92 protein-coding genes and 32 pseudogenes are annotated in these 114,266 nt (G+C 57.5%); 70 read left to right on the top strand and 54 right to left on the bottom strand.

Translation table 11 applies throughout. The features are described 5' to 3' along the window. Window positions 1-258: 258 nt before the first annotated feature. Entirely contained in the window at window positions 259-552 is a 294-nt protein-coding gene (locus RHEC894_RS26310) for an acyl-homoserine-lactone synthase (RefSeq protein ID WP_085739681.1), read from the top strand. 73 nt (window positions 553-625) lie between these two features. On the opposite strand, the gene RHEC894_RS26305 is transcribed toward RHEC894_RS26310, so the two are convergent. Continuing rightward, window positions 626-1,726, bottom strand: coding sequence for an ISAs1 family transposase (locus RHEC894_RS26305; protein WP_085739680.1), 1,101 nt, complete (start codon window positions 1,724-1,726; stop codon window positions 626-628). A gap of 84 nt (window positions 1,727-1,810) precedes the next feature. Between RHEC894_RS26305 and RHEC894_RS26300 the strand changes: the two are divergent. The 4 genes and pseudogenes from RHEC894_RS26300 to RHEC894_RS33830 form a co-directional block, all read left to right on the top strand. Continuing rightward, window positions 1,811-2,098, top strand: a pseudogene (locus RHEC894_RS26300) (acyl-homoserine-lactone synthase); the annotation flags it as partial. A gap of 97 nt (window positions 2,099-2,195) precedes the next feature. After that, window positions 2,196-2,338, top strand: a pseudogene (locus tag RHEC894_RS33640) (conjugal transfer protein TrbB); the annotation flags it as partial. Next, window positions 2,328-2,628: pseudogene (locus RHEC894_RS26295) on the top strand (TrbC/VirB2 family protein); the annotation flags it as partial. The pseudogenes RHEC894_RS33640 and RHEC894_RS26295, both read left to right, overlap by 11 nt. A 376-nt stretch (window positions 2,629-3,004) precedes the next feature. After that, window positions 3,005-4,096, top strand: a complete 1,092-nt coding sequence (locus RHEC894_RS33830) for a medium chain dehydrogenase/reductase family protein (RefSeq protein ID WP_348630166.1) — start codon at window positions 3,005-3,007, stop codon at window positions 4,094-4,096. 6 nt (window positions 4,097-4,102) lie between these two features. Here the strand turns inward: RHEC894_RS33830 and prs are convergent, their stop codons facing one another. The 7 genes from prs to RHEC894_RS26250 form a co-directional block, all read right to left on the bottom strand. Next, a complete protein-coding gene (prs, locus tag RHEC894_RS26285; protein WP_085739677.1) occupies window positions 4,103-5,044 on the bottom strand; it encodes a ribose-phosphate diphosphokinase in 942 nt (313 codons plus the stop codon). Between the two features lie 2 nt (window positions 5,045-5,046). Then, a complete protein-coding gene (locus RHEC894_RS26280; protein WP_004672715.1) occupies window positions 5,047-6,162 on the bottom strand; it encodes a nucleotidyltransferase family protein in 1,116 nt (371 codons plus the stop codon). Window positions 6,163-6,191: 29 nt separating this feature from the next. After that, the gene (locus RHEC894_RS26275; RefSeq protein WP_085739676.1) at window positions 6,192-6,521 is read right to left on the bottom strand and encodes a hypothetical protein; all 330 of its coding nucleotides are present in this window, start codon (window positions 6,519-6,521) and stop codon (window positions 6,192-6,194) included. Between the two features lie 5 nt (window positions 6,522-6,526). Further along, a complete protein-coding gene (locus RHEC894_RS26270; RefSeq protein WP_085739675.1) occupies window positions 6,527-7,021 on the bottom strand; it encodes a hypothetical protein in 495 nt (164 codons plus the stop codon). Window positions 7,022-7,101: 80 nt separating this feature from the next. Further along, entirely contained in the window at window positions 7,102-8,370 is a 1,269-nt protein-coding gene (locus RHEC894_RS26265) for a radical SAM protein (RefSeq protein ID WP_010068492.1), read from the bottom strand. 31 nt (window positions 8,371-8,401) lie between these two features. Further along, on the bottom strand, window positions 8,402-8,956 hold the full coding sequence (locus tag RHEC894_RS26260; protein ID WP_004672710.1) for an adenine phosphoribosyltransferase: 555 nt from the start codon (window positions 8,954-8,956) through the stop codon (window positions 8,402-8,404). Between the two features lie 290 nt (window positions 8,957-9,246). Next, window positions 9,247-9,699: a phasin gene (locus tag RHEC894_RS26250; protein ID WP_085739673.1), complete on the bottom strand. Its 453-nt coding sequence runs from the start codon at window positions 9,697-9,699 to the stop codon at window positions 9,247-9,249. 895 nt (window positions 9,700-10,594) lie between these two features. On the opposite strand from RHEC894_RS26250, the gene RHEC894_RS26245 reads away from it, so the two are divergent. The 5 genes and pseudogenes from RHEC894_RS26245 to RHEC894_RS26220 all read left to right on the top strand — a co-directional run bounded on the left by RHEC894_RS26245 (window position 10,595) and on the right by RHEC894_RS26220 (window position 15,510). Next, window positions 10,595-11,368: an aquaporin gene (locus RHEC894_RS26245; protein ID WP_085739672.1), complete on the top strand. Its 774-nt coding sequence runs from the start codon at window positions 10,595-10,597 to the stop codon at window positions 11,366-11,368. An 862-nt stretch (window positions 11,369-12,230) separates the two neighbouring features. Beyond that, complete coding sequence (nolL, locus tag RHEC894_RS26235; protein ID WP_206427945.1) at window positions 12,231-13,352, top strand: nodulation factor fucose acetyltransferase NolL; 1,122 nt, start codon at window positions 12,231-12,233, stop codon at window positions 13,350-13,352. A gap of 135 nt (window positions 13,353-13,487) precedes the next feature. After that, window positions 13,488-13,601 (top strand): annotated as a pseudogene (locus RHEC894_RS33620) (NrdH-redoxin); the annotation flags it as partial. A 1,000-nt stretch (window positions 13,602-14,601) separates the two neighbouring features. Beyond that, window positions 14,602-14,747, top strand: a pseudogene (nifH, locus tag RHEC894_RS32705) (nitrogenase reductase); the annotation flags it as partial. 277 nt (window positions 14,748-15,024) lie between these two features. Further along, window positions 15,025-15,510, top strand: a complete 486-nt coding sequence (locus RHEC894_RS26220) for a NifX-associated nitrogen fixation protein (RefSeq protein WP_004677039.1) — start codon at window positions 15,025-15,027, stop codon at window positions 15,508-15,510. A 367-nt stretch (window positions 15,511-15,877) separates the two neighbouring features. On the opposite strand, the pseudogene RHEC894_RS26215 reads toward RHEC894_RS26220, so the two are convergent. The 4 genes and pseudogenes from RHEC894_RS26215 to RHEC894_RS33825 all read right to left on the bottom strand — a co-directional run. Then, a pseudogene (locus tag RHEC894_RS26215) lies at window positions 15,878-16,365 on the bottom strand (integrase core domain-containing protein); the annotation flags it as partial. A gap of 104 nt (window positions 16,366-16,469) precedes the next feature. Continuing rightward, entirely contained in the window at window positions 16,470-18,617 is a 2,148-nt protein-coding gene (locus RHEC894_RS26210; RefSeq protein WP_085739669.1) for a peptidase domain-containing ABC transporter, read from the bottom strand. Window positions 18,618-18,644: 27 nt separating this feature from the next. Continuing rightward, the gene (locus RHEC894_RS26205; RefSeq protein ID WP_085739668.1) at window positions 18,645-19,730 is read right to left on the bottom strand and encodes an HlyD family efflux transporter periplasmic adaptor subunit; all 1,086 of its coding nucleotides are present in this window, start codon (window positions 19,728-19,730) and stop codon (window positions 18,645-18,647) included. 114 nt (window positions 19,731-19,844) lie between these two features. Beyond that, window positions 19,845-19,970, bottom strand: a complete 126-nt coding sequence (locus RHEC894_RS33825; protein WP_004676277.1) for a hypothetical protein — start codon at window positions 19,968-19,970, stop codon at window positions 19,845-19,847. Window positions 19,971-20,499: 529 nt separating this feature from the next. On the opposite strand from RHEC894_RS33825, the pseudogene RHEC894_RS33970 reads away from it, so the two are divergent. Together RHEC894_RS33970 and RHEC894_RS26195 are read left to right on the top strand one after the other, a co-directional pair. Next, a pseudogene (locus tag RHEC894_RS33970) lies at window positions 20,500-21,059 on the top strand (Tn3 family transposase); the annotation flags it as partial. A 454-nt stretch (window positions 21,060-21,513) separates the two neighbouring features. Continuing rightward, window positions 21,514-22,588: pseudogene (locus RHEC894_RS26195) on the top strand (IS3 family transposase). Window positions 22,589-22,985: 397 nt separating this feature from the next. Here RHEC894_RS26195 and RHEC894_RS33150 read toward each other — a convergent pair. Beyond that, the gene (locus RHEC894_RS33150) at window positions 22,986-23,528 is read right to left on the bottom strand and encodes a hypothetical protein (protein ID WP_037174784.1); all 543 of its coding nucleotides are present in this window, start codon (window positions 23,526-23,528) and stop codon (window positions 22,986-22,988) included. 354 nt (window positions 23,529-23,882) lie between these two features. On the opposite strand from RHEC894_RS33150, the gene RHEC894_RS26185 reads away from it, so the two are divergent. Together RHEC894_RS26185 and RHEC894_RS26180 are read left to right on the top strand one after the other, a co-directional pair. Beyond that, complete coding sequence (locus RHEC894_RS26185; RefSeq protein ID WP_004677746.1) at window positions 23,883-24,578, top strand: DUF6875 domain-containing protein; 696 nt, start codon at window positions 23,883-23,885, stop codon at window positions 24,576-24,578. 85 nt (window positions 24,579-24,663) lie between these two features. Then, a complete protein-coding gene (locus tag RHEC894_RS26180) occupies window positions 24,664-25,185 on the top strand; it encodes a YbaK/EbsC family protein (protein WP_004677747.1) in 522 nt (173 codons plus the stop codon). 155 nt (window positions 25,186-25,340) lie between these two features. Here RHEC894_RS26180 and RHEC894_RS26175 read toward each other — a convergent pair. Beyond that, window positions 25,341-26,085 (bottom strand): annotated as a pseudogene (locus tag RHEC894_RS26175) (transposase); the annotation flags it as partial. Between the two features lie 486 nt (window positions 26,086-26,571). On the opposite strand from RHEC894_RS26175, the gene RHEC894_RS26170 reads away from it, so the two are divergent. The 4 genes from RHEC894_RS26170 (at window position 26,572) to RHEC894_RS33145 (ending at window position 29,500) form a co-directional block, all read left to right on the top strand. Continuing rightward, complete coding sequence (locus tag RHEC894_RS26170; RefSeq protein WP_064842800.1) at window positions 26,572-26,889, top strand: hypothetical protein; 318 nt, start codon at window positions 26,572-26,574, stop codon at window positions 26,887-26,889. Window positions 26,890-26,985: 96 nt separating this feature from the next. After that, the gene (locus tag RHEC894_RS26165) at window positions 26,986-28,011 is read left to right on the top strand and encodes an LLM class flavin-dependent oxidoreductase (protein ID WP_085739667.1); all 1,026 of its coding nucleotides are present in this window, start codon (window positions 26,986-26,988) and stop codon (window positions 28,009-28,011) included. A 151-nt stretch (window positions 28,012-28,162) separates the two neighbouring features. Next, window positions 28,163-29,071, top strand: coding sequence for a transcriptional regulator NodD3 (nodD3, locus tag RHEC894_RS26160; RefSeq protein WP_085739666.1), 909 nt, complete (start codon window positions 28,163-28,165; stop codon window positions 29,069-29,071). An 81-nt stretch (window positions 29,072-29,152) separates the two neighbouring features. After that, window positions 29,153-29,500: a hypothetical protein gene (locus tag RHEC894_RS33145; protein ID WP_082975954.1), complete on the top strand. Its 348-nt coding sequence runs from the start codon at window positions 29,153-29,155 to the stop codon at window positions 29,498-29,500. On the opposite strand, the gene nodD2 is transcribed toward RHEC894_RS33145, so the two are convergent. Then, on the bottom strand, window positions 29,480-30,436 hold the full coding sequence (nodD2, locus tag RHEC894_RS26150) for a transcriptional regulator NodD2 (RefSeq protein ID WP_004677768.1): 957 nt from the start codon (window positions 30,434-30,436) through the stop codon (window positions 29,480-29,482). The two genes, RHEC894_RS33145 and nodD2, sit on opposite strands and share 21 nt — an antisense overlap. A gap of 205 nt (window positions 30,437-30,641) precedes the next feature. Here nodD2 and RHEC894_RS33140 point away from each other — a divergent pair, with 205 nt between their 5' ends. Beyond that, window positions 30,642-30,842: a hypothetical protein gene (locus RHEC894_RS33140; RefSeq protein ID WP_164517715.1), complete on the top strand. Its 201-nt coding sequence runs from the start codon at window positions 30,642-30,644 to the stop codon at window positions 30,840-30,842. Further along, window positions 30,820-30,991 (top strand): annotated as a pseudogene (locus RHEC894_RS32700) (IS3 family transposase); the annotation flags it as partial. The gene RHEC894_RS33140 and the pseudogene RHEC894_RS32700, both read left to right, overlap by 23 nt. Window positions 30,992-31,102: 111 nt before the next feature. Here the strand turns inward: RHEC894_RS32700 and RHEC894_RS26140 are convergent. Next, window positions 31,103-31,519, bottom strand: coding sequence for a hypothetical protein (locus tag RHEC894_RS26140; protein WP_245339552.1), 417 nt, complete (start codon window positions 31,517-31,519; stop codon window positions 31,103-31,105). 179 nt (window positions 31,520-31,698) lie between these two features. Between RHEC894_RS26140 and RHEC894_RS26135 the strand changes: the two are divergent. Beyond that, window positions 31,699-32,294: pseudogene (locus RHEC894_RS26135) on the top strand (IS630 family transposase); the annotation flags it as partial. 15 nt (window positions 32,295-32,309) lie between these two features. Here RHEC894_RS26135 and RHEC894_RS26130 read toward each other — a convergent pair. Then, window positions 32,310-33,253 (bottom strand): IS630 family transposase gene (locus RHEC894_RS26130; RefSeq protein ID WP_206427944.1). Its coding sequence is split into 2 segments (ribosomal slippage): window positions 32,310-32,917 and window positions 32,917-33,253, totalling 945 coding nucleotides; the frame shifts between segments, so codons are not numbered across the junction. Between the two features lie 88 nt (window positions 33,254-33,341). Here RHEC894_RS26130 and RHEC894_RS26125 point away from each other — a divergent pair. Further along, window positions 33,342-33,686, top strand: a pseudogene (locus RHEC894_RS26125) (transposase); the annotation flags it as partial. 29 nt (window positions 33,687-33,715) lie between these two features. On the opposite strand, the gene RHEC894_RS26120 reads toward RHEC894_RS26125, so the two are convergent. Further along, a protein-coding gene (locus tag RHEC894_RS26120; RefSeq protein ID WP_089152750.1) for an IS5 family transposase occupies window positions 33,716-34,476 on the bottom strand; the annotation gives its coding sequence in 2 pieces (ribosomal slippage) (window positions 33,716-34,149 and window positions 34,149-34,476; 762 coding nt in all). A 68-nt stretch (window positions 34,477-34,544) separates the two neighbouring features. On the opposite strand from RHEC894_RS26120, the pseudogene RHEC894_RS26115 reads away from it, so the two are divergent. After that, a pseudogene (locus RHEC894_RS26115) lies at window positions 34,545-35,384 on the top strand (IS3-like element ISRel21 family transposase); the annotation flags it as partial. A gap of 300 nt (window positions 35,385-35,684) precedes the next feature. Here RHEC894_RS26115 and RHEC894_RS26110 read toward each other — a convergent pair. After that, on the bottom strand, window positions 35,685-36,599 hold the full coding sequence (locus RHEC894_RS26110) for a glycoside hydrolase (RefSeq protein WP_085739665.1): 915 nt from the start codon (window positions 36,597-36,599) through the stop codon (window positions 35,685-35,687). A 937-nt stretch (window positions 36,600-37,536) separates the two neighbouring features. Here RHEC894_RS26110 and nodA point away from each other — a divergent pair. Next, window positions 37,537-38,124 carry a nodulation N-acyltransferase NodA gene (gene nodA / locus RHEC894_RS26095; protein WP_004679687.1) on the top strand — a complete coding sequence of 196 codons (588 nt, stop codon included), beginning with the start codon at window positions 37,537-37,539 and terminating at the stop codon, window positions 38,122-38,124. Between the two features lie 410 nt (window positions 38,125-38,534). Here nodA and RHEC894_RS33135 read toward each other — a convergent pair. Further along, window positions 38,535-38,927: pseudogene (locus tag RHEC894_RS33135) on the bottom strand (GDP-mannose 4,6-dehydratase); the annotation flags it as partial. Between the two features lie 294 nt (window positions 38,928-39,221). Here RHEC894_RS33135 and RHEC894_RS26085 point away from each other — a divergent pair. The 8 genes and pseudogenes from RHEC894_RS26085 to fdxB all read left to right on the top strand — a co-directional run bounded on the left by RHEC894_RS26085 (window position 39,222) and on the right by fdxB (window position 46,005). Beyond that, window positions 39,222-40,165, top strand: a protein-coding gene (locus tag RHEC894_RS26085; protein ID WP_245339565.1) for an IS630 family transposase whose coding sequence is annotated in 2 segments (ribosomal slippage) — window positions 39,222-39,558 and window positions 39,558-40,165 — 945 coding nt in all. Because the reading frame shifts where the segments join, the coding sequence is not laid out codon by codon here. A 250-nt stretch (window positions 40,166-40,415) separates the two neighbouring features. Beyond that, window positions 40,416-41,309, top strand: coding sequence for a nitrogenase iron protein (gene nifH / locus RHEC894_RS26080; RefSeq protein ID WP_004675840.1), 894 nt, complete (start codon window positions 40,416-40,418; stop codon window positions 41,307-41,309). 106 nt (window positions 41,310-41,415) lie between these two features. Then, a complete protein-coding gene (gene nifD / locus RHEC894_RS26075; protein ID WP_085739664.1) occupies window positions 41,416-42,918 on the top strand; it encodes a nitrogenase molybdenum-iron protein alpha chain in 1,503 nt (500 codons plus the stop codon). A 123-nt stretch (window positions 42,919-43,041) separates the two neighbouring features. Further along, complete coding sequence (gene nifK, locus RHEC894_RS26070; RefSeq protein ID WP_018247184.1) at window positions 43,042-44,583, top strand: nitrogenase molybdenum-iron protein subunit beta; 1,542 nt, start codon at window positions 43,042-43,044, stop codon at window positions 44,581-44,583. A gap of 58 nt (window positions 44,584-44,641) precedes the next feature. Beyond that, window positions 44,642-44,932, top strand: a pseudogene (locus tag RHEC894_RS26065) (nitrogenase component 1); the annotation flags it as partial. A gap of 45 nt (window positions 44,933-44,977) precedes the next feature. After that, on the top strand, window positions 44,978-45,463 hold the full coding sequence (locus RHEC894_RS26060; protein ID WP_065092782.1) for a NifX-associated nitrogen fixation protein: 486 nt from the start codon (window positions 44,978-44,980) through the stop codon (window positions 45,461-45,463). 24 nt (window positions 45,464-45,487) lie between these two features. Further along, window positions 45,488-45,691: a CCE_0567 family metalloprotein gene (locus RHEC894_RS26055; protein WP_009991124.1), complete on the top strand. Its 204-nt coding sequence runs from the start codon at window positions 45,488-45,490 to the stop codon at window positions 45,689-45,691. Then, window positions 45,688-46,005: a ferredoxin III, nif-specific gene (gene fdxB, locus RHEC894_RS26050; protein WP_085739663.1), complete on the top strand. Its 318-nt coding sequence runs from the start codon at window positions 45,688-45,690 to the stop codon at window positions 46,003-46,005. The genes RHEC894_RS26055 and fdxB overlap by 4 nt, the downstream gene beginning before the upstream one ends. Before the next feature lie 161 nt (window positions 46,006-46,166). Here the strand turns inward: fdxB and RHEC894_RS26045 are convergent, their stop codons facing one another. Beyond that, entirely contained in the window at window positions 46,167-46,376 is a 210-nt protein-coding gene (locus RHEC894_RS26045; protein ID WP_225882936.1) for a hypothetical protein, read from the bottom strand. 501 nt (window positions 46,377-46,877) lie between these two features. Between RHEC894_RS26045 and RHEC894_RS26040 the strand changes: the two genes are divergently transcribed. Beyond that, window positions 46,878-47,333: a phasin gene (locus RHEC894_RS26040; protein ID WP_085739626.1), complete on the top strand. Its 456-nt coding sequence runs from the start codon at window positions 46,878-46,880 to the stop codon at window positions 47,331-47,333. A gap of 13 nt (window positions 47,334-47,346) precedes the next feature. Here the strand turns inward: RHEC894_RS26040 and RHEC894_RS26035 are convergent, their stop codons facing one another. After that, the gene (locus RHEC894_RS26035) at window positions 47,347-47,577 is read right to left on the bottom strand and encodes an NAD(P) transhydrogenase subunit alpha (RefSeq protein ID WP_281069168.1); all 231 of its coding nucleotides are present in this window, start codon (window positions 47,575-47,577) and stop codon (window positions 47,347-47,349) included. A gap of 478 nt (window positions 47,578-48,055) precedes the next feature. Here RHEC894_RS26035 and hemN (RHEC894_RS26020) point away from each other — a divergent pair, with 478 nt between their 5' ends. The 8 genes and pseudogenes from hemN (RHEC894_RS26020) to RHEC894_RS25975 all read left to right on the top strand — a co-directional run bounded on the left by hemN (RHEC894_RS26020) (window position 48,056) and on the right by RHEC894_RS25975 (window position 56,478). After that, window positions 48,056-49,408: an oxygen-independent coproporphyrinogen III oxidase gene (gene hemN, locus RHEC894_RS26020; RefSeq protein ID WP_010068149.1), complete on the top strand. Its 1,353-nt coding sequence runs from the start codon at window positions 48,056-48,058 to the stop codon at window positions 49,406-49,408. An 892-nt stretch (window positions 49,409-50,300) separates the two neighbouring features. Next, window positions 50,301-50,927, top strand: a pseudogene (ccoP, locus tag RHEC894_RS26005) (cytochrome-c oxidase, cbb3-type subunit III); the annotation flags it as partial. Between the two features lie 11 nt (window positions 50,928-50,938). After that, a pseudogene (locus tag RHEC894_RS33610) lies at window positions 50,939-51,123 on the top strand (hypothetical protein). Between the two features lie 167 nt (window positions 51,124-51,290). Further along, a complete protein-coding gene (ccoG, locus tag RHEC894_RS25995) occupies window positions 51,291-52,865 on the top strand; it encodes a cytochrome c oxidase accessory protein CcoG (protein WP_085739659.1) in 1,575 nt (524 codons plus the stop codon). Continuing rightward, window positions 52,862-53,347: a FixH family protein gene (locus RHEC894_RS25990; protein WP_085739658.1), complete on the top strand. Its 486-nt coding sequence runs from the start codon at window positions 52,862-52,864 to the stop codon at window positions 53,345-53,347. The genes ccoG and RHEC894_RS25990 overlap by 4 nt, the downstream gene beginning before the upstream one ends. Next, the gene (locus RHEC894_RS25985; protein ID WP_085739657.1) at window positions 53,344-55,626 is read left to right on the top strand and encodes a cation-translocating P-type ATPase; all 2,283 of its coding nucleotides are present in this window, start codon (window positions 53,344-53,346) and stop codon (window positions 55,624-55,626) included. The genes RHEC894_RS25990 and RHEC894_RS25985 overlap by 4 nt, the downstream gene beginning before the upstream one ends. Continuing rightward, entirely contained in the window at window positions 55,623-55,781 is a 159-nt protein-coding gene (gene ccoS, locus RHEC894_RS25980) for a cbb3-type cytochrome oxidase assembly protein CcoS (RefSeq protein WP_004674425.1), read from the top strand. The genes RHEC894_RS25985 and ccoS overlap by 4 nt, the downstream gene beginning before the upstream one ends. Before the next feature lie 31 nt (window positions 55,782-55,812). Next, complete coding sequence (locus RHEC894_RS25975; protein ID WP_085739656.1) at window positions 55,813-56,478, top strand: Crp/Fnr family transcriptional regulator; 666 nt, start codon at window positions 55,813-55,815, stop codon at window positions 56,476-56,478. A gap of 260 nt (window positions 56,479-56,738) precedes the next feature. On the opposite strand, the gene RHEC894_RS25970 is transcribed toward RHEC894_RS25975, so the two are convergent. Both RHEC894_RS25970 and RHEC894_RS25965 read right to left on the bottom strand, forming a co-directional pair. After that, a complete protein-coding gene (locus RHEC894_RS25970; protein ID WP_004674430.1) occupies window positions 56,739-56,942 on the bottom strand; it encodes a hypothetical protein in 204 nt (67 codons plus the stop codon). A 214-nt stretch (window positions 56,943-57,156) separates the two neighbouring features. Then, the gene (locus RHEC894_RS25965) at window positions 57,157-57,474 is read right to left on the bottom strand and encodes a hypothetical protein (protein WP_018247218.1); all 318 of its coding nucleotides are present in this window, start codon (window positions 57,472-57,474) and stop codon (window positions 57,157-57,159) included. Between the two features lie 118 nt (window positions 57,475-57,592). Here RHEC894_RS25965 and RHEC894_RS25960 point away from each other — a divergent pair. Continuing rightward, window positions 57,593-58,537, top strand: a pseudogene (locus RHEC894_RS25960) (IS630 family transposase). Window positions 58,538-58,677: 140 nt separating this feature from the next. On the opposite strand, the pseudogene RHEC894_RS25955 reads toward RHEC894_RS25960, so the two are convergent. Then, window positions 58,678-59,047 (bottom strand): annotated as a pseudogene (locus RHEC894_RS25955) (nodulation protein NodZ); the annotation flags it as partial. Between the two features lie 131 nt (window positions 59,048-59,178). Between RHEC894_RS25955 and RHEC894_RS25950 the strand changes: the two are divergent. After that, a protein-coding gene (locus tag RHEC894_RS25950) for an IS3-like element ISRel21 family transposase (protein ID WP_089152748.1) occupies window positions 59,179-60,281 on the top strand; the annotation gives its coding sequence in 2 pieces (ribosomal slippage) (window positions 59,179-59,440 and window positions 59,440-60,281; 1,104 coding nt in all). A 107-nt stretch (window positions 60,282-60,388) separates the two neighbouring features. Here the strand turns inward: RHEC894_RS25950 and RHEC894_RS33965 are convergent. Beyond that, window positions 60,389-60,683: pseudogene (locus RHEC894_RS33965) on the bottom strand (nodulation protein NodZ); the annotation flags it as partial. Window positions 60,684-61,156: 473 nt separating this feature from the next. On the opposite strand from RHEC894_RS33965, the gene nodB reads away from it, so the two are divergent. From nodB to RHEC894_RS25915, 7 genes and pseudogenes are all read left to right on the top strand, one after another. Beyond that, a complete protein-coding gene (nodB, locus tag RHEC894_RS25940) occupies window positions 61,157-61,816 on the top strand; it encodes a chitooligosaccharide deacetylase NodB (RefSeq protein ID WP_004679213.1) in 660 nt (219 codons plus the stop codon). Further along, window positions 61,816-63,147, top strand: a complete 1,332-nt coding sequence (gene nodC, locus RHEC894_RS25935) for a chitooligosaccharide synthase NodC (protein ID WP_004679211.1) — start codon at window positions 61,816-61,818, stop codon at window positions 63,145-63,147. The genes nodB and nodC overlap by 1 nt, the downstream gene beginning before the upstream one ends. 15 nt (window positions 63,148-63,162) lie before the next feature. Next, window positions 63,163-63,780, top strand: a complete 618-nt coding sequence (nodS, locus tag RHEC894_RS25930) for a nodulation methyltransferase NodS (protein ID WP_012489576.1) — start codon at window positions 63,163-63,165, stop codon at window positions 63,778-63,780. Window positions 63,781-63,824: 44 nt separating this feature from the next. Further along, window positions 63,825-64,042 (top strand): annotated as a pseudogene (locus RHEC894_RS33960) (carbamoyltransferase C-terminal domain-containing protein); the annotation flags it as partial. Window positions 64,043-64,105: 63 nt separating this feature from the next. Beyond that, entirely contained in the window at window positions 64,106-65,056 is a 951-nt protein-coding gene (gene nodI / locus RHEC894_RS25925; RefSeq protein ID WP_080515691.1) for a nodulation factor ABC transporter ATP-binding protein NodI, read from the top strand. Window positions 65,057-65,059: 3 nt separating this feature from the next. Further along, the gene (locus tag RHEC894_RS25920) at window positions 65,060-65,848 is read left to right on the top strand and encodes an ABC transporter permease (RefSeq protein WP_009998866.1); all 789 of its coding nucleotides are present in this window, start codon (window positions 65,060-65,062) and stop codon (window positions 65,846-65,848) included. 206 nt (window positions 65,849-66,054) lie between these two features. After that, entirely contained in the window at window positions 66,055-66,471 is a 417-nt protein-coding gene (locus RHEC894_RS25915) for a cupin domain-containing protein (RefSeq protein WP_012489574.1), read from the top strand. Between the two features lie 352 nt (window positions 66,472-66,823). Here RHEC894_RS25915 and nodD1 read toward each other — a convergent pair whose 3' ends face one another. The 7 genes and pseudogenes from nodD1 to RHEC894_RS25875 all read right to left on the bottom strand — a co-directional run bounded on the left by nodD1 (window position 66,824) and on the right by RHEC894_RS25875 (window position 73,788). Then, window positions 66,824-67,762, bottom strand: a complete 939-nt coding sequence (nodD1, locus tag RHEC894_RS25910) for a transcriptional regulator NodD1 (protein ID WP_029532439.1) — start codon at window positions 67,760-67,762, stop codon at window positions 66,824-66,826. A gap of 166 nt (window positions 67,763-67,928) precedes the next feature. Further along, window positions 67,929-68,261: a nodulation protein NolE gene (gene nolE, locus RHEC894_RS25905; protein WP_012489573.1), complete on the bottom strand. Its 333-nt coding sequence runs from the start codon at window positions 68,259-68,261 to the stop codon at window positions 67,929-67,931. A gap of 539 nt (window positions 68,262-68,800) precedes the next feature. Continuing rightward, window positions 68,801-69,320 (bottom strand): annotated as a pseudogene (istB, locus tag RHEC894_RS25900) (IS21-like element helper ATPase IstB); the annotation flags it as partial. Between the two features lie 13 nt (window positions 69,321-69,333). After that, window positions 69,334-69,628 (bottom strand): annotated as a pseudogene (locus tag RHEC894_RS25895) (transposase); the annotation flags it as partial. Window positions 69,629-69,703: 75 nt separating this feature from the next. After that, complete coding sequence (locus tag RHEC894_RS25890; RefSeq protein ID WP_012489572.1) at window positions 69,704-70,360, bottom strand: FkbM family methyltransferase; 657 nt, start codon at window positions 70,358-70,360, stop codon at window positions 69,704-69,706. A gap of 194 nt (window positions 70,361-70,554) precedes the next feature. Beyond that, window positions 70,555-72,611 (bottom strand): annotated as a pseudogene (locus RHEC894_RS25885) (carbamoyltransferase). A gap of 760 nt (window positions 72,612-73,371) precedes the next feature. Continuing rightward, the gene (locus tag RHEC894_RS25875) at window positions 73,372-73,788 is read right to left on the bottom strand and encodes a hypothetical protein (protein ID WP_011053452.1); all 417 of its coding nucleotides are present in this window, start codon (window positions 73,786-73,788) and stop codon (window positions 73,372-73,374) included. A gap of 175 nt (window positions 73,789-73,963) precedes the next feature. Between RHEC894_RS25875 and RHEC894_RS25870 the strand changes: the two genes are divergently transcribed. Next, window positions 73,964-74,638: a transcriptional regulator gene (locus RHEC894_RS25870; RefSeq protein ID WP_029875595.1), complete on the top strand. Its 675-nt coding sequence runs from the start codon at window positions 73,964-73,966 to the stop codon at window positions 74,636-74,638. Between the two features lie 128 nt (window positions 74,639-74,766). Then, a complete protein-coding gene (locus tag RHEC894_RS25865) occupies window positions 74,767-75,306 on the top strand; it encodes a hypothetical protein (protein WP_004679185.1) in 540 nt (179 codons plus the stop codon). A 550-nt stretch (window positions 75,307-75,856) separates the two neighbouring features. Here the strand turns inward: RHEC894_RS25865 and hemN (RHEC894_RS25855) are convergent. From hemN (RHEC894_RS25855) to RHEC894_RS25840, 4 genes and pseudogenes are all read right to left on the bottom strand, one after another. Beyond that, window positions 75,857-77,202: pseudogene (gene hemN / locus RHEC894_RS25855) on the bottom strand (oxygen-independent coproporphyrinogen III oxidase). A gap of 88 nt (window positions 77,203-77,290) precedes the next feature. Beyond that, a pseudogene (locus RHEC894_RS25850) lies at window positions 77,291-77,488 on the bottom strand (nitrogenase); the annotation flags it as partial. Window positions 77,489-77,594: 106 nt separating this feature from the next. Continuing rightward, entirely contained in the window at window positions 77,595-78,488 is an 894-nt protein-coding gene (nifH, locus tag RHEC894_RS25845) for a nitrogenase iron protein (protein WP_004675840.1), read from the bottom strand. An 887-nt stretch (window positions 78,489-79,375) separates the two neighbouring features. Next, entirely contained in the window at window positions 79,376-80,080 is a 705-nt protein-coding gene (locus RHEC894_RS25840) for a nitrogen fixation protein NifQ (protein WP_085739653.1), read from the bottom strand. Between the two features lie 688 nt (window positions 80,081-80,768). On the opposite strand from RHEC894_RS25840, the gene RHEC894_RS32695 reads away from it, so the two are divergent. From RHEC894_RS32695 to fni, 11 genes and pseudogenes are all read left to right on the top strand, one after another. Next, window positions 80,769-81,215, top strand: coding sequence for a hypothetical protein (locus RHEC894_RS32695; RefSeq protein ID WP_164517718.1), 447 nt, complete (start codon window positions 80,769-80,771; stop codon window positions 81,213-81,215). 154 nt (window positions 81,216-81,369) lie between these two features. Then, the gene (locus RHEC894_RS25830; protein ID WP_085739652.1) at window positions 81,370-81,807 is read left to right on the top strand and encodes a protein psiB; all 438 of its coding nucleotides are present in this window, start codon (window positions 81,370-81,372) and stop codon (window positions 81,805-81,807) included. A gap of 64 nt (window positions 81,808-81,871) precedes the next feature. Beyond that, the gene (locus RHEC894_RS25825) at window positions 81,872-82,042 is read left to right on the top strand and encodes a CCE_0567 family metalloprotein (protein ID WP_085739651.1); all 171 of its coding nucleotides are present in this window, start codon (window positions 81,872-81,874) and stop codon (window positions 82,040-82,042) included. 1,577 nt (window positions 82,043-83,619) lie between these two features. Next, the gene (locus RHEC894_RS33600) at window positions 83,620-83,799 is read left to right on the top strand and encodes a cytochrome (RefSeq protein ID WP_085739701.1); all 180 of its coding nucleotides are present in this window, start codon (window positions 83,620-83,622) and stop codon (window positions 83,797-83,799) included. Window positions 83,800-83,867: 68 nt separating this feature from the next. Beyond that, window positions 83,868-85,148, top strand: coding sequence for a cytochrome P450 (locus RHEC894_RS25810; RefSeq protein WP_085739650.1), 1,281 nt, complete (start codon window positions 83,868-83,870; stop codon window positions 85,146-85,148). A gap of 5 nt (window positions 85,149-85,153) precedes the next feature. Next, on the top strand, window positions 85,154-86,755 hold the full coding sequence (locus RHEC894_RS25805; RefSeq protein WP_011053444.1) for a cytochrome P450: 1,602 nt from the start codon (window positions 85,154-85,156) through the stop codon (window positions 86,753-86,755). Next, on the top strand, window positions 86,742-87,584 hold the full coding sequence (locus RHEC894_RS25800; RefSeq protein ID WP_018247209.1) for an SDR family oxidoreductase: 843 nt from the start codon (window positions 86,742-86,744) through the stop codon (window positions 87,582-87,584). The genes RHEC894_RS25805 and RHEC894_RS25800 overlap by 14 nt, the downstream gene beginning before the upstream one ends. After that, window positions 87,584-88,925: pseudogene (locus RHEC894_RS25795) on the top strand (cytochrome P450). Before RHEC894_RS25800 ends, RHEC894_RS25795 begins: the two are co-directional and overlap by 1 nt. A gap of 793 nt (window positions 88,926-89,718) precedes the next feature. Further along, a complete protein-coding gene (locus tag RHEC894_RS25785) occupies window positions 89,719-91,272 on the top strand; it encodes a hypothetical protein (RefSeq protein WP_085739649.1) in 1,554 nt (517 codons plus the stop codon). Further along, complete coding sequence (locus tag RHEC894_RS25780; protein WP_085739648.1) at window positions 91,269-92,171, top strand: hypothetical protein; 903 nt, start codon at window positions 91,269-91,271, stop codon at window positions 92,169-92,171. The genes RHEC894_RS25785 and RHEC894_RS25780 overlap by 4 nt, the downstream gene beginning before the upstream one ends. Next, the gene (fni, locus tag RHEC894_RS25775; protein WP_245339551.1) at window positions 92,158-93,324 is read left to right on the top strand and encodes a type 2 isopentenyl-diphosphate Delta-isomerase; all 1,167 of its coding nucleotides are present in this window, start codon (window positions 92,158-92,160) and stop codon (window positions 93,322-93,324) included. The genes RHEC894_RS25780 and fni overlap by 14 nt, the downstream gene beginning before the upstream one ends. 129 nt (window positions 93,325-93,453) lie before the next feature. On the opposite strand, the gene RHEC894_RS25770 is transcribed toward fni, so the two are convergent. Continuing rightward, a complete protein-coding gene (locus tag RHEC894_RS25770; protein WP_008536525.1) occupies window positions 93,454-94,383 on the bottom strand; it encodes a polyprenyl synthetase family protein in 930 nt (309 codons plus the stop codon). 880 nt (window positions 94,384-95,263) lie between these two features. Here RHEC894_RS25770 and RHEC894_RS33595 point away from each other — a divergent pair. Then, window positions 95,264-95,473 (top strand): annotated as a pseudogene (locus RHEC894_RS33595) (IS6 family transposase); the annotation flags it as partial. A 357-nt stretch (window positions 95,474-95,830) separates the two neighbouring features. Here the strand turns inward: RHEC894_RS33595 and RHEC894_RS33590 are convergent. The 3 genes and pseudogenes from RHEC894_RS33590 to RHEC894_RS25760 form a co-directional block, all read right to left on the bottom strand. After that, a pseudogene (locus RHEC894_RS33590) lies at window positions 95,831-95,991 on the bottom strand (IS5/IS1182 family transposase); the annotation flags it as partial. Between the two features lie 86 nt (window positions 95,992-96,077). Then, the gene (locus RHEC894_RS32690) at window positions 96,078-96,194 is read right to left on the bottom strand and encodes a transposase (RefSeq protein ID WP_008536526.1); all 117 of its coding nucleotides are present in this window, start codon (window positions 96,192-96,194) and stop codon (window positions 96,078-96,080) included. A 32-nt stretch (window positions 96,195-96,226) separates the two neighbouring features. Continuing rightward, complete coding sequence (locus RHEC894_RS25760) at window positions 96,227-96,517, bottom strand: hypothetical protein (RefSeq protein ID WP_206427937.1); 291 nt, start codon at window positions 96,515-96,517, stop codon at window positions 96,227-96,229. 1,614 nt (window positions 96,518-98,131) lie between these two features. Between RHEC894_RS25760 and RHEC894_RS25750 the strand changes: the two genes are divergently transcribed. Next, window positions 98,132-98,635: a helix-turn-helix transcriptional regulator gene (locus tag RHEC894_RS25750; RefSeq protein WP_010069248.1), complete on the top strand. Its 504-nt coding sequence runs from the start codon at window positions 98,132-98,134 to the stop codon at window positions 98,633-98,635. Window positions 98,636-99,152: 517 nt separating this feature from the next. Here the strand turns inward: RHEC894_RS25750 and RHEC894_RS32685 are convergent. After that, window positions 99,153-99,263, bottom strand: a pseudogene (locus RHEC894_RS32685) (IS481 family transposase); the annotation flags it as partial. A gap of 62 nt (window positions 99,264-99,325) precedes the next feature. Here RHEC894_RS32685 and RHEC894_RS25740 point away from each other — a divergent pair. Next, a protein-coding gene (locus RHEC894_RS25740; protein ID WP_089152747.1) for an IS5 family transposase occupies window positions 99,326-100,086 on the top strand; the annotation gives its coding sequence in 2 pieces (ribosomal slippage) (window positions 99,326-99,653 and window positions 99,653-100,086; 762 coding nt in all). Window positions 100,087-100,100: 14 nt separating this feature from the next. On the opposite strand, the pseudogene RHEC894_RS25735 reads toward RHEC894_RS25740, so the two are convergent. Continuing rightward, window positions 100,101-100,897 (bottom strand): annotated as a pseudogene (locus tag RHEC894_RS25735) (IS481 family transposase); the annotation flags it as partial. A 285-nt stretch (window positions 100,898-101,182) separates the two neighbouring features. Between RHEC894_RS25735 and RHEC894_RS25730 the strand changes: the two are divergent. The 4 genes and pseudogenes from RHEC894_RS25730 (at window position 101,183) to hisC (ending at window position 104,154) form a co-directional block, all read left to right on the top strand. Continuing rightward, window positions 101,183-101,689, top strand: coding sequence for a helix-turn-helix transcriptional regulator (locus RHEC894_RS25730; RefSeq protein WP_004671987.1), 507 nt, complete (start codon window positions 101,183-101,185; stop codon window positions 101,687-101,689). A gap of 528 nt (window positions 101,690-102,217) precedes the next feature. Then, window positions 102,218-102,355: pseudogene (locus tag RHEC894_RS33585) on the top strand (adenylyl-sulfate kinase); the annotation flags it as partial. A 58-nt stretch (window positions 102,356-102,413) separates the two neighbouring features. Continuing rightward, window positions 102,414-102,953 carry an adenylyl-sulfate kinase gene (locus RHEC894_RS25725; RefSeq protein WP_245339564.1) on the top strand — a complete coding sequence of 180 codons (540 nt, stop codon included), beginning with the start codon at window positions 102,414-102,416 and terminating at the stop codon, window positions 102,951-102,953. A 97-nt stretch (window positions 102,954-103,050) separates the two neighbouring features. After that, on the top strand, window positions 103,051-104,154 hold the full coding sequence (gene hisC / locus RHEC894_RS25720; RefSeq protein ID WP_085739646.1) for a histidinol-phosphate transaminase: 1,104 nt from the start codon (window positions 103,051-103,053) through the stop codon (window positions 104,152-104,154). A 444-nt stretch (window positions 104,155-104,598) separates the two neighbouring features. On the opposite strand, the gene RHEC894_RS25715 is transcribed toward hisC, so the two are convergent. The 11 genes from RHEC894_RS25715 to nifW form a co-directional block, all read right to left on the bottom strand. After that, window positions 104,599-105,537, bottom strand: coding sequence for an SIR2 family protein (locus tag RHEC894_RS25715; RefSeq protein WP_008536543.1), 939 nt, complete (start codon window positions 105,535-105,537; stop codon window positions 104,599-104,601). Window positions 105,538-105,567: 30 nt separating this feature from the next. Continuing rightward, window positions 105,568-105,780 (bottom strand): putative nitrogen fixation protein NifT, encoded by a 213-nt coding sequence (nifT, locus tag RHEC894_RS25710; RefSeq protein WP_004678514.1) that lies wholly within the window; start codon window positions 105,778-105,780, stop codon window positions 105,568-105,570. A gap of 4 nt (window positions 105,781-105,784) precedes the next feature. Beyond that, the gene (locus RHEC894_RS25705) at window positions 105,785-106,102 is read right to left on the bottom strand and encodes a nitrogen fixation protein NifZ (protein ID WP_064823790.1); all 318 of its coding nucleotides are present in this window, start codon (window positions 106,100-106,102) and stop codon (window positions 105,785-105,787) included. 64 nt (window positions 106,103-106,166) lie between these two features. Next, the gene (locus RHEC894_RS25700) at window positions 106,167-106,373 is read right to left on the bottom strand and encodes a 4Fe-4S binding protein (RefSeq protein WP_008536545.1); all 207 of its coding nucleotides are present in this window, start codon (window positions 106,371-106,373) and stop codon (window positions 106,167-106,169) included. Between the two features lie 34 nt (window positions 106,374-106,407). Further along, window positions 106,408-107,886: a nitrogenase cofactor biosynthesis protein NifB gene (gene nifB / locus RHEC894_RS25695; RefSeq protein ID WP_085739645.1), complete on the bottom strand. Its 1,479-nt coding sequence runs from the start codon at window positions 107,884-107,886 to the stop codon at window positions 106,408-106,410. 213 nt (window positions 107,887-108,099) lie between these two features. Further along, on the bottom strand, window positions 108,100-109,788 hold the full coding sequence (gene nifA, locus RHEC894_RS25690; protein ID WP_085739644.1) for a nif-specific transcriptional activator NifA: 1,689 nt from the start codon (window positions 109,786-109,788) through the stop codon (window positions 108,100-108,102). 220 nt (window positions 109,789-110,008) lie between these two features. Beyond that, window positions 110,009-110,308, bottom strand: a complete 300-nt coding sequence (locus RHEC894_RS25685) for a ferredoxin family protein (protein ID WP_004678523.1) — start codon at window positions 110,306-110,308, stop codon at window positions 110,009-110,011. Between the two features lie 12 nt (window positions 110,309-110,320). Further along, on the bottom strand, window positions 110,321-111,628 hold the full coding sequence (locus tag RHEC894_RS25680) for an FAD-binding protein (RefSeq protein WP_085739643.1): 1,308 nt from the start codon (window positions 111,626-111,628) through the stop codon (window positions 110,321-110,323). Between the two features lie 9 nt (window positions 111,629-111,637). Further along, complete coding sequence (locus RHEC894_RS25675) at window positions 111,638-112,747, bottom strand: electron transfer flavoprotein subunit alpha/FixB family protein (RefSeq protein ID WP_085739699.1); 1,110 nt, start codon at window positions 112,745-112,747, stop codon at window positions 111,638-111,640. 14 nt (window positions 112,748-112,761) lie between these two features. Further along, window positions 112,762-113,610: an electron transfer flavoprotein subunit beta/FixA family protein gene (locus RHEC894_RS25670; protein ID WP_085739642.1), complete on the bottom strand. Its 849-nt coding sequence runs from the start codon at window positions 113,608-113,610 to the stop codon at window positions 112,762-112,764. Window positions 113,611-113,782: 172 nt separating this feature from the next. Beyond that, on the bottom strand, window positions 113,783-114,166 hold the full coding sequence (gene nifW, locus RHEC894_RS25665; RefSeq protein ID WP_008536550.1) for a nitrogenase stabilizing/protective protein NifW: 384 nt from the start codon (window positions 114,164-114,166) through the stop codon (window positions 113,783-113,785). Window positions 114,167-114,266: the final 100 nt, after the last annotated feature.

Raw genomic sequence — 114,266 nt, 5'->3', positions numbered from 1 at the left:
ACCCGGAACGTAGAGTAAATGGGTTTTTCCGTTTATATCCTGCAGCTTAGCAAGACCGCGGTACCGATTCGTCATGGTGTGTTTTATTGTGAATCCTACAAATGTGCCCCGGCGACTTAGACGAAACGCAGAAGACCTCGGCAAAGTCGGTGATCCCCTTGCCGCGACTCACTCGCACAAAACCGTAAGCATTCGACAACGGACGCCCGATTCCAATTCGTGGAGAGTTCCCGGCGCCTAACGGCGGCGGAGAAATTCATGCAGGTATTCGCGATCTCGACACCAAAAATTTACTACGAAGCGCAGCTGCTTCAGGACGATCATAGGCTACGTGCGAGGATCTTTTCCACTCGCACTTGGGATGTAGAAGTAGTCGACGAGGCAGATGGGGTTGACGCTCTCGCCCCGACTGCCATCCTGGATGTCACCGCGGCTGGACCACTTGCAGGATGTGCACGCGATTTGTCTGCGATGGGACCGACCATGCTGGTAGACGTATTTCCGTCTCTGCTCCCGAAGGGCCGCCTGAACGCCAATCCCCTGATGGTCTAGAGTTCTCGCTTTTGCGTCGACACCTCGAAGAGTGGAGGGGAGGGGAGGGGAGGGGAGGGGAGGGGAGGCAGGGCTATCGCATATGAGCAAAGAGTTGGAAGAAGAATTCTTTGTTCCAGTTTGCTCTGCGCATTTTGCTTGCGATGGGCTTGTCGAGCGGGTGGGCTCGCAAGATATTCAGTGCCAGCCTGCGGATGACAGCAAGATTTTGCGGTCCATTGTCCTTGCGGGTTCGAGCATCGTCCTCGTTGAAGACGACGTCGAGGATCCAGTGGAGCTGGTTTTCGATTGTCCAGTGGGCGCGCACGACTTCGGCGAGCTTTTTCGGCGTGAGGACTTTGGAGAGGGCGATATAGCGGACGGCCTGCTCTGGCTTGCCATTGGCGCCAGTGCGCACCGCCTCGATACGGCCGATCGCCTTGAGACCGGGCAAGCTGGGCCGTTTGACCAGCCGGTCGACCGGCAGCACCGACGCACGGCGCTGCTCCTCTCGCCCATGGCCGCGCTCGCGGGTCTCGAAGACGGCGAGATCGGTCACCGCCGCAAAGCCGGCTTCGGCGGCCCTGAACAGCGGTCCATGATTGGCCTTCAGCCCGAGCGCGTATTGCGCCTTGGCCGCAAGCAGCGCCTGGGCCATCGCCGGATGGCAGTGCAGCGCATCTGCCGTCACCGTACAACCCTTCAGCGTCAATGCCTTGAGCACACTGAGCGTCGCCTTGATCTCGTCGCCGCCCGGCGCACGCATCGCGGCGATCGAAGGCCGCGTTTCGACATCCCAGACGCTCACCATCAAGGGCGGCATGAAGGCGCGGCCCTTGTCGTATCCCCGCCGCAGCGACTTGCCGTCGATCGCCACCACGCCCTTGGGCGCCGGCAAGCCCAGCGCGCCTCGCAACGCCGTCATGAAGGCGCCGAACGCGCGCTCCAGTTCCGTTGGGTCGAGCAGCCGAAACACCCGGCTGAACGTGTCGTGGCTCGGCGCCCCATGCCGCAGCGCGACGATCTCGCGAAGTTCTTCCTGCCGCGCCTCGGAGAATTCCGCCATCTCCACACAAGTCTTGGCACCGCGCAATGTCGCCAAAAGCGCTAGAAACAGCAGTTCCCCCAGATCGTGCCGGGCATTCACATCGCGCGGATCGCGAACTTCCCGCAATATCGAGATCAACACAGACATCGGCTCTCCCCAAATCAGAGAAAGCCGCTACTGAATCCATCAGCTCAGCAGACGCAATACTTATATGCGATTCCCCTGGGAGGGGAGGGGAGGGGAGATGGTTCCGTTCACGAGGCAACGCTGACCTTGTTCGCCGGCATCGTAGAATGGTGCCTGGGAGGTGGTCTCAGCGAAGTCGTTGCGGTAACGGATATCAGGTTCGAGCGAACTCTTGCTAGCGTCGAATGGCCTCTCCCGCGCTTGGGGGAGCCAGAGAAGATCGTTGCCACCACCGCCATCGCAGGCACGCGTCCAGCAAACGCTGAGACCTTTCTGATGTTGCGGCCGCCCAACTACCGATCTAACCTCACCGCCTGCAGTCATCAAGCGTAACGGAGATCACTTTGACCCAGCTTCCTTCTCATCCCCGGTTCGTGCGCAACTTCGGGAGGCGCTTGGCGACCAACTCTGCATCGCGCTCGAGGACGCAGCGGTCGACCTGATCATCTCGTTCGAGCGGACGCCGCGGACGGCGCGCCCGCGACGTGATTCAAGTCGAACGGTTCGCAGGGGCACTACGAAACTGAGTCCGACCAGCTCACCGAAGAAGAGGAGGCGCGCCATATCGTATAGAGTTTCCCTCATCACCATCGCGCTTCTTGCGGCCCGGTCGTGCTCGCTCCATCTGGTCCGGCTCTCGCCAGCTCCCGCGCGGTGGTCTGCCTGGGGAAGGACCGCTGCAGCAAATCCAAGAGGTCTCCGGCCCCGTTGCGGGCGCCATTGCGCTCGCGGCGATCGCGATAGCCGTCGGCATGCTGAGCTTTGGCGGCGAGCTCAACGGTTTTGCGCGACGTCTTGTCTACGTCGTGCTTGTTGCCGTCATCCTTCTCGGTGCGACTCGGATTGTTGGTCTGTTCGGTTCGAACCGGTGCGCCACGAAGGATGAAGCTTTGGACGATGTGGCGATAGGCTCTTAGGAGGGTTCGCGCGGGCAGATGAGGGAAGGCGACATGGCATCTTCGCAGAGATGAGGATGCATCGAAGAACGGGCTGGTAAACCGCGGCTCGTGTTTGAGGCTGGTGGCATTGACGCGGCCCAAGCGCTCCACTCTACCTTCAATAGTTTCGTCGCTCCTTGCGCAAGGGAACACTTCTGCCGCTTGAAACGTCCTTTGCCGTTTGCGCCGACGATATCTCCGAGAAGCTTGTCAAGACCCAGGACATAAGCAAGCCCGCCAGCAAGGCACGTGATTCCATCAGGTTTCTGACTGCCGCCTGTGGTTGTTGGCTAGATTCTGGATGCAAGTAAGTGTACATATTAGGACAGTCGGTGTGTCGGGGAGCGAGAGGTCTCGTATGGAGGTTCGTGGACTCGTAATTACTTGCCCCCGCAAGGTTGAAGAATGGACATTGTCGGTTCCACTCGCCGTATCGTCCGAAGTGGGTGTGCGGATAGAGTTGTGTGGACTCTGCACACCGGAGCAACGCGTTTATCGGGGCGCCAAGCCGACTTACCCCTATTGGGGCGGGCACGAGTTGTCAGGCACGATCGTGTCTCTGCCGGACGATGTACCGGATGGCCTGCGCGTAGGAGACCGCGTTGCGGTGCTTTTAATGCGCAGATGCGGCCAATGTCGTGCCTGCCGCCTCGGACTGGACAACCACTGTGCATATTTAAATCCTAAAGCGAGAGGAGGGGTGCCGCAGGGGCCGGGGGGATTGGCCAATTTTGTGGGCGTACCCGCCTATCAGGTTTTTTCCGTACCTTCCTTTTTGGCTCCCGAGCGTGCCGCGTTAGTTGAACCTGTCGCCTGCGTGGCACGCGGCATAAATAGGGCGCGTGCAAAGGCTGGAGACACTGTGGCCGTCATCGGCGGAGGCACGATGGGCCTTCTCCATTCGATACTTCTGACAACCAAAGGATGCGACGTTTACCTTTTCGATGACGACGTGGCAACGCATGGGCCTGTGATGTCGACCGGCGCCCATGCAACGGGGTCAGTTCATTCTCTGTCTGATCCGAAACTCGTCGAGAGATTAACGGATGGCTGGGGCTTCGACTGCATCTTTTGCACGCGCTTCGGTGTCAGAGGCATTCAGGGCGCCATAGCTGCGGCGTCACGCGGTGCCAGGATTGTACTCTACCAATCGATTCCGACGCCCGATTTGTTATCGGTAGGCGCTAACTTTCTGCATTACCGGGAAATTGAACTGATCGGCACCATAGCCCAAAGCGCGGACGACGTGAGAAATGCCATCCGAACCATCGTTGAACACGCCGCACGCTTCGACGTGCTGCAGGTCAATCTTTGGCCCTCGTCAAACGCCCAAGAGGCATTCGAGCAGGCGCTCGATCCACGTGTTAATCGCGTGATGCTAGATTTCAGGTAATGCTTCTCAGCGTGCCTGCAGCGCGCCTGCAATTTCGTTGCCGATCGAGGCTACTTCGACACTGTCGGGGAAATTGTCGGTACGTCCGACGCTGTCGGTCACAACGATGCGGTCGATCTGAGACCGTCCCCAGTTTTCGTTCAGCGACGGCGTGAATATGGCATGGGCTGCGGCAAGGGTTATCTTGCGAGCGCCTGCCGCTTTGAGATGTGCGGCGGCTGAAAAAGCCGTCTGACCACTGTTGATTTCGTCGTCAATCAGGATGATCGTCCGGCCAGCAACGTCCCCCAGAATCTCGACGCTCTCCCGAAAGTCATCATCGTCTCTGCGGTACTTGCGCATGACAGCGAATGGGCAGCCGAGCAGGGCCGCCAAGTGCTCAGCTCGCTTCGCTCCGCCGAAGTCCGGTGAAACGACCATGTCGCCATCGACGGCCGCAGAACCGAGATGGCGAACTAGGACGGGAGCGAACTGAAGATTGACGACGGGACAGGCAAATGCGGCGCACAGCTGAGGAACATGGAGTTCGAAAGTTATCAGCCGATCTATACCGAGCGTTTCGATAATCCCCGCAAGGATTCGCACCGGTACAGGTCCGCCGTCGAAGGCAGGGCGATCCGAACGCGAATATGGGAGGTAGGGAAGAACAGCGGTAATCGTGCGGGGACCCCGCGCCCGCACGGCACCAAGCGCTAGGAACAACTCGAAAAGACGATCATGAACGCTGTCAGGAAATGTTTGCACGACCACCACATCTCCGCCAAGCCCGCCGTCGCGCGGAGTGACAGCCATCTGGCCATTGCTGAACACCTGCGTGTTTAGGATCGTTATTCCTGACCGCGTGAGGGCCCGATGGACTGTTGACGCAAACTTTGCAGAGGTTTCGGTTGCTGCGATACGAAGGTCGTTCGCCGCAGGATCTGTACGATACGGTGACTCGGGCGCCATATTTACGCCAGCTCAAGATCGTTAACAGTGGGAATAGACAGCAGTTTGGGCAACACGTCGCCCCAATCATGTTGAAGTGGTACCTCGGTTTGATCAGGTCGAATGAGCTCTAGGAACTCGGACGGTATGTCTATCCCACAGATGCGCTTCATCTGCGTCAGGACGAAATATAACGCCGGCCTCATCTCGTATTTGTAACCTATCGCAGCGACCTCCGCCCAGCTAATATTCGCCATTTCTTTGTGTAGAACCGCATGAAGATCGCCGAACATCAATAGTCGAAGCGAATTATAAAGGAAGGCCTCGTGATAAAGCCTGGCCGAAAGGAACCAGACGGCGCCAGTCGCGGATTGGACCTGCAATATGCGGCCTAGACCGTTTGCAAGACGCACGCCTGACCATATGTCTTCGACATCGATGCCGACGGAGAGATTTACATGCATATCAATGAAGATGGGCATGTGCAGCTTCTTCGCGGAATCGATGTATCCCTTTACGTGGCGGTAGCGCAGCTGGCGTGGCACCGCGGGACCAGGGAACGGAGATTCAACGGATTCTATCCTTACAAACACCGGCAAGGAATAGCTTTCGCGGAAGGTTTCGTCATCGAGTTCCTTTCGTTCCGGATGCCAGTTGCCATTTGAAGGATCGAAAATACCGTGCCGGTAGCCGAGATCGAACATGAGCCGCTGCACGCGCTGCGCGTCAGCGGGCTTGACCATGATGTCGAGATCGGTCATCGGCCGTAGGAGTGGATCGGGATAGTGGAGAAGCGCGAGATCTGGTCCCTTCACCAGGAACCAGGCGATGCCGGCCCGATCCAGCGCATCCATGATTTCTGGCAGATTGCGAAATTCGAGTGCGGACCTGACCTTTGACATGACAGTCCAGCACTGAACGTAATGCGCCGCCTCAGTGGGCAATAGTGTCAACAAATCGAGGCGGCGCAAGTGATTCTCAAGCAGCGGCACCGTCCGATTATGCTCGGCGCGCCATACCACATAGGGCCAGTTGACAGGCTCCTTGCAGAGACGGACCAAACGCTCTTCATCCTCGGGTCGTAGGTAGGCCCGGCAGGTGATCAGCAAAATAGAGTCTTCTGGTGACAACCGAAGCATCGCGGAGACTCCTGATACGGCTGCGTGATTTATTTCGAACTTTCCGAGCTGCCGAATTCGGCTAGTGTCTGCCTCAGGTCGGCGAACTGTTGTTCGAAGGAAGCGAAACTCTGGTCGACGTTTTGTCCAAGCAACTGTTCAAGGCTGAGCGTTTCTTCAGCGCGTTCCTCTTGTCCAGACATAAGCTTGTAAACCGAACTTACCGGCAGCAATCGCGACAAGAGTTCACCACCGCGGCCCGTCTGGGCGCTGTCCCGAATTTGCCGGATGCAACTTTCGGCAAGCAATCCGTCAATCACGATTACCAGCTTGCCATCCTCTTCGTCAACGGCGTAGCCAAACAGTCGGGAACTAGCCATTGCCGCTACCTCTGAACCTTCTTGAGGTCTTCCACTTCACTGCGTATCTGCAGCAATTGTGCCTGAGCCGAGAGAAGTTTGGCGAATGCGGCGGTAACCGCCTTTGCCGATTGTGTGTCGGAACCAGTCATCCTAACCGGTCCTCGCCCAATGCGGCGTCCTACAAGACCTGAATCGGCGGCGCGCGGCCAATTGGCTTTGCCAAATATCTTCGAGGCGGTTATATCAACGTAGTAGTTTTGTAGTTCGCCGTTAGCAGCGAGTGAGCCGGATTTCGACCGTTGCGATCTGCGTGACACCTTTAGCGATTGCTCTAATTTTACAAGGCCAGCCGTCAATTGCTGAGCTTGGTCATCCAAACCCGCCTGCAGCCGGGCGAGTCCTTCCGCGAGACGAGAAATCACCTGGGCTTGCTGGGCGGCTGCTTTGTTGCCGGATCGTATCGCGTTGTTCGCAAGTGTGTGCGCCACACCCGCCGCACCTCGGAAAGCTCTGCTCATCCCCAATCCTCCACGTTATTTTTGTTGACCTGGTTAAATTACGTCGTCGACACAGCAATTATTACGTCGCGCCTCCTGCGTTAGTGAGTGTTTTGCGCAGCAGCCGCGATTTCCTCCGAGAAGTTATAGACAGGAGCTTCGGCGGCGGGCCGACGCTCTTTTGCTATAACTCCGCGGCGGTAGGTGGAATCTTTCGTCGGGTCCACCAGAGCGTACTCCGGAAAACCTCCGTTATTGTAAAGTTCCTGGCACAGCGGATAGGGCGCGTCCTTTTCACCATAGTGCGACCAGCTACTCATCTTGCAGACGCCGCGACAGACTGGATAAAACACGCAGTTGCCGCAGACGCCCTTAACCTCGCCACTCACCACCTCGCGTAGCTCATGGAAGAACGGGCTGTTGCGCCAGATTTCCATCAAGGGCATTTCGAAGGCATTGCCGGCGATCATTTCCGGATCATCGTAGGAGGCACTGCACATCGAAACTTGTCCGTTCGACAGTATGCCCAGTACGTTGTCGCCCCAACCGCAAGTATGCACGCCGTTCAGATACTTGAGAGGCATCAGAGCCGGCGGCAGAGTCATGTATGCAGCGCCACTCTCAAAATGGGGAGATTTCAAAAGATCGCCTATCAGTAGCTCGCATTCCTCCAAGCTTATCGCATTGTCCTCATGGCTGCGCGCGTTGCCCATCGGATGTATGTTGAGCAGCGTCCGATGCTTTTTGATGCCCCAGCCGAGCACCAAATCTATAATCGAAATCACCTTGTCATAGTTGTTGCGATAGGCAGTCGTCGTTACCACCGTAGAGATGTCAGTTTTTCCAAGCCGCTGCAGGACAATCGCAGTCTTGGCGAACGCACCCGATTTTGCTCTGAAAGCGTCGTGCGCCTCTGGGTCGAAATGGTCGAGGCTGATGAAGACCGTCAAATTGGGGAGCCTACTTAGCTGCTCGATCGTGAACTCGTCAAAGAGGGTTCCATTCGTCTCGAAAACCAGCTCCTTCAGCCCACAGGATGCGAGGTATTCCATGACTGCCATGAATTCCTTGTGAACCATCGGTTCACCCCCGGAAACCTTAACCTTGCGCAGCCCATTGGGTAGTGCTTGCTCGATCAGTCCTTGGATCGTCTCAAGGTTGAAATCAATGCCCTTGGCCTTGGACCCGACGCCTGCGATGTAACAGTGGTGGCATCCCAAATTGCACTTGCGGGTTAGAAACAGATAGATCGTTTTAATTTCGTTTTCCGAGACGACTCGTTTCGAAAGTTCACTTGTGACGAGGGCCTGTAGCGTCTGACTGGCTACATGCACGTCCTGCGGTGTCGAAAGCCAATCAGGGGTATTCATGCGCTTGCCTCCTCACGTCTATGCTGCTGCGCTAGCACGTCATCGCACTGATCACTGGTGCGTCGTCCAATTGACGCCTGCCTTTCAAAACTTCGATTTCGAGTATGAATGCGTATCCGGCGATCTCTCCGCCTTGGGACTTGACAAAATTCCCAGTCGCCCGAGCAGTGCCACCCGTCGCTAGAAGGTCATCAGCAATCAGGCATCGCAGGCCGTCACCGATGAGGCCGGCAGTTACCTCCAGGGTTCCGGAGCAGTATTCACAGCTGTATTCAAATGAGAGGACGTCCCCCGGCAGTTTACCGGGTTTCCTTACCATGATGAAACCGCAACCAAGCCTATCAGCCAATGAGGCGCCCAAGATGAAACCACGCGCATCAACCGCCAAAATGGCATCGATTTCTGTTCCCGACACTTGGCTTGCGACGGTAGAAACGACTTCGCCCAATGCACCTCTACCAGCCAGCATAGGCGCTATATCCTTGAACAAGATCCCGCCTATCGGAAAGTTAGGAAATTCTCGTAATGCTTCTACACCGGATTGGTTAATCCGTGACGCCCCGCTATTTGGAACAGCTACAATCATTTTACTATCCCCCACATGTAACCATCTAAGAGCCTCGTAAGGTGCGATGGCCTCGCGCACTTTGTGGCCAGCCACCAGATGCCATGGGCCCTGGCAAGCTTATCAGCGGCGGCGGCCGCCGCGCCTACCACGTTCCTCTGGGCCGGCACGGGTCCGCTCTCTGACCAGATCACGCCGGAATTCGCCAGCGCCGCGAACAGATGAAACATCAGTCGGCCGCATAATGTTGTCTCCTCGAAAGAAGCTCCGATCATGATTCGTCCAGCCCTGATCTTAGTGCCGAGTCAACTTTACGTCGCCTTGAGGTCCGTCAGCACCTTGTCAAAAGCATCCTTGACCGGCTTTGAGATTTCCTCCACCGCCCTGCTTGAGAGCACCCGGACTTCCTTGGCGTGCTGCAAACTTGTCTCAACCCGCTTGCTAAGGAAGGTCGACTGCAGTTCGAGGATCTGCGACGGCGAATTCGCGCCCAGCAAAGCTTGCAAATGTGAGAAGCTGGCTTCGGCGTCGGCCTGCAGTGCAGCAATCGTCTTCCCCCACAATTCGTTGCCGAACAGACTTGTCGTTTCGAGGATCGGAGGCAGCATTTTCTGTGTCGCTTCAGCGCCGGACGCAAATTTCAAAAAAGCCTCTGTCACCTTCTTCCCCTTTTCAACAGATGCGCCGAACTGATCTGGCACCTTGAGCGGCGATGACGCCGGGTTTTCGATCGTTTCAAATGATCTTTCGGAAATCTTGGTCATTGCATTTTCCTTCTCTTTGAGTTGCAAGCTGTGACATCGGGATTGACCCCTTCCGCCGGCGGACTATGCATGGCCGCTTGGTAGAACGCGGATCCGATGACGAACGGTCAGGTGGCCTCCGTTCCGTTCGTTTCATGAACCGGCATAATGCAGACTGCTTTCTGCCGCTTGTAACCAGGGATCAGCAAACACCATGCCAACTGCTCCGAGCGCCAAGAAGATGATTTTCTTTTATCAATGGGCGGGTTGAGGGCAGGTTGATGTGTATTTGACGGAGAGACCGGCGAAAAAAACGTTCCAATCACGACAAACCTGACAAAAGTGGCGGATGCCCGACATTTGCGAGAAATGTCGACGGTTGCGCTGGGGACAAGGGAATTCACGTGGACTTCAAATCGCGCCAAGGATCATGTGCCTGTTCGTCGCTAAGGGGCGTTACTCGACTTCTCGTGAACGTCCCTGGCGGTCTTATCAACCCTTGTCCTGGTTCCTGCTTTGCACCACCTTCCGCTTGGAGCCATGAAGAGGGTCGTTGTTTCGATAATTTGAGGATGGGCTGCTTGGCGATTTGTTCGTAGCCCAGCTCGGGTCCATACGTCTCGGTACGGTTCGCCTGCCTATCCTGTTCACGGCATTTTCGAACATAAAGACCGAACGTCACCAGAGCGATCGCTGTGATGCGCAACATATTTCATTTGGTACGACGTTTGCTGGTGATCGGTGACGCTGGTTGACCATAGGCTCTGATGCCGATCTCGTCGGACAAGGACGCAATTGAAGTCAACTACGGAGGTTTTCGGGACCTGACACGATGATTGGTTCGGTGCATGCGGAACGCTTGGCGGCACGAGGATGACACCGAAAAGTACGTGGGGTCTAATCAATGGAGTGAAAAATGAAAAAGTATGTTTGCGAATTCTTCGGGACCTTCACACTTGTCTTCCTCGGCTGCGGCACATTGCTTTATATGCGTCAAGAGGTGGGCCTGTTGGGTGTCGCTTTAGCCTTCGGGACGACCGTGGTTGCAATGGCCTACACGATTGGCCCAGTCTCGGGCGCGCATATCAATCCGGCGGTCAGCCTGGGTTTCCTCGTGTCGCGCCGATTGAGAGTGTGGGACTTTCTCGCGTATGTCTCCGCCCAATGTGCAGGAGCTATCGCGGCGGCAGGCACGCTCTACCTTATCGCTATGAACAAGGTCGGCGGTTACGATATCACCCTAGAAGGTTTCGCCCAAACCGGCTGGGTAGTCTACGGATGGAGAGCTGCGTTCCTATTCGAGTTTATCGCCACGTTCCTGTTCGTAACTGTATTCCTCAAATGCACGGCTGGACGCGGCGCTGTTGCACGATTGGCGATTGGACTTGCCTTAGTTGCGATCCACCTTGGCGGTATTACCGTTTCGGGTTCTTCTGTGAATCCAGCACGATCGATCGGCCCAGCACTTTTCGCAGGAGGGGCGGCACTCTCTCAACTCTGGCTTTATATATGTGCGCCAATGCTCGGCGCTATTGCGGCCGGACTTCTTCAGCTCAGGGGGATCCTCGCGTCAAGCGAGCCGCAAAGTCTGCGCCAATTTGAATCGCGCGATATGACCAGCGACATATCCAGCCCGGTTTCATTCTTTCGCCACCGAAGGAGAGGTATCCCAAAAAGGGAAAGCCACTGATCGAGGAGGGGGTCTCGACCTTAGCAGGGGAGCGCATCCTCAGACATTGGCCGTTGCATCCCGCATATCTTGACGCTTACTGCGATCTTCCAACGGATTGGGACCACGGTCGTCTCTGACGTATCGACAAACGTCGCATACGGATCGACAATGGCAGCCCAACGTCCAGCGATCATTGGCGGCGATCCAAAACGGCGGCGATCGCGGCCAAAGCCTCGTGTATCGCGATACTCACCGACCTTCCGCTCAAGGTTGTCAAGGGTCCGCGATACTCATCCATACCGCAGATGCGTGTCATTAGGAGCATGAATTTTACAATGGTGAGGCTGCCATATAGGACACGTTGGGCGGCGGATCTAATGGAGCAAATCTCCAGCGTCTGGGGGTTGCGCTGGGGTGCCGATCCACACCCAAGCGCCGGTAGGTGATAGACGATACCCACAGCGGCTAGGAGCCATTGAATCGGCAATATGTTCTTTTGATACGGTGTCGCGTAAGTTTGGTATGGAGAATCATATGCAATCGCACAATAGCCGAGTGCAGAGTCAAGCAGCGCTACTTGCATACGCGCAAATGTCCGTTAGAAGATTTCGACGACGTGGCAGCCCAAGCAGTTGCGCGGCAGCGAGTTTAGGCGGGGCGTACGTTGCGGCGAAAAACAGCCAATGGACACGCCGAAAACGGCTACTGGGCCTAAGTCGCCACGGTCGCCCTGTGAACTTGGAACCCAGGCAAATTGTATGACCGTTGGCCGTCGTTCAGCATGCCGAAGTCGGAGCGCTGATCGGAAGCTGGATTAGCCTGCATGATGAACGAGAGATTGGGAAATGCCGCTTTCAAAGGCTCCCGTAGGCATCGTGAGATGGTGAGAATCCGAGCAAGAATTGTAGGTGGAAAGACAGTGCCTGAGGCGCCAGAGGCCGACGATCGCGATCTAGCTTTAGACTTCGCCAAAGGAATACTCATTGTCTTGGTGGTTTTCGGTCACCTGATACAATATATCTTTTACGAGGGTGATGGCTTCTGGGATTCGGCATGCTTCAAATCGATCTACATGTTTCACATGCCTCTCTTTATGGCGATAAGCGGATATCTCTCTAGATCAGGGCTACTAGGTAAGTCGTTCAGGCAAGCCATCGGTGATCGCGCGCTGCAGCTCCTGGTGCCGACGCTGTTCTGGTGCACCCTTTTGGAGGCAGTCAAATTGCTCATGTTTCCCCGGCCGCCGGACGCACCTGGCAACCTTTTGCAATTCATGCACGATCTCGTCGGCACATACTGGTTCATCTGGGCTGCGTTTGCTTCTTTTCTTTTGGTGAAACTTATTTCGATCTTCAACTCCGGGTCGGCACGCTCTTTGCTTGTCTCATCCATACTGGTCGCAGTTGCCCCCGTGACGTTTTCTATATTCCCTCTCATAAAGTACACCTATCCCTTTTTCTGCATGGGATTTTCATTTGCGCAGTCGAGAGATTGGTGGACGAGCGTAATGCGGTATCATAAGCCACGCCTGATGATGTCCGCCTCTATCGCGGCTAGCTTGTGCTTCATGGCGTGGCGCGAGGACACCTATGTCTACAACAATCTCGCCTTAATCCAGGATCTGCAGTCGGCAAAAGATATCCTTCTGATGTTTTTTGGCTCGACAGTGGCCTCTGCAGTGATGATCGAGATTCTGTTTCAATCCTGGAAAATTGGACGCTCGAACCGGGTGGTTCGCTTTATCGCCGTGGAAGTGGGGCAGAGCACGCTCGTGTTGTACCTGGTGCAGGCTACGGTATTCCGTCTCATGGATTTGATACAATACGGAGAGCAATGGGCTCCCACAATGAGGTCTGGCGCGGCGGGAGTTCTCGGGACGATGATCATTGCCGTAGCACTAGCAGTTCGCTGGAGCGTGCGCGACATCCCCTATCTGTCCCAGCTCATGCTTGGAACGCCACCCCGCCTCGTTCGTTTGCCGAGCAATCCTGCGAATAACTAGCGGTGTTCAATTCTCAACCTAAACTTCGTCAGCAAGCAATCATGCCAAGGCACGCGTTAAGGGGCCCATTTTTAAAGGATCCTTTTGCACGAAGATCGGCTGAGATCCGACTGATGTGCCAATCACGTATCGAGAATCCGCAAACCCCTCCGCGCCCAATGCTCCGCGACGACGCGGGCGCTTGACCGCCAGGGTATCGACTCCACCATCTTTGAGGTTGCCAAAGATTCGGTCGCACTTGTTCGGGGTCCGCTGCCGCCAGGTCCCGTTGTCCCTGCTAAAGTCGCGAGCGTTCGCTAAGGTACCAGAAACGCTTTTCCGGCCTGTGCCAAGCAATATGACCGGAAACAGCGAGCATCGCCTCAGCGGTCACACCGAGGCAGCACTGCTCCATGACGGCCGCTGCCACAGTCATCCTCTTGCCGGCGCCGACGGTACCGGCCAGCTAGGTCGTGCCGGCAGCATGATCCCCCGGGTGCCGTGTTCTGGTGCGGATAGAGAGTGAACGCGGCCGACGCACGCCGGCAACTTAAGATACACGCCGCCGAGGCGCCCAGGGGCTGGTTGTTGAAACGGTCCTAAGACCTTGCGGCCGGTCGATCCGGTGGGCATCGGACCAGGACCCGGCCCTGAAGGGCCATGTGATCTTCGTGAGCTTCCCCTTTGCCGGCTACCTCTAACAGCCGTTCACTGTGGAAATTCAGAGCGTTGTTGAGCTGTCGCCGGCGTCGCGGGGGCCGATGCCGCATTCCATTTGCCTGCGGCATTCCCCCCAAATGACGGCGCTAACTGTCGAGGAAGGGAGCTCCAGCCAGTGATGCATGCGGGTCTCGGAGTCCATCACTGGGAGGCGCTGTGATCGCCAAGCAAAGAAGATCGACCGGCTGCACCTCGGCAAGCGGCCGGACATTGCGCCCAATCCGCGAATTGAGAGCGGAGCGGCTTCGGCGGGTGTCATTTGTTGCTGACGTGGCCGGAGAATAGGCTTCCGCCGCTGCACCGGGATGCCATTTCTTCGATCCCCACCGCGTCTTGTCCGGTTCACGACAACGTTGTCCTCGATCAATTCTTCATGGGCTAGCTAAGAAGCTGGAAACAATACAGATGCCGTGTTCCGGACCTCAGCGGAGGAGACTGGCATGAGTCTTGAACTCCCAGAACTACGCGGCGGGCAATCGCCTGGTGGAACGTGTGGCGTCCGGTCGAAGTCGATTTGAACCTTGAAAGGGAAAATACATGGCAGGTCTGCATCAGTTCGCACGGAAAAGGGGGTATCGGCAAGTACACGGCCTCTCAAGATACTCTCACTGCCCTTGTCGACCTCGAAAAGCTGATTCCACCCCCCGCCTAATCCTCAATTCGAAAGCCCGAGACACGGTTTTACACCTGGCGGCGAATAGGTTGAGGGTGGAGTTCGCGGCGAAACCTACCGCCACTGGACTATCGAGACGGAAATCTCGCTTGTGAAGCGCTTTTCGTCAAGCCCGCCAGCGTTGCCCGCCGCTTGCCGTTGTTGTTGCGGCCGCCCCGTTTCGAGGGGCCATGTCATTCGTCCGGGCCAAGTTGCGTCGCCACAGGTCCCATCTGCCGCACCATTTTAAGGGATGGTGTTACCGGAAGCGGGTGTGGCCCTTAGTCAAACCGCATCCAGCACTCAGGAGGATTTTAACTGATGTCAAACGTCACCCCTGTCCCCAACAATGCTCGATTAGATGAGAAAGATGCTCTCGCCACGCCTTTCATTAAGTGCCTCTTGCGTCTGATGCGTGCTCAAGACACCTTTGAATTGTGGCAAGAGAAATCGGACACCGATTTGCTCTGTGATTTCATCGTGACGAGGCAACAGCGTAGGGCGATTCCTCTCATCGGGGGACCTGACCTGGAGGTGCAGTGGCGGCTTGAGATCTTCTATGCCGCCGTAGCACTTGCTATAGAGGAGCAGTCCGGACTGATGGCGTCACCGGTGTTGACTGTGAACCATGAGGGATTCGGTCGGATATTACTCACGGCGGGGCGGCTCGTAGTACTCTCGAAGACGCTCCGCGACGTACATCGATTTGGCTTCGACAACCTCCAAAAGCTCGCCGAGGCGGGAACTGGCCTGGTTGATAATGGCTTAACAACAATTAAGACCTATTCAGATGTAGCGCGCGTTTAAGTGCGGTTGAAACGGCTCATATAGGGCGGAATTCTTCGCTAATCTGCCCAGCAATCAAGCAATCCCGGGTTGTGCCCTAGCGTTCTTGGCGCGGGGGGGGCGACATGGAGGAACCTGCATGACAGTGCGTTCACTACTCACTACGGCTCCTCGTCTTTGGCTCCGGCGTATCTCACAAGCACTGATCAAGCGACGTGTATTGGCTGCGCCCCTTGTTTTCTGGTCTGCCAGTGTTCGGCAGGATGGTAGGTGGTTGGCCTTCAAATGACCTGCCACTGAACTTTCATCCGGCGGCGATTAGAGCCTCGGCGGTTTTGAACCGCTCCCAAACGTTGGACCACCGGATGCTAGAGTTTTCCGGCTTTATTCAGGGAGGCGGGCTGGTTGCGCACCCTGAATTCACCAACGAGATCGGCACCTTGTTGCCGATCGCACCATGAGGTCTTTCCTCATTGTAGTATCTACGCCAATCCTCCATCTTTTCGCGGGCATCCGCAAGGGTCAGGAACCAATGCTGGTTCAGGCATTCTGCACGGAAGCGGCCATTGAACGCTTCGATGAAGGCATTATCAGTTGGCTTGCCGGGGCGTGAGAAGTCCAACGTCACGCCCTTGGAATAGGCCCACAGGTCCAAGTCGCGCGACACGAATTCCATCCCTTGGTCGACACGGATCGTTTTCGGATAGCCGGCTTTTTGGCACACCCGTTCAAGGGTTTGCACAACGTCTTCGCCTCTATAGCTATGACGTGGATCAAGCACCGGCACGTAGCGCGAGAAGGTGTCGACCACCGTCAGCACGCGCAGTTTCTTACCCGTTGCGAGTTGGTCGTGAACGAGTCCATCGCCCAGACGTTCCGATCACCGCCGCTTCAAGTTCACAGCCGACAATGTTGCCATGCTGCTTAACCATGACGTTCACAACCGTTTTCAATCCTCGAGCCGACAGGGCCTACACGGATCACGACCTTGGCGCCCGCCATAATCGAGCGTAAGGGCCATCAGTTCTCACTAGGTCAGCGTGCTTTCCCTCCTCAATGACCCGCCCCTTGTCCAGGACCACAATATTGTCCGCCCCACGAACGGTGCTCAACCGATGAGTGATGACTATGATGGTCTTCCCAGCGCGAGACAGATCCTCAACAACCCGCAGCACAAATTCTTCGGCTGCCGAGTCCAGAGAGGAGGTCGCTTCGTCAAGGATTAGAACGTCGGGATCCCGGTACAGGGCTCGAGCCAATGCGAGGCGCTGCTTCTCACCTCCGGAGAGGCGAACCCCGTTCTCGCCCAGATAGGCCTGGAACCGCCCGGGCCAGCGCTCGATGCACTCCCGCAGTCCTATTCGATCACAGATGCGTACGATCTTATCGAACTCCGGTTCGAACTCGCCCAGGGCGATGTTCTCGATCACGGAACCGGAGAAGACGTCTATCGATTGCGGTACTGCAGCCATGACCTTGTGCAGTGATGCGCTCGAGAAATCCTGGAGGGCATATTGGCCGATCCGAATGCATCCATCCTCAAGCTGGTAGACATTCTGCAGCAGAGCCGCAAGGGTGCTTTTGCCCGAGCCGCTCTCACCCACGACGGCCGTCAACTCTCCTTGGCGAAAGGAGACGCTTAGATCGCTGAAAACCTCCGCCTGCGCGCCATAGCGGAATGTGACGTTCTCCAGGCGAATATCTCCGAGATCGGTCTTCGTAGCATCGATGCCGCTGCTGCTTGCCGACTCCAGTTCAAAGATCTCGAAAAGTCTATCCGCCGCGATAAACGCGTCTTGAACGATCCGGTTGGTCTGGATCAGGCGGGCGACCGGCCGGGTGATATAGCCAAGCAACGTATAGCAGGACAGCAATTCGCCGGGCGTGACGGCCTGTTCGAGCGCAAGCGTGGTTCCAAACCACATCAGCACGATGGTGAACAGGACCGACAGCAACGTCGAGGCGTTGTCGCCGCAGATTGAGATCAGCCCGGAGCTGTAGACGGAATGCAGCATCTTTACGAAGCGGGTCTCCATTTTGAAGTTTGCGAAGCTCTCGACGCCGGAAGTCTTAATGGTGGAGACAGCTCCGAGTGATTCTACCAGTTGCGCCTCGAGTTTGGCGTCATTTTCCATGATGACTCGTTGGAGATTTCGATTCATCCGATTGATGGCCCAATATACCAGGATGTACATTGGAATGGCGAGCGCCACGATCAAAGCAATATTCCAGGAATAGATGAACATCATTCCGAACGAGAACAGTATCATTAAAATGTCAACAAACATGTTTATCGAAACGTCGTTCAGGAAGCTCCTGATTTTCACAGCGTCGTTCATGCGCGACACGATTTCTCCCATGCGCATGCTATCGAAGAACTTCTGGGGCAGGGCCAGGATGTGATTGTAATAGCCGAGGATCAAGCATACGTCGATCTTCTGCCCCGTCTGCAGGACGAGTCGGCCTCTTAGGAGGTTGATCAGGATCTGTATCGCTAGGATCAGCAGCATTGCGATGCTCATCAAGTTGAGCAGGTTGCGGTTTCCCGCTGGGATCACGTGATCAACGATCTTCTGAACGTAGATCGCCGTCGAGAGACTGAGGACGGTCGTCACAAGAGCGCCGACGAGAGCCTGCGCCATCACCGTGCGGTGTGGCGCGAGTAGGCGGGCGAATCGGGCGAGGGGCGACGTGGTCTCGTCTCGACGATTGAATGTGTCTGCCGGAACCAGCAAAACCAGAACGCCGGTCCATTGCTCCATGAATTCCTGATGCGGCACTTTGCAGATTTCGCCCAAGGCCGGGTCCATGACGATGACCCACTTGGCGTCGATCGCATGGACCACTACGAAATGGTGCAGGTCCTCCTTGACGACGTGCGCGATAGCGGGCTTGGGGATCTTGTACAGGCTGTCGAAGCCACCTTTGACGCCTTTCGCGATGAAGCCCAGCTTCTGCGCCGCTTCCGTGAGCCCCAGCACACTCGTACCGGAGCGGTCGGTCGACGCATACTGGCGGATGCGCGCCAATGGCAACTTGTAGCCATAGAAGGCTGCGACAGATGCGAGGCTGGCGGCGCCGCAATCCGTGATGTCACGCTGTTTGAACTTAATGGCCTTAATAGACATGGAGGCTCGCTGGCTGTTGGGACAATATTAGCGCCCCGCCAGCATCGGGTTGAGCCAATCGTCTGCCTCGTCGTAGAGCAGTTGCAGGAGAGTGCGATTGGCCAACAGAAAGCGAGCCCGCACGGTCATGCCTTTCTTCAGGTGGCCGATGGCCCCGCTTTTCAGCGCGAGTTCGCTGCGAGAGAGCGCGCACTGGACCTTGAAGACCGGGTTCCCGTCATGCAGAGTGAAGTCCTGCGCCACCTCGACCACCCTTGCTTTGATGACACCCCATTGGTTGTAGTTAAAGGCATCCACTTGGAGCCGCACCGGCTGACCAGGCTGCACAAAGCCAATGTCGTTGGGGGAGACGTAGATTTCCGCCACCAGATCGTCGTTCGGCGAGATCCAACCAACGGTTTGCCCGCTCTGCACGTAGCTTCCGTGCGCGAGGCCGGAGAACTGCTCGAGAGCACCCGATACTGGGGCGCGGATGCGGTGCAGGTCCCGTTCGTGCTCGAGCTGATGCAAGGTGGCCGTGAGTTCCTTTAAGCTCAGGTTAGCATCAAGAAGCTTCTGGTTCCAATCAGCGGTTTTGCGTCGCACGAGGATCTCGCCTTGGACCTCGATATTTTGGAGAGCGAAAGCCTTCTCGTCAACGGTCTTCGCCGGCGCCGCAGCAGCCGAGACAAGTCGCTTTGCGCGGTCGAGTTCCGCCGCGGCGTTACTGCGCGCATTTTGGTTCTCGCGCAGTAAGTTGAGAAAATGCACCCTTTCAGCCATCGCGGATTCGGTTTGGAGGGGGGGCGAGACGCTGAGCCTTGCGCCGGAAGAAATCAGCGTTTGGAAGTCATGGGCAAGATCGCTCTTGGCATGAATGTCGGCTAAAACCCCGCTGAGCTTTTCCTCGATTACATGATCGTCAAAGGCGATTATTTCCTTCCCCTTAGCAACGACATCGTTCTCAAAGGCAAGGACACGGGAGATGCGTCCGGAGACGGGCGCTATCAGGGGCGTCTTCTCCACGATCGGGCGAATAGTACCGACACTCTGCATGGAGACCGGTATGGTAACGAGTGGCAGTGAGCCAAATGCCGCGGCGACGAAGAGCAAGATCGCCCTATAAATGCTCAAGGATCGTCCTGATCGTCGCGCCAGTATGCTTTCTGCGGTGCAGCTGGCCGTTTCAGCAGAAAGGGGAACTGCTAGTCTGTAGTCACTAGGAGCCATCGAGAGCCAGCTCGCTTATCAACCAAACAAGTGTCCGTAACGTCGCAAAAACAAGTAAACCCAAAAATACCAACCTCCGGAGGTTTCAGCTGCTTCTTGAGGGGTTAATTCGGTTACACGATAGGCTGCCATGTTGTTCATCATTGGTGTCTCCGTTCAGAGCTGGATTGAGAAGATGCAAGGCCCCCGTTGGGAGCTCCTAGCGGCGCGCAACAAAAAGGTTCAAGATTCGTGCCAATGCAGAAGGAGCGAAAAGCATCAGAAAACTGTTCTGTATGTTATTCAATGGCTGCCCTAGAGCGCCGAGACGTGCCAAACCGCACATCACGCTGTCGCAAGCACGACAAACCGAGTAGGGTTCTGGATGAACGTCCTGAACAGGATCGACAGCTCCAAAGTTCGGTGGCGACGGTACAGTTGAGACTCGGCACTCAGTAAGCGCGCCCCCATCCGCGTAGCCCCCATCGAGCTTGCCGTCGATTTTTGTTGCTGCTGATGCACTCTGAAACCTGGTGAATTGTTAGTGGCCCTCCGCACGATAGTGGGCGCGGATGCGCCGCTTGGTGCCGGGCCTTGTCCCTATTAGCAGATGCTATGGCCGGATGTGTCAAGTAAAAGATCCACCGGATGCGAAAAGAAACACGAGACACCTATTGGGCAATGCTTGGGTGGGTCCCGACGCTATGGCGATCTCAGACCTGCACTTGTTCCGGCCCAGGCTGTGGCCGACAGCGATCGTCTCGCGGGGCCGTTGCGACAGGAGGATAGCTGGCAAATCTCAAGCTCACCTCGACATCCGGTTACGCGAGCTTGGCCGCGCTAGCTCGGGCTGTTACGATTCCGGGCGGCTCGATTGCGAAGGCGACGTCCAGACGTGGATGCTGCGACTGGCTTCTGCGAAGCATTCAGTCATCTGCGTACAGGAGCGCCCTGCGATGAACGTCATCCTCGCAGAAGAGACTAGCTTTGGCCTGCGCATGATGGCCGATGCCACAGACACCCACACCTTGTGGGTGTTAATCCGTGTTCGACAGTGGCATGTCGAGAGCGAAGCCTACGACCGGGCGCTAGCCAGGGTGGTCGAGGCGCAGGCGGGGTTACCGATCCATGGGCACTCCGGCTTCGAGCGACGGCCTATTATTTGCCGCCACAGCGCAAGGCGACGCCCTGGTAAACGTGAAATACGGCAGGATGCTAGGCCTTCAGGCCTACAGCCAGGTCTCGGATCGATACGGGTCGATCCGTCTGTCGTCCTCGTCGATCAGACGCTTGAGCCATTCCAGCGCCGCGATGGCGGACCCGATGTGCTGCATTGTTCCGGAATTCGAGCAGGCTCAGCAGCCTCGGCAACATGCGTGGATAATGAAATGCCGTAGGAGGAACGTGGCACCGCCTGGGCTCGCTGCTTAGGAACCGCCAGTCTTGTATTTGCGGACCAGAGCCGAAAGTATCGCCTGTTCGGCAATTTCGGCACCGCTCCGTCGAGGGCCTTGATCGCGGACCCGGCGATGCGAGCCAAAAGGCGCTCCTCGCTGGCTCCTTTTCAATTTCTTGGCGATCGAGGCGACGGCCCTACGTTCCCATTCGCCACCATCTTGTGCACTTTGATCTGAACCCTTCAAACTGGACCAGTTTTGGTTAGAGTTTTCCGGTGCATTTTCCTGGCTGGGAAAGGGACCAGAAGACGATGAAAGCATCGCAGTTTTCGGACGCTCAGAAGGCGTGTCGGTTGCTGAAATCTGCAGGAAGGCGGGGATCAGCCAGGCGACTTATTTCAACTGGAAGAAAAAATACGCGGGCATGCTGCCACCGGAGATGAAGAGGCTGAAACAGCTCGAGGACGAGAATTCGCGCCTGAAGAAGATCGTCGCGGATCTGACGCTGGACCGCGAGATGTTGCAGGATGTCATCCGCCGAAAGCTCTAAGGCCTGCTCGGAAGCGGGAGATGGTGAAAGGCATGTGCTGCGATTGGGCGATCTCGATCCGACGTGCTTGTGGAGCGTTGAACTTCGATCGATCAACTCACCACTATACCTCTCGCCGTGCTGATCAGGCCGGTCTGGAACGTCGTATTCGCGAGATCTGCGAGATCCGTGTGCGGTACGGCTATCGCCGCGTGCATGTGCTGTTGGAACGCGTGGGTTGGGGCACCAACATCAAGCGAACCTACCGCATTTACAGGGACTTGGGGCTACAGTTGCGGAACAAGACACCGAAGCGGGGGGTAAAAGCCAAGCTTCGCGAGGATCGGCACATGGCCGTCGGACCCAACGACGTCTGGGCGATGGACTTCGTTCACGACCAACTCGCAACGGGTAAGAAACTGCGCGTGCTGACGGTGGTCGACACCTTCTCGCGCTACGTGCCGGTGCTTGATCCACGTCATAGCTATAGAGGCGAAGACGTTGTGCAAACCCTTGAACGGGTGTGCCAAAAAGCCGGCTATCCGAAAACGATCCGTGTCGACCAAGGGACCGAGTTCGTGTCGCGCGACTTGGACCTGCGGGCCTATTCCAAGGGTGTGACGTTGGACTTCTCACGCCCCGGCAAGCCGACTGATAATGCCTTCATCGAAGCGTTCAATGGCCGCTTCCGTGCAGAATGCCTAAACCAGCATTGGTTCCTGACCCTTGCGGATGCCCGCGAAAAGATGGAGGATTGGCGTAGATACTACAATGAGGAAAGACCTCATGGTGCGATCGGCAACAAGGTGCCGATCTCGTTGGTGAATTCAGGGTGCGCAACCAGCCCGCCTCCCTGAATGAAGCCGGAAAACTCTAGCATCCGGTGGTCCAACGTTTGGGAGCGGTTCAGAAATTCTCAGTGGCAGGTCAGACGCCGGATGAAAATTCAGTGGCAGGTCACACTGTCTCGACCAAGAGATGGAGGACCGCGTCAGCGGTTTCCGCCTCGCCTAAAAAGATAGCGTAAATGCCAAGGTGATAAGGCTGAGGATGCCGCCGAACTTCCCGCGCAGTTTCTTGGCCGAAACGACGATACAGCCGCTCCCCCTAGCAGCGCCTGCACCGGCCGTCAGGCCGGTTAAGCGAAGCGGGTTACCTCGATGAAGCTTGTTTACGGATGAAACATTTGATTGATGAAAGGATAAACGCGCGCGAGACCGGCTTCTTACTTTTGCTTTCCCACAATAAAACTCGCTAAAATTTCCTGGCTTTTCGATCGACTCTCTTTTGAGAGGAACCCACAGGTGCCCCAGAAGACGCTGGCGATTTATCAATAGATGAAGAACTTGCCGTTGCCATCCCTTCCTCAGGAAGCGTAGCTACTTGAGCGGCACTGTCAATCGCTCTACGGCAGTCATCAAGGAAGTCAGCTATATATTCATTGACATAGACAACCAACGGCTCCTTTGGAACAACAATCAGACGCCGTTTGTCCGTTTTATCCCGAGTGATGTCGATGAACCCACGCAAATGCGCTGCCTCGACATACTTTTGGCAAACAGTCTGGTTTTTGAAAGGCAGATAGCGACACGCCTGCATCTTCGTCATGGGTTTGTTATTGGCGTCCATATGATATACTTTAAGCATCAATCCAAGAATATTCCTCAGGAATAGTTTTTCTTCGGAATTTTCGCTAAAGAGATCTGACAAAAACGAGTCAATTTTCTCAAGCTTATGCTTTACGCCGACGTCGATCTGTTCTGGCGTATATATTTCTCTTCGTGTTGTCTTCGCCACGGCCACGCCTCTGCGCAATGGGTCGTTCTGTTTTCACCCAAAGCCTGTTACCGGATCCCATCGCGGCGACATTTATCATATGTATGTCTTCATAACTACGACGAATATAAGAATTTGCGGGCGGTCGTGAGACTAACCTTCATCGTGCACGAGCCCCCGCTCTTGTTTTCACATCCATTTAAAAAAACAGTTACACAAGTGTAACTACGAGTGCTACCAAAAATTCGGGAGCTTCGCTTCCGATGGAAGGTCGGTCTCTTGATTGGCCCCCGACCAGCTCGCCCGCCGCCCGAGCTGGCATGCAAGAGCCCGACCTTCCGTTTTGCACGTGGCTTTTCGAACCAGGGATCCGAAATGAATAAAGAGATTTGGAAAGATTACAGCCAACCTTTCGGGACGATTGGTCCATTGATGACAGTGGGCGAAATTCTGGAAAAGAATATTGATGCGGGATACAACGCCTATGATGAGTATGCAAACGCAGCTCTTCAGAAATTTGCTCGGTATGCCTCAGAATTCCTCTCCAATCCACATCCTCATTTAGGTCGGGACGGGAGCGTTTGCCCTTTCGTTCCCGAGGCTCTGACGAAGGGGCTTTTACGGGTTGCCGCGTCGCAAGCTGTTGCAGTTGACGAAATCGAAAACGATTTGGCGCGTATGCTCGCCGTCTTCAGCCAGATGAAACCCGTAAAGTCCTTCAACGATCGAACGGGCGACTGGATCTATAAGGCCATTATCATTGCCCTTCCTGGAATACAGGATGAAGGAGAGATCATCAGGATTGGTCAACTGCAAAAACGGCTGAAGCCCGACTTCATTCAGGAAGGTTTCATGATCGGTGAATTTTATCCAGGTTGCCCGGAGCCCGGTTTGCACAACAGGATGTTTCGACCGCTCGACACAACGGTTCCAGCCTTGGCTATTCGGCATATCACCAAATATGATGCTCCTTTCATGCTCGATAGCGATAAGTGCCTGGAGGCTTACTTCAGTATTTTTGGGAACGAGGGTCGCCGCCGCATTAGGCAGCTTTTGGAGCGAACCGCCTGAAACTTACTCGCAAGAGGGCTGTACTCGCAGTCGCTGAAACAGCTATCCTCGATCGTCCTACCAGGTGAACCGGAAGGAAACGACTATGTTGGACGTTCATCCGAACGTACTTGCTGAACTGCACCAGATCGGAGCTTCGACGGTACGATTGTGGCGCTATAGTGAGTTCGCCACCCCTATTACATCTCCTTCCGATTTAGCCTCCGCTATCGGCGTTCCCGTGGGGCGCGTTGCAAAGACGATGATTATTGCCGAGCAGAAAGCGAACGATGTGATGCGCCGGTCTCATCCTGCGCGCCACCTTTGTGCCGTTTTGCTGCCATCACCTTCAAAGATTGACATGAAAGCGGTTGCTGGCACGTATGGATGGAAACGAGCCGAGCTTGCTCAGAAAGAACAGGTACTCGATCTCTTCGGCTACCCGTCAGGAAGCGTATCACCATTCGGTCTCCAGAAGATCGCTGTACTGATCGACACCGCCCTTTTTTCTTATCCTACCGTAGTCACAGGTGCGGGCAAGGTTGGAGTCGAGCTTGAGATCGACACAAGCATGCTTTGGAAGATCGGGCAGCCGTTACAGACGCGTGGACGGGCCAGTCAAACCTAACGCCTCGTCACCTTTCATAGAGATGCCGTGAGGTAGGTTATTTCTTCGGGAAAGGAAATGCGGTTCCACGTAACGGCGCCTCGATTAGAGAATGAGGGTTCAATACGTATGTTGCGTAATCGGACTCATAGTGCGCACTATAACGAAAATCGTCACACCCGTCCCAACGTCTGCACGACATCTTCACCTCGATAGCTGTGAGGCGGATCAAGCGCGGGAACATAGCGTGAGAAGGTGGCGACCACCGTCAGGACCCGCAGTTTCTTTCCGGTTGCGAGCTGGTCGTGCACGAAGTCCATCGCCCACACGTCATTTGGTCCGACAGCCATTTGCCGATCCTCGCGAAGTTTCGCCTTAACACGGCGCTTCCGAGTCTTATTCCGCAGCTGCAGTCCCAAGTCCCTGTAAATGCGATAGGTTCGCTTGATGTTGGTGCCCCAACCCTCGCGTTCCAAAAGCACATGCACGCGACGATAGCCGTAGCGCACCCGCGCTCACAGGTCTAGACCGGCCTCGGCGCGGCGAGAGATGTAGTGATCGGTCGACCGATCGAAGTTCAACGCGCCACAGGCACGCCGGATCGAGATCGCCCAATCGCGGCACATGACACCACCTCCCGCTACCCCTCAGGCCTTAGAGCTTTCGGCGGATGGCGTCCTGCAGCATCTCACGGTCCAACGTCAGATCCGCGACGATCTTCTTCAATCGCGAATTCCCGTCCTCAAGCTGCTTGCGCCTCTTCATCTCTGGCGGCAACATGCCGGCGTACTTTTTCTTCCAGTTGAAGTAAGTCGTCTGACTGATCCCCGCCTTGCGACAAATCTCCGCGATCGAGACGCCCTCATCACCCTGCTTCAAAATGAACGCCTTCTGAGCGTCCGAAAACTGCGATGCCTTCATCGTGTTCCGTTCCTTTTCCCAGCCAGGAAAATGCACCGGAAAACTCTAACCAAAATTGGTCCAGTTTGAAGGGTTGAGAGCAATTGCCCTATCGTAAAACCTGTGATCCTATGAAGTTAAGATGGGGAATGTTAAGGACATACAACAGCGTGCACGAAAGACGCGGAAGCCAACTGCGTCACATCTATTTCTGGTATCGGCGCTGTTGCGCTGCGGCCAAAACCGCACTGGCTCCTGATTCTTCCACCTTCGGAAGGGGCCGTGATCTCGCCTGGGTCGACCGTATGCTAGTTCGATCAGCAACCCTTTGACGGTGAAGATTCCTGGTTATTCACCTGGTGGATCAATGCCATACAAACAATCAATTTTACGAAGCCATGGGATGTTATTAAACACCTCGATTATGAATTGGGGACCCCATGATGTTGCTCCACCGAGAGCAGCCGAGGGCAAGGTCACAGACCTGGCCGGTAAATGGAGACGAACATGGCCAACGTGGAACTGCAGAAGGCGCTCTCGTCTGCCAATCAAGCGCCGAGACATAGCTCTGGGTCCTTTCTTCGCCTACTGCAGGAGCCTCGTCGCATTAAACCGAATACCAGCTTTAACACATTTGGGTCGCCACAAAAGCTGAACAACCACTATCCGATCTTGCCAATCCTTGGCTTCTCAAAAGTGAACGGAGCTGTGGGTATGCGAGATGGGGTGTTACCCACCGCGAAGTCATACATGAATACGAATGATTCAATGTCATTTCAACGTGAGCATTATGATCAGCTCATCGGCGTCAGCATCGTTTTTTAGAACCAGCAGCTTTTCGATGATTCCTGGCGAAAGACATCGGGGCCACCCTCCGGTCTTGGTCACCGAAAATTCGCCGCCAAACTTGGAGACATTTAAATGAAAAACTCTCTTCCCGCAAAGCTGATGGTTGGTATCTTCGACCATTTGGACGAAGACGGAAGGGAGATTGCGCGCCAGTATGAAGATCGGATGAAGTTGGCAGAGGTCTGCGATCGCCTTGGCTTTTATGGATATCACGTCGCAGAGCACCACTGTACTCCCCACGGCAGAGGACCTTCGCCGAATCTATTTCTAGCAAGCGTAGCTCAGCGCACGCAGCATCTTCGTCTCGGTCCTTTGGTTATGCTGTTGAACCTTTATCATCCGTTACGTGCGTTTGAAGAAATTTGCATGCTGGATCATCTGAGCGGTGGCAGGCTCGAGTTGGGCATGGGGCGCGGCTCCTTACCAATCGAATGGAGCTTTTTCGGTATTGATGAGGAGGTGGCGACATCGCGCTATCTCGAAGCCAGCGAGATCGTCATCCAAGCGATGAAGGAAGGAGCTCAGGCTCTTTCCTACAAAGGCGACCACTTTGAACTAGACAAAGTCCCGTTGATGTTGCGGCCACACCAACGTCCTCAGCCTCCGACATGGATTACAACCAGTCGTCCTGAGGTTGCGCGCTGGGCGGCTGAGAACGATACAAATCTTGCCTGCGGGGGCCCTGCTTCTGCTGTTCGCCAGATCACTGATGCCTACCGAGCACACGAGAGACGTACCGCCGGGGGCAGGAAACGGGCGCCGTTCCTTGGGTTGGTCCGAATGGTGGTGGCCGGCAGCACGACGAAGCATGCCATTTCGCTCGCGGCCCCGGCTTATCAACGGTGGCTTCGGAGCTTTAGGTTTCTGTACGAGATTAACGGGATACAGACTCCTCAGAACCTCCCGCCGGATTTTGATGCAGCAGTAGACTGTCAGTTGTGCGTAGTTGGTACTGCTGCTTCAGTTAGGCAAGATCTTCTCGATCATGTCGAGGAAGCAGGTGCTAATTATCTTCTTTGCCAGCTGGCGTTTGGTGATTTGCCATTGGAGGCTTCCTATTACACTGCAACGAGCGTTCACTCTGGAGTTATGGCTTAATCTGGACTGGCCTCAGGTTGCTTTCCGATCACAGAGATTAAGTCTCTGTGGCCGCGCCCTCAAATCGATTGAGGAGCGCCAAGGCGAATTCAGCCATCGCCGTAGGAACAGCCATTGTGGAATGGGCTGCACTATTGGATAGTTAAAAGATATGCGATTTAAGGGCCTCGATCTAAATCTCCTTGTCGCGCTCGATGCACTAATGATTGAGCGCAACCTTACTGCGGCGGCACGTAGCATTAATCTGAGCCAGCCCGCAATGAGTGCAGCCGTCCGCCGGCTCCGCTCCTATTTCCGCGATGAACTATTTACGATGCGTGGTCGTGAGTTCGTTCCAACTCCGCGTGCGGAAGACCTCGCGCCTGCGATTCGTGAGGCTTTACAGCATATTCGGCTCAATATCATACCCTGGGATAAATTTACTCCTGATCAATCAGATCGTCATTTCCGAGTAAGCTTATGCGATTTCGTTACAGTTGTTCTTTTTCAGAAGATACTGGAGCGTCTTGCGCGGGAAGCACCCGGCATTAGTTTTGACTTGCTGCCTCTTACTGACAATCCAGACGATCTATTGCGACGCGGCGACGTAGACTTCCTTATTAGCCCACCGCTATTCATGTCGAGCGCGCACCCTAAGATAGATCTATTTCAGGAACGACTGACTTGCGTCGGCTGCAGTAATAACAAACAACTTGAGGAAGCCCTTACTGCCGAGGAGTATTCTTCAATGGGGCACGCGGTAGTTAGGTTCGGTCGGACGCAGCAGCCTACCATAGAAGATTGCTTCTTGCAGGAGCATGGCCTCAAGAGGCGGGTCGAAGTCGTTGTTTCAAGCTTTAGCATGATCCCCGCCGCCCTAATGGGCACCGATCGCATCGCAACCGTTCCGTTACGACTAGTTGGGCTTTTTGAGGACACGATACCATTGCGGATGACTGCGCCCCCGATAGCGCTGCCGACATTCACCGAGGCAGTCCAATGGCCGGTACTTCACGACAAAGATCCGGCAAATATCTGGATGCGAGATATAATGGTTCAGGAGGCAGCGCGATTGCCGTGACCATCCTGAAGCCTAGGAAGCTGGGCTGCATTGGGAGCGACGACCCGCGACGCGGCCGATTAGCTGAAGACGGCACCACCTGTGAGTGACCCGCAGGCCATTTTATCGACGAAGCTGAGCGCTACGTCCGTCGCCGATCGGCCGCCCTTCGGACGATTGCGCGACGTGCTGTCTAGCACCTTCGGCGGCAAATCGAAGGGTGCTGGGGGACCACAATTGCTCCGCACCGCAACCCGCCGCTACCGCCGCAAATACAGCAACCCAAAACCGTCGGAGCGAACTCAAAACTGGATAAAACTTGGGGGCAAGGTCAGCGGCCTTCCCCGGATGGATACCTTTGAAAAGCCTCTTTGGTGGCTGTTGAACTTATTCGGGCTCGGGCGGATCTTACTCAAGCAGGAACCTTGGTCAGGAACCGGATTGTTGTAGCAACCCATGTATTTTAGGTGCGTTGGAGGACATCATACGGGAAGCTTCCTCAACCAATATCTCCCTGAACCAGATGCTCCCTGGATCGGCATTATGGAGCGCTGGCCATTGAACAGCTTCTGTGAAGACGGGGAGCGGTAACGGAAGGTTGATGATCCGCAAAGGGAAAGTACTTTCGTAATGCTCGACTAAGCGAAGCGGTAGGTTAGCTATGCGGTTCGTGCCACGCAGGACTGGTGGTATTAAGCTAAACCCTTGCACGACGACCTCCACCCGCCTCTGAATACCATTCTCGAGCAAGAACCAGCCCTCGACCGATGGCTTCAAAAAGCGCCCAAACGCGGCAGCGACGTGTCCCGTGGAGACATATTGCTCGATCGTCAGCGCTGAAGGTAGGTCCACATTTGTCGAACAGGCTACACATACAAACTTCTCTGTGAACAGTTTTGCGCTCGGGTGTGCGCCCGAGAGAAAAAATTCAGGCACGATGAGGAAGTCGACGTCACCGCGGCTAAGCATCTCGTACGGATCACTATCCAAAGGCAGCAACTCAAAGCTGACTGCGGGCGCTTCTCGAGCAACTCGCTCAATGATTTTATTGAAGTATATCAGCATCATGAAATCGGACAGAACTATTCTAAAGCATCTGTCAGACTTCGACGGGTTAAACGGCTCCCAAGAGATGATTGAGCATTGTACCTGCAAGAGAGTTTCACGCACTGCCGAGGCAAGTCCTTCGGCACGGGGCGTCAGCCGAAGTTCTCGACCATTCATTGTAAACAATTCGTCGCGGAAATAGTCCCGAAGCCTACCAATGGCGGCACTCATTGCTGGTTGACTTAGATTGATACTACGTGCGGCAGCCGTTAGGTTGCGCTCGGTCGTGAGCGCATCCAATGCAACGAGCAGGTTTAGATCAAGGCCCTTGAAACGCATCTTTAGTCACATCCAAACAACGGATATTTTATATCCAAACAATCGATTTTTCCAGTACAGAACCTTCCAGCATAGATCCAATGAAGGTTCGTCAAAAAGGCTTAGGTTAGTTTGGTGATCAATTAAGTAGGCCGCATAGTTACGATAGACGTTATAGTTGCAGATAATCCACTTTAAATATCGAATGGCACCTTAGCAATAGGCGATGTGGAGCGGCGTCACCGAGCGACATGAAATGCTAGTGAACGGATGGGCGGAAGTAGGTTCATCATATCGCGATACCGGAGAGGCTTTGCCAACGCTGGCTATCGACTGGCGGGCTCCTTCTGTTTGGAAGCATGTTCAAGATATTGGTGGCGTGCCAGTAATTTGTGATGAAAAGATCAACGCGCCTGAAGGCGCTTGAGGAAGAGAACGCCACACTGAAGAGACTGCTCGCCGAGCAGATCCTGGATACGGCCCCACTTCCCGAGCTCCTTAAAAAAAATAGAAAGGCCCGCCGCCAAGCGCGACGCCGTCGCACGCCAGAAAGCCGTCGTGGGCCTTTCGGAACGAAGTAGGTCGCCCGACTGCCGCCTTGCGTTCTCCGCTATCGAGATGCCGTCATCCGGTCGGCGCCCGCGTTACTCGCCTCGGGATCGTCAAAGCGGTTGCCGTCATTAAAAGCTAAGAATTCGGCCGGACTTGCCTAAATCGTCTTTCATAAGCCTCTATGAAGGCTTCCGGAATCGGGTCGCTAAACAATGGGAAATCAACCGGTTTGCGTAAGCCGGTGCTTGGCCGGATAGTGCCGCCATCGAGCCCCGGCCGCCATCCGGCTCCGAAAAAGAAAGCACCATACCGCGCCGCAAGCATCGGGGTCACAGGATTAAGAAGGCTTAGAAATACGGAAACTTCCGCTGCGCTGACTGAGGTATCTGCCCTTGAAAAAGACGCAACGTCGAAAAAGGCGTCTATGGCGTCCATGGCATCCCAGACGCGCAAGTCCTGCACCGCTTCGGAATATCGTTTAACATTGTGGTTCTGCTCGACTGTCAGCTTGTCGGCAGTCAGCGTCTCGTTACATCCGGCGTACTTGCGCAAAGCCGTTTCGAAAGCACGAATTCTAGCCGCGGTCTGAAGCAGCCCCTCGATCAGAAAATCGTTGTCGTTTGCGCCAAATGGCTTGGCGATGCTAGAGCATGTCCTGCGATTGATGAATCGATTGTGAGGTGACGGGGCCGGTCGAAGCTGATTCAACATCCACAGCGGAGAGGTGGATGATGGGACAGGCCCTGAGCGATGATCTCCGAATACGGGTTTTGAAAGCGTCTGCGTCGGGCATTTCGGCTCGGCAGGCTGCGGCTCGTTTCGGAGTTGGGATTTCGACAGCGATCCGCTGGATCGCAAGAGCGAAAGAGGGTGAGTTAACTGCTCGGCCACAGGGCTGGAGACGACCTTCGGCAGTGGATGCACACGAGGAATTCGTTGTCGCGTTGATCGACGAGCGTAGGGATGTGACGCTCGATGAGATGGTTGAGCGCTTGTCCGTCGAGCGGCAGGTGAAGATCAGCCGCAGCGCACTTGGCGCCTGGCTCCGAGGCCGTGGGTGGACCTTTAAAAAAAGACCGCACACGCACTGGAGCAGGACCGACCGGACGTCCTGAAGCGCCGGCGCGCCTGGTTCGATGGTCAATTGGACCTCGATCCGGAGAAACTGATCTTCATCGACGAAACCGGCCTCTCGACCAAGATGTCACGTCTGCGCGGACGTGCATTGCGAGGTGAGCGTTGCCGTGCCGGCGTGCCGCACGGCCATTGGAAAACAACGACTTTCACCGGTGCGTTGCGCCTCAGCGGAATGACCGCACCATTCGTCTAGAGCAGATCCTGTTCAATCCGGGTCATATCCGGCAGCCCTGAAGTAGTTGGCGCATTCTGCAGGAGTGAAGCGGGGTATCAAAGCGCCGACTGCGTCCCATAGGGCGTCGATCTTCCTCTCCGCCCTGCCGCGCAACATGGCTTTCAGTTTCGAGAAGGCGTTTTCGATGGGGTTGAAGTCGGGACTATAGGGTGGAAGGAACATGAGCGTAGCGCCAGCGCGCTCGATTGCGTCGCGCACACCGGCTGTCTTGTGAGCTGGGAGGTTATCCATGACCACAACGTCACCAGTCTGAAGGGTCGGCAGCAACACCTGCTCGATATAGGCCAGAAAGACGTTACCGTTCATCGCGCCGTCGTAGACAAACGGTGCGGTCATTCCCGTAAGGCGCAACGCTCCGGTGAAGGTCGTTGTTTTCCAATGCCCATGTGGCACGCCGGCTCGGCATCGCTCGCCTCGAAGTGCACGTCCGCGCAGACGTGCCATCTTCGTCGAAAGGCCAGTTTCATCGATGAAGATCAGCTTCTTCGGATCGAGATCGAGCTGACCATCAAACCAGATGCGCCGGCGCTTCAGGACATCCGGCCGGTCTTGCTCCAGTGCATGTGCGGTCTTTTTTTAAACGTCCAGCCGCGGCCTCGTAGCCAGGCGCCAAGTGCACTCCGGCTGATCTTCACCTGCCGCTCGGCGAACAAGCGCCCGACCATTTCATCGAGCGTCACGTCCTTACGGTCTTCGATCAGTGCGACGACAAATGCCTCGTGTGCATCCAGCGCCGATGGTCGTCGCCAGCCTTGCGGCCGCGACGTCAGTTCACCCTCTTTCGCTCTTGCGATCCAGCGGATCGCCGTTGAAATCCCAACTCCGAACCGAGCTGCGGCCTGCCGTGCAGACATACCCGACGCAGACGCCTTCACTACCCGTAATCGAAGATCATCGCTCAGTGCCTGTGCCATCATCCACCTCTTCGCTGTGGATGTTGAATCAGATGCGGCTCGCTACGTCACCTCACATTCGATTCATCGATCGCAGGACCCGCTCTAGGATGGCGCGATGAACGGCAACGTCTTCCTTGCTTATGTCGAACAGGTGCTGGTGCCGACCCTGGAGATCGGCGACGTGGTCATTATGGATAACCTGCCTGCACACAAGATAGCCGGTGTCCGCGATGCCATCGAACGTGCCGGCGCCAAGCTCATGTTCCTTCCGCCCTATAGCCCGGACTTCAATCCAATCGAGAACGCATTCTCGAAGCTGAAAGCCATGTTGCGAGGCCGAGCCGAGCGAAAGATCGGTGCTCTATGGGATGCGGTCGGGGCCTGGATGCCTCGCTTCACTCCGGCAGAATGCGCAAACTACTTTAAGGCCGCTGGATATGACCCAGATTGAACAGGATTTGCTCTAGGAGCTGTGGACACTTATCTGAGCCATAGGATTGTTGCGGCCAGAGCGATCATGGCTTTGTAATTTCGAACGGTTTTCTCATATCGTGTGGCGATGCGTCGAAACTGCTTGAGCTTCGAGAAGCAGCATTCGACGAGATAACGCTGAGCATAGAGTTGCTTGTCGAGCGGATACTTCTTGGCACGCGAGGGATTGTTCGGGATGATCGCTTGCGCGCCCTTGTCGGCAATGAGTTTGCGTAGCCGGTCGCTGTCGTACGCCGTATCGGCCATGACGACCTCGGCTGGCAGGTCTTCGATCAGGAGATCGGCTTGCGGGGCATCGCCTTTCTGACCGGCGGTCAGAATGAAACGAACGGGACATCCAAGGCCACGCACGGCCATATGGATTTTGGTGCTCAAGCCTCCGCGGGAACGGCCAAGGGCCTGATCTTCAGCCCCCTTTTTGCGCCGGAGGCGTGCTGGTGGGCGCGAATAATAGTGCTGTCGACGATCAGATATTCGAAGTCGGTATCCTCCGACATCGCCTCAAAGACACGCCACCAGACACCCTTTTGGCTCCAGCGGCTGAAGCGGCGAAACACGCTGTTCCAATCACCGAACACCTCCGGCAGATCGCGCCAGGGCGAACCCGTCCGCACGATCCACAAGACCGCTTCCACAAACATGCGATTGTCACGTCCAGACGAACCACGCGTGCGATCGTCGCCAATGATATGGCGAGACATCCGCTCCCACTGGTCATCTCGAAGAATGAGACGATCTAAAACACCCATGACTGCCTCCAAAAGACAGTCTTGAATCTGATTTGCTCACCTTTGGGAATCCCAAGAGTCCACGACTCCTAAGGCCTGCTCGGAAGCGGGAGATGGTGAAAGGCATGTGCTGCGATTGGGCGATCTCGATCCGACGTGCTTGTGGAGCGTTGAACTTCGATCGATCAACTCACCACTATACCTCTCGCCGTGCTGATCAGGCCGGTCTGGAACGTCGTATTCGCGAGATCTGCGAGATCCGTGTGCGGTACGGCTATCGCCGCGTGCATGTGCTGTTGGAACGCGTGGGTTGGGGCACCAACATCAAGCGAACCTACCGCATTTACAGGGACTTGGGGCTACAGTTGCGGAACAAGACACCGAAGCGGGGGGTAAAAGCCAAGCTTCGCGAGGATCGGCACATGGCCGTCGGACCCAACGACGTCTGGGCGATGGACTTCGTCCATGACCAACTCGCAACGGGTAAGAAACTGCGCGTGCTGACGGTGGTCGACACCTTCTCGCGCTACGTGCCGGTGCTTGATCCACGTCATAGCTATAGAGGCGAAGACGTTGTGCAAACCCTTGAACGGGTGTGCCAAAAAGCCGGCTATCCGAAAACGATCCGTGTCGACCAAGGGACCGAGTTCGTGTCGCGCGACTTGGACCTGCGGGCCTATTCCAAGGGTGTGACGTTGGACTTCTCACGCCCCGGCAAGCCGACTGATAATGCCTTCATCGAAGCGTTCAATGGCCGCTTCCGTGCAGAATGCCTAAACCAGCATTGGTTCCTGACCCTTGCGGATGCCCGCGAAAAGATGGAGGATTGGCGTAGATACTACAATGAGGAAAGACCTCATGGTGCGATCGGCAACAAGGTGCCGATCTCGTTGGTGAATTCAGGGTGCGCAACCAGCCCGCCTCCCTGAGTAAAGCCGGAAAACTCTAGCATCCGGTGGTCCAACGTTTGGGAGCGGTTCAAGACCGCCGAGGCTCTAATCGCCGCCGGATGAAAATTCAGTGGCAGGTCATTTGGTCTCGATGTTGCACAAGGAGCCAATTCCAGCGGCCACGAAGTACTTGGTATGCACCCGTGGGAACAACATGGGCGCTTCAATTGAACGGAAACTCAAATTTATGGCTGGCTCTGACAAATTACGGACGATCAGCGATAGTTCGGGTCTCCAGCGGGATTGCAGCATGAGGCCGGCAGTCAATACCAAAGGACATTACTGCGACTTCGCCGAATGCCGGTAATAGACATCCGCCAGAATGTGGTGGTCATGGCGGTAGACTTCGGCCATGATATTATAGAGGTTTGGATCGTGAGCCTCGAAATCTTCTGATGTGGCAATGGTGAGATTGCCTCGGCTGTAAGCCAAGTTCGTATTGAACCAAAATCGCGTGCCCTCGGCCCAATACTCATCGACGTTGTTCTCCATATAGGAACACGCCCAGAGGCCTTTCTCGTAGGCGTGCGAATAGGCACGTTCAACTCGTGCAACGAGATCAGGATCTACCGTGCGCAGCGCGTTGAAAATATTATGTGAGAATTCGTGAACAAGAATGTTCCCGCCGTAATACCGCGTGCCCGGCACGCCCATCAAATTCTCCACAGCTCCCGTCGTGTAGAGCCCGCCCATGCCGCGCGCCCTTTGTGCCCAGTAGTCTCGGGCAGTCATCTTGCCGATCGTGTTGGCGTAATCCCGCCGCTCGTCAGGGGTGAGACGTGGATCATCGGGAAGAGGCTTCTTCCAATCCCGCTGCTCGGGAATATCAGTCGTCGTCTCGTCAATTGCCATGACGCCCACCCGCGCTCCAGCCTGGATTAAAGCATCGCGGACATCACGGCGTTCTGACAACATGTAGAGGACAATGTCACGTGAGATCAATAGTGCCGTGTCTGGAACCTTGTTTGACGAAATAATAGGTATGCCCGCTGCGTCAGCATATTTGGCATAAAATGGATCCAGATTGAGTGATGTCGGTGGGCTGCGAACTATGAAAGTCTCGAAACTCGATACATCAGCCGCGGACAAAGGCGAGTCAGATAAGACATTCTCAGCGCCGCCGAGTCTGCCTGCGGATGCAGCAAGAAGGTACCCACCGCACAACACCATCCCCATCGAGCATACATCCATCATCGTGACCTCTCGTTAACGGCTGTCTTTCGTGAGACGACGCAACAACCGTGCCAGTCACTAAGTATTTCCTCGGGGGCTCATCGGCGCCGCCGGCTCTGTACCAGACCATGTGCGTGACGATCGGCATCCGGTGACCAGGGTATGACGATCACCTCATACCGTTATCTAGGAGAAAATTGCGATCTCGCGGCCGCCTCGCCAGTCCTGGGAGACGTTTGCTGTGTCCGGGGTCCTAAAAGCTTGCACCGGAAACGCACTGATCTGCGAATCCATTCCTGTACCCATCATCTTCTCCCGAGGTCGGGATCGCCAGGCAAGTATGTCCTCTGGCAATCTTCGCCGATACCCAGCGTGCCGGTCCATGGGCTGCGATAGCCAAAGCGAACCAGGGCGTTTTGCGAGGGGAACCCCTTTCAGATTCAACAGGAGAATGCTGCTGCCTATCGCCGCGTCCCATTTTGTGTGGAATCAGACGGGCGCAAACCGAACATTCCGAAAAAACCCCTCCGCCAGGTCGGGTCGTTCGACGACTTTCGACGCCGGGATAGACCAGCCCGGTTCCGCCGAGGGTTCTAATGTGATCTCGACAATTTGCCTGATTATCGCCGAAAACGTCTTTGGCTTGCTTCTGCCTGAGTAGCGAGCCTCTCAGTCATGGTCAACTTTTCAGTTCAATGTCCTGGATGCCTGATCAAGATGATCCAGCATGATGGACAAGGCGGCATGTTCACGAAGAAGTTGGAGCCCGGCCGCTTCATCTGGCGTCGGCAGCCGATGGCAGGCCGATTGATTGGAACGCATCCATTAGACGGATGAGTTCCATCCAAACAAATGATTTCACCAGCTTATACCAGTGCCATTAGAAGCGCCCCAACGAGTGCGTATCAAGTAGTTGCTCTGTCGACGCCTGGACAGAGTATTAAGTGGAGGTTTAGGTATGAGCCCTCAGGTGCGGTGGAAAGTGTGCTGGGAAAACGAGTTGGAGCTCTCTGACCACACAGAGCTCGCAGATTTCTTTCGGAAGACCTATGGGCCAACTGGAGCTTACAACGCCCTTCCATTCGAAGGTGCTCGTAGTTGGTCAGGAGCTAGGCCCGAGCTTCGCGTAATAGGCTATGATGCGCACGGTGTGGCCGCTCACATGGGGTTGTTGCGTCGTTTCGTTCGGGTTGGCGAGGTCGATCTACTCGTATGCGAGCTTGGATTGTGGGGCGTGCGTCCAGATCTTGAGGGGTACGGCATTAATTCGATGCGCATTGTTTACCCAGTGCTGCAGCAACTTGGCGTTCGGTTTGCGTTCGGCGGTGTTCGGCAGGCGTTGCGCAACCTTGTTCTCAGGCTCTGCCGAAATGGTCTTGCGACGGTTTTGGAAGGGGTACGCGTGCGATCCACCCTTGCCGATGTTTATCTCAACCTCCCGCCGACGCGCTGTGAAAACGTAATTTTGGTAGTATTCCCAATAGGATGCTCAATGAGTGATTGGCCATCGGGGACCTTGATCGAGCGGAATGGCCCTGAGCTATGAAAGAGCATGGTCCCATAGCTGAAGTTATCCGAAGAGACGGTGGCGGCCCAGTGATCGGTGCGTCTATTTAACCCTCGATGACGGACCGACCCACACGATGACACATCCCGCACCTTTCGATCTGCGAACGCTTAGACGTCAAGCGTGAGATATTCGAGACAAGCAGGACCATCAGGAACATATGCCCCGAAGCCTCGGTACCGCAATCCGGGCACCTGGTGGAAGTATGAACATCATCGGCTAATGCCGTATTTTTGCGCGCTCGCGGGTTCACGATCCGCGCTCCTCGTTCGACCCGCTAACTGACGCCACTGCCGCAGAGCACGGCATCGGAGCCTGCGCACAAGCGCACTGCCGACCATACTGCGATGGCCGACAACCCAGATCTTCTTGTTGGACAAGTCGTACACTCAGAGCTCTTCCCGGCTGTTCAGGGCCTTCCAGTGCTTGACATCCTCGCGCACCATCTCGGCGACAAGCTCCTGAACCGGGGCCTTGTGTTGCCAGCCCAGCTTCTGGCGGGCCTTGGTCGGATCACCGGCAGAAGATCAACTTCCGTCGGGCGGAGGTATCGAGGATCGACTTCAACAAGGCAGGCACCGGACGCGGAGTCGTAGCCAGTCGACGCCGGACGCCTTCCATTCCAAAGTAATGTTCACGTCGGCAAAAGCCCGCTCGAGAAATTGGCCGACACTCGTCGTCTCGCCGGTCGCCAAGACGTGGCCATCCGGTTTGTCCTGCTGCAGCATGCGCGACATGCCCTCGACATACTCACGTGCGTGGCCCCAGTCGTAGCTCCTGGCGCTGTTTTTGGCCAGCTGTCGGGCGCGGCGGGCCTGCGCGATCGAAGTTGGCTTGTTCAGCCACAAGGCGAAGCTCTATCACCTGGGCGCTCGCAGCGTCTCCCGTGCGATACGCCATCTCTCTTGGCTACAGGGATGTGCGATTGTCTCCTGTTTTCAAAGCTCTTTGTCCTGCTGATGGTCGCGGTCGCGCTGGCGCGCGGTCGACCTAGACATGTCCTGCGATTGATGAATCGATTGTGATGTCACGGCGTCCATCGAAGCTGATTCAACTCCACAGAGAAGAGGTCGATGATGGGACAAGCACTGAGCGATGATCTTCGAATACGGGTTTTGAAAGCGTCTGCGGCCGGCATGTCGGCTCGACAGGCTGCGGCTCGTTTCGGAGTTGTGATTTCGACGGCGATCCGCTGGATTGCAAGAGCGAAAGAGGGTGAGTTAACTGCTCGGCCACAGGGCTGGAGACGACCTTCGGCAGTGGATGCACACGAGGAATTCGTTGTCGCGTTGATCAACGAGCGTAGGGATGTGACGCTCTATGAGATGGTTGAGCGCTTGTCCGTCGAGCGGCAGGTGAAGATCAGCTGCAGCGCACTTGGCGCCTGGCTTCGAGGCCGTGGGTGGACCTTTAAAAAAAGACCGCACACGCACTGGAGCAGGACCGACCGGACGTCCTGAAGCGCCGGCGCGCCTGGTTCGATGGTCAATTGGACCTCGATCCGGAGAAACTGATCTTCATCGACGAAACCGGCCTCTCGACCAAGATGTCACGTCTGCGCGGACGTGCATTGCGAGGTGAGCGTTGCCGTGCCGGCGTGCCGCACGGCCATTGGAAAACAACGACTTTCACCGGTGCGTTGCGCCTCAGCGGAATGACCGCACCATTCGTCTACGATGGCGCGATGAACGGCAACGTCTTCCTTGCGTATGTCGAACAGGTGCTGGTGCCGCCCCTGGAGATCGGCGACGTCGTCATTATGGATAACCTGCCTGCACACAAGATAGCCGGTGTCCGCGATGCCATCGAACGTGCCGGCGCCAAGCTCATGTTCCTGCCGCCCTATAGTCCGGACTTCAATCCAATCGAGAACGCATTCTCGAAGCTGAAAGCCATGTTGCGAGGCCGAGCCGAGCGAAAGATCGATGCTCTATGGGATGCGGTCGGGGCCTTGATACCTCGCTTCACTGCGGCAGAATGCGCAAACTACCTTAAGGCCGCTGGATATGACCCAGATTGAGCAGGATTTGCTCTAGCGGTGCAAGTGATGCCATCACGACACCGTCTGTCGGCTTTGTCTGATCGGCGACATTAGGTTTGTTTGGCAGTTTCCTGTGGTGGTTCGGAGTAACTTTCTGAAACCCAACAAAAAGATCTTTCCTTTGGCTCGATCGGCCCACATGGCACGGGTTTTGAAGATTGCCATGCGAGGCGGCGCGAGCTGCCTGCCTTTTACGCAGCGATGGATGGAACGAAAGAAGGAAGGCGATATGTCAGATTTGCGTCAAATCGCATTTTACGGCAAAGGGGGGATCGGCAAGTCCACCACCTCCCAAAATACGCTCGCAGCGCTTGTCGACCTCGGGCAGAAGATCCTGATCGTCGGATGCGACCCGAAAGCCGACTCCACCCGGCTGATCCTGAACGCCAAAGCACAGGACACGGTTCTGCATCTGGCAGCGCAGGAAGGTTCGGTGGAAGACCTTGAGCTCGAGGACGTGCTCAAGGCCGGCTACAAAGGCATCAAGTGCGTGGAGTCCGGCGGTCCGGAACCGGGCGTCGGCTGCGCCGGGCGCGGCGTCATCACCTCGATCAATTTCCTTGAAGAGAACGGTGCATATGACGATGTCGACTACGTCTCCTATGACGTGCTCGGCGATGTGGTGTGCGGTGGCTTTGCGATGCCGATCCGTGAGAACAAGGCCCAGGAGATCTACATCGTGATGTCCGGCGAGATGATGGCGCTCTATGCCGCCAACAACATCGCCAAGGGCATCCTGAAATATGCCCATTCCGGCGGCGTGCGGCTCGGCGGCCTGATCTGTAACGAGCGCCAGACGGACCGCGAGCTCGACCTCTCCGAGGCGCTGGCTGCCAGGCTCAATTCCAAGCTCATCCACTTTGTGCCGCGTGACAACATCGTCCAGCACGCCGAGCTCAGGAAGATGACGGTGATCCAGTACGCGCCGGACTCCAAGCAGGCCGGGGAATATCGGGCGCTAGCCGAGAAGATCCATGCCAATTCGGGCCAAGGGACCATTCCGACCCCGATTACCATGGAAGAGCTCGAAGACATGCTGCTCGACTTCGGCATCATGAAGAGCGACGAGCAGATGCTGGCCGAACTACAGGCCAAGGAGTCAGCGGTGGTTGCGGCTCAATAACTGCCGTTGTCGACAGGACGCGCTGGCCCTTGAGCCAGCGCGTCCTTCCACGAAAGACGCTTTGACGACGACGACCTAACCCGAACCTTGAAAGGGGCAGGGGCCCATGAGCCTTGATTACGAGAATGACAGCGTTTTGCATGAAAAGCTCATTGCGGAAGTGTTAGCGCAATATCCAGACAAGGCGGCGAAGCGCCGCAAGAAGCACCTCAGTGTCGCAACGAGCGGCGATGAGCCTGGCGATGAGCCGAAGGCCCTTTCCGAATGCGACGTCAAATCGAACATCAAGTCCATTCCGGGCGTGATGACGATCCGCGGCTGCGCCTATGCCGGCTCCAAAGGCGTGGTATGGGGGCCGGTCAAGGACATGGTCCACATCTCGCACGGGCCGGTCGGTTGCGGTCATTATTCCTGGTCGCAACGCCGCAACTACTATGTCGGCCTGACGGGCATCGACACGTTCGTGACGCTGCAGTTCACCTCAGACTTCCAGGAAAAGGATATCGTGTTCGGCGGCGACAAGAAGCTTGAACAGGTCATCGACGAGATCGAGGCGCTTTTCCCCCTCAACAACGGCATCAGCGTGCAGTCGGAATGCCCGATCGGGCTGATTGGCGACGACATTGAGGCGGTGTCGCGCAAGAAGGCCAAGGAGCACGAAAAGACGATCGTGCCGGTGCGCTGCGAGGGCTTCCGCGGCGTCTCGCAATCGCTCGGCCACCACATCGCCAACGACGCCATCCGTGACTGGGTTTTCGACAAGAACGAAGTCGAGTTCGAGACCGGCCCTTACGATGTCAACGTCGTCGGCGACTACAATATCGGTGGCGACGCGTGGGCTACGCGCATTCTATTGGAGGAGGTGGGGCTGCGCGTGGTCGGCAACTGGTCGGGTGATGCCACGCTCGCTGAGGTCGAGCGCGCGCCAAAAGCCAAGCTGAACCTCATCCACTGCTACCGCTCGATGAACTACATCTGTCGGCACATGGAGGAAAAATACGGCATCCCGTGGATGGAATACAACTTCTTTGGTCCGTCCCAGATCGAAACCTCCCTGCGCGAAATAGCCAAGCACTTCGGCCCGGAAATCGTCGACAAGACCGAGGCTGTCATCACCAAGTACCGGCCCCTGGTCAATGCTGTCATCGACAAGTACCGGCCGCGCCTCGAAGGCAAGACGGTGATGCTCTATGTCGGCGGCCTGCGTCCTCGCCACGTCATCACGGCCTATGAGGACATCGGCATGCGGATCGTCGGCACCGGCTACGAGTTCGCCCACAACGACGACTATCAGCGCACCGGCCATTATGTGAACAAGGGTACGCTGATCTATGACGACGTGACCGGTTACGAGCTGGAAAAGTTCATCGAAGGCATCCGCCCCGACCTTGTTGGGTCCGGCATCAAAGAGAAGTATCCGGTGCAGAAGATGGGCATCCCCTTCCGCCAGATGCACTCCTGGGATTATTCCGGCCCGTATCACGGCTATGACGGCTTCGCCATATTCGCCCGCGACATGGATCTGGCCATCAATAATCCGGTGTGGGATCTCTACGACGTCCCCTGGAAAAAAAAGGCCGCGCCAGCTGAGGCGGTTGCGGCCGAATGAGAGCCTGGCCTGTCTTGGGAGGGGGCAGGCCAGGCCCTTCCCATCGGACTTGATCCGCACTCGTGACAGATGACATCCCATTGCCGCCACCGGTGCGGCGCGATGAAAAGAAAGGTGCTTACTATGCCGCAGTCGGCGGAAAAAGTTCTCGACCATGCTCCCCTGTTCCGCGAGCCGGAATACAGGCAGATGCTCGCCGAGAAGAAAGCCAATTTCGAATGCCCCCACCCGGATCAGGTCGTTGCCGATCAAAACGACTTCACGAAGACCTGGGAGTATCGCGAAAAGAACCTGGGCCGCGAAGCCCTGGTCGTGAACCCGGCCAAAGCCTGCCAGCCGCTCGGTGCCGTCTTCGCAGCCGCAGGCTTTGAGCAAACGATGTCCTTCGTCCATGGCAGCCAGGGCTGCGTCGCTTATTACCGTTCGCATCTGTCGCGTCACTTCAAGGAGCCTTCATCGGCGGTCTCGTCCTCGATGACGGAGGACGCGGCAGTGTTCGGCGGGTTGAAGAACATGGTCGACGGGCTCGCCAATACATACAAGCTCTACGATCCGAAGATGATCGCCGTCTCGACCACCTGCATGGCCGAAGTCATTGGAGACGACCTCCACGGCTTCATCGAAAACGCAAAGAACGAAGGGTCGGTCCCGCACGACTTCGATGTTCCTTTCGCCCACACGCCTGCCTTCGTCGGCAGCCACGTCGATGGCTATGACGGCATGATCAAGGGCATTCTGGAGAACTTCTGGAAAGGCAACGAGCGGAAGGAGGTTGCTCAAGCCATCAACATCATTCCCGGCTTCGACGGCTTCTGCGTCGGCAACAACCGCGAACTGAAGCGCCTGCTCGACATGATGGGCGTATCCTACATCTTCATCCAGGATGCCTCCGACCAGTTCGACACGCCGTCTGACGGTACGTACCGCATGTATGACGGCGGCACGAAGATCGAGGACTTGAAAACGGCGTTGAATGCCGAAGCGACCCTGTCGCTGCAGCACTATAACACGCGCAAAACGCTGGAATATTGCAAGGAGGTCGGTCAGGTTACGGCTTCGTTCCATTATCCGCTGGGTGTTCAGGCGACCGACGAATTCCTGATGAAGGTCTCGGAGATTACCGGCAAGGAAATTCCTCCGACAATCGGCCTGGAACGCGGCCGTCTCGTCGACGCTATGGCAGATAGCCAAGCCTGGCTGCACGGGAAGAAATACGCGATCTACGGCGATCCTGACTTCGTCTACGCCGTTGCCCGGTTCGTCTTGGAAACCGGCGGTGAGCCGACCCACTGCCTTGCTACCAACGGCACGTCGGCCTGGGAAGCCGAGATGAAGGCGTTGCTCGCATCCTCGCCCTTCGGCAAGGATGCCCAGGTCTGGGCGGGCAAGGACCTGTGGGCGTTGCGCTCGCTGCTCTTTACCGAGCCGGTTGATCTGATGATCGGCAATTCCTATGGCAAGTATCTCGAGCGCGACACCGGCACCCCATTGATCCGGCTGACCTTTCCGATATTCGACCGGCACCATCACCACCGTTTCCCGCTCATGGGCTACCAGGGCGGCCTGCGCGTCCTGACGACGATCCTCGACAAGATCTTCGACAAGCTCGATCGCGAGACGAGCGAGCCGGGTGTGACGGACTATTCTTACGACCTGACCCGCTAGGAGCGGCGGCGGTCGGCCTTGTGAGGCCGGCCGCCTTCATCTGAACTTGGAGACCGCAATGCCCTTGCTCAATGCTAAAGTCCAGGATGTCTTTGACGAGCCTGCCTGCGAGAAGAACCGCAGCAAGGATTCCAAGGCGCGCAAAAATGGCTGTTCGAAGCCGCTGATCCCCGGGGCGGCAGCCGGCGGATGCGCTTTCGATGGCGCCAAGATCGTGCTGCAGCCGATCACCGACGTCGCGCACCTGATCCATGGGCCTCTCGGCTGTGAGGGCAATTCCTGGGACAACCGCGGATCGGCTTCCTCAGGTCCAACGCTCTGGCGCACGAGCTTCACGGCGCTGACCGAAGCAGGCGCCATTGAAAAGAAGCCTTTCGATGAGGAGGACTAAGAAATGGGTACATTGACAGGAAGTACGAATGGCCCTGCTGTCAACGAAGGGGATCTCGCCACCCCTTTTCTCAGATGCCTGATAAGGCTCATCCGCGCTCAGGATGCCCATGGGGCGTGGGAAGGCAAATCGGACGCTGACCTGCTGGCCGACTTCATCCTCACCAAGGAGCAGCGCCGTAAGATCCCGATCATAGGCGACCCGGATCCTGATGTGCTGTGGAGGCTACAGAATTTTTACAGTTGCGTGGGGCTTGTGATCGAAGAGTGCACAGGCCTGTTGGCATCGCCGATCATGACGATCGGCCATGAGGGCTTCGGCCGCTTGCTTTTCACGACTGGACGGTTGGTCGTTCTGTCGAAGACCCTGCGCGATGTCCACCGGTTCGGCTTTGAGACGCTAGGCAAGCTCGCCGAGACCGGCACGAAAATGGTCGATGACGCTATTGAAGTTATCGAAACCTATCCCGACGTGGCGCGGGCATCATGAAATCAATTTTCGAGGAAAGAGATCATGTCAGACATTGTGGAGCAGCTGAAGAAGGTCCGCAAGCTGCAGTCCCGCGCCGCCGCTGCGAAGATGGAGTTGCACGATCTTGCCGAGGACCTTCCGATTAATTGGGCTAGAATCAAGACCATTGCAGGAGAGACGTTCGACGCCTTCGCCGAGTTGAACGCTGCGAAGGAAGAGCTCGCTGCATTGGAGAATTCACGATGACTGGCCCTTTCGTCACGCGCGACGGCTCCAACTGGGTGCCGGAGTACCTGACCTGCATCGATGCTACAACCTGCATCGGCTGTGGCCGATGCTTCAAAGCCTGCTCTCGCGAAGTCATGCACCTCTATGGCGTCGGTGAAGCGGGTGAAATCCTCGGCATCTGCGACGACGAGGAGGAAGACTTCGATGGCGAGCTCAATCGTATGATCATGGTTGTCGATGAGGCCGGCCGCTGCATTGGTTGCGGCGCCTGCGCGCGCGTCTGCCCGAAGAACTGTCAGATCCATGTCGCGGCAGACAAGGTTACTGCGTGATCTCGCGAACAAGTCAACGCTGTTACCTTCAGATCGTTTGTTGTCTCCTGCTGCTCGTCGTCTGCGCAAACGAACGAACGTAGTTACTTCGTGTGGCATTCCATCCACAAAGTTAGCGCTGCGATGGTGGCTAGTTCGTCGCTTCTTTCAATGGGACTTTTTTAAAAGCGCGAAGTGGCGATCGCTGTCTCGTCGCCCTCGGCGATGAACTTATCCGGTTGCCAAGGCAGATGCCCCGCGATTGGATCGCCACAGATCGTGCCGTTCGTGTCCCATGCCTGATCCGCGGATGCGGCGGTTCTAATCAATGACGGCCGGTGCAAAGAAGGCACTGCAATTGCACGCAATGTCTCGCGCAAGCTGACCGTCAAGGTAAGCACCAGTGCGCAGCTGACGGAGGCACTTGCGGCGAGGACCGCAACGCCACTTTCCACCCCGCAGGCTCAATACGATCCGACACAGGACGATCCTGAGCGCGGTTGAATTACATGCTAATTCCCTTGTCCCCAGCGCAACCGTCGACATTTCTCGCAAATGTCGGGCATCCGCCACTTTTGTCAGGTTTGTCGTGATTGGAACGTTTTGTTCGCCGGTCTCTCCGTCAAATACACATCAACCTGCCCTCAACCCGCCCATCGATAAACGAAAATGATCTTCTTGGCGCGTCGGAGCAGTTGGCATGGTGTTTGCTGATCCCTGGTTACAGCGGCAGAAGCAGTCTGCATTATGCCGGTTCATGAAACGAACGGAACGGAGGCCACCTGACCGTTCGTCATCGGATCCGCGTTCTACCAAGCGGCCATGCATCCGCCGGCGGAAGGGTCAATCCCGATGTCACAGCTTGCAACCAACTCAAAGAGAAGGAAAATGCAATGACCAAGATTTCCGAAAGATCCTTTGAAACGATCGAAAACCCGGGGTCATCGTCGCTCAAGGTGCCAGATCAGTTCGGCGCATCTGTTGAAAAGGGGAACAAGAAGGTGACAGAGGCTTTTTTGAAATTTGCGTCCGGCGCTGAAGCGACACAGAAAATGCTGCCTCCGATCCTCGAAACGACAAGTCTGTTCGGCAACGAATTGTGGGGGAAGACGATTGCTGCACTGCAGGCCGACGCCGAAGCCAGCTTCTCACATTTGCAAGCTTTGCTGGGCGCGAATTCGCCGTCGCAGATCCTCGAACTGCAGTCGACCTTCCTTAGCAAGCGGGTTGAGACAAGTTTGCAGCACGCCAAGGAAGTCCGGGTGCTCTCAAGCAGGGCGGTGGAGGAAATCTCAAAGCCGGTCAAGGATGCTTTTGACAAGGTGCTGACGGACCTCAAGGCGACGTAAAACTGAGGAGACCCTAGAAATACCGCGCGGTGATCTGCCCGGTGAAGAAACACCTGAAGTTCGCACTCGCTTCGATGACCGCCCGGTAACCCCGATCTTTCCCATTCATCTTCTGTGCACGGCTGATGCGCGGGACCATGTCTATGGCGCTTATATTCGCGCTCGAATGCAGAGCCCGCTTGAGCAACTCATTGTTGGCTGCGGGATAGAAGAAAGCGATTAGCGTCTTTTCAGGCGACAGCAGGGCGACCTCATTGATCGAGGCGCACCTTGACGATCACGTCGGCGGCCGCGGCGAGGGCCTGTGGAATTGGAAAACGACCACGACTTCCGCGTTTCGGTAGGCTTCGCTCGAGATTCCCGCCGTTAGGCCGGCACCAGTTCCACTGGCGATCAACAAACTATAGCCGGGGGCCAGCGCATGGAGCGAGCCGAAACCGTGGGATGGCTCGACCGGCGACAGCACGCGGACACCAATTTGTTTCACCCGTTTTGCGTATCAGTCATTCTTGCTCATTTCCTTGCGGCACGTCTCTTCGAACAGCCGGGACCGCGGCTCGACCCATGTCAGAACGAGATGTTAGGCGGGTTCGAAAGTGCTGACTTTCACAGCGGACAAAGATCCGGCTGATTCTGGCCTGAGACGTCATCATTGATTTGGGACAAGGAAGCCGGCGCGGCCGGAGGTCATAAAGCATCCTGTTTTGAAAAGGGATGCGAAAATGTCTGATGATCTGATCGCCAAATACGGCGATGCGCGGGTTCCGCGTTATACGAGTTACCCGACGGCGGCGGCTTTTTCTGCAGCCGTGGGGCCGAATGAATATGCCGGCAACCTCGCCCATATCGCCGCGGCTGGCCCGGTTTCGGTTTATCTCCACGTCCCGTTCTGCCGTTCGATATGCTGGTACTGCGGCTGCCACACGACCATCACCCGGCAAGACGCTCCGGTCGCCGACTATCTCGACGTGATGAAGGAAGAGATCGAGCTCGTCTCTTTTGCGGCCGGAAACGACGTGCCCGTCAAGTACGTGCATTTCGGCGGCGGCACGCCGTCGGTCATGAAGCCGCAGGAATTTTCGGCTCTAATGGCAAAGCTCAGGAGTGCCTTCACGTTTGAAGCGAAAGCCGGCGTCGCAGTCGAGATCGACCCTCGCACATTGGTCTCCCCCATGATCGATGCGCTCGCCGAAAACGGCGTCGACCGCGCAAGCCTCGGCGTCCAGAGCTTCGATCCGATCGTGCAGGCCGGTATCAAGCGGCTGCAATCCTTTGAGCAGACGGAAAGGGCGGTCGCCGGGTTGCGCTCAGCAGGCGTCAGCAGCATCTACTTCGACCTAATTTATGGCCTTCCGAAACAGACTGTCAAATCTTGCATCGAGACGGTCCGGCTGGCTGCAGAACTGCGTCCCGAACGTTTCGCCGTTTTCGGTTACGCTCACATACCCGCTTTTAAGAAACATCAGCGCCTGATCGACGAAGCATCGCTGCCGGACGCAAAACAGCGGAACGAGCAGGCGGAAGTGATCGCCGAGGAGCTCCAGAAGGCCGGATATCTGCGCATTGGGCTCGATCATTTTGCACTGCCGAACGATCAGTTGGCGCTCGCCGCGCGCAACAGAGCGCTGAGGAGAAACTTCCAGGGCTATACCACGGATGATTGCGATAGCCTGATCGGCCTCGGCGCATCTGCGATCGGGCGGCTGCCGGCCGGCTATATGCAGAACCACGTGCCTCTCGGCCTCTATGCCGAGCGAATTGCCTTCGGGGTGCTGCCGACCGCCAAGGGATATCTTCTCAGCGAGGAGGACAAGCTTCGGGCGAGGGTCATCGAGAGGCTGATGTGCGATTTCGAAGCCGATCTCGGCCAGTTGAGCAGCGGATCGGGTTTCGACACCGGCTTTCTTGTCGAGCGCAACGACCGTCTCGGCGAGCTCATGGCCGACGGCGTCGTGACGATCAGCGGTGAGCGGATTGTCGTATGCGAGGAGGCGCGCTTCATGGTCCGTGCAGTCGCGGCGGCATTCGACGCCTATTTTAGCTCGCACGGGCACACGCACAGCAAGGCAGCCTAGTACTTGTCGCCGGAAGTGTGCATCGGTTCCGGCGACACGACACGCATCAAAGGCCGCGCGAGAAGACATCGAGTTCCCGTTTCTCGATCGAGGACCCTGCAGTTATCTTCCCAGGAGTCCCGTCGACAACGGCACGTCGAGGAGGATCGACGTCGCAAGTTCGTGTGAAGTAGGGCGGGCGCACTCACGAATACGGTCATCGGGCCGCCCTGTCACAAGTAGATGGGCGCCCGTATCACCGCCTGGACGTCGAGGTCGTTATCGTCGAGCTTTTCGGCTCATTCAAATACAGCTCGATCTCGGCAGGCCCCGGCCCAGGGTATCGTTGACGACTGACGTCGAACCTTTAAGGTGGCGTGGGCAAGCGCCGGTCCGCAGAGTTGTGCCCATCGCGATTATGGCGGCCGCGCAGGCGCCTGAAGGAGCCTTGTCGCGAGGTGAGCTACCGAGCGCCACATGATCGACGGCTCTCGCCCTCTCACGAACGCGGTTGTTCGAGCACGTCGAAGGACGAGGCAGGGGTCTCGTAGTTGTAGGACTTGCCTGCCGCGGGGATTTCGATCAAACGTTCGACGGCGCCTTCCGTGCAATTCTTGGGTAACCAGAACGAGACCCCGGGTTTTGGCTGGCATCTCCTTCGCGACTGCCGCGCAAAAAAACGACCTCGTTATATTCGTCGTCAGCGAGATTGCCGCCGGGCTAGTGATCTTGCCCACGCGTTCCTTCACAGGTCTGCCGTGCAGATCATAGCTCTTTTCACAGGCCACATTCACTTTCTCGACGGTCCCACCAGGTTTCGGCATCGGCTTTGCCGACAACCGTGTCCGACCACTGCCTTGGACGTCTTGCCTGACAGCGCCTGGCTGTGCTCGATGCTCACTGAGCATCAGCTGCTAAGGCATCCCAGACGAAGTTCCATGATCTGATTGCCGCCAAGACGGTTGAGGAGATCGACACCGATCCTGTTCTTCGGGAATTCGCCATTGCCGGCGGTGCATCCGCTTTCAAGGTGAACTGCGCGCAGTGCCATGGCTCGGGCGCCAGCGGCGGCCCGGGATTTCCGAACCTCAACGACGACGACTGGCTGTGGGGCGGGGATCTCGACGCTATCCAGACGACGATCGCGCACGGGATACGCTTCGATTCGGACGCCGAAACTCACGCTTCCGAGATGCCGGCCTTTACCGATGTCCTGGAGCCTATCCAGATGAAACAGGTCGCCGCTTATGTCTGGGGGCTGACCAATACGCCCTCCGATCCTGCTCTCGCGGCTGCGGGAAAACAGGTTTTCTTCGACAATTGCGCCCCATGTCACGGCGAGGACGCCAAAGGAAAGGTGGAAATGGGTGCGCCGGATCTCGCCGACGCAATCTGGCTGAAGTCGCGGGGTGAAGACGCCATCCTTCGTCAGGTTGCCTCTCCCAAACATGGCGTAATGCCTGCCTGGGCAGCGCGCCTGGGGGACACAACGGTCAACGAGCTTACTATTTTCGTTCATGCGCTCGGCGGCGGCACGTAAGGAGAAAAGACATGACAGCCCACGACCGCAATCCGATCCTCCGTCTCTACGGCGCGCCGCGTGCTGTTATCCGATCGCGTGTCTCAGCCCGCGCCCAACAGATGCCTGCGTCTTCGGAGCAGGACGACCCGGCAAAAATCGGAATTCGATGGTGAGTTTGATCTGCCTCAAAGACCACAAGCAGACGAGCCGGTAGTTTCAGCTCCTGTGGAGGACGTCCCAGCGGTTTCTCCGCCGCTGTCCTCCGGCCACGCCCTTACTCTGGGGCGTGGCCTTTTCGCTTCTGAACGGTCGCTCTTGATCTGCATCAAGGAACGGATGCGCCACGGCTGGGAAAAGAGTGGTGAAAATCGGACAGGTCCTATGAATCTCTATACCCGCCCTAATCTAAATGACATTGACCACGTTCGCGTCGAGCCGGTCAACGCCCGCCGCAACCGGCAGCCTCTCTATGCGCCGCGCAAGAAGATCTTTCCGAAACGAGCCGAAGGGCCCTTTCGCCGGTTCAAATGGGTCTTGATGCTGCTCACGCTTGGCACCTATTACCTCGCGCCGTGGATTCGCTGGGACCGCGGTCCCTATGCGCCCAATCAGGCAATCCTCGTTGACCTTGCCTCGCGGCGCTTCTTCTTTTTCTTCATCGAGATATGGCCGCAGGAATTCTACTATGTGGCGGGCCTGCTCGTCATGGCGGGCTTCGGCCTCTTTCTCCTCACCGCCGCTGTCGGCCGCGCCTGGTGTGGCTATGCCTGTCCGCAGACCGTCTGGGTCGATCTCTTTCTCGTCGTCGAACGCGCTGTCGAAGGCGACCGAAACGCTCGGATGAAGCTCGATGCCGACCCCTTCACTTTCGACAAGCTCAGGAAGCGGGTGATCAAGCACGCGATCTGGCTGCTGATCGCCGTCGCCACGGGCGGAGCATGGATCTTCTATTTTGCCGACGCGCCGAGCCTGGTGGCTTCACTGTTTGACGGCAGCGCTCCTGCCGCTGCGTATGCCACGATCGCCACCCTGACCGCGACGACCTATGTGCTTGGCGGCCTCATGCGCGAACAGACATGCACCTATATGTGTCCGTGGCCGCGCATTCAGGGCGCGATGCTGGATGAGAATTCGCTTGTTGTCACCTACAACGACTGGCGGGGCGAGCAGCGGTCGCGCCATGGCAAGAAGGCTCAGGGTCTGCCGGTGGGCGATTGCGTGGACTGCAATGCCTGCGTCGCCGTCTGCCCGATGGGGATCGACATCCGCGACGGCCAGCAGATGGAATGCATCACATGCGCCCTCTGCATCGACGCCTGTGGCGGCGTCATGGACAAGCTCGGAAAGCCACACGGCCTGATCGCCTATGCGACGCTCAAGGAATATTCGAGCAACATGTCGCTTGCTACTGACGGAGGACGGACAGCCATCCAGCCCTCCAATGTCCGAAACGACGACGGAAGCTTCATGCCAGCTGTCCGGAATTTCGACTGGCGCATCATCTTCCGCCGAAGAATCGTCTTCTACGGTGTCGTCTGGGCATCGATCGGCATCGCCATGGTCGTCCATCTCACCTTCCGCGATCGGCTCAGGCTCAACGTTATCCAGGACCGGAACCCTCAATATGTTCTGGAAAGCGACGGCTCCATCCGAAACGGCTACACGCTGCGTGTCCTCAACATGGTGCCGAAGCCGCGGGACGTGATCATCACCCTCGTCGGGCTGGAGGGGGGCACAATGCGCATTCCCGAGTTCGGCAGGCAGGATGCCCGCAGCTTCACCGCTCACGTCGAACCCGACGCGGCCACGACGCTCAAGGTCTTCGTCACGCGCGCCCCAGACGGGGCAGAGATCAACGGATTCCTCTTCGTCATCGAAGATATAGGTCAAGACGCAGGTCAAGCCGACCGGGCGAGCTATCGCGTGGCGTTCAACGCGCCGGGAGACGTGAAATGAAGACTTCTACTCAGGGCTTTACCGGCTTGCACGTGCTGCTTGCCACCTCGGCATTCTTCGCCGTAGTGATCGCCGTAAACGCCACCATGGCCTTCTATGCTGCGTCCAGCTGGAGTGGCATCGTCGTGGAAAACACCTATGTGGCCAGCCAGGAATTCAACACCAGGGCGGCAGCGATGAAGGCAATGGCCGCCTCCGGCGTCGAGGGCGCGCTCGTCGTTAAGGGCAGCCAAATCCGTTACGACATCCACGACAAGGCCGGCACGCCTGCGATCATCGATGATGTCACGCTGAACTTCAAACGGCCCGTCGGCGATCATGAGGATTTCCGCGTGACGCTCCGGAAGACGGGCGAAGGGCGGTTCGAAGCCGATCACCAGGTTGTCGCCGGCGACTGGATCGTCGAGGCCATATCGAGAATGAACGGGGCGGTCGTCATGCATGAGGCCAAACGCTTCGACACCGCGGAGTTCCGCCAATGACCTGCTGCTCGGTGGATGCGGAAAGCGTTCTCGGCCTCAGCGCGACATCCGCCAGCGCCGAGGAGGTATGCCTTGCAAGCCACCCGCTCGGGGCTGGGTTACGCCAGGTCGACCTCAGCGTGCCCGACGTCCACTGTGGCGGCTGCATATTGACCCTCGAAAAAGCGCTGTCGGCGCTTGCATTCGTCAGGAAAGCCCGGGTCAATCTCACCGCCAGGCGTGTCACCTGCGTCTATCAGGAAGAGATCGAGGCGAAGGCGACCGATCCCTCCGAAATCCTCGCCGCGATCACCTTGGCCGGATACCGCGCTCATCTCATCACGTCGACAGCACCCGAAACCGACAGGATCCGGAACCAGCTACTGCTGGCGATTGGAGTTTCCGGCTTTGCGACCGCCAACATTATGATGCTCTCGGTGTCGGTATGGTCGGGCGCCGATGCGGCCACGCGCGACATGTTTCACTGGATCTCGGCGATGATCGCGGCGCCGGCGCTGGTTTATGGTGGACGCTTCTTCTTCAAATCGGCCTGGAGCCGGCTCAAGCGTAGGCGCACCAACATGGATGTTCCGATCTCGCTTGCAGTGACGCTGTCCTATGCGGTCTCCCTATGGGAAACCATGCACCATGGCGAACATGCCTGGTTCGACGCGTCGGTGTCTCTGCTGTTCTTCCTGCTGATCGGCAGAACCCTCGATCATGTGATGCGGGAAAAAGCCCGCGCCGCGATCAACGGGCTTGCCAGACTGGCGCCGCGCGGGACGCAGCTGATGATGCCGGACGGGTCGCGGCAGTACATCCCGGTCGAAGAGATCGCCGTCGGGGATAACATCGCGATTGCCGCCGGCCAACGCATTCCCGTCGATGGCATGATCGTCAGCGGCGAGAGCGATGTTGACCTCTCCATCGTCACCGGTGAAAGCAGCACGGTCGCCGTCGCCGCAGGCAGCGCGCTGAATTCGGGTGCGATGAACCTGACCGGTTCGCTCGTCCTGCGGGCGACCAAAGTGGCAAGGGATTCGCTTCTTTCCGAGATCATCGGCCTGATGGAAGCGGCCGAGGGCGGCAGGGCTCGTTATCGCCGGGTCGCCGATCGCGCCGCAGCACTTTATTCTCCCGCCGTGCACCTGTTGGCGCTGGCCTCCTTTCTCGCCTGGGGCTTGCTTGGGGGCGATTGGAAACAGGCCATGCTGGTCGCGGTCGCGGTGCTGATCATCACATGCCCCTGCGCATTGGGCCTTGCTGTACCGGTGGTCCAGGTGGTCGCCGCCGGCGAACTTTTCCGCAGGGGCATCGTGGTGAAGGACGGTTCGGCGCTCGAAAGACTGGCCGACGCGGACATCGTGGCCTTCGACAAGACCGGCACCCTGACGATGGGCCGGCCCCGCCTCGTCCGAATCGACGCGATCGCGGGCAATAGCGCCATCGTTTGCGCAATGGCGGCGCATTCACGGCATCCGCTTTCCCAGGGTCTGGTGCGGGACATAGACATCTCTTACCCCTTCGCCTTCGACAGGGTCACGGAAATCGCCGGCGGGGGGCTGGAAGCCTGGAAAGGAGCGGACTTCTATCGGCTCGGCAACCGGGCCTTTGCCTGCGGAACCGGGCTCACGCCCGCGGGCGATACTCCGTTTTCGGAGGTGGTCCTGTCGAAAAACGGCGTCGATCTCGCCCGTTTCCTGTTTGACGACACGCTTCGTCCGGGCGCCGCGGAGGCTTTCCGCCAGCTCGCTGCAGCCGGTATCGAAACGCTGATAGTATCCGGCGACAGGCAGGCCGTCGTCGACAACACAGCGCGGGCTCTCGGTATCGGCAAAGCTCTGGGCGACCTGGGGCCGAAACAGAAGGTCGAGGAACTCCAGAGGCTGGGCGCCGAGGGCTATCGCGTGCTCATGGTCGGCGACGGGATCAACGACGCACCGGCGCTGGCCGCCGCGCAGGTCTCGATGGCGCCCGCAACCGCATCCGACGTCGGCAGGCAAGCCGCCGACCTTATCTTCTTCAACGATCGTCTCGAGGCCGTTCCTGAGGCAATCGCCGTTGCACGAAGATCCGCCAGCCTCATTCGCCAGAACTTTGCTCTCGCCATCGGTTACAACGTGCTTGCGGTACCGATCGCAATCGCCGGCGTGGCAACGCCGCTGATAGCGGCGGTGGCCATGTCGACCTCGTCGATCATCGTCGTGACGAATGCGCTGCGATTAAATGCCTTCGGCAGGCGCCCCGGCCTACGGAGCGAGCCGCTTGCCGGCGGACGTGCGGAAGTTGAAACCACATGAACATGCTGATCTATCTGATGCCGATCGCACTGCTGATGGGGGGAATGGGTCTCCTGGCGTTCCTCTGGTCGCTGACGAGCCGCCAGTACGACGACCTTGAAGGAGCAGCTTGGCGAATCCTCGTCGAGGACGAAACCGATTGCAAAAGACCTTGAACCGCTCACGGCCGAAACGAAAGGAAGATCGATGCTATCGAGACATCCCATACTTTTGCGATCTGACCTGTTTCACGGCCTGGACAAAGCAAGGATAGAAGAACTGGCCGACACGGCTCAGTTCCAGATCTTCGCACCGGACGAGCGGATTATCGCCGAGGGCCAGCAGGCGTCGTTCGTCTATTGCGTGATGCGCGGCTTCGTGCGACTTTCGAAGTCGGAATCCGCGGGGCGCCAGGCAGATATCTGCATCTGCGAACCGGGCGAGACGTTCGGTGAATATCTCCTGTCGGGAGGCGGCTCCTACACCTACAGCGCATGGTCCGCCGACGGCGCAGAGGTCGCGTTGTTCGACCTTGTGGAGTTGCGGGCGCTTGCCGACCGGGACCCCGTCATGCGTCGCAACGTCATGCGCATCATGGCCCGGCATCTGCTCGGTGCCATGGATTGCATAGCGGGAGACCGGCTGCACACGGCTGCACAGCGTGTTGCGAATTACCTCGTCAGCCGCTGCCCGGCCTCAGCATCGCAGGCCACCTTGCGCCTGCCTTACCGGAAGAGAATTCTGGCCGGCAAACTCGGGGTTGCGCCCGAAGCCCTTTCGCGGGCTTTCGCTGCCCTCGGTCCTGCAGGGGTCGAAGTCAGAGGCAGGGTCGTCGTGGTCGACAGCGTCGATCTGCTGCGGAAGGCGTGCTGACCTCGGGGCAGGGCGAAAACCGCGCCGGAATTCGACAACCGTCAATATGGCGATCGCTTGCTCCGTTATGGCCAGGCGCAAAAATGCACCAGGACGGATTGTTTTGTCATCTCGACTGTCTTCATCGCTTGCTTCAGGCCTTGTCCGCATCAACGGTGGCGCTGACGACACATGCGGATACCGTCGGACTGGCGGGCTTATAGGGAAGTGCAGACGAACGGGCGCAACGAGCACCAACATGCGACGGAGAGCGTCTGGCGCTATTCTTCGAGGAGCAGGGCCGTCGCGAGATAACCCATGCTGATGGTGCTTGCGAAGAGGTAGATGAACAGGCCCTGCGCGAGATAACTCTCAACCGTGCCTGCCGCGGCAAATCCATTTTGCCAAACGAAGAAGCCCACGGCGGATCCAATTGCGAACCCCGTCGCCAAACGCGTGAGCATGAACCTGATCATGCGAGGCATGGCACCACCTCAGACTTAATCATTACAAATGGCCGGGCAACGGGAATGATGGCTGGCCAATTGAGTTTTGTCATCGACTGGCGCAAGCCGTCATCCAAGCAGCGGCGGGAGCCGGAGACTACAACAGTGCATCTTCTGTCTTTCGCAGCCGGCGTTATCACGCCTGCGAATGCGTCGAGGCTGAGTGAGTTGCGAGTTGCAAGGACGATGCGCGCTAAGGACCTAGCGCGGCGGCGGCTTCTGTGGTCGAGCGGTTTGCCAGACGTGTCGGGATGCGGGAATAAAGAACGGCTCCGGCCACGCCCACGACCGCATAGAGCACGAACATCAGCTTGATGGCAATCTGTCGACCAAGCCCGACGAACGCCCTCGCATCAGGCAGGGCGTCGGCTAAGGCGCCGACGAGGCTGTGGCGCGCGAACGTCCTCGTCCCATCGGAATCGCCGACGTGCGAGCTTGCTATGCCAATGATGCGGGTCGAGCGCGCGGTGCCGTTTCCACTCACCGAAGGCGCCCAATAGCTACCCTTCACAACAATGATCCAGCAAGCCTTTGGACGCGCTAGAGCAAGTCCTGCGATCGATGAATCGATTGTGATGTGACGGCGTCCATCGATGCTGATTCAAACATCCACAGAGAAGAGGTGGATGATGGGACAAGCACTGAGCGATGATCTTCGAATACGGGTTTTGAAAGCGTCTGCGGCCGGCATGTCGGCTCGACAGGCTGCGGCTCGTTTCGGAGTTGGGATTTCGACGGCGATCCGCTGGTTTGCAAGAGCGAAAGAGGGTGAGTTAACTGCTCGGCCACAGGGCTGGAGACGACCTTCGGCAGTGGATGCACACGAGGAATTCGTTGTCGCGTTGATCAACGAGCGTAGGGATGTGACGCTCGATGAGATGGTTGAGCGCTTGTCCGTCGAGCGGCAGGTGAAGATCAGCCGCAGCGCACTTGGCGCTTGGCTTCGAGGCCGCGGATGGACCTTTGAAAAAAGACCGCCCACGCACTGGAGCAGGACCGGCCGGATGTCCTAAAGCGCCGGCGTGTCTGGTTCGACGGCCAACTGGATCTCGATCCAGAAAAGCTGATCTTCATCGACGAAACCGGCCTTTCGACCAAGATGGCACGGCTACGCGGACGTGCACTTCGAGGTGAGCGTTGCCGAGCTGGCGTGCCACATGGCCATTGGAAAACAACGACCTTTACCGGAGCGTTGCGCCTCACTGGGATGACCGCGCCGTTTGTCTACGATGGCGCCATGAACGGTAATTGTCTTCCTGGCTTACGTCGAACAGGTATTGGGGCCTACCCTGGAGATCGGCGACGTGGTGGTCATGGACAACCTACCGGCTCACAAGACAGCGGGTGTACGCGACGCCATCGAACGTGTCGGCGCCACGCTCATGTTCCTGCCCCCTTACAGCCCAGACTTCAATCCGATCGAGAACGCCTTCTCCAAACTGAAGGCGATGCTGCGAGGTCGGGCAGAGCGAAAGATTGACGCCCTCTGGGATGCAGTTGGCGCCCTGATACCCCGCTTCACCCCCGCAGAATGCGCCAATTGCTTCAAGGCTGCTGGATATGATCCGGATTGAACAGGATTTGCTCTAGACGCTAGGAGAGGATGCGCCCCCGCCTTGTCTCGTCGCGTGCTGCGCCCACATCGCGATCCAGTGAACACCTCTCCTCAATCCTGCGAGGGCGCCGAGAATTTGTTCAGCGGAGTGCCGGTTCATCAAGCCGGCTCATGCTCGGACGATTCATCAGTCAAGATCAAGCGAGTCGGATCTTTCAAGTCAAACTCAATAACACGTGGCACGAAGAGACGGGCATAGCGCGTGAAGGCGCTGGCCGGCGGAAAGCGAATTACCGTATCGCATCGGGCGAGAAGGTACATCTCTGTAAGAGCAGAGATACCGCCGTCCACTCCGAGCGATGCACTGTGTAATGGCCGGCCTGGGCCGCCTGAAAGCATTTCGGGATAGTGATTGATCGGGAAATACACCGAGTAAATGGTCCCGTACCTGCGCGCTGTCCGTACACAAGAAAACCATCACAGGGCGTCGATGCGGTATCGCTTTGGCCTTTTCGATGGCAGTGCACACTGACCTGCCACTGAGAATTTCCTCCAGAATGGATTAGAGTCCGGCCCATTGATCTGAACCCTTCAAACTGGACCAATTTTGGTTAGAGTTTTCCGGTGCATTTTCCTGGCTGGGAAAGGGACCAGAAGACGATGAAAGCGTCGCAGTTTTCGGACGCTCAGAAGGCGTTCATTCTGAAGCAAGGTGATGAAGGCGTGTCGGTTGCTGAAATCTGCAGGAAGGCGGGGATCAGCCAGGCGACTTATTTCAACTGGAAGAAAAAATACGCGGGCATGCTGCCACCGGAGATGAAGAGGCTGAAACAGCTCGAGGACGAGAATTCGCGCCTGAAGAAGATCGTCGCGGATCTGACGCTGGACCGCGAGATGTTGCAGGATGTCATCCGCCGAAAGCTCTAAGGCCTGCTCGGAAGCGGGAGATGGTGAAAGGCATGTGCTGCGATTGGGCGATCTCGATCCGACGTGCTTGTGGAGCGTTGAACTTCGATCGATCAACTCACCACTATACCTCTCGCCGTGCTGATCAGGCCGGTCTGGAACGTCGTATTCGCGAGATCTGCGAGATCCGTGTGCGGTACGGCTATCGCCGCGTGCATGTGCTGTTGGAACGCGTGGGTTGGGGCACCAACATCAAGCGAACCTACCGCATTTACAGGGACTTGGGGCTACAGTTGCGGAACAAGACACCGAAGCGGGGGGTAAAAGCCAAGCTTCGCGAGGATCGGCACATGGCCGTCGGACCCAACGACGTCTGGGCGATGGACTTCGTCCATGACCAACTCGCAACGGGTAAGAAACTGCGCGTGCTGACGGTGGTCGACACCTTCTCGCGCTACGTGCCGGTGCTTGATCCACGTCATAGCTATAGAGGCGAAGACGTTGTGCAAACCCTTGAACGGGTGTGCCAAAAAGCCGGCTATCCGAAAACGATCCGTGTCGACCAAGGGACCGAGTTCGTGTCGCGCGACTTGGACCTGCGGGCCTATTCCAAGGGTGTGACGTTGGACTTCTCACGCCCCGGCAAGCCGACTGATAATGCCTTCATCGAAGCGTTCAATGGCCGCTTCCGTGCAGAATGCCTAAACCAGCATTGGTTCCTGACCCTTGCGGATGCCCGCGAAAAGATGGAGGATTGGCGTAGATACTACAATGAGGAAAGACCTCATGGTGCGATCGGCAACAAGGTGCCGATCTCGTTGGTGAATTCGGGAGGCGCAACCAGCCCGCCTCCCTGAATGAAGCCGGAAAACTCTAGCATCCGGTGGTCCAACGTTTGGGAGCGTTTCAAAGACCGCCGAGGCTCTAATCGCCGCCGGATGAAAATTCAGTGGCAGGTCATCTGAAATATCTGGCGTTCGGCAGCTTGGTCGCACCGCCACATTAACAGGCATCACAAACTACCGTGTTAGCATCAGTATCGTCCTGGGCTTAAAGAAGCTCGGTTCACGTTCCCGGAAAATTTGTTCATCGGGGCGGTAAACACTCTCGATTGAGGGCTTGTTCCACCATGATGGGAAGAACGGTCCCGGAAATGAGAACTGGTGATCTGGTCATCGCAAATAACCCGTACGCCAGCAATATCTTGAATCGGCTCATAAGTTCTTCCAGGGAACGACGACGCAAGTCCCCCGCCAGTCACGACAACAGGCTCGGTCCGTTAGCAGGAACCGTGGAGCTCGAATTTTATCTATGCTGTGAATGGGTATCATCCAAACAATCGATTTTACGAATTGAATGGCGTGATCCATTAGACGAGCATCTTGACGGAAATCAAGTCGTCGATGGCGCGCCCAGTGGTGTAGAGGGGTCAAATGTGTGGCTTTGGAATGTAATGCTTGCATAAGCGGTCGATCAGCCCATTGCATCACCTTGCAATCGTCGACAGCTCGGGGGTTCACCACCAATCGCACTCGGTACAGTCCGCAACGAGCCGCGGTATTGACAGATTCAGACGAGGCGGCCTGGTGACCGCTATTTTGGGGAAACGGCGTACGCTACACGCTGCCACGCGCGCGTTTCGACCTGCGTCCACGCGCGGCGTCATCATCCTACCCTTTGGTGGCCGGTCTCCGAATGCCACCAGGATAATTTACCGGAAAGGACGAGAGCAATGACGCACCTCGATTGCTCGTGCGAAGTGCACGGTGAGCGCGATGACGGCACTGGTAGTCACAGCGTTTATTTGACGTTCGACGACGGTCCGCATCCATTTTGTACACCGGAGATTCTCGATATTCTGGCTGAACACCGGGTGCCGGCAACATTCTTCGTCATCGGCGAGTTCCTGGCCGATCAATCTAAATTGATCCAGCGAATGATTGCAGAGGGACATGAAGTCGCCAACCACACAATGACGCATCCAGACCTGTCTGACTGCGAACCCGACGAGGTGCAACGTCAGATACTCGAGACAAACAGAGCCATAAAAATGGCGTCGCCTCAGGCGGTGGTGCGGCACATCCGGGCTCCTTACGGCATCTGGACCGAAGAAGTGCTCAAGGTTTCGGCGAATGCGGAACTCACTGCCGTGCACTGGTCGGTAGATCCGCGAGACTGGTCTCTTCCCGGGGCCGACGGCATTGTCAATGATGTGCTGCAGTCTGTCCGGCCGGGGTCAATCGTGCTCTTGCACGACGGTTGTCCCTCCAGTGAAATGCAACAAGGAACTGACCGCAGTCTGCGCCACCAGACTATCATGGCGTTATCTAGCATAATTCCAGCTTTGCATGATCGCGGCTTTGTATTCCGCTCGCTTCCTCGGGAGTTCTGATGGATATGCTTGACACAACCAGCACTGTCGCCGTCTCGCTTTATGCACTTCTCTCGACTGCTTATAAAAGCGTGCAGGCCGTTTATTCTCTGCCGACCGATGTTTCATTGGCGTCCCAGAGCTTGGCCGGCTTTGAGGAGCTGCCCAGCGTAGATGTCATCGTGCCAAGCTTCAACGAGGATCCCCGCACGCTTTCGGAGTGCCTGGCTTCTATTGCGGGTCAGGAATACGGGGGAAGGCTGCAGGTTTACCTAGTTGATGACGGTTCCGAAAATCGCGAGGCTTTGCGACCTGTGCACGAGGCCTTCGCACGAGACCCCAGATTCAATATTCTCCTGCTTCCCCAGAATGTTGGTAAACGGAAGGCACAGATCGCCGCGATACGCCGCTCTGCTGGAGATATGGTGTTAAACGTCGACTCCGACACGATCCTCGCATCTGACGTCATCAGGAAGCTCGTGCCTAAAATGCAAGATCCGGCTGTCGGCGCGGCCATGGGACAGTTGACGGCCCGCAACCGAAACGATAGTTGGCTGACCCGTTTGATCGATATGGAGTACTGGCTGGCTTGCAACGAGGAGCGTGCGGCACAAGCTCGCTTCGGAGCCGTTATGTGCTGCTGCGGTCCATGTGCTATCTACCGTCGCTCTGCGCTCGCTTCGCTGCTTGACCAGTACGAATCACAGTATTTTCGGGGAAAGCCAAGCGATTTCGGTGAGGATCGGCATCTCACCATTCTTATGCTGAAGGCAGGCTTTCGAACGGAGTACGTGCCGAGCGCCATCGCAGCGACAGTCGTTCCGAACAAGCTAGGACCGTATCTGCGCCAACAACTACGCTGGGCGCGGAGCACGTACCGGGACACGTTGCTTGGGCTGCGCCTGCTGCCCAACCTCCATCGCTTCCTTACGCTCGACGTTGTCGGACAGAACCTCGGACCGCTGCTTCTGGCACTATCAGTGCTGACGGGGCTCGCACAGCTTGCATTGACGGGCACCGTGCCTTGGTTGGCATCCCTGATGATCGTGGCCATGACGATGATCCACTGCAGCGTTGTCGCGCTCCGGGCCCGCCAACGACGGTTCCTCGGGTTCTCTCTGCATGCATTCATCAATATTTTTCTGCTACTGCCCTTGAAAGCCTACGCGCTGTGCACGCTGAGCAATAGCGACTGGCTGTCGCGCAGCTCTGCTGGCAACTCGAATCAACATCCGGCGACTGATGCGCGCACTACAGAATGTTCTGGACATGCGACAGCGCCTCGAAGGCTCAACCCCGCCCGCGATTCTGCCAGGCGAACGACGTCTGACTGCATGTGCAGCGACGAGTAAGATCTATTTACCGAGGTGAACGAGTTGACACAGAGCGACAATTATCAATTGCTGAATCGGGAACTGGCTGCACCCGATCCATGGGGACTCGACGCCAATCCATTCGAGCGTGAGCGTCACACGCAAATGCTCCGCTTGGCGCTTGCCCAGGGATCCATCTCAAATGCGCTCGAAGTGGGATGCGCTGCCGGCGCATTTACGGTGCAGCTAGCCCCCCACTGCAAACGGCTCACCGTGATCGATGTTGTGCCTCACGCTATAGAAAGATCGCGTCGACGCATGAGGGATTCTCCGCACATCAGCTGGATAGTCTCTGATGTTCAACAGTTTTCACCTGACGAGAGGTTTGATTTGATCGTTGTGGCGGAAGTGCTCTACTATATTGGAGGAATAGCCGAGATGAGAGGGGCTGTTCGGAATTTAGTGCGGATGCTTGCGCCAGATGGATATCTGGTTTTCGGATCGGCGCGCGACGCCAATTGTCGTCGCTGGGGCCACGTTGCTGGTGCTGAGACGGTCCTCGACATGCTGAACGAAACTTTGCTCGAGCTAGAGCGGCTTGAGTGTCGGGGTGGCTCGGTCAACGAAGATTGCTTACTCGCCTGTTTCCGGAATCCGATTTCTGCCTCCTAACGGCCCCAACCCTCGACGTTCAGACATGGAGACACTATGCGCGTCTGTGGTATAAAAAGACGCGGATGAGATGCCAGGACAGAATTCCGGCTGTTGTCCATCTCGATGAATCTGCACAATTGCAGACCATCCCAGGCACTCTCTCCGTGAAGTCGCCGAGCTACTCTTCGAATGTAACAAGCTCGGGACATTCGGCTGCTCTGCAACACGAGTGCCAATTACCACGGACGAGGCGTTTTCCCGGATGCTGCTGCCAGCCCTTTAATGGAGACGCAATGAACACATACGGTGCGATGGACCAGGAAGAACACAACCAACCGAAGAAATGCCAGTCAACGGCGCCCGACGGTCAGATGAGCGCATGTTCATGTCCGCAATAGATTTTTTCGACGTAAGCAAGACATATGGCGACAAGGCCGTGGTCAACGCGCTATCGTTCCGCGTTTCCCCGGGGCAATGCTTCGGGCTGCTTGGACCGAACGGCGCGGGCAAGAGCACGATCGCACGCATGATCCTTGGCATGACAGCCCCTGATGCGGGGAAGATTACTGTGCTCGGCGTGCCGGTGCCTGCCCAGGCTCGCTTGGCGCGAAAGGGTATCGGCGTGGTGCCGCAATTCGACAACCTTGAGCCTGAATTCACTGTGCGCGAGAATCTGCTGGTCTACGGCCGCTACTTCGGCATGAATACACGCAAAGTCGAGGCGGTCATGCCGTCGCTCCTTGAGTTTGCACGCCTAGAGAGCAAGGTGAATGCGCGTGTGTCTGAACTTTCAGGCGGCATGAAGCGGCGCCTGACGCTAGCGCGTGCGTTGATCAATGACCCCCAGCTACTTGTCATGGACGAGCCGACCACCGGTCTCGACCCGCACGCGCGCCACCTGATCTGGGAGCGCCTGCGTTCCCTGCTTACGCGCGGCAAAACGATCATCTTGACCACCCATTTCATGGAAGAGGCCGAACGGCTATGCGATCGACTCTGCGTACTCGAAAGAGGTCGCAGCATTGCCGAAGGGCGGCCGCATGACCTGATCGATGAACTGATCGGGTGCGAAGTCATTGAAATCTACGGCGGCGATCCGCATGAATTGGAATCGCTGGTCGGGCCATATGCCGATCGCGTCGAAATTAGCGGCGAGACCCTTTTTTGCTATGTGTCTGACCCGGAGCAGGTGCGTGTGCGGTTGCGGGAGCGCGCGGGCTTGCGCATTCTCCAGCGTCCGCCGAATCTTGAGGATGTGTTTTTGCGGTTGACCGGGCGCGAGATGGAGAAGTGAACGATGGGTGAAGGTTGTGCCGCGGCTCTGCCCGCCAACGCTTTTAACTGGATTGCGATATGGCGACGCAACTATCTGGCATGGAAGAAAGTAGCACTTGCGTCAATTGTTGGAAGTCTGGCCGATCCTATGATCTACCTTTTTGGCCTCGGCCTTGGCCTCGGAATTATTGTGGGTCGCGTTGACGGCACAACCTACGTTGCGTTCTTGGCGGGCGGCATGGTGGCGACAAGCGCGATGACCTCAGCGACGTTCGAGACGATTTACGCGGCCTTTACGCGAATGCACGCCCAACGCACCTGGGAAGCCATGCTCTACACACAAATGACACTTGGGGACATCATCCTGGGTGAGTTGGCATGGGCAGCGAGCAAGGCATTTCTTGCCGGTACGGGAATCATAATCGTCGCCACCGTGCTAGGCTATGCGACGTGGCCATCAGTCGTCTATGTGCTGCCAGTTATCATGCTCACTGGATTTGCATTCGCGAGCCTTGCGATGGTAGTCACGGCCCTTGCGCCCAGTTACGAGTATTTCATTTTTTACCAGACGCTCGTCCTGACACCAATGCTGTTCTTGTGCGGCGCGGTGTTTCCAATCGCGCAACTGCCCCAGGCCTTTCAGCAGGTAGCGCAGTTCTTGCCTCTAGCGCATGCGATCGACCTCATACGCCCGGCAATGCTTGGGCGCCCCGCGGGTAGCATGGGCCTGCATATAGGCGCGCTTTGCATCTACGCGATTTTGCCGTTCTTCCTGTCGGCAGCGCTGTTGCGTCGGCGCCTGATGTCTTGACGCTACTCGCCACCACGCCATGAGGGGTATTGCGATGCAGTATCTTGAAAAGACCCGCAGAGCTCTGAAGATAATCATCATAGTCCGGGAACAAATGAACCCGTGTCGGCGCCGGTGAGACGATGCAGGTTTGTCGCTCTGCAACTGGCCGAACTCGGAAGCAAACACTCTTCAGGAAAATCCGGCTTGTATCAGGAGAAAAGCAAATGAAGGTCATCTCAATCGCTACGGCGCTCTTTGCTCTGGCGTGTCCCGCGAACGCGTTCGAAAACAAAGCGGTCGCGGCTACGCTTATCTTAAGGACCGATCGTACGATTGCTGGTCAGCCCATCATCGTTCCACGGAAGAATGTCGAGGTCATCGCTTCGATTTATGAGATTGCGCCCGGTGCGACGTTGCCAATTCATCAGCATCGCTATCAGCGCTATGGCTATGTGCTTTCGGGGGAGATCACGGTCACCAATACAGAATCTGGGAAAGAAAGCATTTTCACGGCAGGAGATTTTATCGTCGAGTCCTGGGGCATATGGCATAAAGGGGCGAACAACGGCACCGAGCCGGTAAAGCTGCTCGTGATCGATCAGGTGGAAAAGGGCAGTGAGAATGTTCTGCCGCAAAAATAAAGACGTTGAGGTATTACCGGAGGGCAATCTGGCGCCACGGCTCGGATGTGGTGAACCCGTCCCATATTAGGGGTTGGTTTGCCGCTCCTTGCTAATGTCGATTGGAGCTGCGTGAACCTTCGACTTGAGTCGTCGACAAACTGTCGAGGAGGTTGTTTCATTGGTCGGTTGAACGGCGGGCGTAGGAGAGCATCTGTCCAGTTCCTCCATACTTGGTCGTCAGTCAGCGCGGCTGTTGGGCCAGCGGCGACAGGATCATCAATCATCCGTGAGACTGTAGCGGCGGCGTTTCAAAGAGGCTCCTCATTCCGACGCCATGAATCACGCCGAACGACAAAACCACGAAAGGTTGCTAGGAAATCCTGAGACGTCTCATTACCTCATGGGGCGAAGGCATGCGGGATGCTTCCTGGCATAGCACGTCCCGCATCCAGAGGCTTGCCTGATCACTATTGTGAAGCGCGGGCCATTGGAGGGCCTGTGTGAACGCGGGCAAAGGTAGCGGAAGGTCGGCGATCCGCAGGGGTATTGTCTTTTCGAGCTGCTTGACCAGGCGTAAGGGCATTGTCGCTATGCGCTCGGTCCCTGAAAGCATGAACGGAACCATGCTGAAGCCCTGCACGACTACTTCGACATGTCTCTTAAGCCCGTGCCCAAGCAAACACCATTCCTCGATGGAAGCAGCGTTCCCAAACTTCACCACAACGTGTCCCATCGACATATACCTCTCGAGTGTAAGTTGCTCCGAGAGTAGCTTGTTCGAGCGGCAGCCCACGCACACGAGGGTCTCCTCGAATAACGCCACCTTAGGATGTGCGCGCGACATGAGCAATTCCGGAAAGATGAGAAAATCGGCGTCACCGCGCCGCAAGTAATCATCGTAGTTATCGGCGATCGGCAGCAACTCGAAGCTGACGGCGGGCGCTTCTCGGGCGACACGCGTCACGACCTTTTCAAAAAAAACGAGTGCGGCGTAATCGGAAAGAATGACTCTGAAGCAGCGATCCGATTGAGCAGGGCAAAACGGATCCCAGGATATGATCGAAACCTGGATGTGAAGCAGAGCCTCGCGGACCGAAGGCGCGAGCCGCTCCGCACGCGGGGTTGGAACGAGTTCGCGACCGACCATGGTAAAAAGGTCGTCATTGAAATAGGTGCGTAACCTGCCGACGGCCGCGCTCATGGCCGGTTGGCTCAAGTTGATGCTGCGCGCTGCCGCCGTGAGGTTACGCTCGGTCATCAAGGCGTCGAGTGCGACGAGGAGATTCAGATCAAGGCCCTTGAACCGCATGTCTTCATCCATAGCGAGGTGGCGAGATAAAAGGTGAAAAGGCTTGGTCTCGCAGTGCGGCGCCACGAGAGATCAGCAAGCAAAGGGTCGCCTAAAATTGAGAAAGTATCGATGTTCCAGCCGCCGTGGCTTTGATGGTCTTACTGCTACCTTCAACCGACACGATTCAGTGGTGCCTGATCATTCTGGCGAGTAGCAGTGTTTTCCGAGGATAAAAGTTTCGGTCTGCGACGTCGATCACTTCGGCGCCTTCAATATGTACTTCGGGGGGTAAGACGCACTCGTAGCACTCACCTTCTTCGGCAGGAGTATCTTGGCAATTGAAGTCTTGAGTGTGCTCCGCTGAATGGGCTTTGTCAGCACCATTCAGGTTTGCGCGGGGGTCACTTGCCGCCGGGCCACAATCTTGGTTACGATCATCTGCTGCAAGTGACGGCCCGGCCCGCAATGTCAATGCGAGCAACGCTGCAACGATGACGTAGTAACCAATAACCTTCATGAGACGTTTCCTTTCTTCGGCTAAGGCCAGGCGATACCAGGTAGGATTGATGCCATTCCCGCCGCCAGTGCTTCGGGGCTACAGGCGTTGTTGGATTGGTTGAGAGCCTTTCAACGGATCATACCCGGTGGAGTGGAGACGGCCGTCTATGGAGCATCCGCGAAAATTGGTGAAATCTATTGTTTAAATGCGAGTCATCCATTTGATGCATGTAGACGACGTCTTGCCTGCCCGAACCAACAAGTGTCGCCAAACCCACTGTTTTCAGGGGCGCCTTTTCACCCAGTCCTTCTATCCTCAGTGGGCTTGCGCATGTCGTTGCCGCCATCCCCTTCATCCGGGATAGCAAAGGGCGCCGCGTGCGGGAGGGACACCCCTGCGTCTCCCGTCAGGCTACGACATTTTGTTCGATCGGCTGCCTTGTATGGAGAAGACCGGATTCCTGACGTTTCAGTGTCATCGTTTTGCAATGAGATAGAGGTAATGGCCGCAAGCCAGCTGGGTCGACCACGTTTGGCTTCCATCGCGGAACGTCGCCATTAGCTTTCGACGTTCATTTCGAATGATCGTAGCGTGATGAACAAGTCGGTCCACCGCGGCAAGCGTCATGGCCGGGTCCGGAAAGACTCGGTTCCATTCTCCAAAGGGCTGATTGGCGGTGATGATGATGGAGCGCCGCTCATATCTTGGGAGATGAGTTCGAAGAGCACGCGGGTTTCGGCCTGGTCCTAGTGACGTAGGCCAGGTCGTCGAGGATAAGCAGATCGAACTTGTCGAGCTTTGCGACGGCGGATTCGATCTGGAGTTCACGCGGTACGACCTGCAGTTTCTGGACGAGGTTGGTCGTGCGAGTGAACAGCACCCGCAACCGTTCTCGATCAGCGCGAGGTCGAGGGCCGCGGCGAGATGGCTCTTTCCGCCGCCCGGCGGACCGAACATGAGGATATTGGCACCTTTCGCGACCCAGCTGTCGCCAGCGGCAATGGCCATGACCTGGGCCTTGGAGACCATAGGGACTGCATCAAAATCAAAGCTGTCGAGCGTCTTTTCCGGTGGCAGGTTTCGCCTGGGCAAAATACGCCGACGCTTTGCGCAGAATCTCGTTGGCCTGACGAAGCTCGCGGCTCTCCCGCTCAAGAGCCTTCATAATCTCGGCGACATCGTTCGGCCGGCCTGCTCGCTTACCGCTATCGACCTCGGTCTTCTTCACCCATTCGTGTAGCGTGCGTGGCCGGCGAGCAGCCGATCTGGGCCGCGATAGATGAAGCGGCAGCCCACCGCGCGGGGTGCTCGGCTTCGTGATCCAGCACCATGCGGATGGCACGCTCACGGACTTCAGGCGAGAATTTGTTCGTTGTCTTGCTCATATCGGCTCCAATCTCTCATGAGTTGAAGCCTCCGGCAAACTCGGCGCGGTTCTTGAATCCCAAAAAGGGAACCGGCTATAGGCTTGTGTTTTTAAGCAAAACGTCACCCTCCACTCCTCGGGGATACTCAACTACCATCTGGAAGGAAGGTAAGAGCTCAAGAATGGCGCGCAGGGGAAGCTGGCCTTCATAAAGCTCATGATCACTATCCTCAGTATATATGTAACGCGTTCTCATCAGGATCTGATTGCCACCGGCAATAACGTCGGCCTCGGCTCCCTGCACATCCATCCAGATGAGATCTATATTCTCTAGGCCAGCTTCGCTGCACCAGTCATCCAGCCTCCTAGTCTCAACCGAAATCGGAGGGTCAAACCGAACCCACTCGTACTCAGAAAGATGGTTCTTGGGACGGCGTATCGAGCCCGAGAGATCCCATTCCTTAGCGCTGTCATTGCCATTGCTGGGATGAAACTCGATCATCCCGTTTCGGTCGCTGATCGCAACCTCGGATAGCCTCATCCGATCCCGATCAGAACCCATTTTCTCCTTGAAGCGTGCAGCGGCTCTGGGGTCTGGCTCAAAGCAATAGAGCTGGGCGCTCGGAAGAAGGCGCAGAAAGCGTTGAGCATCGCTTCCGTCATTGCACCCAATGTCAAAGATTACAGGGTTAGGCTTATCGAGAAGCGAAACGATCTGTCGATGTACGTTTAACTCACACACCGGATCCATCACAGTCTCCTTAACTTTTCGAAGTGCCCCTGCTGAACGAGCTCGGGCAGGATATCACTGAAATACCGAGCCATTTGGCCCTTCTTTCGACATGGTTGTTGACGCGTCGCCGTGCGATTAGGTGGGCACGGCGCATTGTCGGTCGCGGGCTTTGTTATTCGCGAGTTTGTTTGGCGTAACGAAGCGACCCCAAGCTATGCTGAAAGCCCACTAGTCACCGAGGCCTCAGCGGGGACGGATACCTGTGATTTGCGGCCACGTACCGGGCTTAAGCATATGCAACGCTGCTCCCAAATCTGCCGAAGTTCATTTAGGAAAGTCTCACGACTACCTGAAACAGGCGCGATTCCATCCAAAATGTCGCCAACCAGGGCTTCTCCCTCAATCCTAATTAGCTGTTCAAACAACCCCGGTGAAATACGCACGGCCTGCAGGCTGGAGGCGCCTGTGCGGATCTCACATACAGTCTCTTGCCGATCCAGGGTGGAATATGCACGCGCCTGATGGAGACTTGCGTAAGGTGGCAAGGAAACTGCTAGTTTATTCCACTCCTCCATCGTTGAGATTCGCTTCTTGACGAGAAATGGACCGATGACAAGTGCATCCAGGTCGGTCGTCAAAAAAGTCGTTACGGCATCCCTAACCGAATCCACTACCGGCTCGGCGTTGTTGTTAAACGACGTGTTGAGCAAGATCGGAACGCCGGTTCGCTTCCCGAAAGCATTGATTAGCTCCCAATATGCGGGATTTGTCTCGCGTGACACTGTCTGCAAACGAGCCGTACCATCTACGTGCGTGATGGCGCCTAGCGAACTACGCTTGGGTTCGCGCACAGACACTACGAAATTCATAAAAGGAAATTTGCGCAAGGTACCTGGCAGATCAAAAAATTCCACGGCGTCCTCCTCCAATACCGAGGGAGCAAATGGGCGGTAGCCTTCCCGCTTCTTGACCATCATATTAATTCGATCCTTGTTTGACGCCGGCCTCGGATCAGCAAGAATACTCCGGTTGCCTAGCGCCCGTGGACCGAACTCCGAACGCCCCTGCACCCAGGCGATCACGGCGCCATCCGCAATCCAATCGGCTGCTTTGCCTGTCACGTCATCACTCCGTTCAATTTCGAGATGCTGGCCCCAAGCAAAAAGTTCCTCCTCCACGCTTCCTTCGCTCTCCAGGTCGGGTCCCCAATAGACGTTTTGCAAACGCTCACGAGGTGCCGGATGCCCCAGATCATGAGACGCCATCAATGCGGCGCCTAGTGCGCAGCCAGCGTCATGGGCAGCCGGTTGCACGAAGATGTCGTCAAACATCCCCGAGTACAGCAGCTTGCCATTCAAAGTGCAGTTGTGAGCCACTCCTCCGGCCAAACACAGTCGTTCGATGCCCGTAACCTTGGTGTAATGCCGTAGGACGTGGAACACGATCCGTTCCAGTGCTTCCTGCAGTGAAGCACTCACATCTTTATGCTGCTGCGTGAACGGCATGCCTTTCTGGCGTATTTGAATGTTACTGAGCAACGTAGGACCAACTCGGTCGAGATGGACCCGATAACCACCGTCGTCTAGGAGTTCGTAAAATTGTTCGAAGATCTCGCGGTACGAAGCGGGATTGCCGTAAGGTGCCAGACCCATGATCTTATATTCATCGAACGCGCCATAACCTAGGTAGCGGATCGTTTCCAAGTATAGCAGCCCTAGAGAATCATTCTCCGGAAATGTCACGAGTGGCTCAATCTCCGTGCTGGAACCAATCGCCAAAAGCCCCGAAAGAAAGTCTCCACCGCCGTCAATTGAGAGGACCAAACTTCGCTCGAAGCCCGACATGAAAAACGAGCTCACCGCGTGCGACATATGGTGGCTCACGAACGACACACGTGAGGGATCAATTTCGGCACCAAATTCTTGCCCGAGTAATCCGCACAACAACAGTCTCGCGTCCGGTATTGGGGTACTTGGGTGAGAGAGGCGCACGCGCTCGAGCACAGCGTTGCAATAGGCCTCGGTCGCATAATACGCGATGCGGTCGATGTCGCTCAGGTGAACACCTGCAGATGCGAGGCAATATTGAATCGAACGCGTTGGTAACTTGTTGGAGTGCTTGTCCGGTTAAGGCGCTCCTCCTCGACCGCCGCTATCACTCGCCCGTCGCGAACGAGAACCGCAGCCCCATCGTGCATAAAGGTGTTCGGTAGATCGAACGAATTTTCGTAGACTCTGCTTAGACCGCCACTGAGCCCTAGACACAGCATGTTGCTCTCCAGTTCGTTTCGAAAGGTAGGTCGCTCTGGTCTGGCCACCGGCTTTCGCAGTTTCATAGGGTGGCGCTTGACAGTGCAGCTAGAGCTCACGGGTCGAAGCCGAAATCAGATCGTGACCGGATCGGTGAGATTGCCGACAATCGGCGCTAACAGAGCCCCAGACCGAAGCATTTGCGGCAGTAACGCCGCGTAACGTATCCACATTACCCAGTCCTTCATCTTTCCGCCCGACAGCCACAACGACGTTTGGTGGTCGCTGCAAAGGTCGCAGACCGTATCCTTGCAGCGGCGAGTGCGCCTGCGTTGGCTCCGAGGCATAGCACACAGAATTCCGCCGCCGGCCTCCGTCATTCGCATATGCGCCAGCACCGAACTCAGCTCCCACGCGGTGGGGCCGCCATTGATAATCACGTCGAACGGCGCCCACGGCGTGAGAACCGATCTGCAACAAACGCTAGAAGGGGAAGCAGTAGAAAGATGACCAGCGCGCGGTGAAGACGAATAGGAGGCGGCATCGACCGGGGCAAAAGTGCGTCCCGTGAGAGCCCACTGAAACGTCGAGAAGCAACGACCAAGATTCTACCCGATCACGTCGAGCGCAAGATAACGATCGAGACCAGGCAGCAGACCGACTGCCTCATCTCGTTTTCCCAGCACAGTCTCCACGGCACCCGAGGACCCATTTTAAGAACTCCGAATTACGGCTTTTACAAAACGCTTCTTCAGCGTCTTCTAATGGCAACCGTTTCGATCAGTAAAATCGATTGTTTGGATGGAATGCATTCACGAAAACGATGGCGTGACTCAGCAGTGAAGCGAGCGGCGACCCCATCCTTCTCTCTATGGCGGCCGTGTGCAAGGCAGATCCGCCTGTGACATTCGACCGACAAACTCCTCGTGTCTTGTCATAAAAGCAACACTCCTTCGCTACTCTTGTTTCAGCCGACAAAGCCAAGCCGCATGTTCGTCTCGGCACATCAATGAGCCTAATGGCGGCGCTAGCTGCAAGGAAACTGCGTTCGGTCTTGGTCAGCACCGCCGCTGCGAGTGCCGCGAAACGTGGGCCAAGCGCTTCAACATTTTCCCCGGCGTAAGTGCGCAGCATCTGGTCTTTGAAGCGCCAGCCGACGAAGGAGAAGCCTGGGTTGGTGCGCGGCTCCTTCACCACTTTAGGGACCGGGACGATAAATCGGCAGAGGCCGCGGTAACTCCAAAAAATAATGCGGCGCTAAAAAATTGGCCTCAGGCTAGACCGTGGGTATAGACTGGTAGTCCGGTAGGCGCTATTCGTGCTGTTCCAGCATAACATCAGCCACCCCGTGGATTCTCCAAGGCCTCTTATATTGAAAAAAGTGCAACGCAGTTTTGCCGTCGAGTACAAGAACGGCAGGCGAAAACTTGATGCCAGATCGAACTCGATCTGGGGCAATGTGGATCTAAAGTCAGTCGCGCGCGATCTAGAGGAAGAGGCATTGCCTTTTCTGTCAGGTAGCTCTCAGAGTGGCAAACCCGACAGCGAAATGTCTTTGCCGGAACAAGATCAGGCCGAGCAGTTGTTGACAGCGCCTCTCGGGCCGTCGACAACTGCATCAGATACACAGGAGATGAGCATGGCCGACGAGACTAATACGACAACCAAGGTCGATGGACAGACCGTTGTCGAAACGCCTAATGCGCCGAAGAAACAGCGCAAACCGCGCGCCAAAAAAGTCGCGGCACTCGAGACCGCGTTAGCTGACGCTACGGCAGAGCCGGCAGCTGCGCTGGCCGGGGACGGTGGTGTGAAGAGGAGAGGGCGCAAGACAAAGGCTATCGAAGCCACGGCGAGCGCCAAACGCGCACCTGTGCGCCGTGCTCCAAAGGCTGTGCAGGCAGCGCCGGCTGCCCCGATGACGGCGAGCGATGAAATGGCAGACCTTTTGCAGTTGGAAGAGGAAAATCAGCGGCTGCGCAAGCTTCTTGCTGGAAAACTTCGCGCTGAAAATGAAGATCTGCGCAAACGGCTCAAGCTCGATTGATATAAGCAGCCGGTCAATAAGCGACCGGATCTACATTCTTATCGAGACAAACAATTCGGCAACGGTAATGCTGTTGCCGGACCCCAAACTCACTGCCTGCTTGCGGGATAAAACGCGAGGTCGGATAGATGGCGTCTCCCTGGAAACTTCTTGCCCGACTGATCTCACCGGGTCGCGAACAAAAGCGAGAAAACGGCTCGGACCAGAAGGTTACGCCGGACACATTGGCCATTGCCGGTCCGACCGAAACGCCTGCCGAGAAGAGCCTGATAAGCGCCGTTCGACCGGCAAGCGAGGGGCCTCCCCGTCACGGCCATTCTCCTGCAATTTCCACCGAGTTTGTTGTTTCTAAGGAAGTCGGAATCGGTGGCCACGATCAGGTCGAAGGCCAAGATGCCAAAAACGTTGAGGCGGCCGATCCACCTCCATTCGGCGGGCTTAGTACCGACATCGCCGCTGGGCACGATGCTACGAGGCTCGAGCGAACTCTCGAGGTCGCCCCGCGTAAGAAGGCATCAGCCGCGATTGCAAACGCTGCCCCGGCAGTTCACACTGCGGACCAGATGAGCCTCGACGAAGACATCAGGGTGCTCAGGAGGCAGCTAGCCAGAAAGCTAAGGCTGCAAAACGCGCAGTTGAGAACAATGCTGGAGCGGTTTGAACGGTGACCTGTCGCAGTGCAACAACCTGTCGCCCTGGGCATGTAGTGGAGCCAGCGGCAGCATCACCTGTGTACGGCAAGGACAAATAATTGGGGTCCGAACACGGTCCCATTTCGTCGAGATCAACGACAAGAGTGTTTAGGCCATGTTCTAGGCATTTAACCGCGCTCGATCGCCACCGTGAACATCGAGCCTGCCGCAGGTTTCCTGGATGCGCGTCTCCGCCGCCTGCGCAATCGAAGCCGCATTGGTGGCGTCAAGCTGAACTGTCCGGGCGTCTGGTCCGTTTTGAACGAAGGTGTCGCCTGCTTCAAGTTGGCGCGCGCAACCGAGCCGGTGAAGCCGTGCTGCGCCAGACCTTTCACGATATTTGACGGCGGATTTCTTTGCCAGTGGCGAGAGCTGAACTGTGACGCGATCGAGACCGACACATGCCATGGACTGCGAATTCAGCGATCGATTTAAAATCGAGCAATTGGGGGCTTGCCTCCTGCCTAACATCTCGACGAACTCGAACTCGATTAAGTGATCACTCCAAGGTCCTCCGTTTGCCAGTCTAGATCGGCTGGCGGCCAAGATAAGCATCGAACGCGGCAGCGACATGGCGAAGGGCAGAGCGACGTTCGTGCCGCACACGGACTAAACCGTTGTCAAACTCAACGATCCCATCCTCAGCCAGAATCTCTAGCTGCTTAGCTGAACTCACTAGATGGGTCTGATCAAATCCCTGAGCCGTACAGATTGCTGATATGTCCGCCTCCAAGTAGCACATGAGCTGTTCGATGATTGCAGCTCTTACGCGATCCTCGGTAGCTAAACGGTAGCCCCTTGAGATCGCCAAGCGGCCGGATGCTATGTGCCGGTTATAACAGCTTTGCGTGAGATCGTTTTGAACGTAACCGTCGCCGCAACGACCAATGGCGGACGCGCCCAAACCGATGACAGTTGAGCAGGTTTCGGCAGAGTAACCAAGCGAATTTCGGCGCAGACGACCAGCTCTCTGTGCTATTGCAAGCTCGTCATCCGGCAAAGCAAAATGGTCGAGACCAATTTGCAGATAGCCTGCTGCAACTAACGTATCGGCCATGGCTGAGGCCTGCTCAGCTCGCGCGGCTATATCGGGCAGTGCTGCTGTGTCAATCAAGCGCTGATTTTTTCGAAAAGATGGAACGTGGGAATAACCGAAAACCGCGAGGCGGTCGGGACGCATCGCAATAGCTAACATAGCGCTCTCGAGACAGGACTGGACGGTTTGGTTCGGCAAACCGAACATCAAGTCGAAATTGATACGCCTGACCCCATGCAGGCGGAGGTTTTCGACGGCGGTCATCACTTGCGCCTCGCTCTGAATCCGGTTGATCGCTTTTTGTACGACGGGATCGAAGCTCTGCACACCGACGCTTGCGCGATTCACACCGGTTCTTTCTAGGGCTTCGGCCATATCGGTGGTGAACGTGCGCGGGTCGACCTCAACGGCAATGGTTGCACCTCGCTCAAGCGCAAAACGGCCGCGCAGGAGTTCCATTAGCGACAGGAAGTCTGCCGATGGCATAATGGTCGGGGATCCGCCGCCAAAGTGCACGTCACCCACGGAGAGTGCCTGCGGCACTTGCTCGGCGACCAGGCGGATTTCCTCGCGCAGCATTGCTAGATAATCGGTTATCAAAGTGTCCCGACGAGTGATGCTAGTCGGAAAACCACAATACCAGCACATCGAGCGGCAGAATGGAATGTGGAGATAGAGCGAGACAGCGTCATCAGTTCCCTGGCTTCTCAGCCATTGCTCATAAGTGTGGCGCCGATTTCTGGAGAAAACTCCTGTATTGTTGGGTAGATAGTATACCAAGGCAACTGCGCCCCGCTATTTGTGTTCGGAACGAAAATCGACGACGGTGCGCGCAAAGACTTTCGCCTGCAGTCCGTGTCACGTTCACATACAATATTTGACACGTTTTTTTCCCTCGAAAGCTGGGTCCCATTGGGCACGTGCCACGCCCGGAATGGACTTGATGTTCGATTTGACGTCGCATTCGGAAAGGGCCTTCGGCTCGTCGCCAGGCTCATCGCCGCTCGTTGCGACACTGAGGTGCTTCTTGCGGCGCTTCGCCGCCTTGTCTGGATATTGCGCTAACACTTCCGCAATGAGCTTTTCATGCAAAACGCTGTCATTCTCGTAATCAAGGCTCATGGGCCCCTGCCCCTTTCAAGGTTCGGGTTAGGTCGTCGTCGTCAAAGCGTCTTTCGTGGAAGGACGCGCTGGCTCAAGGGCCAGCGCGTCCTGTCGACAACGGCAGTTATTGAGCCGCAACCACCGCTGACTCCTTGGCCTGTAGTTCGGCCAGCATCTGCTCGTCGCTCTTCATGATGCCGAAGTCGAGCAGCATGTCTTCGAGCTCTTCCATGGTAATCGGGGTCGGAATGGTCCCTTGGCCCGAATTGGCATGGATCTTCTCGGCTAGCGCCCGATATTCCCCGGCCTGCTTGGAGTCCGGCGCGTACTGGATCACCGTCATCTTCCTGAGCTCGGCGTGCTGGACGATGTTGTCACGCGGCACAAAGTGGATGAGCTTGGAATTGAGCCTGGCAGCCAGCGCCTCGGAGAGGTCGAGCTCGCGGTCCGTCTGGCGCTCGTTACAGATCAGGCCGCCGAGCCGCACGCCGCCGGAATGGGCATATTTCAGGATGCCCTTGGCGATGTTGTTGGCGGCATAGAGCGCCATCATCTCGCCGGACATCACGATGTAGATCTCCTGGGCCTTGTTCTCACGGATCGGCATCGCAAAGCCACCGCACACCACATCGCCGAGCACGTCATAGGAGACGTAGTCGACATCGTCATATGCACCGTTCTCTTCAAGGAAATTGATCGAGGTGATGACGCCGCGCCCGGCGCAGCCGACGCCCGGTTCCGGACCGCCGGACTCCACGCACTTGATGCCTTTGTAGCCGGCCTTGAGCACGTCCTCGAGCTCAAGGTCTTCCACCGAACCTTCCTGCGCTGCCAGATGCAGAACCGTGTCCTGTGCTTTGGCGTTCAGGATCAGCCGGGTGGAGTCGGCTTTCGGGTCGCATCCGACGATCAGGATCTTCTGCCCGAGGTCGACAAGCGCTGCGAGCGTATTTTGGGAGGTGGTGGACTTGCCGATCCCCCCTTTGCCGTAAAATGCGATTTGACGCAAATCTGACATATCGCCTTCCTTCTTTCGTTCCATCCATCGCTGCGTAAAAGGCAGGCAGCTCGCGCCGCCTCGCATGGCAATCTTCAAAACCCGTGCCATGTGGGCAGCAGCATATAAATCAGTTGTTTTGCTGATCTTCAGCTATTTAATTCCAAACTTTCGAAGGCGGGATCGACAAACTCTTGTCTCGAAACCGCCAAACTGGACGAAGCGGCTGCGAGGTCTTGTCGGTTGGAAATCGCTTGCGTCAAAGATCAACAAATCTCGTCCGTATCCTTACATCTCAGGCGAGGGACAGAAGTAGTGTGGCAAATCGTAGAGCCAAACAGATCGGTACCGCATTGACGGCCGATCGGCTTCGCACCGCGCGTCGGAATTAAGGCCGGATGATCAGCAGAACGCATATGAAGGCACAGTAGAGATTGTCGCTTACAACAAGCTCGCTGTTATGCTGTCTCCATGAACAAATAGGAGGAATGCCGACAGCTTGGCAGCTGCAGTCTTGCAGGCCCGGATTGTTCCGCCATTGGCGAGATTGACAACGGAGCCGGTTTCGATCGTCAGCGGGCCAAATTCTGGAGGAAATGCTCGAAGGCTACAGCAAAGATCGTGAGCAAGCTATCAAGTTAAAGCGCTAGTCGCGGATGCTTTTTTCCGGCCGCACGCTCAGCTCCGACAAATTGTAGATCGCGTAGTCGAATATGGCGAAGAGCTTAAGGCAATTTTAGTAGGCGCTATAGAATGGACCGATGATCATTATCCGACGACGACATCACCGCTCATATTTAGGAAAGTGGCATTTGCGCGTGCCCGCACAGTCGCAACATCGGGAGCCATAATCCCCCGTATCGGTTCAACGTCGCCGGACAAGCCCGCCAAGATTGCATCTGTGGCCTTTACGTTTTCAAGATCTCGCGCCCGACGAACTCTGCCGCTCCAGAAAGACTTCCGCTTTCCTCAGGGAGAAAGCATTCATTAAAATCGCCGCATTCCTTGCAGCTGGGAGCGCTACAAAGGGAAAAGCCTTCAGCTTCGCAAATCTTGCGGTAGAAATATTTTTTCCACCTCATGTTGCTGGTGTTGCCTGCCGCCAGCGCCGGAAAATGCGCGAACAGCAATCTCCTAAGTTCGGCTTTGTCATGCAAGCCGAGATCCCGCCAGAGGTGGTCTTCACGCATGGAACGTCGCGCAATGATCTTAGCAAAACGCGCGCCCTCAGGGTCGCCTGGCCGCACATGCGCTAGGAGCATGTCGCGCAACAGTTGCTCCTCCGCATCAGGCACGCAATCACTCGCCTCTTGCAGGGCAAAGGCGCGGATAAGCCTTGCCGGGAAACTGCGGGTTGTATCCCGCAGCTCCCTAAGCGAAAGGCCGGTTGCCTCGGTCGCGGTGGCAATCCCCATCTCAATTTCTTCAAGTGCGCGCGAAAAAAAGCGGAAGAGCACATAGTCATCAAATAACTTGAGACCCATCTGGCATGGTCGGCTGAAATAGAGTGTTTGGCAATCGTCGCAGTGGTCGACGGCTATGCCGGTTTGACGTGCGGCGTCCGCAGTTGGTACCGCTACCGTCAAGACCCCGATGTGATGCACATTTGGCATGCGCTTCGTCGCTTTCTCCAATAATCGAATTCAGTTGGCTGCTTTGGTCCCCGGAAGGCGAACATTCAAAGGTTGTGCCAACTTGAGCAAGTGACAATTGAAGCCGGCTTTTCAATCACTCGATCGCCTGTGCAGCGGGAGGCGATCCCGCCTCCCGCTGTCGTCAAACGGACAAACGCAGGCTTTCAATCTGCGGCGCCGATTGAGCAGTCTGAGTGCGGCAATCTGAGGGAAGATCGAAGATCAACTGCTGCGCAACGACGCCTTAGCCGTCGATGAGAGTTATCATATGTCTCTTCGATAGTCCTCAGAGTAGTTGGAGACCGGGCCTGTTCGCCACACTCCGAGGGCCGCCGCCATAGCGAGCAACATGGCGGCGGCAGTATCTCTCCGGGATACGCAATAAAATCTGCCGCTTCCTATCTATTGCATTTTTTTACGTTCTCCGCTGACGTCGCGATCACCTTGTTTGGTTAGACGCTTTGGTCATGCACCAAGGTCGCTAATCAGGAAAATAGATTGATTGGATGCCGTCATCCGCGTTTTGAATAGCACTAAAAACGCGGCACCAAAAACGCCTGGGGACCGAGCGCGAACTCGCGACCGCGGCACTCAGTACACTTTAAGTCAGCCAACAGTGAGCGCGGCTGTTGCCCCGGTTGCGCTAGCCAAATGTCGTGATGCTCGGATGGAACTTGCCGATTGCAAATTTTCTTTCTGCTTTCAGCGTCGTAAGGGGTGCCTTGATAGAAGCTCCACTCGTCAGCTTCTCGCGTCTGCAGCATGGGAGATGATTTCCAATTCTGCCGGGGTATTCGTACAGCGTACAGCTCTCGTCAAACTTGGAACACGCACCCGTTTGCATAGCCTGCCCAAGGTCGGGATCCCGTTCCGCAAATTTGGGACAAATGTCGAGCCATACGAGCGGCGACGCCGATGGCCGCCGCGTTCGATTGCTGAACTCGCCTTAGCGACTGCGCGGCTGCTGGCATGGTCCAACATCGTCGCGTACATGTTTGGCGCGGAATTGGTATGGGGGCGGGCCGGAATAAAACCACGCGTATTCAAATATCTCAATAACGTCAACCAGATGGGCGACAGTGGAGCGACACGTCCGGAGCGTGACTTGAACTGAACCGAACCGAATTGGCGCAGGACCATTTACACAGCACGCTGAATCTGCATATTGCCGCGCGTTGTCGCTATCCCGAGTTGATGCACGAGTCGCTTTCGCTCCCGTCAAAAGCAGCTGGGCACGGGCTCTTTTCAAGAATTTAGAAGGCAAGGATATGGAAAATTTTGTGTATCTGTTGGAGCCGGAAACTGCGATCTTTCGCGCCGCTGAGCTCCCTGATCGCAACAGCATTGCATCGATCTCCGGTTTAATTGGCAGTGATCTTATTCAGATGATCCGCTTCGACGACATGCACTCGCTATTTGTTGGGGAAGAAGCTTTGCGAGTTGGGTTAACCGCCTTCACGATCTTTGACGGGTACCCGATCCCTCTTGCCGGGCAGATAGCGCTTTTGGGAGGCGACGGTAGTAAACCTTATCGTTCACCGTCAATAACGATGACGGAAGCCGCGCGACGTTTTCAATGTTGCCGGCCGGTGCTTGATCCTGTGTTTGTTCCGATGGACCGAGTGGCGAACAAGGGCCTCATCGTTGCGGGCGCACTGGAAAGCCTGCAAGTGCGTATTGATCGCCGCTCCCCGGTGCTCCTATGAGCGCAATGACGAATGAAAGGATCCAGGTCGCGCCGATTCGCTCAGAGTCCGCGAGCGTGCCGACATGGGCTCGAGAAACGGAAAGCTGACGCCTCAAAGCGGCGTTCACTACGTTGCCGAAGGCCTCCCGTTCAACTGGACAAAGGTCAACACTGAAGGGCGGAAGACGTTCAGTGCATTTGCCGAGTTGGAAGCCGCGAAGGAAAAAGTCGCCATTTTGGCGTGTTCGCGCTGACCCGGCTTTTGGCAACCTATGGCACCAGCTGAATGCCGAAGTAGTTGATCGCTGTCGACGGCGCAACCCGCTTTGCTTGCAGACGCTGTTTCAACGCCTGCTCTCGGCGAAGTCACGCACGTTCATAGCGTAGACGAACCGGGCGAAATCGTCGGCGTCGACGCAGTTGAAACATTGGACGAACGAACGGGAGCAAGACCTTGCCCTTTAGAACCTTTTTTTGCATCCTGCTGCTGGTCACGTGCACCAGCGCTGTTTCGGCCTACGCCGCCTCGCTTTCCATCTTCAAAGCGTTCGCCGTAACCTTAGCGGCTTCGGTTTTCCTTCAGGTCGTTTATTTCTTGAGCCTGCTATTTATGTCCTTCCGGCCCACGCGCGAGAGCGACAGGTCGATACATTCAGGAACTCGGCAGGCAGACGAGCCACAAAAACGTGATCGCGATAAAACAGAGCAGTCCAACGTCCCCAAGCTTGACCCAAGGCGTAAACGGCGCACCCCTTAGCGGTGTAGGTATTGACCGAATTCATCAGGCGTAAGCTCAATTCGATGTCATGGAACTATTCAACAACCTCCAGCAACCGAGGACCGCTTTCTTCACCACGGTGCGGCGGTCCATGAGATGCTGCATTGGTCTCCCGATTGCTTCATCTTCGGCATGGATCGGGCATCGTCTGGTTTAGAAGGCCTCCGACTAAGGCGACTGCTGCCGACCGCCGCTTCTGATTAGATGACATGTTTCCGGAAGAGAACATGCCTCGAAATTTGATCGTTTCCCGTTGCCTTTTGGACCTACGCCGATCGAGAAGCTCGACCGTCTCGGTAAGCGCGGGGGTGGAAACATTGAGAACAACGTCAACGAGATGACTGCAAGCTCGGAACTTGCATTTGGCGGAAATAAGCTCCGCAAACTTTATTACCGGAGGGTCGGCGGGTCCAGTCAGATTTACCCAAAGCCGGCGCTTTTAACGCGGCGGCGCGGTCGACGACGTTCCCGCCCATGGGACGAAAACTGGCGGGGCAACTTCGACGTCGAAGATGGCGCGGATTGTTGCACGAAAGCTCGCCTCGGGGCATCCCATGCAGGTCGCCGACTGTCGGACGCAGACCGGCGTTAGAGCAGGCTTTTGTCAGACATGTACTCCGCGGTTGTCGGCATTGAGACTGAATGGCGGGAGCTTGACACTACGCGCTGCTACGAAATGCCTGCGGAGCCCACGAATTCACTTCGGCACGCGATTTGCTCTGGTCACGGTATGTCGCCAATCGCAGCGCGATGGTCTTCGGGCGGCGCGTCGCTGTTCGCGTCCCGTGAGGTCCGATGGTTTGCTGTGGCAATGATAGTGGCTCGGTTGTGCGCCGGGAAAATGTGAGGAGTGTTGGATGCGATCTAGAATTCTTCGTTTGCGAGCCACACACGTCGCGAGCGGTACAGCCAAAGCGGCGGACCTTGAGCCAGGCGAGAAGCCGGGGGTGTGGGACTGGTTTGGAAGTTATGTTTGCGGACGGGTCGGTGGGCGGGTGGGGTCGAACCTGCTGCGCCAATTCCTACGGTCGGCCGACCTATGGCGTTACCGACATGTTCGATTTCAACCGGCTGCAAAACCCGCACCTGCCGCTCGGCCAAGGGCCGCATCTGTGCGTGGGCGCTGCGCTGGCGCGCCTGAAATTGGGACGTGCCTTCCCCCCGCCGTTCGTGCGGCCGGAGGATCTGGCGCTGGCAATCGCCGCGGAGGACGTCGTCTACACGCTGTCTTAACTCATTTGCTGCCCGCAGTCTGCCCGTCATCTTCCGCCCCTTCCGGGCTTAAAGAGTGAAGCGTCACCATGTCCGAACAATCCTTGCCGACGCTGCCGATGTGGCGGGTCGATCACATCGAGCCCTCGCCCGAGATGTTGGCGCTACGCGCCAAAGGTCCGATCCACCGCGTGCGCCTTCCGTCCGGGCACGAATGCTGGTGGGTGACAGGCTATGACGAGGCCAAGGCGGTGCTGTCTGACGCGGCATTCCGGCCCGCGGGAATGCCTCCGGCGGATTTCACCCCAGATTCGGTCATTCTCGGTTCGCCGGGATGGCTGGTCTCGCACGAAGGGGACGAGCATGCTCGGTTACGCACGATCGTGGCGCCGGCCTTCAGCAACAGCAGGGTGAAGCTGCTTACGCAGCAGGTCGAGGCAATCACCGTGCAGTTGTTCGATACGCTGGCGGTTCAGCCCCAGCCCGCAGACTTGCGACGCCATCTCTCCTTTCCGCTTCCGGCCAAGGTAATCAGCGCGCTGATGGGCGTGCCCTTCGAGGAACACGCCTTTTTCGCAGGGCTCTCCGACGAGGTGATGACGCACCAGCATGAAAGCGGCCCGCGCAGCGCGTCCGGCCTGGCCTGGGAAGAGCTCCGCGCCTACATCCACGGCAAAATACGGGGCAAGCGACAGGATCCGGGCAATAACCTGCTGACGGATCTGCTAGCCGCGGTCGACCAGGGCAAAGCGACCGAGGAAGAGGCGATCGGCCTCGCGGCGGGCGTGCTGGTGGCGGGGCACGAGAGCACCGTCGCGCAGATCGAATTCGGCCTGCTGGCCATGTTTCGCCATCCGCAGCAGCGCGAACGCCTGGTCCGCGATCCTTCCCTGGTGGACAAGGCAGTGGAAGAAATACTGCGCATGTATTCGCCTGGCGCGGGGTGGGACGGCATCATGCGCTATCCCCGGACCGACGTTACCATCGCGGGCGTGCATATACCCGCGGAGAGCAAAGTACTGGTCGGCCTGCCGGCGACCTCGTTTGATCCGCGCCATTTCAAAGACCCGGAAGTCTTCGACATCGGACGCGACGCAAATCCCCACCTGGCGTTCTCCTACGGGCAGCACAATTGCATCGGGGCGGCGCTGGCGAGGCTGGAACTGAAGGCCATATTCGGTTCGATCTTCCAGCGCTTTCCCGCGTTGCGCCTGGCCGTGGCGCCCGAGGAACTGAAGTTGCGCAAGGAGATCATCACCGGCGGGTTCGAGGAGATGCCGGTGCTCTGGTGCGGACGCCCCCCGGCATCGCAATCTTCTCATTTGGCGGCGCCTGGCGCGCACCGGTCAGATCAGCCACTCGACAGGTAATCAAGATGGACGTGCAAGACACCACGGCAGCATGCCACGACGCCTTCGCCGAGCTGGCGTCGCCAGCATGCATCCAAGACCCGTACCCGTTCATGCGGTGGTTGCGAGAGCACGATCCGGTGCACCGCGCGGCGTCGGGCCTCTTTCTGTTGAGCCGCCACGCCGACATCTACTGGGCGTTCAAGGCTACGGGCGATGCGTTTCGGGGGCCGGCGCCATCCGAACTGGCGCGCTATTTCCCGCGTGCGGCGAGCAGCCTGTCGCTCAATCTGCTGGCGTCTACGCTAGCCATGAAGGAACCACCGACGCATACGCGTCTGCGCCGGCTGATTTCGCGCGATTTTACCGTGGGCCAGATCGACAACCTGCGGCCGAGCATCGCGCGCATCGTCGCAGCTCGCCTGGATGGCATGGCGCCCGCACTGGAGCGAGGAGAGGCGGTGGACCTGCATCGGGAATTCGCACTGGCCTTGCCCATGCTTGTCTTCGCTGAATTGTTCGGCATGCCCCAAGACGACGTTTTCGAGCTCTCAGCGATCGTCAGCGCCATTCTAGAAGGCCTGAGCCCGCACGCCAGCGATCCACAGCTCGCCGCGGCGGACGTGGCCAGCGCCAGGGTGAAGGCCTATTTCGGCGACCTCATACTGCGCAAGCGCGCCGATCCTCGCCGCGACATCGTGTCGACACTGGTCGGCGCACACACCGACGACGCCGATACGCTCTCGGACGCGGAGTTGATCAGCATGCTGTGGGGCATGTTGCTGGGCGGCTTCGCCACCACTGCTGCGACTATCGACCATGCGGTGCTGGCGATGCTGGCCTACCCCGAGGAGCGGCACTGGCTGCAGGGAGACGCCGCAGGGGTGGAGGCATTTGTAGAAGAAGTACTGCGCTGCGAGGCGCCGGCCATGTTCAGCTCCATTCCGCGTATCGCCCAGCGCGACATCGAACTGCATGGCGTGGTGATCCCGAAGGACGCGGACGTGCGCGTGCTGATCGCGGCGGGCAATCGCGACCCGGACGCTTTCGCTGATCCCGACCGCTTCGATCCGGTGCGGTTCTACGGCACCAGGCCTGGCATGTCGAGCGACGGAAAGATTATGCTGAGCTTCGGCCACGGCATCCACTTCTGCCTAGGTGCTCAACTCGCCAGGGTGCAACTGGCCGAGAGCCTGCCGCAGATCCAGGCTCGCTTCCCCACGTTGGCCTTGGCCGAGCAGCCGACCCGGGAGCCCTCAGCGTTCCTTAGGACGTTCCGCGCGCTGCCGGTGCGGCTACACGCGCAGGCGGCGGCTGAGGTTCGCGTCGTGGTCGACCAGGACCTGTGCGGAACCACTGGTCAGTGCGTGTTGACGCTGCCGGGCACCTTTCGTCAGCGCGAGCCGGACGGCGTGGCGGAAGTGTGCATGGCGACGGTCCCGCAGGCGCTGCACGCCGCCGTGCGCCTAGCAGCCAGCCAGTGCCCGGTCGCGGCCATTCGGGTGATCGAAAGCGAAGCCGGCGATGACCATTGCACCAACCCCGGCCCTACGCCCTCTCCGGCAGACGCTGAGCGACATGCAGCGAAAGACCTACGCAATCCAGGAGAACATGATGGAACGATTTAAAGGCAAGGTGGCCGTGGTGACCGGCGCCGGCGCCGGGATCGGCAAGGCATGCGCCCTCGCCATCGCGCGCGAGGGCGGCAGAGTGGTGGTGGCCGACATTGATGGCCCCGCTGCCATCGCCTGCACCGCACAGATCGCAGCCGAAGCGGGCCAAGCGCTGGCCGTGGCCATGGACATCGCAGATGCGCAGGCGGTGGCAGAGCTGTTCAAAACGGCGAAGCGGCGCTTCGGTGGGGTCGACGTGCTTGTGAACAATGCGAGCGCCATGCATTTGACTCCGCACGACCGCGCGATCCTCGACCTGGACGTGGCGGTCTGGGACCAGACCATGGCGACCAATTTGCGCGGCACGCTCCTTTGCTGCCGGCAGGCCATCCCACAAATGATCGGCCGTGGTGGTGGCGCGATCGTGAACATGTCATCGTGCCAAGGGCTCAGCGGCGACACCGCACTGACGTCATACGCCGCGTCGAAGGCCGCAATGAACATGCTGTCGGCCTCGCTTGCCACCCAATACGGACACGCGAAGATCCGCTGCAACGCGGTTGCGCCAGGTCTTGTCATGACCGAACGTCTCTTCGCCAAGCTGGACGAGTGCATGCAACGGCATCTACACCGGCACCAGCTCCTGCCGCACGTCGGCCGCCCCGAGGACGTAGCCGCGCTGGTCGCGTTCCTGCTCTCGGAGGAGGCTGCGTTCATCACCGGCCAGGTGGTGTGCATCGACGGCGGCATGTTGGCGCATGTTCCAACCTACGCCGACGGTGGCAACAGCGCGGCTCGGCCGGCCGGTGACGCCGCCGAAGCAACCGCAGCGTCGCATTGGTGATGGACATGCTGCTCAACCCGCTGAACCGCTGGCGCCGGCTACGGGACGACATCCCGGTCATGCCTGGCGCTTTCCCCCTGGTCGGGCATCTTCCCGCCATCGTCTGCGATCTGCCGCGCCTGCTGCGGCGCGCGGAAAGGACCCTAGGCAGCCACTTCTGGCTGGACTTCGGCCCGGCCGGACACCTGATGACATGCCTGGATCCAGATGCGCTCGCATTGCTCCGGCACAAGGAAGTGTCCTCGGCCCTGATCGAAGAGATGGCGCCCGACATCCTTGGCGGAACGTTGGTCACTTTGGACGGTAGCGCGCACCGGCAGGCGCGCGATGGGATAAAAGCGGCGTTTCTGCCGAGGGGTCTGACCGAGGCCGGCATCGGCGAGCTGTTCGAACCAATTATTAGGGCTCAGGTCAAGGCGTGGCGCGACCGCGGTGAAGTCGCTATCCTGCCAGACACCCGCAACCTGATGCTCAAACTCACCTTCAGTCTCATGGGCATCCCCGCCCAAGACCTGTCGGAGTGGCATCGCAAGTACCGGCAACTGCTACAATTGATGGTCGCGCCCCCGATCGACCTGCCGGGGATGCCCTTGCGACGCGGCCGCGCCGCCCGCGATTGGATCGACGCGCAGTCGCGCCAGTTCATCCGGGACGCGCGCGCGCGCCGCGCGCACCGGGTTGATCAACGACATGGTGAGCGCCTTCGATTGCAGCGATGGCGCGCTCTCCGATGACGTCCTGGTCGCCAATATCCGCTTGCTGCTGCTTGCCGGCCACGAGACCTCCGCCTCGACGATAGCCTGGATGGTGATCGAGCTGGCGCAGCATCCAGAGCTGTGGGACGCCCTGGTCGAAGAGGCGCAACGCGTGGGCGCGGTGCCGACCGGGCACGAGGACCTGGCGCAATGTCCGGTCGCAGAGGCGCTGTTTCGGGAGACGCTACGAATGCATCCGGCTTCCTCGCTCGTACCGCGTCGCGCGATGCAGGAATTACAACTCGGCCAGCGGCGCATTCCTGCGGGCACTCATTTGTGCATCCCACTACTGCATTTCTCGACCTCGCCGCTGCTGCACGAAGCGCCCGATCAGTTCCGTCTGGGGCGGTGGCTGCAACGCACGGAGCCGATCCGGCCGGTGGACATGCTGCAGTTCGGTGCCGGCCCACACGTCTGCATGGGCTATCACCTTGTATGGCTGGAGCTGGTGCAGTTCAGCATCGCCTTGGCATTGACCATGCAGGAGGCCGGGGTGCGGCCGCGATTGATGAGCGGCGTCGAAAAAGGCCGGCGCTATTACCCGACCGCACATCCGTCCATGACAGTCCGCATCGGATTCTCATGAGCTGGGATCCTCTGCCCCGTGTCAAGAGGCAGCGGCGACGACGATGGGTGGCATTGCTGCACTCGGCGCGCGCGCGCGGTGCGACGCCGGCAGCACCGCGGCGGCTCGCCGCTCGCCGCGGCATTCTCTGTCAGGTAGAAGGAGATGAACAACATGCAGAAGGGTTCCACGCTAAGCGACGACCGAACTGGCGTTTCCCCGTTCGGCGGATCGGGCGCGCAGGCGTGCGGCGGATTGCCGGTGCGCGCGTCCATAGGCATGGGCGCGCTATGCGCCGTCGCGGAGGATGCCGCGCGTTACGCTGTACCGCGCACTGGATCGCTATCGCGCCTGTTTCGGCCTTGTATTGTAGGTGGTCGAGGATGACACGCCAGCGGATGACGCGACGCTGGGCAAGCCCCCGGCAAGCATGCGGCGGAGAAGAAAGCAACCGGCGTGCCGATCACGAAGCTGCATGCAGCGCCCCAGTCAGTGCCGGGCCTATGGCCAGAGGCCGAGGAAGCCATCACCTCGCTGCGCCCGCGTGCGGAGCGGTTGGCGCAGGCCGTGCAGCGGGCCAAAAGGGTATCTGTTCAAGCACGCGCCGTGCGCATTGGTGCCGGTCCGCACGGAGGCGCCGCCGTACCGCTGCGATCGGCCGGCGGCACCGCTAGATGCTACATTGTGTTCGATTCCACGGCGCAGATCGGAGCGGTTGCCCACCGCGGTCCGCCGCGCTGCCCGGCGGACCGCCGCCAGCATAAGTGCGCTTCGCCGCGCTTCTCGTCAACTGCCTGCAGAGGGAACATCCCGCATGAGTGCGCTGTCCGAACAGATCCTTTCTGAATTGCGCCACCTGCTGAACGAGACGCGCGATGGCGGCAGCGTGAGTCCGTCCGTTTACGACACGGCGCGCGTTTTGCAGTTCAGCGGCAACGTCACCGGTCGGCAGAACGGACACGCGTGGCTCATGGCGCAGCAACAGGCCGATGGCGGGTGGGGAAGTGCTGACTTCCCACTGTTCCGCCATGTACCCACGTGGGCGGCGTTGCTTGCATTGCGGCGTGCCGATCCTCTTCCCGGCGCTGCGGACGCAGTTCAGGCTGCAACGCGGTTCCTCGAGCGCCAGCCGGATCCCTACGCGGATGCGGTGCCGGAAGACGCGCCGGTAGGCGCGGAGCTGATCCTGCCGCAGATCTCCGGCGAGGCCACATCCTTGGTGGGCGACGTGGTGTTTCCGCGCTACCCGGCGCTGTTGCCGTTGCGGCAAGCGTGCCTGGTTAAGTTGGGGACGGTGGGACCGCTGCCGAGCGGCCATCCGTTGCTGCACTCCTGGGAAGCCTGGGGGACGTCGCCGACCACGGCATGCCTGGACGACGACGGCAGCATCGGCATCAGCCCGGCGGCAACCGCCGCGTGGCGTGCGCACGCCCTCACACAGGCGAGCGCGCCACAGGTCGAGCGTGCCGACAGGTATCTTCAGGCCGCATCGCGCGCGGCGCGCAGCGGCATCGAAGGTGTCGTTCCCAGCGTCTGGCCGATCAACGTGTTCGAGCCATGCTGGTCGCTGTACACTCTGCATCTGGCCGGGTTGTTTTCGCATCCCGCGCTCGCCGAGGCGGTGCGCGTGATCGTCGCGCAGCTCGATGCCTGTCTGGGCGTGCGCGGTCTGGGTCCGGCCTTGCACTTCGCGGCCGATGCGGACGACACTGCTGTTGCGTTGTGCATCCTGCGCCTAGCAGGACGCAACCCGACTGCCGACGCGTTGCGCCACTTCGAAATCGGCGGGCTGTTCGTTACCTTCCCCGGCGAGCGCAATGCCTCGGTGTCGACCAACATCCACGCCCTGCATGCGTTCAGACTGTTGGGAAAGCCCACCGCCGGTACCAGCGCTTACCTTGAGGCCAATCGCAACGCGGACGGTCTATGGGACAATGACAAATGGCATGTTTCGTGGCTGTATCCCACCGCGCATGCAATCGCTGCGCTCGCGCAAGGCGCGCCCCAGTGGCGCGACGAGCGCGCGCTGGCGGCGCTGTTGCAGGCGCAGCGCGACGACGGCGGCTGGGGCGCGGGTCGCGCGTCAACATTTGAGGAAACCGCCTATGCGCTGTTCGCGTTGCACGTGATGGATGGGCGTGAAGAGCCGACAGGGCGCGCCCGCATCGCGCTGGCGGTCGCGCACGCGCTGGAGTGGATGCTCGCTCGCCATGAGGCGCATGAATTGCCGCAGACGCCGCTGTGGATCGGCAAGGAATTGTATTGCCCGACCCGGGTCGTGCGCGTGATCGAACTCGCCGGCTTGTGGCTGGCTCTTCGTTGGGGGCGGCGCATCCCGACCGAGGTAGCAGGAGGAATAGCGCAATGATCCCGACCGAAAGCGCGCTGCAGCAAGTACTGGAGTGGGGGCGTTCCCTGACCGGATTCGCCGACGAGCATGCCGTAGAAGCAGTTAGGGGCGGACAGTACATCCTGCAGTGTATCCAACCGAGCTTGCACGATATCAGCGCCCGCACCGGCCGAGATCCGCAGGACGAAAAGCTGATCGTGGCGTTTTATCGCGAGTTGGCGCTACTGTTTTGGCTCGACGATTGCAACGACCTTGGCCTGATCGCGCCGGAGCAGCTGGCCGCGGTGGAGCAGGCGCTGGGGCAGGGCGTGCCATGCGCGATCTCCGGTTTCGAGGGCTGCGCTGTGCTGCGCGCTTCCCTGGCCGCGCTCGCCTACGATAGGCGCGACTATACTGAGCTTCTTAACGATACCCGGTGCTACTGCGCGGCGCTGCGCGCCGGACACGCGCAGGCTGCGGGGGCTGAACGCTGGTCGTACGCCGAATACTTGCACAATTCCATCGATTCGATCGCCTACGCGAACGTGTTCTGTTGCCTGTCGTTGCTATGGGGGCTGGACATGGCGACCCTGCGCGCGCGTCCGGCGTTTCGCCAGGTGCTGCGGCTCATCTCCACGATAGGGCGCCTGCAGAACGATCTGCATGGATGCGCCAAGGATAGGGCGGCGGGAGAGGCCGACAACGCTGCCATCCTGCTCCTGCAGCGTTATCCGGCTATGCCTGTGGAGGATTTCCTCAACGACGAGCTGGTCGGCCATGCGCGCATGCTGCACCGAGTGATGGCGAAAGAACGCTTTCCTGCACCATGGGGACCGTTAATCGAGGCCATGGCGGTCATTCGCGCGAAGTACTACCAGACCTCGATCAGCCGCTACGGCAACGATGCGGCGGGGGGAGGCCAGCGTGCGCCGGCGTGAACGCGCGGGAGGCGGCGGCGTGCGCTCGGCGCCCTCGGTCCGATCCGACGCAACGCCAACGCCCAATACGGCGGATCGAGCGAGCGGGTGCGACGACGCCCTGACCCGGCGCAAGGACGACCATCTGGACCTCGTGCTGGATCGGCGAACGGCGCCAGCCACGGTCGCTGCCGGCTGGGAGCAAATCCGGTTCGAACACTGCGCACTGCCCGAGCTGGACCTGACGCAGATCGAACTGCGCACATCGCTGTTAGGCAAGCCCATGCGTGCGCCGCTGGTGATCAGTTCCATGACCGGCGGAATGCCACGCGCAGAGGCCATCAATCGGCACCTGAGCGAGGCGGCGCAAGCCTTGGGGATCGCCATGTGCGTCGGTTCGCAGCGCGTGAGCCTGCAATCGCGCAATTCCCAGGGGCTGACGCGCGCCCTACGCCGCCTGGCGCCTGACATTCCCTTGCTGGCCAATATCGGCGCTGCGCAACTGCGCGAGGCCGACGGCCTTGATCTGGCGCGCCGCGCTGTCGATGCGCTGGAGGCTGATGGGCTGATCGTCCATCTCAATCCGCTGCAGGAAGTGCTACAGCCGGATGGCGACCGCGACTGGCACGGCGTACTGGCGCAGGTGGCTCGCGCCGCGCGTAGCGTGGGCGTGCCGATCGTGGCCAAAGAAGTCGGGTGGGGCCTGTCCGCCTCGGTGGCCTGCGCGCTCGTCGAGGCGGGTGTTGAGGTGATTGATGTCGCCGGAGCCGGCGGCACCAGTTGGGCCGCGGTGGAGGGCGAGCGCGCCCGCGATGCCGCCGGCCGTGCAGTGGCGATGGCGTTTGCCGATTGGGGGATCCCGACACCGGCCAGCTTGCAGGCGGTTCGTCGGGCACTGCCAACGGTGAAGCTTATCGCGTCCGGCGGGATCCGCGACGGCGTCGACGTGGCCAAGGCCATTCGCCTCGGTGCGGACATTGCCGGACAGGCAGCCGGCGTGCTGCCGGCGGCTACGGTATCGACCGAAGCGGTCGTTGCGCATTTCGAGGTCGTCATCCGCCAGTTGGCCGTCGCCTGCTTTTGCACCGGCTCACCTGATCTGGCGACGTTGCGCCAGGCGCGCTTGTTGCCCTCCGCGTACTTGTTGCCCTCCGCGCATCCGCCAGTCGGATGATGCCGGCGTCGCCCGCTCTGTCGGCCGGCCCAGCGGTTCGATGCAGGGAACGAAGTGTTCATGAAGCAGCTGTTGACGATGAAGCGGTAGTGATGCCGCCGGCTAGGTTATGCGCACCGTAACTCGGGCTTACAAAGGCGCGCAATCCAGCGCCGTTTGTTGAATCAGACCGGCTTTTCCCGGTCCAGCCACGCCTTTGCAAAGTGCATGATTAAGCCAGTCAACGAAGGACCGTTTTTGAGGGCTGGCAGGAATGGTGTCACCTATCTGTTCGAGATACGCATAAAATCTGGCGGCTGCGCTGTCCAATCCTTGGCCGCGAACGATACTGGGTCGATTCAGCTGCGTGTCCACGGCAGGCAATTTGCCAAGCACTTCTGCGCGGCCGACTGTATCTGCGATGTCGTCGGCGATCTGATACGCGTGCCCGAGCAATTCCCCCACCTTAGACCATGGGGCCGGATCTGCGCCACTTGCCAGGGCACCGCAAGTAGCCGCCGCGACAAAGAGGGAGCCGGTCTTGTAATGGTGATAGCGGTCGATTGGGACGTGCGTCATTGCCTCCATCGACTGTCCGGCGATCAGTCCGTGACTGGGGCCGACCGCCTCCGCAACCACCTCGATCATGCGCGCGCCCAACTCAGGTGTTAGCGCAGCCTGCAAGCTGAGGTATTTGAAAGCCATCACAATCAAGGCATCGCCGGTCAAAACGGCGATAGGCTCTCCGAAAAGCCGGTGCACCGTTGGTCTGCCGCGGCGTAGCGCCGCGTTATCGAAGCAAGGCAGGTCGTCATGCACCAACGAGGCACAGTGCAGCAATTCAATTGCTGCCGCGGCTCTTGTCGCCAGCTCAGGATCTTTTTCGCCGCACACATAGGAGACTTTCAAGCAGAGCTTGGGGCGCATCCGGGAGCCCCCTGGAAACACTGCCGCGTCCAGCGCTCCACGCAGGTGAGCCGGCGCAGCCGGACTTAGAGCAGTATCCATGGCAGCTCGCAGCGCTTGCTCGATGAGCTTGTCGCTATCGCCAACCACGTCGGCTTGGTGATTCGAAATCATATCGCATCTCCACTTTTGAGACGAAATCGGGATAGGGGGGAACCTGTTGGTTCCTCCCCTCCCACACCACCCGGCATGCGGGTCCGCACCGGGCGGTTGGAGCAGTTGAAGTCGTCAGGCTCGTCGTTCTCCCAGCCTGACGCTTGGGTTTGCTTGTTCTGGTTCGGCGGATTTGATTTCTCGCTGCCGTGGCCCTTCGGGCTTCACCCTACCGGCCAGATCGGCGAGCTTCGCTGACGCGACCATCTGAGACCATTCAAATCCGATAACCAGCGGCTCTCCCTTCCGCTCCTTCGGCCCTTCGTTCGCGTCAGGACGCTCCCTACTACGGCCTCTGCTGACTTCTCGCTCCGGCTCGACACCGTCGCCCTTTCAGGCATGAGGCGAGATCTCCCCAGGTAAGAACGCACTCCTTCCCTGCACGACCGCCGGATTTACGCCACCGCCTCTTGGTCACAAGAGCTTCGCGGTTCGTTGCCCGCTCGCCCTGGTCGGCACCGCCTCATATCCGGTTCTTGTCCATCGGCCCGCAGTTTCGATCCACGCTTCCTCCCCACGCTCGGTCACCCTCACGCAGTTGCGCTTCACTTCGCTCGCTATGACCAGCTCACGGTGGGACTTCCACCCACAAGAGTGCGCCCATGCTGGGCGCACAACGAAAACGGGCCTAGTCCAACCGGTGCCAAACAAAAGGCCGATTTCGCTGTGTCTCTTCAGGTTCTAGGGCACCGTTAAGTTTAGCGGACTGCGGGGGCCAACATGCGGCACCGGCGTGACCAATGAAACCGTGTGCCAGTGGGAGCCTTAACTCGGCAAGGCGATCTCCCACTGGAATCCCTTGAAGCAGTCTCATTCGCGGCGACATGACATCTGAACGTCGGTTACTTCGATCGCGCGCGAAGAACATTGGCTCCGGCGGCGCTGTCGGCCAGAATGGCATCGCTCTCAACGTCTTGATCCAAAGCTGAAGAGGCTCCCGCGCTGAGCAGTGGCTGGTGACAAAGCTCTTTGGATCGGCTGCACGCCGCCGCGCGTGATGATCGCTGACGAGCTCCGTTCGTACGGTACGACATGGGCGAAGATGGGCCTTACATCTAAGGGTGTTGGTCATCGTCGATAGTAGCCACTGGAGCTTGGACCGGAACCATTGCCGGCAGAGATCTGGGCTCCTACAAGCAATTGGTGTGCCACTAGATCATTGTTAGTGAATGTTTCAATGGCGACAGAGGGCGCCTTCCGGTGCTCACCGTGTGTCGGGAGTCGCGGATTGTGCCACTCCGCCTACTATTTGAACAGCGTCAACCTTGCGAGCGATCCGTCCGAAGGCCAACCCAGCATTGGAGTGATTTGGGTTGAGGTCACAATACACGTCGGCGCTTGCATCATGCCAGCCTGTCAATGTGCGCGATCGCACACGACTGTGAGCTTTGCGTCAATTACGATCGAACCGATGCTTTTGACGTTTCACGAGGTTACGCTGCCGATAGACCCAGCGTGAGAAGACGACTGAGCCCTTCCAGTGGTTCTTCGGCGCGATGTTGCCGAAGCCTTACACTCGACCGGCTTGGCGAGGATTTCAGCGCTGCCGTAGCCCTTGTCGGCCGGCAGGAAACCGCTTCGAGAAGTCGGTCCCTTACCGCCTTTTGCTAGCGGACTAAAAGGGCGGAGCAGGCGGACCTATACAGCGCTTTCTTTCAAAGCCCTGGTTGCGCCTTGTGTTCGTCAGCGATCAGGAGCGCCTTCGGCTCGACATGCTTGGCGACGGCCGCCCATGCATCCTTGCCGTTCTCGTCCAGGATCACCCGCGTCACCGTTCTGTTCGTTGCATGGCGGTTGGCCTCCCTCAGCGCCAGAACTCACATGCGCTTGCCGTTCTGATTTTCCTTCTTGCGCCCGTCCTTGCGCTCTTCCTTCTTGTCACCTTGCGGAGGACGCCGCCCACATACTTGCCGTCGATCTGCACCGTACCGTGCAGCTTGATCGCATCACGGCGAAGGTCGGCTGCCTCCCGGAGCTTCTGCAGCAGGAAGTAGGCGGTCTTGTACTGGACGTTGACCTTGCGGCTCAGATGGAGCGCCGCCATGCCCTTGGCGGCCGTGATCTCCTCCCAGATTGCCTCCTCCCAGATTGCCATGATGATCTTCTTGAATGAAAGCTTGCGGTTGGCGAAAACCGACAATTCGGCGCGGCATTCCGGCTCCGAGCATCAGAACGACCACGCCGTACGGCTCCAGGCAGCCGCAGCGAGGGCAATATGGCTTCCCGACGTTCTTGGGCCAACGGAAGTCAACGAACAGGCCGTAGGTGTCGTCCTCGGCTGCCCGAAGCCTCTCTCGGGTCAGGCCAAGCGCACTGGTCGTATTTCGAAACCTTCGGTCTCCTGCGGAGAAGGCGTCGTAGGAATTCGGTCTCAGGATGGGAATTCGCTCCTGCAGCATGTTCAGGCTTCCGGTCGATTCGCGAGACATAAGCAGACAACTCCGTCGTAAGGACGGAAGCGAAAGGTCAGTGCTCTATTCGTATCGATTTGAACATGAAAGAACCCTTACCAGGAGAACGAAACCACGTTCAGGGGTTAGCACTTTCGTAAGGTTGTCAAACCCGTGCCCTTATATCGGGAGAAAATTCAATGTCTCAGAGCCAGACTACCCAGCGCAATTTATAATCCAGTTCAGTAAAGGGGTCCAGATCGTGAGAGCTGTCTTCGGGTGACCACGCCTCATGACGACTATTAACGACTCGTTCCCAACAATCGAACATCCGCAAGGTAGATTCACGTTCGAGCATCTTGTGCCTACCTCTGTATGCCTTACTGGGCAGGTAACCTTGCCGTTTCAGGCCCTGTCCTGACCTCTGGCCTTAATGATCTTGTTGTTCATTATCTTTTCCCGAGCAGATCAGAGAACACAACGTAGAACTGGTGGTAAAAAGCGCTGATCAGAAAGAATTAATTTCAGCCGCATCAAGCGAAGGTGTAGCGTCTGCCAACTCGTAAAAAAGGCTCATTTCCAGCAAATAAGGGTGCCCTAGAAGCAAAAAAAAGCCCCCTAAAGGAGCCTTCCCATGGCGTTTCCGCCGAACGCGTGTGCCTTACCGTGGTATACTGACCTCTAAGGTTGCACCTGCAACAGCGACCTTTCGGAAGCCTCGTTGTCTGCTGCTTACAATGATATAACCCTCCCGGTCGACTATTTCAAGCCCTTTGTGTGGATGCGATAAGGTGGCGGCTTCGTTTAGCAAAGTTCACGTTTGTGGCACTTGCTCCATGATGCCGGAATTTTCAGAGAGCATCGAACCTACACGCTAGCGGGAGCGGTAACCGATATGGGTTCTTGGCTGAGTGATTTCCAGCACGGCGGAGCTTTCCCAGCTAGCCAAATGGGATATCGTGGGACGGGGAAATGGATCGGTTTTCGAGGATTATGTCTTATCGTCCTCAACGAAGACCGCTTAGAAGATGTTGAGCATTGAATGTGAATTTTCGCTCAAATTCGACGCAACCTAGATGATTCAGTGGCGGGTGCGGCCATAGCCGACTCATCTTTCATGGAACTGGGCCACCGGTCTAGCGAGACTGCTTTGAATGCATTCATGAAGCAATTTGGCTAAACTCTCAAATATTTGCTATAACACAAAAAATGCCCAAAATGGGTATTTAAAACGGTTGTAGTGTGGCGATGACAAGTGGTTCAAATCGGTTCAGGTTGGCTCAAGCCTACAACGAGTGGCAGGAAAACAGGGACGTGCGGTGACGGAAGATCTAGCAAGCTACAGAAGTTCGAGAGGCCTCGTCAGCACCGCCGATCCGGAGGTTGACAAGGCGATCTATCGAAAGCCAGGTTTCGGCGGCGAAATTACATCGTTGGGTCACATGGAGGAATTGATCAGCGCGTTCCTGAAAAAGACACGCGAAGCGCAGGGCCTGTCTCGCGCAGACGTTGCTCCAATGCTTGGTCTGTCCATCCCTGTATACGGACGCTACGAGCGGGCATTTTCCAAAATGACTGTTACTCGGATGATCCATCTGTGTGAGATTCTTGGCTTCATGCCTATCGATATGATCTTTGAAGCTGCGCCACATCTTTGGGGCCGCACATCGGAGGAGGCCGAGGATTGTCTCACACTGGCGAGGATTCTTAGGAGACTTCCGAACGGCACGACGCGCGATCTTATTCGGCTCCTGCAGCGAATGATCCCCGATGACGACGAGAGCGACAGAGGTATCAGTGATGTCGCGGAGCCCGTGAAGTGAGCTGGGTTTGTCTATGACGCCCCCGACCAGTAGTTAGCAGTATTGGTGATAGCTGTCGCAGCCGACGCGCTGTCGTCGGTGTGCAGACACCCGCAATCTCACAACTTAGTTTTTCACTCGAATTTCCGTCTGATCAACAATACGCGCCGATTGCGCAATTTTTCGATCTTTGGTTGGCGTTGATCTCGCTCGATGCTCGAGCGATTCGTCGGAAGCGACGCCAAGTCTATTTGCATGCGCTTTGCTTCGACAGTAGGGTCTGTGTTAAACTCCCTCGTTGGGTTTTCCCGCTCAATGCCATGTGGGTATTCGAGCCGCCGGCGCGCATGCTTTGATTTCGATTGCTGAATCTAAGCCCGTCCTCTCCGCGCCTCCGTTCCATCGCGCCGATCCTTTTTGCCATTCGGCTCGGAAATAGCCTTTTGACATCACGATCAGGTTCCGCGAAAATGGGGTCGAGTCGCTGAGACTGGAAACGCTGTTCATGGCTGTCGCCGTTCAGAGGTAAGGGCATCGCCTAGATGTTTAGTCCCGGCATTTGATGGATGGGGTCGATGATGAATCGATCCGGCTCCAAAGTCCATTGTCTGCAGATGAACTCGTAAGGCGTAAGGCCCTTTAGGAGTCGTGGACTCTTGGGATTCCCAAAGGTGAGCAAATCAGATTCAAGACTGTCTTTTGGAGGCAGTCATGGGTGTTTTAGATCGTCTCATTCTTCGAGATGACCAGTGGGAGCCGATGTCTCGTCATATCATTGGCGACGATCGCACGCGCGGTTCGTCTGGACGTGACAATCGCATGTTTGTGGAAGCGGTCTTGTGGATCGTGCGGACGGGTTCACCCTGGCGCGACCTGCCGGAGGTGTTCGGTGATTGGAACAGCGTGTTTCGCCGCTTCAGCCGCTGGAGCCAAAAGGGTGTCTGGTGGCGTGTCTTTGAGGCGATGTCGGAGGATGCCGACTTCGAATATCTGATCGTCGACAGCACTATTATTCGCGCCCACCAGCACGCCTCCGGCGCAAAAAAGGGGCTGAAGATCAGGCCCTTGGCCGTTCCCGCGGCGGCTTGAGCACCAAAATCCATATGGCCGTGCGTGGCCTTGGATGTCCCGTTCGTTTCATTCTGACCGCCGGTCAGAAAGGCGATGCACCGCAAGCCGATCTCCTGATCGAAGACCTACCAGCCGAGGTCGTCATGGCCGATACGGCCTACGACAGCGACCGGCTACGCAAACTCATTGCCGACAAGGGCGCGCAAGCGGTCATCCCGAACAACCCCTCGCGTGCCAAGAAGTATCCGCTCGACAAGCAACTCTATGCTCAGCGTTATCTCGTCGAATGCTGCTTCTCGAAGCTCAAGCAGTTTCGACGTATCGCCACACGATATGAGAAAACCGTTCGAAACTACAAAGCCATGATCGCTCTGGCCGCAACAATCCTATGGCTCAGATAAGTGTCCACAGCTCCTAGCGTCTTGAGCCGGCGCCCGAAATTGTAGGCGTCGATAAAGTCAGCCAGATGTTTTTTCAATTGAGCGTGATCGTCGTAGTGGAAGCGCTTGACGGTGGCTTCCTTGATCGTTCGGTTCATCCGTTCGACCTGTCCGTTGGTCCAGGGGTGCTTCACCTTGGTCAGACGGTGCTCGATGCTGTGATCGTCGCAGACCCAATCGAAGATGTGCTGGAAGGCATTTCGATCACAAGCTCGGTTGGTGAACTGAATGCCATTGTCGGTCAAAACGGTGTGAATGGTGTGGGGCACTGCCGCGATCAGATTGCGCAAGAACTGAGCGGCATTCATCTTGCCGGCTTTGGTGTAGAGTTCCGCGAACGCGAACTTGGATGTTCAGTCAATTGCGACAAAGAGATAGAGCTTGCCCTCGGCCGTCTGCACCTCGTCAATATCGATGTGGAAGTAAGCGACCGGATAGCTTTTGAACTTCTTCTTCGGCTCCTTGTCGCCTCTGACCTCCGGCAGACGTGAAATGCCGTGGCGCTGCAAACACCTGTGCAACGACGAACGCGTCAGATGTGAAATGATCGGCTGAAGAGCGTAGAGGCAATCATCGAGCGGCAGCAACGTGTGCCGGCGGAAGGCGACGATAGCGGCCTTCTTCGAGGGAAAGGGTCGTCGAGTGCGGGTCCTTGGGCCTGTAGGAAGGTCGACCAACGATGTCCGCTTCTTCCATTTCGCCACGGTTTTCTGGTTGATCCCGTATCGCTTCGAAAGCGTTTTCAGGCTCTCTTCACTATTGCTCGACGGATTGCCTCTGTCGTCGTGGCGCTCCGTTATCACCAAAATCACTGAGGGTCATAGCCAATTTGGCGCAAGTGGATAATCCTTGCGTGAAGCGATTTCGGTGTGATCTATGTCTATGTACTTACAATCACAGATATATTTTGGTGAACGATAGCTATCGGGTGAGGTCCGCGTGGCCCAAAATGCGCCAAATGAGATCGAAACGAAACATTGGTGGTTCCAAGCCCATCACTTTCCGTATAAAGAGCTTCGGCGCATTTACCTCAGTCGGAGCAATGTCAGGACCACCATTGAAGCAATGGATTAATGAACTCGGTTTGCAACAAGTCGATGATCCAGGCATAGACAAGCCGGTCTATCGAAAACCTTTTGACGGACGGATTGCACTTAGCGCCGAACTCGAAAACTTGATCAGCATCAGCCTTCGAGAAGCCCGCGATAAGCGAAAACTCCCGCGTTCGAAACTGGCGCCCTTGCTTGGCATCACTAAGCAGGTCTATGGCCGGTACGAAAATGGAGTATCCCGCTTGACCGTGAGCCGACTGATTCATCTGTGTGAGGTTTTGGATGCCACTCCGGAAGAGATTATCGCCCCGGCGGCACCTTATCTTTGGGGCGAAACTGAAACCAAAGCGGTTCTGCTGCTGGCTACTATCGTGAAGTTGCGGACTTTCGATGAAGAGATCTTGCAAGATATTTTCAGCTTACTAAGCCGCATAGACGAGACTGGTAGCGATAGCGGCGATCGTGCCATGAAAGTCGCGTCTACCAGCGCCACTGCAGACGATCGCGAATAGGACGTAGATCGCTAGCTTCAATAAACAGAACGTGCGTCCCTGATGAAGTTCCATCAGAAACCGCGACCAACCGCTCGCGCCGTTGCAGGTTGCCGAAGCGAGCTTTGCGCAGGCGGTTAGGACTAGCTGGCGACCGTTCATCGCCACTCCGGGACATAGGTGGGTAAACCGGGGAGGGCGCAGTTGGGTCAACTGGTCCAACGCATCCGTGCTTTCGGCCGCTGGAGGGGACGCGCGGTCGTCTTTACGCCGCGAGTGCCAGGGAGGTCACGTCAAAGTCTAAGAAACCCGTATATTCGACATACAAAGCATCGATAATTCCATTCATACAATCCATTTTACCAATCTCCCGTGATGATGCATTAGGAATGATCTCAGACGCGAGTGACGGCGAAACATTTGACGATCCGGACTGGCTATAGCGCGAACCCGAGCAACGGCGCCGACATGCATCGGGGTGGCCACTGCTTCGATCGCACAGTGCGTGCTTCAAAAACAGCAGCAGGAAATACCAAAGGAGGTCTTTGCATGCGTTCTGAGGTGCGGTGGAAGCTGTGCTGGGAAAACGAGCTGGAACTCATCGACCACGTCGATCCTCCCGAGCTCTTTCGCAAAGCCCAAGGGCCGACCGGGGTCTTCAATTTCAGTGGCAGCCAAAGCTGGGCAAGGCGCGCCGACAACCTGCATTGGCAGGCGACCGACGCTGACAAGGGCGCGCGCGGCGATGAAGAGTCAGCAGCCAGCCGTCCTCCTTTTGTTCACTGGACTTTCCGGCTCCGGCAAGTCGACAATCGCCAATGCGCTCGACCGGCTGCTGCATGCCCACGGGAAGCACACCTACATCCTCGACGGCGACAACGTGCGCCACGGGCTCAATCGCGCCTGGCTTCAATCAACCCGATCGCGTCGAGAACATCCGCCGCGTTGCCGAGGTCGCCGAGCTGATGGAGGAGGGGAGCTTATTGAAATCCTCGTCGACACGCCGCTTGAGGAATGCGCGCGACGCGATCCGGAGGGGCTTTATCGGAAGGCGCTCGCCGGCAAGATCGCCAATTTCACCGGCGTTTCCTCGCCGTACGAAATCCCTGAGGGCGCTGAATTACATCCCGAAACGGTTGGCCACGACCCTGCGGCGTTGGCGTTTGAAATCGAACAGTTCCTCGAAAGGCGAATACGCATGAGTGTGAGAGTGGGGAGGCTTGACCATTGGCGGCTTGAAGCGGCCGCGGCGGTCCCTGGCCTATTAACTACGCGGCGACCGTAGCAGCCCGCACGCGGGCCGCGCCAACGTCCGATGTGGCTTCAACAGGAGACAGCCGATCACGCGCTCACGACTCGGCTTACTGAAACGGAGAAAAGATATGGCTGATGCAAAGCTGCAAGCCGTGCTTTCGGCTCTTTCGCCGATGGCGAGACAGCTAAATGCGCTACCCTCCAATCAACCGGGGCGAGATGCGAACTGCGTTAAACTAAACACGAATGAGAATCCGTTTCCGTTGCCGATGATGGTGATGCAAAGTGCGCTGGCGGCCCTCGAACGGCATTATCTGTATCCCGAAGATGACAATCTGAGCTTGCGCGACGCAGCCGCCAGCGCGTATGGCCTCTCCCAGGATCAGGTGGTCGCCGGGAACGGCTCGTCGGAGCTGCTTGGGCTCATCTACAGAGCATTCCTCGACCCGGGAGATAGCGTTGCGATGATATCGCCAGGTTTTTCCTTTAACCGCAAACTGGCCAAGTTGCAGGGTGCCAGATTTCTCGAAATCGAATGGGGCGAGTCTTATTCTCTGCCAATCGAGCAGCTGCTTCTTGGTCCAGCAAAAGATGCAAAATTCATACTGCTGGCCAATCCAAACAATCCAACGGGAACATTCGTTCCGGTGGCTGAAATCGACCGCCTCGTCGCGCAATCGGACCAGTTGATAGTGGTGGATGAAGCGTATGTCGACTTTGCACCCGATGATGCCCTGCGCCTTGTCGATCGTCATCCAAACCTTCTAGTATTGAGAACACTTTCGAAAGGCTTTGCAGCCGCGGGAATTCGCGTCGGTTTCGGCTTTGGTCATCCTGAACTTATTGGGAGGCTACGCAACCTGCAAAATGTCTTTAACATGAACGTGATCGGCCATGCGGTGGGCATTAGTATCCTTTCGCACCGCGCCGACTACGACGAGAACCACAGATATATTAAACATGAAAGACACAGAACGACCGCTGCCTTGTCTCAATTGGGCTTTTCTGTCATTCCCTCCCACACAAACTTTTTGCTAGCTCGGGTGCCACCCGGACGAGATGGCAAATGGTGGCAAGCGTCTTTGGATAGGCAGAACATACTTGTAGCCGTCTTTCCCGATGCCTGTTTGGAAAATTTTATCCGCGTCAGCATCGGCACCAGAACCCAAATGGACGCGTTCCTTTCAGCCGCCAGGGACATCATTTCTGGAAGTATGAAGACGCAGAGCTAGGCGGTTAGAATTATTGGCCACATTGCTTGTCACTTGGAAACACCAAGTATCGAAGTCCATATTGTGGGATAAAGATCACAAATAAGCGCAAGACCGTAAAGCGTGTGCCGTCTCGATCCCGTTGATTACGCGTGTTATTGGCGCACGAGTGGAGCACCCGGTGGCCGATGCGAGGTTTATTTCTGGCGATTCCGGCCGCGGCTCTGCCGCTGTATCGGGAATGGTTTAGCTTTCTTCACAATCGGTCCTTCGCATTGACATTGAGCAAACAGTAATCTGCGGTCGTCGCCGATCTTCCGTCGATCACCTGCGACAGAACCTCGATCCGCTAAAGATCACGCTCGCTCATCGCCATTGATCCCACCCGCAATCCCCACGCCAGCAAACGTGGGCAGTATGGCATTCGAACTTGGCAGAAACAGAACGTTTTCAATCTGCGGCACTCTAGCCGCTACAGAGATTCGAAGCGGAAGCCGTGCGGCCATGGTCGCCATCCGCCTTGCTACCAAATGGTACAAGCAGAGCCGCGGCTTCGCCGATCGGCAGGTCGACCACCGTGATTCCGCTTGCTGCAAGGAAACGGCGCTCGTTTTTGGTAAGGCCTTCCGCATCAAGTACTGCAAAGTGGGGGCCGTGAGAGCGCTTGATGATCTGTCGAGCGTAGATCCGGAGCATCTGATCGTTGAAGCGGCAGCCAATGAAAAGAAAACCGCGATCTATACGCCGTTCTTTCACCATTCCAGGTATTGGCGTCTGGATATCGATTTCGGTTAGGACTTCCACGTAATCGGAATCGGACACCAGAAAGTTCGAAGCTGGTATAACACTGCCGTACGGCGCATAGAGGACCGTCTTTGGCGCTGAGACGCATTCGACGTCTCTCCCGGACAGATCGTAAGTTTTTGTCCAAATGTCGCCGCCGCCGTTTGCACGCGTGACGCCCTGAATCTCGACGACATCCGTTCGACCGGTCTTCGCGAAAGCCGCACGCATTGTCCCGTCGTACCAACCGTCGACGATAAGGGAGAGCGGCAGCGTTGCGAGCCAGTCGTGGAGGGCGGTCGGCGCCACGGGTGCTCCAAATATTTCTGCCATCCAGGCCTGAAGCGTCCGGCGATGCCGTCGCTGTTCAATAAACTGCGCGACTGACCACATATTGCTGCGTATCCTGGAAGGGGCAGGTGTGCGTTCGTTGAGTGCCGCGGAGACGGCTTCCGGGGTGTCCGGTACAGGTGGTTCCGTGGATTGCAGCCGGAGGAGATCCGGACCGAGATAGGGAACGATCCGATCCGCAGCGAGCGCTTCCTGAAGCAGCCTAAGTCTTTTTTCGGCGTCACCGTTGCGAATGATCAGGAGACGGTCCGAGGTCAAAATTTTATTCATGCTGGTTTCTCTTACCTCTCGTTTGCAGCATCAGTCCTCGTCAGGAATCTTCCTTGCGTGGACGGTGATCGGCAGAGGCGTATCCCGCGATAGCTTGGGCAAGACGAGTCTCCAGCCGTTCCTGAGAGTGATCGTGCCGCCCCACATGTCATCAGCCTCGACATCTACGATCGGCTCTTCGAGATCTTTCTTTGGTACGTAAGCCGACAAGCCGGCGCTCGTTCTGCGAATCATTATCTTCATGTCGCTATTCCTTCGTTGGGGGCCCCGCGATTTCAGCAGCGCCGCAAGCAGCGGCGTTGTCTAGACTCGTCAGTTCACGGGCACGCATGCCGACGATAGTGCCACGTTCGACCCATTCGACGGCATAGATGTAAAACTGCTGGAGAAAGGTGCCGATGTCGCGCACATAGCCTTCGTCGCCCTTCCGCACCAAATTTTCGCCAATTTTTTTGCCAGCATAGGTGCCGTCATTCTTTACGTGAAGTCTGGCCCGCACCCGCTCGCCGGGTGTAAATCGTGGAGGCCTGTGGATTTCGACCTCCTGTTCACGTCCAAGGCCCATGGGCATTCCTCCTTGCAGGATATCATTGAAGGCTTCTCCGCAGGAGCCCCGACCATGCTGAAGGTCAAATCGCAGGTGCGGCGGGGACGCAGGTCTTCGGCACGGGGCAAACCTCCGCGCATTGCTGCGTTTCGAAGGTACCCTTGCATTCGGTGCATTTTTCCGGGTCGATAACGTAGATCTCACCTTTGAACCTGATCGCACCGGAGGGGCATTCGAACTCGCAGGCACCGCACTGGGTGCATTGGGACGCTATGATCCTGAAGGCCATTTTTAAACTCCTGAAGATGTTGGATTAAGAGCGCTCACGCCGTCGCCGCTTGTGGTTCGACGCCAAACTTGGCGGCGTAGAGGGTGCCGATGGCGGTCTCGATGTAGTCATAGCAATAAGCATCCGTTGCCCGAACCCCGGCCTCCATGAGCTTAGTCTTAGGGCACTCCCCGATCTTGGCGCATAGCACGACGTCAATACCGACCAGCGCAGTTATGATGCCGTCGAGGGTGGCTTCCTCGCCCCTGCCTCCGAGGCAATACTGTTCGATCTTGCGATGCCCGACGTAGGTGATGCCTCTCGACGAAGCTTCGTATACTTGGAACTCCTTCGCATGGCCGAAGTGCTCGTTGATGCGACCGCCACCCTTTGTCGCGACCGCGACGTGGAGGGACCCATCGCCGGCTGCTTTGACTGTCTCGATTGCCTCGCTCTTGGCGGTCGCGTGATCGCCGCGTTCGCGGGCGATCACTTCCCGATAGGCCTCGCGCTTACGGGCGTCATAGGTGATCTCTCCGGGAAGCTGGTCGAGTGCGAACTCCTGGCCCCGATCATCCCCAAGCAGGCCGACGGCATCGGCCCTACACTGCCGGCAATGGCGCATTAGCTTTGCGCCGCCTTCGAGACGATCCTGGAGCGCCTTCAATTCGAGCGCCCGCGGGCCGCGCTGTCCGGTCAAGCCGTAGTAGGTGCCATGGGCCGGATCGGAAATAAGCGGCATGACGTTGTGCAGGAACGCCCCCCGCTCCTTGACCCATTTATTTACCTCGACCAAGTGTTCGTCGTTGACACCAGGAATCATCACCGAATTGACTTTGGTGATGATGCCGCACGCGGTCAGCATCTCCAGGCCCACCATTTGCCGCTCGTGCAGAATTCTGGCAGCTTCGATGCCGGTGTAACGACGGTTGCGGTAAAAGATCCAGGGATAGATCTTTGCGCCGATTTCAGGGTCAACCATGTTGATCGTAATTGTCACGTGATCGACATTCATGTCGACAAGTTCGGCGACGTGATCCGGCAGCGCAAGCCCGTTGGTGGAGATGCACAGCTTGATGTCGTGGATTTCCCCCGCAACTCGTTCGAACGTTTCCTTTGTCTTCTTCCAGTCGTAACAGGCATCGCCCGGTCCGGCGACACCCAGCACGGAAAGCTGCGGCACTTCGTTGGCGACGGCAATGACCTTGCGCAGCGCCTGGTCTGGCGTCAACTTTTCCGAGACGACCCCAGGGCGGCTTTCGTTGGCGCAGTCATATTTACGATTGCAATAGTTGCACTGGATATTGCAGGCTGGTGCGACCGCGACATGCATGCGCGCGAAATAATGGTGAGCCTCTTCTGAATAGCAGGGGTGGTTTTTGATCTTCGCCCAGATAGCCTGGTCCACGTCGGCCGGTTTTGTGGACACGCCACATGACGAGGATGTGCAGCCACTCGGTTTCGCGGTCGCCACCAATTGATCCAAGGATGTCGTGCTGGTCGCACTTTCAAGCGAAATCATCGGTGCGGACATTGAGTGCTCCGTTGCTAGTTGACGTCGCCTTTCAAAACGCAAAAGCCATGCCATCCCAAGGACGGGATTTGCTTTAAGAATTTGCATTTATTGCCCGATTCCGACCGTGTTCGGACACAGACTTGTCAAGCTTCCGACAGTCGACAAAAGAGTTGTCCGTAAGCCACCAAACCAGGCATTGGAGATCGAGAAGGTCCAACATCACCCAGGCGCTTAAAGCTTTTTCACCTCGATGCGATGCTGGCGTAGAGCATAGCCGACCTGACGAGGCGTAAGGCCGAGAATACGAGCCGCTTTGGCCTGAACCCACCCGGCCTTTTCCATCGCCTCGATCAACCGGTCCCGTTGCGTGAGGCGCGACTCCATTGCGGGACAACCGGAACCGTGCGGATCACAAGCCTTGACGGAAGATACCTCGTCCGACGCACCGATGCTCCCGCCCGAGCGCGGCGATGAAGTCGGCATCACATTGCTCCGGGCATGCCCATCGACGGTGATGCCGCCGGGCGACCCGTCGGTTTTCCAGAGGAGCGACGAAAGGCACTGGCTGTTCTTGCAGGCAAAATCAGACGAAACGATCGAGCTTGAACGCGCAAGGGTGGCAGTCCTTCGCACGCAGTTTTCGAGTTCCCGGACGTTACCTGGGAAATAGCATTGCGACATCACCTCGATCGCCGACGACGAAAACGTCAGCTCGCGTTGGTTCTCCTTGTTGAATCGGTCAAGAAGAGCGTTCGCAAGGCGTGGAATATCGCCGGGTCGCTCTCGAAGCGGCGGCAGGACAATTGGAACTACGCTGATGCGGTAATACAGGTCGGCCCTGAATTCGGCGTTTGCAACAGCCATCTCGAGGTTCTTATTCGTGGCGCATATGAGCCGGACGTCGACCGCAAGCGTCTTGGTTCCGCCCACCCTCTCCAATTCGCCTTCCTGCAGGACGCGCAGCAGTTTGGCTTGAAAGGCGGGCGAAATCTCGCCAATCTCGTCAAGCAGAAGCGTTCCGCCATTTGCCAGTTCGAAGCGTCCGGCGCGCTGCGCGATGGCCCCGGTGAAAGCCCCTTTTTCATGCCCAAACAGCTCCGATTCCAGGACGCCTTCGGGCAGCGCGGCGCAGTTCAATTTGACGAACGGCTTGTTGCTACGAGGGGAAAGTTGATGGATTGCCTGTGCAAAAAATTCCTTGCCGGTGCCGCTTTCGCCCCGCAGAAGCACGGTGGAGTTCGTCCTCGCCACCACCGAGACGGTTTCAACCACCTGCTGGAGAGCCGGGCTATCCCCGATAATCCCGTCGATTTTGACGGGTGGATGTCGGACCGGCGCGCCCCTTTGCGCGATGATCGGCTTCTCCGGTCTCTCTTGTTCGCCGATAGGTCGCCGACCCTCCAGGTTCAGGAAACGATGTAGCCTGATCGTCCGACTGACCAGATTGGCGACCATGGTCAGAAAGCGAACGTCCTCGTCGGCGGGGAAGGGGGCGGCGTCGTTCCTGACGCGATCGATCGATATTGTGCCAAGTATTTTGTTATCGGCTTTTACCGGAACGCCAATAAAAGAAATTGGGACGGTGCCGCTGCTCCAAGGCGGTTGCGGCTCAGCCTGAAATAATTCGGACTTGCTGACATCCTTTACGATTAAGGGCATACCGGTCGTCGCGATATGGTCGATTACGGCCTTAGGTATAACGCCTCGAGCGGCTGATTGAGAGGATGGGGGGATGTCGCCAGTTGCGGCAATCTCGGGCTGACCTTCAGCGTCCAGAACAACGATTGCTCCGCATCGAATCTGCAGAAAGGAAGAGAGGACGTTCACGACGTTGGCCAGCGTAATCTCTAGCCGGGCGGGGGCAGTCAGTACCTTTGATATCTCGTAGATTCCGCTACGCTGCGTGCCCGCTTGGCGCATAGGTCCAGCAGGTAGCGCAGATAGGGGTTCCGCTCCATCGACCGGTCGGGCGGGCATGTGGGTCATTATATGGCCTTGGGTTGTCTAACGTTTCTTATAACCCTTGCTTGCATGTATATATAGTAATTTCTAATGCCAATCTGCAACGCGCACCTCTGCAAGTTTCCGATGCGCCCGTCTGCAAACCCAAGTTGGTTCTGAATCGTGGAGTTGCAAACCTTTATCCGAACTTGAAGAGAACGCCGAAACCGCCTCTCGGATAGTTCCACTCGATATCTCCACTTGCCTCGCAGAGTACGCGGCACGTGCCGCACTCCATGCACCCGTCGGCGATAACCTCCACTTGGCCCTGGTCATTCAATTCGTAGCACTTGGCCGGACAGACACTTGTGAGGGCATACAGATTTACGCTTGGCCAATCGTGTGGACGCACCCTAATATGCGGGCGTCCGGCATCGACCACGTATCGATTTTGGTAAAGCTTGTCCTCTACGCGTATGTTCGTCACTGCAACCGTCATCTCATCTCTCCTTTATCGCCACGCGCGCGCCAAGCGAACCGCGTCACCAAACAGCCCCCAGCGGGAGCGTGCCTTGATGAAGGTGCCCGTGGTCGCCCGTTCCTTGTCGATCTTCGGGGTGCCATCGACTCGCACAAAGTTCTGTGCGGCCTGCGACAGCAACCTTGGATAAGTCGTGAAGAAATTGCGGGAATTGGTGTGCAACAGGGCAGGCATGTCCTTGTATTTCCGCAAGTCTTTGATAACGAACGACTTTTCAAGCATCGACTTGTAAAGGGAGAGGTTCTCCTTGACCATCGGCTTTTTGCGATTCTTGATCTGGACGATTGCTTCGCCGGCGATGCGCCCCGACGTCATGGCGAGGTTGGACCCCTCGCGGTGCACCGCATTATTAAGTTGTGCCGCGTCGCCGACGACGACCCAGCCGTCACCAAAAAGCTGCGGAATTGCCTTGTAACCACCTTCTGGAATGAGATGCGCCGCATATTCCTTGACTTCCGCTCCTGCGATCAGCGGCTTTACCGACGGATGGCTTTTGAATTTTTCGAGCAGATCATAAGGACTTTCCATTGTTGCCGCGAATTCGGAGACAAGGCAGCCAATGCCGATCGAGATCGATTCTCTGTTGGTGTAGAGGAAGGCAAGCCCGGCCATGTTGCGAGAGATCGTGCCAACTGCCTCGATGACGCAGCCTTCATTGGCCTTGAGGCCGAACCGCTGGTCAATTACCTCTTCGGCCAGGAAATGCATTTCCTTGACGGCGAGCGCGACAGTTTCCGGTTTTGGCGTGTCACGCAATCCAGCACGCGTGCCGAGCAGCCCATTGACGCCCTCTGCGAGAACGACCACGTCAGCAAGAATCACGTCGCCGGCGCGGTCGGTGCGAACGCCAATCACCTTGCCCTTTGGATCACGAACGAGTTCCGTCACGGTCGTCTCGCATAGAAGCGTCGCTCCGGCCTCGCGCACCTTGCGTGAAAACCATTTGTCGAATTGGGCGCGAATGACCGTGTAGCGATTGTGTCTCGACTCGTTGAAGTCGTCCGACCGGTATTGCATACCGATGTGGGACGAGTCGTCCATCATCCAGAAGCGCTGCTCGACTAAGTGCCGCTCCAGAGGCGCATCATCCCGGAAATCCGGCAGGATTTTCTCCAGCATGTCCGCGTACATGATGGCGCCCTGCACATTCTTGGAGCCCGGATACTCGCCACGCTCCAACTGCAGCACCTTCATGCCGCGGTTCGACATCGTGTAAGCAGCTGCGTTTCCGGCCATGCCGGCCCCGATAACTATGGCGTCGAAGTTTTCCTCAGTCATGGGGCGCCCTCAGTTTGCAAGCTTATCGCGACTGTGCGGCGACAGTCGATGGGTGAAGAGTTCCGTTAATGACGGCAGTAAACGGATCGCATCGGTGACGACGCCGAGGTGGGCGAAATCAAAAATCGGCGCGTTAGGATCGGTGTTAATGGCTAAAATAAGATCAGCTCCCTCGACGCCAACGCGATGCTGGATGGCGCCGGAAATGCCGGCTGCTATGTAAAGCTTCGGCCGGATAGTTTTGCCAGTTTGGCCGATCTGCCGATCAGCAGGCATCCAGCCCTTTTGGACGAGGGGGCGCGAACAGCCATAATCGGCCCCGATCGTCCGCGCGAGTTTCTTCATAAGCTTCACGTTCTCCACCGCGCCGAGACCGAGGCCTCCAGCAACCACGACGTCCGCATAGGCGAGATTCGCCGTCGCCGACTGGCCATCGGACAAGAAACCGAGGACCTTAGTGACGATCTCTTCCTCGATCATCGACACTTTGTGTTGAATGACGCGTCCGATCTTATTATTCCCGCGCGGAGGCATGGCCATGACCCTCGGCCGGACCGTTGCCATCTGCGGCCGGCAGTTGAGCGTGTAGATCGTGCAAAGCAAGGAGCCGCCGAAAGTCGGCCGGGTCGCCGCAAGCGAGCCGTCCGCATCCACATCAAGTTCGGTGCAATCCGCCGTGAGCCCTGTCAACAAGGTCGTCGCCACGGAACCGGCAAGGTCGCGCCCGAGCGTCGTTGCCCCTAAAAGAAGGATTTCCGGTTTGTAGTTAGTAACCAGATCCGTCAATGCTTTGGTGAAAGGCTCATTTCGGTAGTCGGCGAGCAGTGGGGCCTCGACGATGTAGGCCAGGTCGGCGCCATAAGCAAAAGCCTCGGCGATGGCAAACCACGTGGCCTCTCCCGGTGGTCCGAGAACGACGCCGGCAAGCTGGACGCCCAGCTTGTCGGCGAGCTTGCGGCCTTCGCCGAGCAGTTCGAAGGAGACGGGATGCACCTGATCGCGCTCCAGCTCGATGAAGACCCAAACGTGCCGATGGTCCTTAAACTGATCGGCCAGCTCTTTCTTCATGGCGGCACGGCCAGCGGCTGGAGGAGGGCTCTCTCGATTCGTGCTCAACATCGTCGCTCCTGCCTTCATTCGCCGTCAAAGGCGAGTTCGCTTTCGAGCGCCGGCTGGCGCAAAAAGATCCCAGCGATCAACTCCTCCGCGAGATCGCGCGGTGTTTTTTCCGCGGTGTCGATCTGCTCCGCCTTTTCCGCCCGCTCAGGAGGGGCAAAGACCCTCTTAACGACGGTTGGCGAGCCACGCAGGCCGCACTTGGCGAGGTCCTCTATGCCAGCGTCGGCCGCATTCCACTTCACGATCTGGCTGCGCGCGGCCCGTAGCGCGTCATCGAGCGAGCCGCGGCGGATTTCGTTTGTGCCTTCGAGCATTGTAATTAGGCAAGGGAGCTTGCTCATCAGCGTCTGCGTGCCCCCTTCCGAGCGGCGCTCCACCGTAATCTCGCGCCCATTGATGTCGACAGAGACGATTTTGGCAACGTAGGTGAGCTGCAGGAGGTCGAGGCGCTTGGCGATGCCAGGCCCAACCTGGGCGGTATCGCCGTCGATGGTCTGTTTGCCCGTAAAGACGATATCGGGCGTACCGAAGGCCTCTCCGATCTTCGCGATGGCTCGCGAAAGAGCAAACGAGGTCGCCAGAGTGTCGGAGCCGGCAAAATGACGGTCGGTCAAGAGTACGGCGCGGTCGGCGCCGTAGGTGAGCGCCTTGCGCAACGCGTCCTCTGCCATGGGCGGCCCCATGGTGAGCACGGTCACCTCGCCGCCATGGCGGTCGCGCAACTGGAGCGCCTCTTCAAGGGCGAACAGATCATAGGGGTTGATGATGGTTGGCACCCCCTGACGCATGATTGTGTTCGTCACCGGATGCACTCGTATTTGTGCGGAGTCCGGTACTTGTTTGATACAGATAACTATGTGCATGGCGGTTTCTTACTCCCTCCCTCTATGGGTGGCGGGCTTGTCAGTACACATGCTTGCCTGCATCATTCGTGCCAACCGTTTGGCGTTCTCTATCACATTGAAATGGCTTCGATTCCGACGTTGCTAGCATATGACTGAATTGTAAGCTTCCCGACATTTGTCGCAACCGTGCTCATTTCTTTTCGAACGGCTTCAGGAAAGAGTCTAACGGGACAACGGTGCGGCCGGGTGTGACAGGTCTGTTCGGATTGTGGTCCTTGAGCACCTTGAAGACCCGGTGCGAGAGCGGCGCGGAGGTCGCGAAATCACAGTAGGCCCTTTCCAGTATGGCACGGGCACGAGCAGCGATTACCCGGTCTGGGAGATGGGAGAAGTCCTCTGCCGCGAGGTATTGGCCCATACGCTTCATGATATGGAGTCGTGAGACATCGAGAACCTTCGGGTCATAGGGGACCCCTAGGGCTGCGAAGAACTCCTCCGCAGCCGAGAGAGATTTCAGCCGATTGAGGATGTCTTTGACATCGACGGGACTGCTGTCAGCGGAGCAACGGCACATAAGATTCCCCCTGGTCGTGAGCGGTGATCGCGAGATCGTTCTCCCGTAGCTTAAGCTGCAACGTACGGAATGCGTGGTTCGACGCGGCTAGGCGCAAGGC

This window comes from Rhizobium sp. CIAT894, assembly GCF_000172795.2.
Taxonomy (GTDB): Bacteria; Pseudomonadota; Alphaproteobacteria; order Rhizobiales; family Rhizobiaceae; genus Rhizobium.
This window is presented reverse-complemented; position numbering and strand designations above follow the sequence as displayed.

What these genes read in the sequence shown, in the direction of transcription:
- RHEC894_RS26310 (WP_085739681.1), top strand. Translation starts at nt 259, where the DNA reads ATGCAGGTATTCGCGATCTCGACACCAAAAATTTACTACGAAGCGCAG.
- RHEC894_RS26305 (WP_085739680.1), bottom strand. Translation starts at nt 1,726, where the DNA reads ATGTCTGTGTTGATCTCGATATTGCGGGAAGTTCGCGATCCGCGCGAT.
- RHEC894_RS33830 (WP_348630166.1), top strand. Translation starts at nt 3,005, where the DNA reads ATGCAAGTAAGTGTACATATTAGGACAGTCGGTGTGTCGGGGAGCGAG.
- prs (WP_085739677.1), bottom strand. Translation starts at nt 5,044, where the DNA reads ATGGCGCCCGAGTCACCGTATCGTACAGATCCTGCGGCGAACGACCTT.
- RHEC894_RS26280 (WP_004672715.1), bottom strand. Translation starts at nt 6,162, where the DNA reads ATGCTTCGGTTGTCACCAGAAGACTCTATTTTGCTGATCACCTGCCGG.
- RHEC894_RS26275 (WP_085739676.1), bottom strand. Translation starts at nt 6,521, where the DNA reads ATGGCTAGTTCCCGACTGTTTGGCTACGCCGTTGACGAAGAGGATGGC.
- RHEC894_RS26270 (WP_085739675.1), bottom strand. Translation starts at nt 7,021, where the DNA reads ATGAGCAGAGCTTTCCGAGGTGCGGCGGGTGTGGCGCACACACTTGCG.
- RHEC894_RS26265 (WP_010068492.1), bottom strand. Translation starts at nt 8,370, where the DNA reads ATGAATACCCCTGATTGGCTTTCGACACCGCAGGACGTGCATGTAGCC.
- RHEC894_RS26260 (WP_004672710.1), bottom strand. Translation starts at nt 8,956, where the DNA reads ATGATTGTAGCTGTTCCAAATAGCGGGGCGTCACGGATTAACCAATCC.
- RHEC894_RS26250 (WP_085739673.1), bottom strand. Translation starts at nt 9,699, where the DNA reads ATGACCAAGATTTCCGAAAGATCATTTGAAACGATCGAAAACCCGGCG.
- RHEC894_RS26245 (WP_085739672.1), top strand. Translation starts at nt 10,595, where the DNA reads ATGAAAAAGTATGTTTGCGAATTCTTCGGGACCTTCACACTTGTCTTC.
- nolL (WP_206427945.1), top strand. Translation starts at nt 12,231, where the DNA reads ATGGTGAGAATCCGAGCAAGAATTGTAGGTGGAAAGACAGTGCCTGAG.
- RHEC894_RS26220 (WP_004677039.1), top strand. Translation starts at nt 15,025, where the DNA reads ATGTCAAACGTCACCCCTGTCCCCAACAATGCTCGATTAGATGAGAAA.
- RHEC894_RS26210 (WP_085739669.1), bottom strand. Translation starts at nt 18,617, where the DNA reads ATGTCTATTAAGGCCATTAAGTTCAAACAGCGTGACATCACGGATTGC.
- RHEC894_RS33825 (WP_004676277.1), bottom strand. Translation starts at nt 19,970, where the DNA reads ATGATGAACAACATGGCAGCCTATCGTGTAACCGAATTAACCCCTCAA.
- RHEC894_RS26185 (WP_004677746.1), top strand. Translation starts at nt 23,883, where the DNA reads ATGAATAAAGAGATTTGGAAAGATTACAGCCAACCTTTCGGGACGATT.
- RHEC894_RS26180 (WP_004677747.1), top strand. Translation starts at nt 24,664, where the DNA reads ATGTTGGACGTTCATCCGAACGTACTTGCTGAACTGCACCAGATCGGA.
- RHEC894_RS26170 (WP_064842800.1), top strand. Translation starts at nt 26,572, where the DNA reads ATGGCCAACGTGGAACTGCAGAAGGCGCTCTCGTCTGCCAATCAAGCG.
- RHEC894_RS26165 (WP_085739667.1), top strand. Translation starts at nt 26,986, where the DNA reads ATGAAAAACTCTCTTCCCGCAAAGCTGATGGTTGGTATCTTCGACCAT.
- nodD3 (WP_085739666.1), top strand. Translation starts at nt 28,163, where the DNA reads ATGCGATTTAAGGGCCTCGATCTAAATCTCCTTGTCGCGCTCGATGCA.
- nodD2 (WP_004677768.1), bottom strand. Translation starts at nt 30,436, where the DNA reads ATGCGTTTCAAGGGCCTTGATCTAAACCTGCTCGTTGCATTGGATGCG.
- RHEC894_RS33140 (WP_164517715.1), top strand. Translation starts at nt 30,642, where the DNA reads ATGTGGAGCGGCGTCACCGAGCGACATGAAATGCTAGTGAACGGATGG.
- RHEC894_RS26110 (WP_085739665.1), bottom strand. Translation starts at nt 36,599, where the DNA reads ATGATGGATGTATGCTCGATGGGGATGGTGTTGTGCGGTGGGTACCTT.
- nodA (WP_004679687.1), top strand. Translation starts at nt 37,537, where the DNA reads ATGAGCCCTCAGGTGCGGTGGAAAGTGTGCTGGGAAAACGAGTTGGAG.
- nifH (WP_004675840.1), top strand. Translation starts at nt 40,416, where the DNA reads ATGTCAGATTTGCGTCAAATCGCATTTTACGGCAAAGGGGGGATCGGC.
- nifD (WP_085739664.1), top strand. Translation starts at nt 41,416, where the DNA reads ATGAGCCTTGATTACGAGAATGACAGCGTTTTGCATGAAAAGCTCATT.
- nifK (WP_018247184.1), top strand. Translation starts at nt 43,042, where the DNA reads ATGCCGCAGTCGGCGGAAAAAGTTCTCGACCATGCTCCCCTGTTCCGC.
- RHEC894_RS26060 (WP_065092782.1), top strand. Translation starts at nt 44,978, where the DNA reads ATGGGTACATTGACAGGAAGTACGAATGGCCCTGCTGTCAACGAAGGG.
- RHEC894_RS26055 (WP_009991124.1), top strand. Translation starts at nt 45,488, where the DNA reads ATGTCAGACATTGTGGAGCAGCTGAAGAAGGTCCGCAAGCTGCAGTCC.
- fdxB (WP_085739663.1), top strand. Translation starts at nt 45,688, where the DNA reads ATGACTGGCCCTTTCGTCACGCGCGACGGCTCCAACTGGGTGCCGGAG.
- RHEC894_RS26040 (WP_085739626.1), top strand. Translation starts at nt 46,878, where the DNA reads ATGACCAAGATTTCCGAAAGATCCTTTGAAACGATCGAAAACCCGGGG.
- hemN (WP_010068149.1), top strand. Translation starts at nt 48,056, where the DNA reads ATGTCTGATGATCTGATCGCCAAATACGGCGATGCGCGGGTTCCGCGT.
- ccoG (WP_085739659.1), top strand. Translation starts at nt 51,291, where the DNA reads ATGAATCTCTATACCCGCCCTAATCTAAATGACATTGACCACGTTCGC.
- RHEC894_RS25990 (WP_085739658.1), top strand. Translation starts at nt 52,862, where the DNA reads ATGAAGACTTCTACTCAGGGCTTTACCGGCTTGCACGTGCTGCTTGCC.
- RHEC894_RS25985 (WP_085739657.1), top strand. Translation starts at nt 53,344, where the DNA reads ATGACCTGCTGCTCGGTGGATGCGGAAAGCGTTCTCGGCCTCAGCGCG.
- ccoS (WP_004674425.1), top strand. Translation starts at nt 55,623, where the DNA reads ATGAACATGCTGATCTATCTGATGCCGATCGCACTGCTGATGGGGGGA.
- RHEC894_RS25975 (WP_085739656.1), top strand. Translation starts at nt 55,813, where the DNA reads ATGCTATCGAGACATCCCATACTTTTGCGATCTGACCTGTTTCACGGC.
- RHEC894_RS25970 (WP_004674430.1), bottom strand. Translation starts at nt 56,942, where the DNA reads ATGCCTCGCATGATCAGGTTCATGCTCACGCGTTTGGCGACGGGGTTC.
- nodB (WP_004679213.1), top strand. Translation starts at nt 61,157, where the DNA reads ATGACGCACCTCGATTGCTCGTGCGAAGTGCACGGTGAGCGCGATGAC.
- nodC (WP_004679211.1), top strand. Translation starts at nt 61,816, where the DNA reads ATGGATATGCTTGACACAACCAGCACTGTCGCCGTCTCGCTTTATGCA.
- nodI (WP_080515691.1), top strand. Translation starts at nt 64,106, where the DNA reads ATGCCAGTCAACGGCGCCCGACGGTCAGATGAGCGCATGTTCATGTCC.
- RHEC894_RS25920 (WP_009998866.1), top strand. Translation starts at nt 65,060, where the DNA reads ATGGGTGAAGGTTGTGCCGCGGCTCTGCCCGCCAACGCTTTTAACTGG.
- RHEC894_RS25915 (WP_012489574.1), top strand. Translation starts at nt 66,055, where the DNA reads ATGAAGGTCATCTCAATCGCTACGGCGCTCTTTGCTCTGGCGTGTCCC.
- nodD1 (WP_029532439.1), bottom strand. Translation starts at nt 67,762, where the DNA reads ATGCGGTTCAAGGGCCTTGATCTGAATCTCCTCGTCGCACTCGACGCC.
- nolE (WP_012489573.1), bottom strand. Translation starts at nt 68,261, where the DNA reads ATGAAGGTTATTGGTTACTACGTCATCGTTGCAGCGTTGCTCGCATTG.
- RHEC894_RS25890 (WP_012489572.1), bottom strand. Translation starts at nt 70,360, where the DNA reads ATGGATCCGGTGTGTGAGTTAAACGTACATCGACAGATCGTTTCGCTT.
- RHEC894_RS25865 (WP_004679185.1), top strand. Translation starts at nt 74,767, where the DNA reads ATGGCGTCTCCCTGGAAACTTCTTGCCCGACTGATCTCACCGGGTCGC.
- nifH (WP_004675840.1), bottom strand. Translation starts at nt 78,488, where the DNA reads ATGTCAGATTTGCGTCAAATCGCATTTTACGGCAAAGGGGGGATCGGC.
- RHEC894_RS25840 (WP_085739653.1), bottom strand. Translation starts at nt 80,080, where the DNA reads ATGCCAAATGTGCATCACATCGGGGTCTTGACGGTAGCGGTACCAACT.
- RHEC894_RS32695 (WP_164517718.1), top strand. Translation starts at nt 80,769, where the DNA reads ATGGAACTTGCCGATTGCAAATTTTCTTTCTGCTTTCAGCGTCGTAAG.
- RHEC894_RS25830 (WP_085739652.1), top strand. Translation starts at nt 81,370, where the DNA reads ATGGAAAATTTTGTGTATCTGTTGGAGCCGGAAACTGCGATCTTTCGC.
- RHEC894_RS25825 (WP_085739651.1), top strand. Translation starts at nt 81,872, where the DNA reads ATGGGCTCGAGAAACGGAAAGCTGACGCCTCAAAGCGGCGTTCACTAC.
- RHEC894_RS33600 (WP_085739701.1), top strand. Translation starts at nt 83,620, where the DNA reads ATGTTCGATTTCAACCGGCTGCAAAACCCGCACCTGCCGCTCGGCCAA.
- RHEC894_RS25810 (WP_085739650.1), top strand. Translation starts at nt 83,868, where the DNA reads ATGTCCGAACAATCCTTGCCGACGCTGCCGATGTGGCGGGTCGATCAC.
- RHEC894_RS25805 (WP_011053444.1), top strand. Translation starts at nt 85,154, where the DNA reads ATGGACGTGCAAGACACCACGGCAGCATGCCACGACGCCTTCGCCGAG.
- RHEC894_RS25800 (WP_018247209.1), top strand. Translation starts at nt 86,742, where the DNA reads ATGGAACGATTTAAAGGCAAGGTGGCCGTGGTGACCGGCGCCGGCGCC.
- RHEC894_RS25785 (WP_085739649.1), top strand. Translation starts at nt 89,719, where the DNA reads ATGAGTGCGCTGTCCGAACAGATCCTTTCTGAATTGCGCCACCTGCTG.
- RHEC894_RS25780 (WP_085739648.1), top strand. Translation starts at nt 91,269, where the DNA reads ATGATCCCGACCGAAAGCGCGCTGCAGCAAGTACTGGAGTGGGGGCGT.
- RHEC894_RS25770 (WP_008536525.1), bottom strand. Translation starts at nt 94,383, where the DNA reads ATGATTTCGAATCACCAAGCCGACGTGGTTGGCGATAGCGACAAGCTC.
- RHEC894_RS25760 (WP_206427937.1), bottom strand. Translation starts at nt 96,517, where the DNA reads ATGGCAATCTGGGAGGAGGCAATCTGGGAGGAGATCACGGCCGCCAAG.
- RHEC894_RS25725 (WP_245339564.1), top strand. Translation starts at nt 102,414, where the DNA reads ATGAAGAGTCAGCAGCCAGCCGTCCTCCTTTTGTTCACTGGACTTTCC.
- hisC (WP_085739646.1), top strand. Translation starts at nt 103,051, where the DNA reads ATGGCTGATGCAAAGCTGCAAGCCGTGCTTTCGGCTCTTTCGCCGATG.
- RHEC894_RS25715 (WP_008536543.1), bottom strand. Translation starts at nt 105,537, where the DNA reads ATGAATAAAATTTTGACCTCGGACCGTCTCCTGATCATTCGCAACGGT.
- nifT (WP_004678514.1), bottom strand. Translation starts at nt 105,780, where the DNA reads ATGAAGATAATGATTCGCAGAACGAGCGCCGGCTTGTCGGCTTACGTA.
- RHEC894_RS25705 (WP_064823790.1), bottom strand. Translation starts at nt 106,102, where the DNA reads ATGGGCCTTGGACGTGAACAGGAGGTCGAAATCCACAGGCCTCCACGA.
- RHEC894_RS25700 (WP_008536545.1), bottom strand. Translation starts at nt 106,373, where the DNA reads ATGGCCTTCAGGATCATAGCGTCCCAATGCACCCAGTGCGGTGCCTGC.
- nifB (WP_085739645.1), bottom strand. Translation starts at nt 107,886, where the DNA reads ATGTCCGCACCGATGATTTCGCTTGAAAGTGCGACCAGCACGACATCC.
- nifA (WP_085739644.1), bottom strand. Translation starts at nt 109,788, where the DNA reads ATGCGCCAAGCGGGCACGCAGCGTAGCGGAATCTACGAGATATCAAAG.
- RHEC894_RS25685 (WP_004678523.1), bottom strand. Translation starts at nt 110,308, where the DNA reads ATGACGGTTGCAGTGACGAACATACGCGTAGAGGACAAGCTTTACCAA.
- RHEC894_RS25680 (WP_085739643.1), bottom strand. Translation starts at nt 111,628, where the DNA reads ATGACTGAGGAAAACTTCGACGCCATAGTTATCGGGGCCGGCATGGCC.
- RHEC894_RS25675 (WP_085739699.1), bottom strand. Translation starts at nt 112,747, where the DNA reads ATGTTGAGCACGAATCGAGAGAGCCCTCCTCCAGCCGCTGGCCGTGCC.
- RHEC894_RS25670 (WP_085739642.1), bottom strand. Translation starts at nt 113,610, where the DNA reads ATGCACATAGTTATCTGTATCAAACAAGTACCGGACTCCGCACAAATA.
- nifW (WP_008536550.1), bottom strand. Translation starts at nt 114,166, where the DNA reads ATGTGCCGTTGCTCCGCTGACAGCAGTCCCGTCGATGTCAAAGACATC.